This window comes from Mycolicibacterium elephantis DSM 44368, from assembly GCF_004014805.1.
Taxonomy (GTDB): domain Bacteria; phylum Actinomycetota; class Actinomycetes; order Mycobacteriales; family Mycobacteriaceae; genus Mycobacterium; species Mycobacterium elephantis.
The window spans coordinates 56,380-171,722 of sequence record NZ_ATDN01000045.1; the positions used below are offsets into that span (position 1 = coordinate 56,380).

General features: G+C 67.6%; 98 protein-coding genes and 2 pseudogenes (2 of these 100 only partly in view). 38 read left to right on the top strand and 62 right to left on the bottom strand.

Going from position 1 to position 115,343, the window contains the following annotated elements; genetic code table 11:
• The 3 genes in view from MELE44368_RS21895 to MELE44368_RS21905 are tightly spaced (at most 7 nt apart) and all read right to left on the bottom strand, a layout consistent with a single transcriptional unit that may run on beyond the window.
• Positions 1–438: the 5' end (the start) of an alpha/beta hydrolase gene (locus MELE44368_RS21895; protein ID WP_128110442.1), read on the bottom strand. Its footprint begins 831 nt before the window's first position; 438 of the gene's 1,269 nt are visible here — the first part of the coding sequence; the start codon lies at positions 436–438; its stop codon lies off the left edge, out of view.
• A complete protein-coding gene (fadD12, locus tag MELE44368_RS21900) occupies positions 431–2,050 on the bottom strand; it encodes an acyl-CoA ligase FadD12 (RefSeq protein WP_128110443.1) in 1,620 nt (539 codons plus the stop codon). The genes MELE44368_RS21895 and fadD12 overlap by 8 nt, the downstream gene beginning before the upstream one ends.
• 7 nt (positions 2,051–2,057) lie before the next feature.
• Positions 2,058–2,873, bottom strand: coding sequence for a lysophospholipid acyltransferase family protein (locus MELE44368_RS21905; protein WP_128110444.1), 816 nt, complete (start codon positions 2,871–2,873; stop codon positions 2,058–2,060).
• Positions 2,874–2,970: 97 nt separating this feature from the next.
• On the opposite strand from MELE44368_RS21905, the gene MELE44368_RS21910 reads away from it, so the two are divergent.
• The 5 genes from MELE44368_RS21910 to MELE44368_RS21935 all read left to right on the top strand — a co-directional run bounded on the left by MELE44368_RS21910 (position 2,971) and on the right by MELE44368_RS21935 (position 6,831).
• Complete coding sequence (locus tag MELE44368_RS21910) at positions 2,971–3,753, top strand: crotonase/enoyl-CoA hydratase family protein (RefSeq protein ID WP_128110445.1); 783 nt, start codon at positions 2,971–2,973, stop codon at positions 3,751–3,753.
• A gap of 37 nt (positions 3,754–3,790) precedes the next feature.
• A complete protein-coding gene (locus tag MELE44368_RS21915; protein WP_064927613.1) occupies positions 3,791–4,114 on the top strand; it encodes a DUF8129 domain-containing protein in 324 nt (107 codons plus the stop codon).
• Positions 4,115–4,394: 280 nt separating this feature from the next.
• Positions 4,395–5,240 (top strand): arylamine N-acetyltransferase family protein, encoded by an 846-nt coding sequence (locus tag MELE44368_RS21925; protein WP_128110446.1) that lies wholly within the window; start codon positions 4,395–4,397, stop codon positions 5,238–5,240.
• A 144-nt stretch (positions 5,241–5,384) separates the two neighbouring features.
• On the top strand, positions 5,385–6,308 hold the full coding sequence (locus tag MELE44368_RS21930) for a helix-turn-helix domain-containing protein (RefSeq protein ID WP_128110447.1): 924 nt from the start codon (positions 5,385–5,387) through the stop codon (positions 6,306–6,308).
• 1 nt (position 6,309) lies between these two features.
• A complete protein-coding gene (locus MELE44368_RS21935; protein ID WP_128110448.1) occupies positions 6,310–6,831 on the top strand; it encodes a dihydrofolate reductase family protein in 522 nt (173 codons plus the stop codon).
• Here MELE44368_RS21935 and MELE44368_RS21940 read toward each other — a convergent pair.
• Positions 6,828–7,400 carry a TetR/AcrR family transcriptional regulator gene (locus tag MELE44368_RS21940; protein ID WP_128110449.1) on the bottom strand — a complete coding sequence of 191 codons (573 nt, stop codon included), beginning with the start codon at positions 7,398–7,400 and terminating at the stop codon, positions 6,828–6,830. The two genes, MELE44368_RS21935 and MELE44368_RS21940, sit on opposite strands and share 4 nt — an antisense overlap.
• Positions 7,401–7,801: 401 nt before the next feature.
• Between MELE44368_RS21940 and MELE44368_RS21945 the strand changes: the two genes are divergently transcribed.
• Positions 7,802–9,589, top strand: a complete 1,788-nt coding sequence (locus tag MELE44368_RS21945) for an acyl-CoA dehydrogenase (protein ID WP_128110532.1) — start codon at positions 7,802–7,804, stop codon at positions 9,587–9,589.
• A 74-nt stretch (positions 9,590–9,663) separates the two neighbouring features.
• On the opposite strand, the gene MELE44368_RS21950 is transcribed toward MELE44368_RS21945, so the two are convergent.
• Positions 9,664–11,166 carry an aldehyde dehydrogenase gene (locus tag MELE44368_RS21950; RefSeq protein WP_128110450.1) on the bottom strand — a complete coding sequence of 501 codons (1,503 nt, stop codon included), beginning with the start codon at positions 11,164–11,166 and terminating at the stop codon, positions 9,664–9,666.
• A gap of 14 nt (positions 11,167–11,180) precedes the next feature.
• Positions 11,181–11,975 carry a methyltransferase domain-containing protein gene (locus tag MELE44368_RS21955; protein WP_128110451.1) on the bottom strand — a complete coding sequence of 265 codons (795 nt, stop codon included), beginning with the start codon at positions 11,973–11,975 and terminating at the stop codon, positions 11,181–11,183.
• 35 nt (positions 11,976–12,010) lie between these two features.
• Here MELE44368_RS21955 and MELE44368_RS21960 point away from each other — a divergent pair, with 35 nt between their 5' ends.
• Positions 12,011–13,171 (top strand): glycosyltransferase family 4 protein, encoded by a 1,161-nt coding sequence (locus tag MELE44368_RS21960; RefSeq protein WP_128110452.1) that lies wholly within the window; start codon positions 12,011–12,013, stop codon positions 13,169–13,171.
• Here the strand turns inward: MELE44368_RS21960 and MELE44368_RS21965 are convergent.
• Both MELE44368_RS21965 and MELE44368_RS21970 read right to left on the bottom strand, forming a co-directional pair.
• Entirely contained in the window at positions 13,155–14,804 is a 1,650-nt protein-coding gene (locus tag MELE44368_RS21965; RefSeq protein WP_128110453.1) for an MmpA family trehalose lipid delivery protein, read from the bottom strand. The two genes, MELE44368_RS21960 and MELE44368_RS21965, sit on opposite strands and share 17 nt — an antisense overlap.
• 32 nt (positions 14,805–14,836) lie before the next feature.
• Entirely contained in the window at positions 14,837–16,039 is a 1,203-nt protein-coding gene (locus tag MELE44368_RS21970; protein ID WP_128110454.1) for a cell envelope lipid trafficking protein PgfA, read from the bottom strand.
• Positions 16,040–16,244: 205 nt separating this feature from the next.
• On the opposite strand from MELE44368_RS21970, the gene MELE44368_RS21975 reads away from it, so the two are divergent.
• The gene (locus tag MELE44368_RS21975) at positions 16,245–17,357 is read left to right on the top strand and encodes an acyltransferase family protein (RefSeq protein ID WP_206613837.1); all 1,113 of its coding nucleotides are present in this window, start codon (positions 16,245–16,247) and stop codon (positions 17,355–17,357) included.
• Positions 17,358–17,436: 79 nt separating this feature from the next.
• Here MELE44368_RS21975 and MELE44368_RS21980 read toward each other — a convergent pair whose 3' ends face one another.
• The 5 genes and pseudogenes from MELE44368_RS21980 to MELE44368_RS22000 form a co-directional block, all read right to left on the bottom strand.
• Positions 17,437–18,909: an AMP-binding protein gene (locus MELE44368_RS21980; RefSeq protein WP_128110456.1), complete on the bottom strand. Its 1,473-nt coding sequence runs from the start codon at positions 18,907–18,909 to the stop codon at positions 17,437–17,439.
• A gap of 1 nt (position 18,910) precedes the next feature.
• Positions 18,911–19,888, bottom strand: coding sequence for a phosphotriesterase family protein (locus tag MELE44368_RS21985; protein WP_128110457.1), 978 nt, complete (start codon positions 19,886–19,888; stop codon positions 18,911–18,913).
• Between the two features lie 47 nt (positions 19,889–19,935).
• Positions 19,936–23,739 carry an alpha-(1->3)-arabinofuranosyltransferase domain-containing protein gene (locus tag MELE44368_RS21990; RefSeq protein ID WP_241566725.1) on the bottom strand — a complete coding sequence of 1,268 codons (3,804 nt, stop codon included), beginning with the start codon at positions 23,737–23,739 and terminating at the stop codon, positions 19,936–19,938.
• Positions 23,740–23,836: 97 nt separating this feature from the next.
• Positions 23,837–24,388, bottom strand: a pseudogene (locus tag MELE44368_RS21995) (alpha-(1->3)-arabinofuranosyltransferase domain-containing protein); the annotation flags it as partial.
• Positions 24,366–24,539: a DUF2613 domain-containing protein gene (locus MELE44368_RS22000; protein WP_064890250.1), complete on the bottom strand. Its 174-nt coding sequence runs from the start codon at positions 24,537–24,539 to the stop codon at positions 24,366–24,368. The pseudogene MELE44368_RS21995 and the gene MELE44368_RS22000, both read right to left, overlap by 23 nt.
• A gap of 81 nt (positions 24,540–24,620) precedes the next feature.
• Here MELE44368_RS22000 and MELE44368_RS22005 point away from each other — a divergent pair, with 81 nt between their 5' ends.
• Both MELE44368_RS22005 and MELE44368_RS22010 read left to right on the top strand, forming a co-directional pair.
• Positions 24,621–25,799 carry a glycoside hydrolase family 3 N-terminal domain-containing protein gene (locus tag MELE44368_RS22005; protein WP_164890198.1) on the top strand — a complete coding sequence of 393 codons (1,179 nt, stop codon included), beginning with the start codon at positions 24,621–24,623 and terminating at the stop codon, positions 25,797–25,799.
• A gap of 28 nt (positions 25,800–25,827) precedes the next feature.
• Complete coding sequence (locus tag MELE44368_RS22010) at positions 25,828–26,544, top strand: TetR/AcrR family transcriptional regulator (protein WP_241566726.1); 717 nt, start codon at positions 25,828–25,830, stop codon at positions 26,542–26,544.
• A 41-nt stretch (positions 26,545–26,585) separates the two neighbouring features.
• Here the strand turns inward: MELE44368_RS22010 and MELE44368_RS22015 are convergent, their stop codons facing one another.
• Both MELE44368_RS22015 and MELE44368_RS22020 read right to left on the bottom strand, forming a co-directional pair.
• Positions 26,586–27,428 carry a MaoC/PaaZ C-terminal domain-containing protein gene (locus tag MELE44368_RS22015; protein ID WP_128110459.1) on the bottom strand — a complete coding sequence of 281 codons (843 nt, stop codon included), beginning with the start codon at positions 27,426–27,428 and terminating at the stop codon, positions 26,586–26,588.
• 1 nt (position 27,429) lies between these two features.
• Positions 27,430–28,791, bottom strand: coding sequence for a 3-oxoacyl-ACP reductase (locus tag MELE44368_RS22020; RefSeq protein WP_128110460.1), 1,362 nt, complete (start codon positions 28,789–28,791; stop codon positions 27,430–27,432).
• Between the two features lie 46 nt (positions 28,792–28,837).
• Here MELE44368_RS22020 and MELE44368_RS22025 point away from each other — a divergent pair, with 46 nt between their 5' ends.
• The 3 genes from MELE44368_RS22025 to MELE44368_RS22035 all read left to right on the top strand — a co-directional run bounded on the left by MELE44368_RS22025 (position 28,838) and on the right by MELE44368_RS22035 (position 32,463).
• Entirely contained in the window at positions 28,838–30,136 is a 1,299-nt protein-coding gene (locus MELE44368_RS22025) for an acetyl-CoA C-acetyltransferase (protein WP_064890324.1), read from the top strand.
• 399 nt (positions 30,137–30,535) lie between these two features.
• A complete protein-coding gene (locus MELE44368_RS22030; protein ID WP_083043155.1) occupies positions 30,536–31,819 on the top strand; it encodes a sensor histidine kinase in 1,284 nt (427 codons plus the stop codon).
• On the top strand, positions 31,816–32,463 hold the full coding sequence (locus MELE44368_RS22035) for a LuxR C-terminal-related transcriptional regulator (RefSeq protein WP_046750544.1): 648 nt from the start codon (positions 31,816–31,818) through the stop codon (positions 32,461–32,463). The genes MELE44368_RS22030 and MELE44368_RS22035 overlap by 4 nt, the downstream gene beginning before the upstream one ends.
• Before the next feature lie 21 nt (positions 32,464–32,484).
• On the opposite strand, the gene MELE44368_RS22040 is transcribed toward MELE44368_RS22035, so the two are convergent.
• Together MELE44368_RS22040 and MELE44368_RS22045 are read right to left on the bottom strand one after the other, a co-directional pair.
• Positions 32,485–33,630, bottom strand: coding sequence for a lytic murein transglycosylase (locus MELE44368_RS22040; protein WP_083043156.1), 1,146 nt, complete (start codon positions 33,628–33,630; stop codon positions 32,485–32,487).
• A gap of 206 nt (positions 33,631–33,836) precedes the next feature.
• Positions 33,837–35,672: an acyl-CoA dehydrogenase gene (locus tag MELE44368_RS22045; RefSeq protein WP_064919348.1), complete on the bottom strand. Its 1,836-nt coding sequence runs from the start codon at positions 35,670–35,672 to the stop codon at positions 33,837–33,839.
• Positions 35,673–35,911: 239 nt separating this feature from the next.
• Between MELE44368_RS22045 and MELE44368_RS22050 the strand changes: the two genes are divergently transcribed.
• Complete coding sequence (locus tag MELE44368_RS22050; protein WP_083043157.1) at positions 35,912–36,994, top strand: NAD(P)H-dependent amine dehydrogenase family protein; 1,083 nt, start codon at positions 35,912–35,914, stop codon at positions 36,992–36,994.
• A 1-nt stretch (position 36,995) separates the two neighbouring features.
• Here MELE44368_RS22050 and MELE44368_RS22055 read toward each other — a convergent pair whose 3' ends face one another.
• Positions 36,996–47,912, bottom strand: a complete 10,917-nt coding sequence (locus tag MELE44368_RS22055) for a type I polyketide synthase (RefSeq protein ID WP_128110461.1) — start codon at positions 47,910–47,912, stop codon at positions 36,996–36,998.
• 224 nt (positions 47,913–48,136) lie between these two features.
• Between MELE44368_RS22055 and MELE44368_RS22060 the strand changes: the two genes are divergently transcribed.
• From MELE44368_RS22060 to pe, 4 genes are read left to right on the top strand one after another with little or no spacing between them, the layout of a single operon-like run.
• Positions 48,137–49,558, top strand: a complete 1,422-nt coding sequence (locus tag MELE44368_RS22060; RefSeq protein WP_128110462.1) for a condensation domain-containing protein — start codon at positions 48,137–48,139, stop codon at positions 49,556–49,558.
• A 51-nt stretch (positions 49,559–49,609) separates the two neighbouring features.
• Positions 49,610–52,606 carry an MMPL/RND family transporter gene (locus MELE44368_RS22065; RefSeq protein WP_128110463.1) on the top strand — a complete coding sequence of 999 codons (2,997 nt, stop codon included), beginning with the start codon at positions 49,610–49,612 and terminating at the stop codon, positions 52,604–52,606.
• A gap of 10 nt (positions 52,607–52,616) precedes the next feature.
• Positions 52,617–54,371: an AMP-binding protein gene (locus MELE44368_RS22070; protein ID WP_083043161.1), complete on the top strand. Its 1,755-nt coding sequence runs from the start codon at positions 52,617–52,619 to the stop codon at positions 54,369–54,371.
• A gap of 59 nt (positions 54,372–54,430) precedes the next feature.
• Positions 54,431–55,573, top strand: a complete 1,143-nt coding sequence (gene pe, locus MELE44368_RS22075; protein ID WP_046750538.1) for an acyltransferase PE — start codon at positions 54,431–54,433, stop codon at positions 55,571–55,573.
• A gap of 7 nt (positions 55,574–55,580) precedes the next feature.
• On the opposite strand, the gene MELE44368_RS22080 is transcribed toward pe, so the two are convergent.
• Positions 55,581–56,258 (bottom strand): GAP family protein, encoded by a 678-nt coding sequence (locus MELE44368_RS22080; protein WP_064890268.1) that lies wholly within the window; start codon positions 56,256–56,258, stop codon positions 55,581–55,583.
• A gap of 77 nt (positions 56,259–56,335) precedes the next feature.
• Between MELE44368_RS22080 and MELE44368_RS22085 the strand changes: the two genes are divergently transcribed.
• Complete coding sequence (locus MELE44368_RS22085) at positions 56,336–56,821, top strand: flavin reductase family protein (RefSeq protein ID WP_046750536.1); 486 nt, start codon at positions 56,336–56,338, stop codon at positions 56,819–56,821.
• Positions 56,822–56,841: 20 nt separating this feature from the next.
• Here the strand turns inward: MELE44368_RS22085 and MELE44368_RS22090 are convergent, their stop codons facing one another.
• The 5 genes from MELE44368_RS22090 to MELE44368_RS22110 form a co-directional block, all read right to left on the bottom strand.
• On the bottom strand, positions 56,842–57,003 hold the full coding sequence (locus MELE44368_RS22090) for a hypothetical protein (protein ID WP_109746953.1): 162 nt from the start codon (positions 57,001–57,003) through the stop codon (positions 56,842–56,844).
• 76 nt (positions 57,004–57,079) lie between these two features.
• Positions 57,080–57,826 carry a succinate dehydrogenase/fumarate reductase iron-sulfur subunit gene (locus tag MELE44368_RS22095; protein ID WP_128110464.1) on the bottom strand — a complete coding sequence of 249 codons (747 nt, stop codon included), beginning with the start codon at positions 57,824–57,826 and terminating at the stop codon, positions 57,080–57,082.
• Complete coding sequence (locus MELE44368_RS22100) at positions 57,823–59,772, bottom strand: fumarate reductase/succinate dehydrogenase flavoprotein subunit (RefSeq protein ID WP_128110465.1); 1,950 nt, start codon at positions 59,770–59,772, stop codon at positions 57,823–57,825. Before MELE44368_RS22100 ends, MELE44368_RS22095 begins: the two co-directional genes overlap by 4 nt.
• Positions 59,773–59,812: 40 nt before the next feature.
• A complete protein-coding gene (locus MELE44368_RS22105; RefSeq protein WP_128110466.1) occupies positions 59,813–60,634 on the bottom strand; it encodes a succinate dehydrogenase subunit SdhC in 822 nt (273 codons plus the stop codon).
• Positions 60,635–60,676: 42 nt separating this feature from the next.
• Positions 60,677–60,973, bottom strand: a complete 297-nt coding sequence (locus MELE44368_RS22110; protein ID WP_046750532.1) for an Rv0250c family protein — start codon at positions 60,971–60,973, stop codon at positions 60,677–60,679.
• Between the two features lie 130 nt (positions 60,974–61,103).
• On the opposite strand from MELE44368_RS22110, the gene MELE44368_RS22115 reads away from it, so the two are divergent.
• Both MELE44368_RS22115 and MELE44368_RS26780 read left to right on the top strand, forming a co-directional pair.
• The gene (locus MELE44368_RS22115) at positions 61,104–61,862 is read left to right on the top strand and encodes an isocitrate lyase/PEP mutase family protein (RefSeq protein ID WP_128110467.1); all 759 of its coding nucleotides are present in this window, start codon (positions 61,104–61,106) and stop codon (positions 61,860–61,862) included.
• 10 nt (positions 61,863–61,872) lie between these two features.
• Positions 61,873–62,268: a hypothetical protein gene (locus tag MELE44368_RS26780; RefSeq protein ID WP_164890199.1), complete on the top strand. Its 396-nt coding sequence runs from the start codon at positions 61,873–61,875 to the stop codon at positions 62,266–62,268.
• Between the two features lie 54 nt (positions 62,269–62,322).
• On the opposite strand, the gene MELE44368_RS22125 is transcribed toward MELE44368_RS26780, so the two are convergent.
• Positions 62,323–62,757, bottom strand: a complete 435-nt coding sequence (locus MELE44368_RS22125; RefSeq protein WP_128110469.1) for an Hsp20/alpha crystallin family protein — start codon at positions 62,755–62,757, stop codon at positions 62,323–62,325.
• Positions 62,758–62,981: 224 nt separating this feature from the next.
• On the opposite strand from MELE44368_RS22125, the gene nirB reads away from it, so the two are divergent.
• The gene (nirB, locus tag MELE44368_RS22130; RefSeq protein WP_128110470.1) at positions 62,982–65,543 is read left to right on the top strand and encodes a nitrite reductase large subunit NirB; all 2,562 of its coding nucleotides are present in this window, start codon (positions 62,982–62,984) and stop codon (positions 65,541–65,543) included.
• Positions 65,540–65,887 (top strand): nitrite reductase small subunit NirD, encoded by a 348-nt coding sequence (gene nirD, locus MELE44368_RS22135; RefSeq protein ID WP_128110471.1) that lies wholly within the window; start codon positions 65,540–65,542, stop codon positions 65,885–65,887. Before nirB ends, nirD begins: the two co-directional genes overlap by 4 nt.
• 90 nt (positions 65,888–65,977) lie before the next feature.
• Here nirD and MELE44368_RS22140 read toward each other — a convergent pair whose 3' ends face one another.
• The 8 genes from MELE44368_RS22140 to MELE44368_RS22175 all read right to left on the bottom strand — a co-directional run bounded on the left by MELE44368_RS22140 (position 65,978) and on the right by MELE44368_RS22175 (position 72,597).
• Positions 65,978–66,655, bottom strand: coding sequence for a sirohydrochlorin chelatase (locus MELE44368_RS22140; RefSeq protein WP_128110472.1), 678 nt, complete (start codon positions 66,653–66,655; stop codon positions 65,978–65,980).
• Positions 66,652–67,800 (bottom strand): uroporphyrinogen-III synthase, encoded by a 1,149-nt coding sequence (locus tag MELE44368_RS22145; protein ID WP_128110473.1) that lies wholly within the window; start codon positions 67,798–67,800, stop codon positions 66,652–66,654. The genes MELE44368_RS22140 and MELE44368_RS22145 overlap by 4 nt, the downstream gene beginning before the upstream one ends.
• 76 nt (positions 67,801–67,876) lie before the next feature.
• Positions 67,877–68,671: a class I SAM-dependent methyltransferase gene (locus MELE44368_RS22150; RefSeq protein WP_128110474.1), complete on the bottom strand. Its 795-nt coding sequence runs from the start codon at positions 68,669–68,671 to the stop codon at positions 67,877–67,879.
• A gap of 18 nt (positions 68,672–68,689) precedes the next feature.
• Positions 68,690–69,262 (bottom strand): GNAT family N-acetyltransferase, encoded by a 573-nt coding sequence (locus MELE44368_RS22155; RefSeq protein WP_128110475.1) that lies wholly within the window; start codon positions 69,260–69,262, stop codon positions 68,690–68,692.
• Positions 69,263–69,331: 69 nt separating this feature from the next.
• The gene (locus MELE44368_RS22160; RefSeq protein WP_064919337.1) at positions 69,332–70,222 is read right to left on the bottom strand and encodes a 5-oxoprolinase/urea amidolyase family protein; all 891 of its coding nucleotides are present in this window, start codon (positions 70,220–70,222) and stop codon (positions 69,332–69,334) included.
• Between the two features lie 8 nt (positions 70,223–70,230).
• The gene (locus MELE44368_RS22165) at positions 70,231–70,899 is read right to left on the bottom strand and encodes a 5-oxoprolinase subunit B family protein (RefSeq protein ID WP_128110476.1); all 669 of its coding nucleotides are present in this window, start codon (positions 70,897–70,899) and stop codon (positions 70,231–70,233) included.
• A 75-nt stretch (positions 70,900–70,974) separates the two neighbouring features.
• Entirely contained in the window at positions 70,975–71,676 is a 702-nt protein-coding gene (locus tag MELE44368_RS22170) for a queuosine precursor transporter (protein ID WP_083043167.1), read from the bottom strand.
• Positions 71,677–71,688: 12 nt separating this feature from the next.
• Complete coding sequence (locus MELE44368_RS22175) at positions 71,689–72,597, bottom strand: ABC transporter substrate-binding protein (protein ID WP_128110477.1); 909 nt, start codon at positions 72,595–72,597, stop codon at positions 71,689–71,691.
• A 118-nt stretch (positions 72,598–72,715) separates the two neighbouring features.
• Between MELE44368_RS22175 and MELE44368_RS22180 the strand changes: the two genes are divergently transcribed.
• Positions 72,716–74,173 (top strand): cytochrome P450, encoded by a 1,458-nt coding sequence (locus tag MELE44368_RS22180; protein ID WP_064919335.1) that lies wholly within the window; start codon positions 72,716–72,718, stop codon positions 74,171–74,173.
• 3 nt (positions 74,174–74,176) lie between these two features.
• Here the strand turns inward: MELE44368_RS22180 and MELE44368_RS22185 are convergent, their stop codons facing one another.
• The 4 genes from MELE44368_RS22185 to lysE form a co-directional block, all read right to left on the bottom strand.
• Positions 74,177–75,244 carry a YeiH family protein gene (locus tag MELE44368_RS22185; protein ID WP_407662051.1) on the bottom strand — a complete coding sequence of 356 codons (1,068 nt, stop codon included), beginning with the start codon at positions 75,242–75,244 and terminating at the stop codon, positions 74,177–74,179.
• A 210-nt stretch (positions 75,245–75,454) separates the two neighbouring features.
• Positions 75,455–75,739, bottom strand: a complete 285-nt coding sequence (locus MELE44368_RS22190; RefSeq protein ID WP_046750567.1) for an EF-Tu/IF-2/RF-3 family GTPase — start codon at positions 75,737–75,739, stop codon at positions 75,455–75,457.
• Between the two features lie 8 nt (positions 75,740–75,747).
• Positions 75,748–76,548: an SDR family oxidoreductase gene (locus MELE44368_RS22195; RefSeq protein WP_046750516.1), complete on the bottom strand. Its 801-nt coding sequence runs from the start codon at positions 76,546–76,548 to the stop codon at positions 75,748–75,750.
• Between the two features lie 53 nt (positions 76,549–76,601).
• Complete coding sequence (gene lysE, locus MELE44368_RS22200; RefSeq protein WP_046750515.1) at positions 76,602–77,201, bottom strand: L-lysine exporter; 600 nt, start codon at positions 77,199–77,201, stop codon at positions 76,602–76,604.
• Between the two features lie 159 nt (positions 77,202–77,360).
• On the opposite strand from lysE, the gene MELE44368_RS22205 reads away from it, so the two are divergent.
• On the top strand, positions 77,361–78,002 hold the full coding sequence (locus tag MELE44368_RS22205; RefSeq protein WP_064891176.1) for a dihydrofolate reductase family protein: 642 nt from the start codon (positions 77,361–77,363) through the stop codon (positions 78,000–78,002).
• 21 nt (positions 78,003–78,023) lie between these two features.
• On the opposite strand, the gene MELE44368_RS22210 is transcribed toward MELE44368_RS22205, so the two are convergent.
• The gene (locus MELE44368_RS22210; RefSeq protein WP_164890200.1) at positions 78,024–79,385 is read right to left on the bottom strand and encodes an HNH endonuclease signature motif containing protein; all 1,362 of its coding nucleotides are present in this window, start codon (positions 79,383–79,385) and stop codon (positions 78,024–78,026) included.
• Between the two features lie 81 nt (positions 79,386–79,466).
• Entirely contained in the window at positions 79,467–80,474 is a 1,008-nt protein-coding gene (locus MELE44368_RS22215) for a CobW family GTP-binding protein (protein WP_064891174.1), read from the bottom strand.
• Positions 80,475–80,565: 91 nt separating this feature from the next.
• Here MELE44368_RS22215 and MELE44368_RS22220 point away from each other — a divergent pair, with 91 nt between their 5' ends.
• A complete protein-coding gene (locus MELE44368_RS22220; RefSeq protein WP_409366146.1) occupies positions 80,566–81,426 on the top strand; it encodes a LysR family transcriptional regulator ArgP in 861 nt (286 codons plus the stop codon).
• Positions 81,427–81,447: 21 nt separating this feature from the next.
• On the opposite strand, the gene MELE44368_RS22225 is transcribed toward MELE44368_RS22220, so the two are convergent.
• The 10 genes and pseudogenes from MELE44368_RS22225 to MELE44368_RS22270 form a co-directional block, all read right to left on the bottom strand.
• Positions 81,448–82,260: an MOSC domain-containing protein gene (locus MELE44368_RS22225; RefSeq protein ID WP_128110479.1), complete on the bottom strand. Its 813-nt coding sequence runs from the start codon at positions 82,258–82,260 to the stop codon at positions 81,448–81,450.
• 5 nt (positions 82,261–82,265) lie between these two features.
• A complete protein-coding gene (locus MELE44368_RS22230) occupies positions 82,266–82,604 on the bottom strand; it encodes an STAS domain-containing protein (RefSeq protein ID WP_128110480.1) in 339 nt (112 codons plus the stop codon).
• A pseudogene (locus tag MELE44368_RS22235) lies at positions 82,601–83,658 on the bottom strand (cobalamin-dependent protein). The gene MELE44368_RS22230 and the pseudogene MELE44368_RS22235 overlap by 4 nt, the downstream one beginning before the upstream one ends.
• A complete protein-coding gene (locus MELE44368_RS22240) occupies positions 83,655–85,298 on the bottom strand; it encodes a PP2C family protein-serine/threonine phosphatase (protein WP_128110481.1) in 1,644 nt (547 codons plus the stop codon). The pseudogene MELE44368_RS22235 and the gene MELE44368_RS22240 overlap by 4 nt, the downstream one beginning before the upstream one ends.
• A gap of 121 nt (positions 85,299–85,419) precedes the next feature.
• Positions 85,420–86,382, bottom strand: a complete 963-nt coding sequence (locus MELE44368_RS22245; protein WP_128110482.1) for a carbon-nitrogen hydrolase family protein — start codon at positions 86,380–86,382, stop codon at positions 85,420–85,422.
• 48 nt (positions 86,383–86,430) lie between these two features.
• A complete protein-coding gene (gene ligD, locus MELE44368_RS22250; RefSeq protein WP_128110483.1) occupies positions 86,431–87,387 on the bottom strand; it encodes a non-homologous end-joining DNA ligase in 957 nt (318 codons plus the stop codon).
• 39 nt (positions 87,388–87,426) lie between these two features.
• Positions 87,427–88,599 (bottom strand): NDMA-dependent alcohol dehydrogenase, encoded by a 1,173-nt coding sequence (locus MELE44368_RS22255; protein ID WP_128110484.1) that lies wholly within the window; start codon positions 88,597–88,599, stop codon positions 87,427–87,429.
• Positions 88,596–90,053 (bottom strand): aldehyde dehydrogenase family protein, encoded by a 1,458-nt coding sequence (locus MELE44368_RS22260; protein WP_128110533.1) that lies wholly within the window; start codon positions 90,051–90,053, stop codon positions 88,596–88,598. The genes MELE44368_RS22255 and MELE44368_RS22260 overlap by 4 nt, the downstream gene beginning before the upstream one ends.
• Positions 90,054–90,081: 28 nt before the next feature.
• Positions 90,082–90,870 (bottom strand): SDR family oxidoreductase, encoded by a 789-nt coding sequence (locus MELE44368_RS22265; protein ID WP_128110485.1) that lies wholly within the window; start codon positions 90,868–90,870, stop codon positions 90,082–90,084.
• Positions 90,871–90,988: 118 nt separating this feature from the next.
• The gene (locus tag MELE44368_RS22270) at positions 90,989–91,621 is read right to left on the bottom strand and encodes a TetR/AcrR family transcriptional regulator (RefSeq protein WP_046750564.1); all 633 of its coding nucleotides are present in this window, start codon (positions 91,619–91,621) and stop codon (positions 90,989–90,991) included.
• Positions 91,622–91,661: 40 nt separating this feature from the next.
• Between MELE44368_RS22270 and MELE44368_RS22275 the strand changes: the two genes are divergently transcribed.
• From MELE44368_RS22275 to MELE44368_RS22285, 4 genes are all read left to right on the top strand, one after another.
• Positions 91,662–92,810 (top strand): ABC transporter substrate-binding protein, encoded by a 1,149-nt coding sequence (locus MELE44368_RS22275; RefSeq protein WP_128110486.1) that lies wholly within the window; start codon positions 91,662–91,664, stop codon positions 92,808–92,810.
• A gap of 66 nt (positions 92,811–92,876) precedes the next feature.
• Positions 92,877–93,062, top strand: a complete 186-nt coding sequence (locus MELE44368_RS27210) for a hypothetical protein (RefSeq protein ID WP_241566727.1) — start codon at positions 92,877–92,879, stop codon at positions 93,060–93,062.
• 324 nt (positions 93,063–93,386) lie between these two features.
• A complete protein-coding gene (locus tag MELE44368_RS27215) occupies positions 93,387–93,836 on the top strand; it encodes a hypothetical protein (RefSeq protein ID WP_241566728.1) in 450 nt (149 codons plus the stop codon).
• A 28-nt stretch (positions 93,837–93,864) separates the two neighbouring features.
• Positions 93,865–94,707: an SDR family oxidoreductase gene (locus MELE44368_RS22285; protein WP_128110487.1), complete on the top strand. Its 843-nt coding sequence runs from the start codon at positions 93,865–93,867 to the stop codon at positions 94,705–94,707.
• A gap of 12 nt (positions 94,708–94,719) precedes the next feature.
• On the opposite strand, the gene MELE44368_RS22290 is transcribed toward MELE44368_RS22285, so the two are convergent.
• Genes MELE44368_RS22290 through MELE44368_RS22300 form a run of 3 tightly spaced genes read right to left on the bottom strand, consistent with a single transcriptional unit; the run spans position 94,720 to position 96,383 of the window.
• A complete protein-coding gene (locus MELE44368_RS22290; protein WP_128110488.1) occupies positions 94,720–95,523 on the bottom strand; it encodes an SDR family NAD(P)-dependent oxidoreductase in 804 nt (267 codons plus the stop codon).
• A gap of 24 nt (positions 95,524–95,547) precedes the next feature.
• Complete coding sequence (locus tag MELE44368_RS22295; protein ID WP_128110489.1) at positions 95,548–95,742, bottom strand: (2Fe-2S)-binding protein; 195 nt, start codon at positions 95,740–95,742, stop codon at positions 95,548–95,550.
• The gene (locus tag MELE44368_RS22300) at positions 95,742–96,383 is read right to left on the bottom strand and encodes a fatty-acid--CoA ligase (RefSeq protein WP_128110490.1); all 642 of its coding nucleotides are present in this window, start codon (positions 96,381–96,383) and stop codon (positions 95,742–95,744) included. Before MELE44368_RS22300 ends, MELE44368_RS22295 begins: the two co-directional genes overlap by 1 nt.
• A 153-nt stretch (positions 96,384–96,536) precedes the next feature.
• Here MELE44368_RS22300 and MELE44368_RS22305 point away from each other — a divergent pair, with 153 nt between their 5' ends.
• The 3 genes from MELE44368_RS22305 to MELE44368_RS22315 are packed head-to-tail and all read left to right on the top strand — an operon-like array spanning position 96,537 to position 99,977.
• Positions 96,537–97,766 carry a cytochrome P450 gene (locus MELE44368_RS22305; protein WP_128110491.1) on the top strand — a complete coding sequence of 410 codons (1,230 nt, stop codon included), beginning with the start codon at positions 96,537–96,539 and terminating at the stop codon, positions 97,764–97,766.
• Positions 97,767–97,818: 52 nt separating this feature from the next.
• Complete coding sequence (locus MELE44368_RS22310) at positions 97,819–98,832, top strand: spirocyclase AveC family protein (RefSeq protein ID WP_241566729.1); 1,014 nt, start codon at positions 97,819–97,821, stop codon at positions 98,830–98,832.
• A 32-nt stretch (positions 98,833–98,864) separates the two neighbouring features.
• Positions 98,865–99,977 carry a dihydrodipicolinate reductase gene (locus tag MELE44368_RS22315; RefSeq protein WP_206613833.1) on the top strand — a complete coding sequence of 371 codons (1,113 nt, stop codon included), beginning with the start codon at positions 98,865–98,867 and terminating at the stop codon, positions 99,975–99,977.
• Here the strand turns inward: MELE44368_RS22315 and MELE44368_RS22320 are convergent.
• Complete coding sequence (locus MELE44368_RS22320) at positions 99,966–101,576, bottom strand: class I adenylate-forming enzyme family protein (RefSeq protein ID WP_128110493.1); 1,611 nt, start codon at positions 101,574–101,576, stop codon at positions 99,966–99,968. The two genes, MELE44368_RS22315 and MELE44368_RS22320, sit on opposite strands and share 12 nt — an antisense overlap.
• A 107-nt stretch (positions 101,577–101,683) precedes the next feature.
• Here MELE44368_RS22320 and MELE44368_RS22325 point away from each other — a divergent pair, with 107 nt between their 5' ends.
• The 3 genes from MELE44368_RS22325 to MELE44368_RS22335 all read left to right on the top strand — a co-directional run bounded on the left by MELE44368_RS22325 (position 101,684) and on the right by MELE44368_RS22335 (position 104,743).
• On the top strand, positions 101,684–102,223 hold the full coding sequence (locus MELE44368_RS22325) for a nuclear transport factor 2 family protein (RefSeq protein WP_128110494.1): 540 nt from the start codon (positions 101,684–101,686) through the stop codon (positions 102,221–102,223).
• Positions 102,224–102,296: 73 nt separating this feature from the next.
• The gene (locus MELE44368_RS22330) at positions 102,297–103,517 is read left to right on the top strand and encodes a CaiB/BaiF CoA transferase family protein (RefSeq protein WP_128110495.1); all 1,221 of its coding nucleotides are present in this window, start codon (positions 102,297–102,299) and stop codon (positions 103,515–103,517) included.
• Positions 103,518–103,522: 5 nt separating this feature from the next.
• Positions 103,523–104,743: a cytochrome P450 gene (locus MELE44368_RS22335; protein WP_128110535.1), complete on the top strand. Its 1,221-nt coding sequence runs from the start codon at positions 103,523–103,525 to the stop codon at positions 104,741–104,743.
• A gap of 8 nt (positions 104,744–104,751) precedes the next feature.
• Here the strand turns inward: MELE44368_RS22335 and MELE44368_RS22340 are convergent, their stop codons facing one another.
• The 9 genes from MELE44368_RS22340 to MELE44368_RS22380 are packed head-to-tail and all read right to left on the bottom strand — an operon-like array spanning position 104,752 to position 112,125.
• The gene (locus tag MELE44368_RS22340) at positions 104,752–105,348 is read right to left on the bottom strand and encodes a hypothetical protein (RefSeq protein WP_128110496.1); all 597 of its coding nucleotides are present in this window, start codon (positions 105,346–105,348) and stop codon (positions 104,752–104,754) included.
• Between the two features lie 58 nt (positions 105,349–105,406).
• Positions 105,407–106,009 carry a TetR/AcrR family transcriptional regulator gene (locus tag MELE44368_RS22345; RefSeq protein WP_128110536.1) on the bottom strand — a complete coding sequence of 201 codons (603 nt, stop codon included), beginning with the start codon at positions 106,007–106,009 and terminating at the stop codon, positions 105,407–105,409.
• A gap of 29 nt (positions 106,010–106,038) precedes the next feature.
• Complete coding sequence (locus MELE44368_RS22350) at positions 106,039–107,205, bottom strand: lipid-transfer protein (protein WP_128110497.1); 1,167 nt, start codon at positions 107,203–107,205, stop codon at positions 106,039–106,041.
• Positions 107,202–107,654: a MaoC family dehydratase gene (locus MELE44368_RS22355; RefSeq protein WP_128110498.1), complete on the bottom strand. Its 453-nt coding sequence runs from the start codon at positions 107,652–107,654 to the stop codon at positions 107,202–107,204. Before MELE44368_RS22355 ends, MELE44368_RS22350 begins: the two co-directional genes overlap by 4 nt.
• Entirely contained in the window at positions 107,651–108,772 is a 1,122-nt protein-coding gene (locus MELE44368_RS22360) for an acyl-CoA dehydrogenase family protein (protein WP_128110499.1), read from the bottom strand. The genes MELE44368_RS22355 and MELE44368_RS22360 overlap by 4 nt, the downstream gene beginning before the upstream one ends.
• Before the next feature lie 16 nt (positions 108,773–108,788).
• Positions 108,789–109,202, bottom strand: coding sequence for a Zn-ribbon domain-containing OB-fold protein (locus tag MELE44368_RS22365; protein ID WP_128110500.1), 414 nt, complete (start codon positions 109,200–109,202; stop codon positions 108,789–108,791).
• Positions 109,203–109,757, bottom strand: coding sequence for an FAS1-like dehydratase domain-containing protein (locus MELE44368_RS22370; protein WP_128110501.1), 555 nt, complete (start codon positions 109,755–109,757; stop codon positions 109,203–109,205). It abuts the gene before it with no gap.
• Between the two features lie 14 nt (positions 109,758–109,771).
• Positions 109,772–110,953 carry an acyl-CoA dehydrogenase family protein gene (locus tag MELE44368_RS22375; RefSeq protein WP_128110502.1) on the bottom strand — a complete coding sequence of 394 codons (1,182 nt, stop codon included), beginning with the start codon at positions 110,951–110,953 and terminating at the stop codon, positions 109,772–109,774.
• Complete coding sequence (locus MELE44368_RS22380) at positions 110,953–112,125, bottom strand: cytochrome P450 (RefSeq protein ID WP_128110537.1); 1,173 nt, start codon at positions 112,123–112,125, stop codon at positions 110,953–110,955. The genes MELE44368_RS22375 and MELE44368_RS22380 overlap by 1 nt, the downstream gene beginning before the upstream one ends.
• A gap of 278 nt (positions 112,126–112,403) precedes the next feature.
• Here MELE44368_RS22380 and MELE44368_RS22385 point away from each other — a divergent pair, with 278 nt between their 5' ends.
• The gene (locus MELE44368_RS22385) at positions 112,404–113,861 is read left to right on the top strand and encodes an aldehyde dehydrogenase family protein (RefSeq protein ID WP_206613835.1); all 1,458 of its coding nucleotides are present in this window, start codon (positions 112,404–112,406) and stop codon (positions 113,859–113,861) included.
• A protein-coding gene (locus tag MELE44368_RS22390) for a CaiB/BaiF CoA transferase family protein (RefSeq protein ID WP_128110504.1) crosses the window boundary here: on the top strand, positions 113,858–115,343 show its 5' portion. It continues 914 nt past the right edge of the window; 1,486 of the gene's 2,400 nt are visible here — the first part of the coding sequence; the start codon lies at positions 113,858–113,860; its stop codon lies off the right edge, out of view. Before MELE44368_RS22385 ends, MELE44368_RS22390 begins: the two co-directional genes overlap by 4 nt.

The window sequence follows — 115,343 nt, forward strand, 5'->3', positions numbered from 1 at the left end:
CGTGCCGGCCCGCTCCACGTAGCGCCGTCGGATCAACTCGTTCGGCGGTACGCCGATGAGGGCGCGCGGCCGCCGCGCAGGCTGTGACTGCGCCGCGATCGTCTCGTAGTCCTCGCCCAGCGTCTCGCGCAGCGGCTCTTCGAAGTAGGGCCGGGACGTCGCGTTGCGGTACATGATCAGGCCGAGCAGTGACCAGGCGATCGCCGTGAGCACCAACGCGATTCGGCCCTTCGCGCCGCGGAAGTCGCCGCGAATGCCGCGTCGTGCCGCGTCCAGGATCGAGCCGGCCAGATACAGGGGCGCCGCCTCCGTGGTGGGCCAGCCGAACGCGAACACCGGCAACGTGATGTAGCCCTCGCGGCCAAGGGGGCGCACGCCGTTGGCGGCGTTGACGAGCTCGGCGACCGCGTGCAGCAGCGGATAGCGACGCCTAGCCACGGTCGACGAGAGCTTGCAGGTCGCGGCGCACGATCTTTCCTGTGCTGTTGCGGGGAAGTTCGGTCAAGATCGTGATCTCTCGGGGCACTTTGTAATTCGCCAGGTTATCCCGGACGTGCTGCTTCAGTGAGTCCGGAGTAGCCGCCGCATCCGGATTCAAAACCACGAACGCGGCCAGCCGCTGCCCGAACTGCTCGTCGTCCACGCCGAGCACCGCGGCTTCGGCCACGTCGGGGTGCGCGCTGAGCGTCTTCTCCACCTCGATCGGATAGACGTTCTCACCACCGGAGACGATCATCTCGTCATCACGGCCGACGACGAACAGCCGGCCCGCGTCGTCGAGATAACCGACGTCACCCGACGCCATGAAACCGTCGTGGAAATCCTTGGTGGCACCCGACGTATAACCGTCGAACTGGGTCGAATTGCGCACGTAGATGCCTCCGACCTCGCCCGCGGGCAGCTCACGCAGCTCGCCGTCCAGGATGCGGATGTCGGTGCCCTCGGCGGGCCGACCCGCGGTGTCGGGTGCGGCGCGCAGGTCCTGGGGTGTCGCGGTGGCGATCATGCCGGCCTCGGTGGCGTTGTAGTTGTTGTAGATGACGTCACCGAACTGGTCCATGAAGGCGATCACGACGTCGGGTCGCATCCGGGAGCCCGACGCAGCGGCAAAACGCAGCGAGCGGCCGCTGTAGCGGGCCCGGACCTCGTCGGGCAGTTCCATGATGCGGTCGAACATCACCGGAACCACACACAGCCCCGTCGCCCGGTGCCTATCGATCAGCTCGAGCGTGGCTTCGGGGTCGAACTTGCGCCGGGTGATGATCGCGCAGGCCATCGACGCGGCGAACGCCAACTGGGAGAACCCCCAGGCGTGGAACATGGGCGCCACGATGACGACGGGCTCCTCGGCGCGCCAGGGTGTACGGTCCAGGATCGCCTTGAGAACTTCGGGGCCGCCGCCGGAATGCTTGGCGCCCTTGGGTGTTCCGGTGGTCCCGGACGTCAACAGGATGACTTTGCTCTTGGTGCCGTGTCGTCTCGGGTGACGCCCGGCGTGGGCGTTGACGATGCCCTCGACGGTGAGGCCCTCGACGGGGTTGTCGGACCACGCCACGATGCGGGTCGTGTCCGGCCGGCCGCTCAGAGCCCGGTCGACGGTGGTGGTGAACTCCTCGTCGTAGATGATCGCGTCGACGTGTTCGCGGTCCACCACCTCGGCCAGCGCGGGACCGGCGAACGAGGTGTTGAGCAGCAGCACGTCGGCGCTGATCCGGTTCGCTGCGATCAACGACTCGACGAAGCCGCGGTGGTTGCGCGCCATGATGCCGATGACCTTCGGGTCCGCCTCGGCCTGCAGGCCGGCGGCGAGGGCGTCGGCGCGCTCGTCGATTTCGCGCCATGTCAGGGTGCCGAGTTCGTCGACGAGCCCGGGCCGGTCCGGGCAGCGCTGTGCGGCGCTGGCGAATCCCGAAGTGATGCCCATGTTTTCGCGTTGCATCGCGGCGGCGATGCGCAGGTACTTGTCGGGCCGCAACGGCGCGATCAGCCGGGCCCGGCGCATGCTCGCGATCAGGCCCAGCGTGTCGGTGAGTCGGTCGACTATCGCCATCGTCGTATCAGCCCAGCACCGGAAGCCGGCGTTCTGCGGCCAGTTCGTCCAGCGCGCGCTGCATCACCCGACGCACATGGGCGTCGACCTCGTCGATATCGGGGTCCGCGCCGAACTCGGCCTCGATGTCGATCGGCGGCAGCACCTGCATGACGATCTTGGACGGTAGCGGGATGTTGGGCGGAATCACCAGGGACAGCCCGAACGGGAAGCCGAACGAGATCGGCACGATCTTCGTGCGGGCCAGACGCGCAATCGGTCCGAGACGCTCGGCCAACCACGTGCCCCTGGAAAGGAAGATCTGGGTCTCCTGACCGCCGATGCCCACCGTCGGCACGATCGGCACGCCCGCGTTCAGCGCCGCCTTCACGTAGCCGGTGCGGCCACCGAAGTCGATCACGTTCTCCGAGAACGTCGGTCGGTACACGTCGTAGTCACCGCCGGGAAACACCACGACGAGCCCGCCCGAACGCAGTGCGGCGTCGGCGTTTTCACGGTTGGCCCTGATGTAGCCGATGCTCCGGAAGAAGTCGCCTGTCGGCCCGGCCATCAACATGTCGTGGCTCAAGGTGTACAGCGGCCGGTGGTAGCCGTGACGGTCGTAGAAGTCGGCCGCCAGGATCGGCACGTCCATCGGAAACAGCCCGCCGGAGTGGTTGCTGACCACCAGCGCACCACCGCTGGGGATGTTGTCCAGGCCGCGCACCTCCGAGCGGAAGTAGCGCTTGAGGAACGGCCGGGTGAGGTTCATGACCCGTTGGGTCAGGCCGGGGTCCCACTTGGCAAGCTCCGACGGCCTGGTCCTGGTCTCGGTCGCGGCCATGTGGCCCCCTTCGAATGAAAAACTGAAACGTGTTCTAGTTTAGCCTGGCCCCCCGGTGCGCCGGGATGACGAGCTCCGCGGCCGATACGATCACCGCGTGAGCGACGAAACCAGTGGAACCAAAGAAGCAGTACTGGTCGAGCAGCGTGACCGGATCCTGATTATCACGATCAACCGGCCCGAGGCGAAGAACGCAGTGAACGCCGAGGTCAGCCGTGGCCTGGCCGCCGCGATGGACCGCCTCGACGACGATTCCGGCTTGTCGGTGGCGGTGCTGACGGGTGCAGGCGGCTCGTTCAGCGCCGGGATGGACCTCAAGGCTTTCGCCCGCGGGGAGAACGTGGTGGTGGAGGGCCGAGGCATGGGCTTCACCGAGCGGCCCCCGGTCAAGCCGCTGATCGCGGCGGTGGAGGGCTACGCGTTGGCAGGTGGCACCGAGCTGGCGTTGGCCACCGACCTCATCGTGGCGTCGAAGGAGTCGGCGTTCGGCATTCCGGAGGTCAAGCGAGGCCTGGTCGCAGGCGGCGGCGGACTGCTGCGGCTGCCGCAGCGCATTCCGTACGCGATCGCGATGGAGCTGGCGCTGACGGGAGACAACCTGCCCGCGGTGCGTGCGCACGAACTCGGTTTGGTGAACGCGCTCGCCGAACCCGGGCAGGCGCTGGAGGCGGCGATCGCGCTGGCCGAGAAGATCACCGCCAACGGACCATTGGCGGTCGCGGCGACCAAGCGGATCATCGTGGAGTCGCGCAGCTGGAGCCCCGACGAGATGTGGCGCAAGCAGATGGAGATCCTCGGGCCCGTATTCGCGTCCAACGACGCCAAGGAGGGCGCGATCGCGTTCGCCGAGAAGCGGCCACCGAAGTGGACCGGCACCTGACGGTTTTCCGTTGCGCTGCGGCGGGCAACCGAGGGGCATGGAACTTCCGCTGACGGATTATGACCAGTTACCTCTCACCGAGTTGCGCCACCGCATCCGCGCGTTGGACGAACCGCAGCTGCGGCTGTTGTTCGATCATGAAACCGCGCACGGCAATCGCATCCCGGTGCTCGAGCTGTTGAACGCCCGGCTTCGGGAGCTGACCCACGGCGCCGAGCCGTCCGGCGGCGATCCGGGCAATGCGCCTGGCGTCAGCGGCACCGCGGGTGGCTCACCGGTCCAGGAGTCGACCGCGGCCGAGCCCGGAACGCCGTTGCGTCACGGAGTTGCCTCGCAGACCCCGACGCGCGGACGGCCGTAGGGCCGGGGCCTGCCGTGCAGCGGGCGCCGTGGGTATTTCTCCGGCCAGGCCCGGAGCGAGGCCGAGGCCATGGAATTCGAGTTCGTCAGTCTGTCGCGTTCGGCATCCGACTTGCAGGCAGGTGCACAGCGGTTCGCCGACGGTGCGGGCCGACATGGCTCCAAAACTCATAATCCGACCTTGCGGACGGCAGAGGGATTCGGTGTTCGCCCACTGACAGTATTGGCGCCGTGGAACTCGAGCTTGACCTCAACAGCCGTTGGGGTCGCAGGATGTGGTCATGACTGTCGACGCAAGCCCCGGGCTCGATCTCGCTGCCTACTTCAACCGGATCGGGTACACGGGCTCGACCGAGGCGACTGTCGACACGCTGTGCGCGCTGGTTTCCGCGCACCTCGCCGCCATCCCGTTCGAAAACCTCGATCCGCTGATGGGCAGACCGGTCGCCGATCTGAGTGCGGCAGCCCTCAGCGCCAAGCTCGTGCAGCGCCGCCGCGGCGGGTACTGCTTCGAACAGAACGGCTTGATGGGGTACGTGCTCACGGAGCTCGGGTACGGGGTGGAGCGCCTCGGCGGCCGGGTGGTGTGGATGCGCGACTCCGACGAGCTGCCCGCGCAAACCCACGAGACGCTGTCGGTCAGGGTTCCCGGGGACGACGGGCGCTGGCTGGTCGACGTCGGCTTCGGCGGGCAGACACTGTCCTCACCGATCCGGTTGGAACCCGGGCTGGTGCAGCAGACCCGCCACGAGCCCTACCGGCTGCGCGAGCACGGCGACGGCTACATGCTCGAGTCGCAGATCCGCGACGAGTGGCGCCCGCTCTACATGTTCGGCACCCGCCCCCAGCCGCTGATCGACCGTGAAGTCGCAAGTTGGTATGTGTCGACGCATCCCGAGTCCGGCTTCGTCAAAGGCCTGACCGCCGCACTCGTCACCGACGAAGCCCGTTACAACCTGCGCGGCCGCAACCTCGCCGTCCACAACGCCGACGGCACCGAACGAATCCGCTTCGAGGACGCCGCCGGCGTGATGAACGCATTGACCGACCGCTTCGGCATCGATGTGACGAACCTCGGCGACAGCACTGACATCGAGGCACGCATCAGCGAAGTCCTCGACACCTGACCACCCCCGCGCCCATCACCCCGCGCGCCCAAAGGGACATTTCGGCGGATTTGTGCGAGTAAATCCCACCATTTCGTCAATCTCGGCGGGAGCGCAGACAGCAAGAATTGTCATGTCGTCGCGGCGCGCGCACGGCCATACTCGATGACCGTGGGCGACGGATCACGTAGGGACCGGCTGCGCGAACTCCTCGACGCGGTCGTCGACGACGACAACATCGAGGTCGGCGACATGGCGCGCAGCAGCTACTCGTCCGAATTCCACTTCTCCCGCGAGGTGCGCCGGCTGACGGGGGAGTCGCCTGCGGCGCTGCGGCGACGCATCATGCTCGAGCGGGCGGCGTGGCGGTTGCACCGCGGCGAAACCGTCTCGGCCGTCGCCGCCGACGAAGGGTGGTCCTCGGCGGAAGTGTTCTCACGCGCCTTCCGGCGCACTTTCGGTGTGCCGCCGTCACGCGCGACCGAACTACCGTTCCGCATCCCCGCGCCCAACGGCCTGCATTTCCATCCGCCCCACTCACTGTGGCTGGACGGCGACGGGAACACCAAGGAGCCCGACATCTCTCAACTGATGGTGGCGCACGACGTCGCCGACACCACGTACCTGATCAACCAGGCCACCCAGCTGTCCAACAGCCAATGGAGAGAACCGATTTCACCGGGACAGGTCGTCCTCGACTGGGACGGTCCGGAGCCCAGCGTCGGCGCAGTCCTCGGCACCATCGTGTGGACCAAGCAGGTCTGGCTGGCCACGATCGATGGCCGCGACTTCCCCGATCGCACACCGACACAACCGGACGCAACCACACCGGAGGAACTAGCGGCCCACCATGAGGAAATCGGAAAGCGTTGGACGGACATGGTTTCGGAGTACACCGCCGAGGGCAGGCTGGGCGACACCATCATCGACGCGCTCTGTGATCCGCCGGAGTCCTTCCAGCTGTACGGCATCGTCGCGCATGTGCTCACCTACTCCGTGCACCGACGCGAACTGGCACGCCAGATGCTGGCACGCCACGGCGTGAGCACCCACCGCGGCGATCCGCTCGAATGGATGAGAGGCAACTGACGTGGCGACCGTGTACTACACCGCGTCCAGCCTGGACGGCTACATCGTCGATGAGTCCGACAGCCTGGACTGGCTGACCTCGCGCGACATCGACCAGGCCGGGCCGTTCAACTACGACACCTTCATCAAATCCATCGGCGCAATCGTGATGGGATCGGCCACCTACGAGTGGATCGTGAAAAACCAACCAGGTCAATGGATGTACCAGCAGCCGAGCTGGGTGCTGACCAGCCGTCCCCACATTGTGGTCGACGGCCATCCGGTGCAGACGTACCACGGCGGCGTCACCGAGTTACACCCGACGCTGGTGTCCGCCGCCGACGGCAAGGACGTGTGGGTGGTGGGCGGCGGCAATGTTGCCGCGCAGTTCGTCGCGGAAGGTCTGATCGACGAGATGATCGTCAGCTACGCGCCGTGTTCGCTCGGCGGCGGCTCACGTGTGCTGCCGATCCGGTCGGAGTGGGTGCTGTCCGAGTCCGCGGTCAACAGGGACTTCGTGTGCGCGCGGTGGCACAAGGCCTAGCGGTCGTCCGGAACACCGTGGCGGCGGATGAATTCCCTTGACTTGATCAGGAATTCGACCTGCCGCGCGACGTCTTGCAGCGGATCGACGCTGCGTGTGGACCGGCAGAGCACCACCGCGCCCTCCAGCGAGGCGATGCACATGATCGACAGCGAGGCCGCTTCGGCCTCGTCGAACCCGTCCGACACGAATGCGCGGGTCAGCGCGTCGCGCCAATGGGTGAAGATTCCGCCCGCGATCGAGGTCAGCTGCGGTTCGTCATCGACGGACCCGACCGCCGCGGCGGCGACCGGACAGCCGGCGGTGAAGTCACTTTTGACGAGCAGCTGTTCCCAGAACTCGACGAATTGCCGGACCAGGTACATCCCGCCGTTGGTGGCCGCGTCATCCATCACCTCGGTGATCGCGTCACCGGCGTACTGCAGCGCTTCGGTCAGGATCTGGTTTCGGCCACCGGGGAAGTGGTAGTAGACCGAACCGCGCGGCGCACCGCTGCGGGCCAGCACCTCGTCGATCGTGACGCCTGCGACCCCGCGCTCACGCAGCACCTCGGCGGCGCTGACGAGCATGTTCGTCCGCGTCGAACCGCGAGGTTTCCGGCTCTTGGTCGAGGTGGCAGACAGCGGTACCTCCAGGGCGGTCAGGTTGCCGGCGTCCCCCGCATCGGCGACGGACGCCAGCCGAAGCCGCGGGTGCCGAAGCGAAAGATTGCCCGACGGCGATCAGGCACACGATACGTGAACCGACGGCCGGCGAAGTTGACCTCAACGATCCACATCGGGCGCCCTCCATTTCTATGCTGAATAGCATAAAACGCGCAACACACAATCGCAATTTCGGTATTCCCGTGACAGCAAACCCGCAGTTCATCGGAGAAGGGGCTCAAGCGCCCCAATCCCAGATTATGGGTGATCTCATAATCCGGTATTGGGGCTACGCTCAGCTAGGTCCGACGGGGAAGGCGCTGGTCATGGGCCACTACAAGAGCAATGTTCGCGATCTCGAGTTCAACCTCTTCGAGGTTCTGGAGCTCGAGAAGGTGCTGGCCAGCCGCGAGCTCGGCGACTTGGCCGCCGATGACGTCCGCGCCTTGCTGCATGACGCGGCTCGGGAGGCGGAAGGGCCGTTGGCTGAGGCGTTCGCCGACGGTGACCGTCACCCACCGACGTTCGATCCCGCCACGCATTCGGTGGCGTTGCCGGCGTCGTTCAAGGAGGCTGTCCGGGCATGGCAACGTGGGCCCTGGCTGCGCCTGGGACTACCGGAGGGCATCGGAGGCATCCGCGCGCCGGCAACGGTGCGATGGGCCGTCAACGAGTTCCTCGTGGGCGGTCAGCCTGCCGCCTTCTTCTACCTGGGCGGTCCGTCGATGATGTCGGTTCTGCACAGCGAGGGCAATGAGCAGCAACGGCGTTGGGCCAAACTCGCGGTCGACCGCGACTGGGCCGCCACGATGGTGCTCACCGAACCCGATGCGGGTTCAGATGTCGGCTCGGGTCGCACGAAAGCCGTGCCTCAGCCCGACGGCACCTGGCATCTCGAGGGCGTGAAGCGGTTCATCACCTCGGGTGACTGCGACGACCTGTTCGAGAACATCGCGCATCTGGTGCTGGCGCGCCCGGTGGGAGCGGGCCCGGGCACCAAGGGGCTGAGCCTGTTCTTCGTGCCGAAGTACCTGCCCGATCCCGAGTCAGGGGCACCGGGCCCGAGAAACGGGGTGTTCGTGACGGGTCTGGAGCACAAGATGGGCCTGACCGCGTCGGCGACGTGCGAGCTGACCTTCGGCCAGCACGGGACGCCGGCGGTGGGCTGGCTGGTCGGTGACGTGCACAAAGGCATCGCGCAGATGTTCAAGATCATGGAATACGCCCGGATGGCGGTGGGCGCCAAGGCGATCGCCACGCTGTCCACCGGCTACCTGAACGCGTTGGCGTACGCGAAGGCCCAACCGGGTGGTCTCGATGACGCCGAGGTCCGGCGGTCGCTGATGACGCAGAAGTCCTTCGCGGAGGGGATGCGGGCGCTGTACCTGTACACCGGTGCGCATCAGGACGCCGCTTCGGCCGCAGTGGTTTCCGGCGCCGACGCGACCATGGCGCAGCGCGTCAACGACTTGTTGCTTCCCGTCGTGAAGGGGATGGGATCGGAGCGGTCCTTCCAGTGTCTGTCGGAGTCGCTGCAGCTGCTGGGCACCGCAGGCTATCTGCAGGATCAACCGATCGAGCAGTACATCCGCGACGCCAAGATCGACTCGCTCTACGAGGGCACCACCGCCATCCAGGCGCAGGATCTGTTCTTCCGCAAGATCATCCGCGACGACGGCGGGGCGCTTGGTCACCTCACCGCCCAGATCGTCTCGTTCCTCGAAAGTCCGTCCGCCCGGCCTGAACTCACGCAGGGGCGTCGACTGCTCGCGACGGCGCTCGCCGACGTGCAGGCCATGGTCGCGAGCCTGACGGCATACTTCGCGAGGTCGTCCGAGGAGCCCCGGGAGGCGTATCGCGTCGGGTTGGGCTCGGTGCCGTTCCTGTTGGCCCTGGGTGACCTGCTGGTCGGCTGGCTCCTACTTCGTCAGGCCGAGATCGCGCTGACCGCCCTCGACGACGATCCAAGCGACGACGACCGCGCGTTCTACCGCGGAAAGATCGCGGCGGCAGTCTTTTTCGCCAAGAACGTGCTACCGCGGCTGTCCGCCGAGCGCCGCGTCATCGAGGGTATCGACCTCGCTGTGATGAGCCTGCGCGAAGAAGCCTTCTGACTCAGCGAGCAGACGCGAAATCCCCTAATTTCGGTGCAAAAGAGGGGTTTTCACGTCTGCTCGCGGCAAGAGGGTCAGTCCTCCGGGGTGTAGCCGAACGGCAGCAACACGCTCTTGGGCTCGACGTAGGCCTCGATGCCCTCCGGTCCGTTCTCGCGGCCGATGCCGGAGTTCTTGTAGCCGCCGAACGGGGCGCCGGGATCGAAGGCGTACATGTTCACCGCGTAGGTGCCGGTGCGGATCTTCGACGCGACCTCGAGGGCCTTCTTGTTGTCGGTGGTCCACACGCTGCCCGCCAGGCCGTACACCGAGTCGTTGGCGATGCGGATCGCGTCCTCTTCGGTCTCGTAGGGGATGATCGCCAGCACCGGGCCGAAGATCTCCTCCTGGGCGATCGTCATCGAGTTGTCGACGTCGGCGAACACGGTGGGCTCGACGAACCAGCCCTTGTCCAGCCCCTCGGGACGGCCGCCGCCGGTGACGAGGCGCGCCCCTTCCTCCACACCCTTCTTGATGTAGCTCTCGACGCGGTCGCGCTGCTTCTCCGAGATCAGCGGCCCGATCGCGGCGTTCGGGTCGTCGGGCAGCCCGACCGGCATCGCGGAGATGAAGTTGGCGACCTTCTCCACGACCTCGTCGTACCGCGACCGCGGCGCCAGGATGCGGGTCTGCGCGACGCACGCCTGCCCGCTGTTCATCACGCCCGAGAACCCGAGCATCGGCAGCGTCGCGTCGAGGTCGGCGTCCTCGAGGATGATCGCGGCGGACTTGCCGCCCAGCTCCAGCGTGCACGGCTTGAGCTTCTCGGCGGCGATCTTGGCGATCTCCTTGCCGACCGCGGAGCTGCCCGTGAACGTGTACTTGTCCAGCTCCGGGTTGGCCGTCAGCGCGCGCCCGGTCTCCGGGCCGCCCGGCACGATCGACAGCACCCCTTCGGGCAGACCGGCCTCGGCGAACATCTCGGCCATCGCGAACACCGACAGCGGCGTCTCGGCCGCGGGCTTGAGCACCACGGTGCAGCCGGCCAGCAGCGCCGGGCCGAGCTTGTTGGCGGCCAGGAAGAACGGCACGTTCCACGCGGTGACGGCGCCGACGACACCGATCGGCTCGCGCACCACCAGGGTCTGGCCGTAGATGCCGTCGCGGATCTCTTTCCACTGGAACTTGTCGGCCGCGCCCGCGTAGTACTGGAACGCCGACATCGCGGCGCCGTACTGCATCATGTCGACGATCGTCTGCGGCTGCCCGGTCTCGGCGGCCAGCAGGTACTTCAGCTCGTCGGCGCGCTCCTCCATCAGCTTGACCGCGGCACCCAGCACCGCGGCCCGCTCCTGAGGCGACTTGTGCGGCCACGGCCCCTCGTCGAACGCCTTGCGGGCGGCCGCGCAGGCCGCGTTGACGTCTGCCTCCACGGCCAGCGGAACCTTGCCGACCAGCTCACCGGTGGCCGGCGAGCGCACCTCGATGACCTCCTTGGACGCCGGCTCGACCCACTTGCCGCCGATGAAGAGTTTGTCCCACTGAGTTCGATGCGCCGGCTCGCCGGCGGGAGTCTTGGATGCCACGGTCTGCGTCATGTCCGTCACACTACCTACCCGCCGACGAAAGTAGAACCTGTTCCAGTCGGTGGCATGAGAACGAGCACCAAGTTGCTGACCAGGAACTCTCGCAGCATCGGGACCCGTGTCATCCACCAGCCCCATCGCGGGTGGTAACGAGGGAAGGCGGCCAGCAGCGCACCCGTGCCTTGGGCCCATCGCAGGCCGTCGGCCGCCGACACCGCGAACAACGACGAGCCGTAGTTGTTCTTCGGTGCATGGCCGTGCTTGCGGGTGTAGCGCGCGGCCGCGCGGGCCCCGCCCAGGTAGTGCCAGAGCCCGGTCTCGTGGCCGCCGAACGGGCCCAGCCACACCGTGTACGAGAGCACCGCCAACCCACCCGGCCGGGTGACCCGCAGCATCTCAGCGCCCAGCCGCCACGGGTCACGCACATGCTCGGCGACATTGGACGACAGGCAGATGTCGACGCTGGCGTCGGCGAAGGGCAGCGCCATGCCGGAAGCGCGGAGATACGTCGCGCCGCCGCGGTCGGTCGCGGGGCCTGTGTGCGCCTCGGCGGGGTCGGGCTCCACCCCGATGTAGTGCATTCCGGCGTCGGCGAAGGCCGCCGCGAAGTAACCGGGTCCACCGCCCACGTCGACCACCGTGCGACCCTCCGGCGCGGTGCCGTGCACGCCGCGCCACAGGTCGACGATCATGGTCGCGGTGTCGCGGGCCAGCGCCCCGTAGAAGCGTGCGGGATCGTGTTGCTCGAACCGGAACTCGCTGAGCAGCCTGATCGACCGTGCCAGCGTCGCGCGCCGGGCCCAGACATCGGTGACGGCCATCCGACCGACGATATCCAGCCGCTACGCTGGCACGGATGTCCGACCGTCGCGTTCGCTCCGTGTTGCTGCTGTGTTGGCGCGATACCGGTCATCCGCAGGGCGGCGGCAGCGAGGCCTATCTGCAGCGCATCGGGTCGCAACTGGCCGAGTCGGGCGTGGCGGTGACGCTGCGGACGGCGCATTACCCCGGTGCCGCGCGGCGCGAGACGGTCGACGGCGTGCGGATCAGCCGTGGCGGTGGCCGCTACACCGTCTACATCTGGGCCGGGTTGGCGATGGTGCTGGCCCGCATCGGGCTCGGCCCGCTGCGCAAGGTCAGGCCCGATGTGGTGATCGACACCCAGAACGGCATCCCGTTCCTCGCGCGGCTGGCCTACGGCCGGCGCGTCGCGGTGCTCGTGCACCACTGCCACCGTGAGCAGTGGCCGGTGGCGGGCCCGGTGATGGGGCGGGTCGGCTGGTTCGTCGAATCGAAGCTGTCGCCGCGGATGCACCGCCGCAACCAGTACGTCACCGTCTCGCTGCCCTCGGCGCGGGACCTGACCGGCCTCGGGGTCGACCCGGGCCGGATCGCGGTGGTGCGCAACGGTTTGGACGAGGCACCGCCGCACACGCTCAATGTGCCGCGCTCCGAAGCACCTCGCATCGCGGTGCTGTCACGGCTGGTGCCGCACAAACAGATCGAGGACGCGCTGGACGCGATCGCCGAGCTGCGCACGCGGATACCCGACGTGCACATGGACATCCTCGGCGGCGGCTGGTGGAAGCAGCGGCTCGTCGACCACGCCGCGCTGCTCGGCATCTCCGACGCGGTGACGTTCCACGGCCACGTCGACGACGACGCCAAACACCATGTGCTGCAACGATGCTGGGTACACGTGCTGCCGTCGCGCAAAGAGGGCTGGGCGTTGGCGGTCACCGAAGCGGGCCAGCACGCGGTGCCCACGATCGGCTACCGGTCCTCCGGCGGCCTGACCGATTCGATCATCGACGGCGTCACCGGGCTGCTGGTCGACGACCACGACGAGCTGGTCGACGGTCTCGAACAGCTGCTGTCCGATCAGGTGTTGCGCGAACAGCTGGGCGCCAAGGCCCAGGCCCGCAGCGGTGAGTTCTCCTGGCGGCAGAGCGCCGACGCGATGCGGGTCGTGCTCGACTCGATGCACGCGGGCACCTACGTCAGCGGTGTGGTCTGACGCGGCGCGCCCACGTCACGGTCATTCCCGCCAACCCCGCCAGCAGCGCCGCGAGCCAGCCGAGGTGCGCGGCCAGCACCAACCCCCGGCCCGGCGCCTGCTGCTGGTCGCCGCCCACCCGGTAGAGCGTCAGGTCCTCGTCCCGATGGACGACGGGCAAGTCCGATAAAGCCGGCGCAGAGCCGGATTCGACGACGACCCAGCCGACGCCGACCTGTGCCAACTCGTCGCGGGACGCGCCGCGCAGCAGCATGTCCTGCACGTGCCGGGCGCGTCGGCCCTCGCCGGGAACCGTCTGGCCGCCGATGTTCAGGTCCCCGGTCGACAACACGTCGGCGCGCACCCAGCGCGGCAGAGGGTCCAGCACCGGCGCCTCCCCGGCCCAGCCGAACTGTCGCATGCTGTCGACCGGCAGCACCGCGACCGGACGGGGGTCGGCGTTGATGATCGCCGCCACGGTCGCCCAGCCCGGCGGGTACTGCACCGCGACCACCTTGCCGCCGACACCCCACGCCAGGTCCGGCTGGGTGGCGATCAGCGCCGCGCAGCACACCAACGCGGTCGCCGCGGCGGGCAGCCATCGTCGCAACGTACTCACCGCCGCCGCAGCGGCAAGCGCGTAGGCAGGCATCGCCAACGCCACCCACTTCTGCGCGTCACGCACCACTCCGAGGCCCGGCAGCGCACGGATCGTCGCCTCGACCACCGCCAACCCGGGCCCGGTCGCCATCAGCGCGGGCACCACGACCGCGACGGCGGCCAGCACCAGCAGCGGCACCGCGACCGGACGCCGGATCAGCACAGGAACGCCCAGCGCCACAACCAACAGCAGCACCGTCGTCGCCACCGCTGCGAAAACCGTTGTGCGCGAATCAGGTACGGCCTGAGCGTTCCAGATGCCGCCGAGCCCGGCGAGGCTGAGCAACGTACCCAGCCCCGGCTCGGCGCGCGCGGCGAACGCCGACGTCCCCGCGGCTTGCGACGAGGCCAACGAACCGGCCACCGCCGCCGCCACCAACCACGGCAGCGCGACCAGAGCCGCGATGCCCACGCTGAGCGTCGCGCACAGCCAGCGCGGCCACCCCGCGCCGGGTGCGAACACGCACGCAAGCGCGACCGCCGCCGCCAGCAGCAGCCCGGTCGGCGTCAGCCCGGCCAGCGCGATCCAGAACAACAGCGCCCACACCGCGCCTCGGGACGGCGACGTGCGCAGCCGCAGCATCGTCGTCGCCACCCACGGCAGACAGCCGTAGCCCACGAGCAGGCTCCAGTGCCCCTGCAGAAGGCGTTCGGCGACATACGGGTTCCACACCGCCACCGTCACCGCAACGCACTGGCCGGCCGGTCCCGAGGCCAGCACGTGCGCCGCCAGCCGGGCCGCGCCCCAACCGGCGAGCCACAGCCCGGCGACCAACAACGCCTTGACGACCACGCCGCCGTCGAGCACCGCCGAGGTGATCGCGACAAAGAAGTCCTGCGGCAGCGCGCGGGGCGCCGCCTCGCCGAGGCCGAGCGCGAAATCCGACAGATAGGAGCGCGGCGTCGACACCGCGTCGCGCAGCAGCAGATAACCCGGCGCCAACAGCGGTGCGGTCAGCGCGATGGACAGCGCCAGCGCATATCCCGGGACCATCAGCGCCCGCGCGGGCGCACCGAAACGCGGGGTCAGACCGGTCTGTCCGGAGGTAGGTCGGTCGGGCGGGGTGCGGGCAGCTTCTCGGTCTGGGCTTCGGCGCCGGGCACGGGTTCACCGGAGGGGCCGCGCGTCCCGAAGAAGCGATCGGACTCGTCGAGACCTGGGTCGATCAGCACGGACTCGGCGCGCAGGCTGAACGATCCGAGCAGCGCGCCGCCGACCAGGAACACCAGCCCCATTGCGGTGAACGTGATCGGCAGGATGCGGCCCCACAGCGCCACCCGGTCGCGTTCGTCGCGCGCGCCGGCGACCTGGGATTCGACCGTCTCCTCGTTGAAGGTGACCTTGTAGTCCACGAACGTCACCTCGGGTTCGAGCGGTTCGCGCGCGTAGTACTGGTAGCCGTGCTCTTCGCGCTTGACGACGGTTCCCGACACCGGGTCCACCCAGAACGTGCGCTGGGCGGCGTAGAAGCGAGACATCGTGATCGATTCTTCGGGCTCGCCGGGCACCCCCCACATCGCCGCGGTGGCGGTGACCTCGGCATCGGCCTCGTCGTCGAACAGCGACGAGTACCGGACCGGCTCGACGAGCTTGCCGTTGGCGTCGTAGCCGACGTTCTGGCTGAAGCGGTAGGTGGTCAGGCCGTTGACGTCTTCCTCGCCGTCGTAGTTGGCGTCGAACGCCTTCTGTGCGATCGGGTCGAAGACGGGATAGGTCTTCTTCTCGGTGCTGAACGGGAACCGGTAGGCCAGCCCCTCATGGGGCAGCGCGATGTTGGTCGGCGGCTGATCGTCTTCGATGGCGCGCGGCTTCTGCAGGGCGCCGCCGGGGTTGCTTTCGCTGGACACGGCCTCGGCGGTGTGCCGGTTGACGGTGACCGTGTCGACCATCGCCAGCAGCAGACCGGTGTCTTGCTGTTTGTCGGTGCGGCGCAGCGTGGTGCCGACCTGCAGGGTGACGACGTCGGCGTTGGACGGGGACTCCACCGTCATCTGCTGCTGTTGCACCATCGGCACGTCGCGGTCGACACGAAACGTCGGCTCGTTGAGGGAGGCCGGGTCGAATGCGGTTCCGGTACCGTCGCTGACTAGCGTGGCATCCAGATCCAACGGGATTTTCGCGATCTTGCCCTCGGTGTAGGTCGACAGCAACAGCGCGGCGATCAGCAGGGCAGCGCCGAGCCCCATGATCCCGCATGCCGCGATTCGCAGCGCCACTGCGCGGTTCAAACCGTGCCTCCTTCACTGCGGCCACCCGCAAACCCGTTCGACATTAACAGCCCGGTTTAAGGTCGTCGCTTACTACGACCGCATCCGATGGCCATCGAGCGACGCCCCATTTTCGACCATTTCCCGTCGACGCGGCACACTGGTCGCCGTGACGGAATCCTCCGGGGTCGGCGGAACGCGGAGCTTTCTGCCCGCGGTCGAGGGCATGAGAGCCTGCGCCGCAATGGGTGTGGTGGTCACCCACGTCGCCTTTCAGACCGGTCACACCGGCGGGGTCGCCGGGCGGTTGTTCGGCCGGTTCGACCTCGCGGTGGCGGTGTTCTTCGCGATCTCGGGATTTCTGCTCTGGCGTGGGCACGCCGCGGCGGCCCGCGGGCTGCGGCCGACCCCGCCGACCGGGCACTACCTGCGGTCGCGGGTGGTGCGCATCATGCCGGGCTATCTGGTGGCCGTGGCGGTCATCCTGCTGCTGCTACCCGACGCCAAGGCCGACCTCACGGTGTGGCTCGCGAACCTGACGCTGACCCAGATCTATGTGCCGTTGACGCTGACCGCCGGGCTCACCCAGATGTGGAGCCTGTCCGTGGAGATGGCCTTCTACCTGGTGCTGCCGCTGCTGGCGTTGACGGCCCGATGGGTGCCGGTGCGTGCCCGCATCCCTGTGATCGCGACGGCGGCGGTCGCCAGCCTGGCGTGGGGGTTGATCCCGTTCGACGCGCCGTACGGCGTCAACCCGCTGAACTGGCCGCCTGCCTTCTTCTCGTGGTTCGCCGCGGGCATGCTGCTGGCCGAGCTGACCGTGACCCCGATCGGATGGGCGCACCGGCTGGCGCGGCGCCGGGTGCTGATGGCCGTCGTCGCGGTGGCGGCCTTCCTGGTGGCGGCCTCCCCGGTCGCGGGCCCCGAGGGGCTCACGCCGGGCACCGTCGAGCAGTTCGTCGTGAAGACCGCGATGGGTGCGGTGGTGGCGGCGGCGTTGATGGCGCCGCTGGTGCTGGACCGGCCCGACACCCCGCATCGGCTGCTGGGCAGCGAACCGATGGTGACCCTGGGCCGCTGGTCCTACGGGCTGTTCATCTGGCACCTGGCCGCGCTGGCGATGGTGTTTCCCGTCATCGGCGAGTTCGCGTTCAACGGGCACATGCCGGTGGTGCTGGCGCTGACGTTGGTGTTCGGCTTCGCGATCGCTGCGGTCAGCTATGCGCTCGTCGAGTCGCCGTGTCGAGAGGCGTTGCGACGCTGGGAATTCCGCCGCCAACGTCCGGTGCCGCCGCTGGATTCCTCGGTGGACAGCGTGCCGGAGCCTGTCGCTCGCTAGGCCTGCAGCACTAAGGGGTTGATCGCACGCGCCTGATGCGAGTAATCAACCCGTTAAGCGTGCCCCGGCCGATCGCGCGTTAGCCGGCCTGCATCGCGCGTCGCTTGATGACCTCGTCGCGCACCGCGGAGCGGCGGGCCTTGCCGGCGTCGTCGCGCAGCGGGAAATCGGTGAACTCGACGCTGCGGGGCAGCTTGTAGCGCTCGATGCGCGCGCGAAGGAACTCGATGACGTCGGCTTCGTCGAGCCCGTCGGCATGGACGATCGCGTGCGGTACCTGCCCGAGGTCGCCGGTGTCGTCGGGAACCCCGACCACCAAGCAGGACAACACCTTCGGGTGGGCGGACAACGCCGACTCGATCTCCGCGGGGTAGACGTTGCGGCCGCCGACGGTGAACATGTCGACGCGACGGTCGTTGAGGTACAGAAACCCGTCTTCGTCGAAGTAGCCGAGGTCGCCGAGCGAGTCCCAGCCGTCACGGCTCTTCGCCGTCGCGCCGATGTAGCGGTAGGTCGGCGCGCTGCCGGGGGAGGGGCGCATGTAGATCTCGCCGACCGCTCCCGGCGGGCACTCGTTACCCTCGTCGTCGAGCACCTTCATCTCGCCGGCGACGACGACGCCGACCGACCCGCGGTGCGCCAGCCACTGCTCTCCGGAGATGAACGTCAACGCTTGAAGTTCGGTGCCGCCGTAGAGCTCCCAGAGCACCTCGGGTCCAAGCAGGTCGATCCACGCCTGCTTGACCGCCGGCGGGCACGGCGCACCCACATGCCAGAACCGCCGGATCGACGACAGTTCGTAGGCGTCGGGATCGGCCCGGTACACCGGCAACAGGCGCTGCATGATCGTCGGCACCGTCGCCAGATACGTCACGCGGTACTCGGTGACCAACCGGAGGAACTCGTGCGGCTCAAATCGCGGCATCAACACCAGGTGGTGTCCCTGCACGAGACCGATCGCCAACGTGGTGAACCCCGTGTTGTGGCTCAACGGCACCGAGAACAGGTTGACGTCCCCCTCCTGCGAGCCGAGCGCATAGCCCGCCAGCGCCGGAAAGCGGCTGTCACCGCCTGCCTCGATCAACTTCGGCCGGCCGGTGCTGCCGCCGGACGCCATGGCCTTCAGCACCGGCGACACCGCCTCGGGCAGTGGCGCGTCCGAGGGCGGCGGGTCCGGGGTGAAATCCGCAGGCACACTGGGTATCTTCCCGCTCGGGTCGGCACGGCCGACGATCAGCGCCCGCGGCCGCAGGTCGAGCAGCCCGGTCAACTCGGCGTCGGGCAGCTGCGGGGACAATGGTTGCGGGATCGCGCCGAGCTTCCACGTCGCCAACACCGCCTCGACCCACTCGATCGAGTTGGGCAGCACGACGGTCACGTAATCGCCTTGGCGCACACCGAGTTCGGCGTACGCCCGGGCCAGCCGGTTGGTCGACAGGTCCAGCTCTCGGCGGGTGAGCGTGCGGTCTTGGCAGGTGACCGCCGGGGCGTCGGGCGCCTGTTGGGCCAACAGCGACGCCTGGGTGCTGATCGGTGGAATCTGGGCTGTCATGTCAGTAGTCGCCGGTGGCCTCGAAGATCCGCCGCGGGTTGTCGACGAGCATCGTGGTGAGTTGTTCGTCGGTGACACCACGCTGTTTCAGCGCAGGGATGACGTCGTGGTGGATGTGCAGGTAGTGCCAGTTCGGCATGACAGCGGGCACAACCTCTTCCGGCAACCAGTCGATGAAGCAGGACGCGTCGTGGGAGAGCACCATCTTGTCGGCGTGGCCGCGCTCGCACATCTGGGCGACCGTGTTCACCCGGTCCTCGAACGGCAGGAACACGTCGACGCCGAACCGGTCCATGCCGATGTAGGAGCCGTTGCCGATCAGCTCCTCCAGGTAGCTCAGGTCGGTGGTGTCGCCGGAATGACCGATGACGACGCGCGACAGGTCGACGCCCTCCTCGGCGAAGATGCGCTGCTGCTCGAGGCCGCGCCGGGTGGCGGCGTGGGTGTGCGTCGAGATCGGCGCCCCGGTCTGGCGGTGCGCCTTGGCCACCGCGCGCAGCACTCGTTCGACCCCCGGCGTCACGCCGGGCTCGTCGGTGGCGCACTTGAGGATCGCCGCCTTGACGCCGGTGTCGGCGATGCCGACCTCAATGTCGCGGACGAACATCTCGACCATCGGCTCGACGTCTCCCAGCAGCCCCCCGGGCTCGGTGAAGTGGAAATACATCGGGACGTCGTTGTAGGTGTACACGCCGGTCGCGACGACGATGTTGACCTCGGTGGCGGCGGCGATGCGCGCGATGCGCGGGATGTAGCGACCCATCCCGATCACGGTGAGGTCGACGATGCTGTCCACACCGTTGGCTTTCAGCTCGTTGAGCCGGGCGATCGCGTCGGCTTCGCGCTTGGCCTCGTCGCCCCATACCTCCGGATAGTTGGCGGTGATGTCCGGGGACAGGACGAAGACATGCTCGTGCATGAGCGTCACACCGAGATCGGTGGTCTCGATGGCTCCCTTGACTGTGTTGACCTGAGGCACCCAGCCGATGCTAGGACGTTTTCCTGCCAATTCCTGCCGAACGTTCCTTACCGCTCGAAAATCGGCGGCGATTTCGAGCGGTAAGGAACGTTCGGCGCCGCCTCGGGTGCACCCTCGGGTGCAGTCACGTGCGGGCCGACGGCCGACGCCGCGACCATCGCCAGCGAGATCAGGGCGAGGAACTGCACTCCCGCCGAGTGGCCGACATATCCGTCGACCGAGCGCCAGGGGTTCTGGCTGAGCACCGCGCCCGCCAGGATCAGCCCACCGGCGGCGCCCCCGACGGTGACGGCGTCGCAGAGCTTTTCACGGTTATCCAGCAGATGTCGCAACAGCAGCGCCGCGCCGACCATCACCGCGCCGGCCACCCCGGACACCAGCACGCCGACGCCCAGCACGGCGACGGATACGGCCACTCGGCCGGGCCGCCGCACCCGCGGCGGTTCATCGTGTGCCGGGCGCCTGCGCGCGGGCAGGAAGGCAAGCAGCGCGAGCACGGGTAGTAACGCCAGGCCGCCGATCAGGCCGGCGCGGTAGAAGGTGTTGGAGCCGAACGTGAGCGTGACGGCGCCCGCGGTGTCCGCAGGCAGTACCCAGCCCTGTTGCCAGCCGTTGACGGTGACCGGCGTCAGCACCGCTCCGTCGGCGCTCCGCGCGGTCCAGCCCGGGTTGACGCTCTCGGGCACCACAAGCACCCGCGAGTGCGGCGCCGACGTCACGGTCACTTCGCGGTGATCGGCGCTCCACGTGCCGGTCTGCGCGGGTACCGCGTCGGCCGGACGCACCGCGGGGGCCAGCGGCCCGGCCAGCTGCACGCCGTCGACGACGAACGCCTCACCCGGGCTGATCACCAGCTCCTGCTGGCCCGCGGGCAGCTCGATGGGCGCGTCCTGGCATGGGCGGGCGGCCACCGGTTCGCCGTCGAGCAGTGCACCGACCGTCGTAGTGGCCGAGGTTTGCACGAACTGCCCGGCAACACCGATGATCGGTCCACTGCCACAAGGTAATTCGATGGTGCGCAGCCGGTTGCGGGCGGCGTCGGCCGCCGCGATGGGGGCGCCGTCGGCGTCGAGCGCGACGACCTCGGCCAGGCCGGGAGGCTTGAGCTGATCGAATCCGAGCGCGGTGCGGTCGATGATGTCGTCCCAGTCCAGGATCGACAGCGTGACGGTATCGGTGACGCGGGGCGTGAGCTCGAGGGTCTGCGTGCCGGCGTCCCCGGCCAGCCGCCGCACCTGCGGTCCGTCCCCGAGGTCGACCGCGACCAGCGTCGGGTTGGCGGGCAACACGGAGGAACTCGGTGTGACCTCGAGCGCCGACACCTCGCCGGGACGCGGCAGCTTCAGCGTCAACGTGGGCGGCGTCTTGTGCTGCACCACCGATTGCGGTGCGGTCCAGGCGGTTTCGGAGTCGCCGTCGGTGGCGGCGTAGGCCGACCCGAGCACGTCGAGCACGTCGGCGTCACCCATCGCCCGGATGCTGCCGGGCGCGCTGATCAAGTCGGCGAGGTTCGGGCCTTGCCGGGCGCGCACCCACACCGTCGGCGTCACCGAGATCGGTTCGGGCACAGTCAGTGTCCTACTCAGGCTCACCGGCTCTTCCGGGGCCAGCGACATGCTCGCCGCGCACCGCACACCGTTCGGGCTCTGCGCGCAGCCCGGCCTGCCCAACAGCTCGGCACCCAGATCCCACTGGGCCACAGTCGAACCCGTGGGCGGCCCGGGTACGTCGACGGTACGCCGCAGGTTGATGGGATGGGCGAAACCGTTGGCGTCGTACTGGGTGACTGCGAAGTCGGTGATCCCGAACTGCACGCCGGGGGACCCGTCCTCGGTGCCCACCGCGGTGATCCGCACCCACGGCGACTCCCCGTAGGGCAGCGCCGCGGTGAGCAACTTGCCGGGTTCCTCGACCCGCAGGGTGCTGGTGCCGTTGACGGTGGACACCTCGATACGGTCGATCTGGGCGCCGACGGCCGTGGCGCTCGGCGTGATCGTGATGGTGGCGTTGGTGACCGGGTGGTCGAAATCGACCTGCAGCCACTGGCCGATCGCCGACTGCAGCGCGTTGGACACCCAGGCCGTCGACGAGTCGGCGTCGATCGCGGAGGCGGGCCCGGTCGCCGGTGCGACGTGGGGCAGCGCGGTGGAATCGGCGGCCGAGCTCGACACCGAGATCCGCCCACCGGTCCACTGGCCGTAGATGACGTCGGCGCCGGGAACGGGATAGTCGATCACGCGGTTGAAGGTGCGTCGCGGATCGTCGCGGGTGCGGATCGCCGAGGAATGGTCGTCGACGCGGCCGTAGTCGATCTCGCGGGCCAGCGGGGTGTCGGTGACCGTGACGACCGGGACGGGTAAGCCGGCGCGTTCGGCGTCGGCGGTCAGCAGCATCGGGCCCAGCGGCGGTTGGCCGAGAAGCCGGCGGCGTTCGTCGAGGCGCAACAACGCCTCCGGGGCGCCGTTCACCCGGGCCATCGCGTCGGTGTCGACCAGGTAGGGCACGACGGGCATGGCGGCGTCGACACGGTAGATCTCCACGGCCGGATAGCGGGGGCGCAGCCCGCTGTCGGTGACGAACCCGGCCAGCATGCCCGGGCCCACCGGATCGCCGAACTGCGCGACCTTCGTCAGGCCCGGTGAACCCTCGACGGCGCGGTGCACCAACACCGGGCGCGCCGACCGAGACGTCTCCGGGTCCAGGTCGTTGCGCACCACCACATACGAAATCCCTTGCCGGGCAAGAGTATCAGCGAGCCCGGCAGATGGGCGTCCTGCGGCGAAGAGGCGCTGCACGGAATCGAGCGCGCGGATGGTCTGCGGCGGGGTCAGCGGTATCGAGTCGCGCACCCCCCACGGGCTCTCGCCGAGGACCTGCAGCGGTTCGTCGTGGCTGTTGCCCCACACCTGGGTGGCGAACGGGGCGCCGGGGGCCACCAGCACCCGGCCCTCGGTGTTGTGTTCGTCGAGCCACGCGGCGGTCTCGTGCCAGTACGACGGGATCGCGTCGAAGGCCCCCGGCGGGGCCAGTCGCCCCGTCCAGGCCAGCGACGTTGCGGCGGCCAGGGCGGTCAGCACGACGACGCCGACGGCGACCCGTTTGTCCCGTTCGGGGTGGGCCAGCGCGGTCCTCCACTGCTCCCGCGGTGCGCTGCCCGGCAGCGGGATACGGCCGAGCAGGTGAGCCAGCCCCAGCGCCAGCGGCAGGCGCAGCAGCGGTTCGAGCTTGTGCAGGTTGCGCAGCGGTGTCCCGGTGTCGTCGAGGAATGCCTGAACATAGTGCGCCACAGGCGATCCCAGGCCGCCGGAGTATCCGGCCGCCAGCAGCACGACCCCGATCAACAGGATGGTGATGAGTCGCCCCCGCGCGGGCATAGTCCGCATCGCCAACCCGGCCAGCCCGGCGGCGGCCACCAACGTCGTCGCCAGCACCGCGACCGAACCGGTCACCAGCGACGCACCCGCCGTCGCGTTCGGCGCGACGAACGGTGTCCACATGTCCGTGCCGCGCAGCATCTCCGTCAACGACATCCAGCGGGTCGTGACGCCGGAGGACTCGATGTAGTCCAGGAACGGTGGGCTGATCCGGCCGAGCAGCAGCAGCGCCACCGCCCACCACGTCACCGCCAGCGCGATGCCAAGCGCCCACCACGCGGTGAAGCGCCACCAGCGCCGGTTCGGCCGGTGACACGCCAGCCAGATCACCGCCGCCAGGCAGCCCGTCAGCGTCGCCACCGCGTTGACGGCGCCCATCAACGCGATCGCGACCGCCGATCGCGCGGCCAGCACCCGGACCCGCGGATCCCCCTGGCCTTCCCCCACCCCTCCGGTCCCACCCGGGGCTTTCCCCACCCCTTCGGTCCCACCCTGGGCTTTCCCCACCCCTTCGGTCCCACCCTGGGCTTTCCCCACCCCTTCGGCCCCGCCCTGGGTTTCCCCCACCCCCCCGGGCCCGCCCCCGGGTTTCCGTTTCCCCCACCCCTCCGGCCCCGCCCTGGAACGCCAGGATCACCGGCAGCAACACCCACGGCGCCAGCATCATCGGCAGCGTCTCCGACGAGATCGCGCCCAGCGTGGTGAGGACCCGCGGCGACAGCGCGAACGCGACCGCGGCGATGATCCGCGAGGTCCGGCTGCCGATGCCGAGGGCCTCGGCGACGCGCAGCAGCCCCCAGAACCCGGCGACCAACAGCAGCGCCCACCACAGCCGCTGCGTCACCCAGCCGGGAACGCCGAGCAGGTCCCCGGCCAGAAAGAAACTGCCGTGGGGAAAGAGGTAGCCGTACGCCTGGTTCTGCGCCTGCCCGAACGGCAGCTCGCTGTTCCACAGGTTGAACGCTCGCGCCAGAAACCGCAGCGGGTTGGCGGTGAGGTCCAGCTTGGTGTCGGGTGAGATCTGTCCGGGGGACTGGGCGAACGTCAGGATCAGCGCCGCCGCAGCGGCCACCCACAACCAGCGCCGCGGAAGCGGCGTGACCCTAGCTTCGGTCGCCGTATTCAACCCTGTTGAGCACCGACGACGCCGGATCGCCCGCCTGCAGCGGAGGCTTCGTGTCCTGCTGCACCATCAGCGTCACCCCGAATACGGCCGCCGCGCCGAGCAGCAGACCGACGACAATGCTGGCGCCGGCGGGCACGAGGAACCGATCCATGCGGCCAAAACTAGCACGGCACGCGGCGCGGCCACGTCTGCTGCTGATGTGCGCGGTTGCCGTCCGCTAGTGTCGAGGCCCATGGCCGTGTCCCGCGCGTTGTGCGCAGTTGTGGCGATGTCGGGTCTCGTGCTGGCCTGCTCGCCTGCCGAGCCGCCCGCCCCGCCCTCGAGCGCGGCCCCGTCCAGCGTGGTCACGCAGCACAAGGGCGAGGTGCCCGCCGCACCGCCACCCCCGGCCTGCGGAGACGCCGAAACGATGCTGGCCGCCATGTCGACGCGCGACAAGCTCGCGCAGCTGCTGATGGTCGGGGTCTCCAACGCCGCCGACGCCAGGGCCGTCGTCGACAACCACCACGTCGGCGGCGTCATGATCGGCAGCTGGACCGACCTGTCGATGCTGACCGATGGGTCGCTCACCGAGATCGCCGCCTCTGCCGGCCCGCTGCCGCTGGCGGTCAGCGTCGACGAGGAAGGCGGCCGGGTGTCGCGGCTGGCCCCGCTGATCGGCACGCAGCCGTCGGCGCGGGTGCTGGCGCAGACGCAAACCCCCGAGCAGGTGTACGAGATCGCCCGCACCCGCGGGCAGGCCATGCGCAACCTGGGCATCACCGTCGACTTCGCACCGGTCGTCGACGTCTCCGACGCCGCCGACAGCACCGTGATAGGCGACCGGTCCTTCGGTTCGGACCCGGCCACCGTCACCGACTACGCCGGTGCCTACGCGCGCGGCCTGCGCGACGCGGGCGTGCTGCCGGTGCTCAAGCACTTCCCCGGCCACGGACGCGGCTCGGGCGACTCACACACCGGCAGCGTCACCTCCCCGCCGATCGCCGAGCTGCAGGAAGTCGATCTGGTGCCGTACCGCACCCTGGCGGGCCAGGCGCCGGTCGGCGTGATGGTGGGCCACCTGCAGGTACCGGGGCTGACCGGCAGCGATCCGGCCAGCTTGAGTCCGGCGGTCTACGGGCTGCTGCGCTCCGGCGGCTACGGCGGCCCGCCGTTCAACGGGCCGGTGTTCACCGACGACCTGTCGGGGATGCAGGCGATCTCCAACCAGTTCGGGGTGCCCGAGGCGGTGCTGCGCGGGCTGCAGGCCGGCGCCGACGTGGCCCTTTGGGTGAGCAGCGGTGAGGTGCCCTCGGTGCTCGACCGGCTGGAGAAGGCCGTCGATGCCGGTGAGCTGTCGATGTCCGGGGTCGACGCCGCGGTACTGCGGATCGCCGGGTTCAAGGGCCCGTCGCCACGCTGCGGCGGCTGACGCGCGCGTCATTGCTTACTCTTGACCAATGGCCGGAGGCACCAAACGTCTACCTCGCGCGGTGCGCGAGCAGCAGATGCTGGACGCCGCCGTCCAGATTTTCTCGGTGAACGGCTACCACGAGACCTCGATGGACGCCATCGCCGCGGAGGCGCAGATCTCCAAGCCGATGCTGTACCTGTACTACGGCTCCAAGGAGGAGTTGTTCGCCGCGTGCCTCGACCGTGAGCTGTCCCGGTTCATCGACGAGGTGCGTCGCCAGATCGACTTCAAGCAGAGCCCCAAGGACCTGCTGCGCAACGCCGTGCGGGCGTTCCTGACCTACATCGACACCAACCGGGCCTCGTGGATGGTGCTGTACAACCAGGCGACCAGCAGCCAGGCGTTCGCCCACACCGTGCGCGAGGGCCGCGAACGCATCATCGACCTCGTCGGGCGGCTGCTGACCTCCGGAACCCGCAACCCCGATCCCGACACCGACTTCGACATGATGGCCGTCGCGCTGGTGGGCGCCGGTGAGGCGGTGGCCACGCGGGTCAGCACCGGGGACGCCGACGTCGACGAAGCCGCCGAGCTGTTGATCAACCTGTTCTGGCGCGGCCTGAAGGGCGCCCCGGCAGATCACTCAGCGGAGCACTCAGCCGATCACCCGGCAGAGCACTCAGCCGACCACCCGGCAGAGCACTCAGCCGACCACGGGCCGCCGGCCGGGACCATCGAGACTGCGGCTGGATCGCAGAATTAGCTCAAATCGCGATCTGTGCGCGGTCTCGATTGACGACACACCTACAGCGAGCGGACCGTGCCCGTCAGATGCGGGTCGCCCTTGGACAGGTGCCGCAACGTCAGGTCCCAGCCGTCTGCCACCCGCTCGACGTAGAGGCCGGCGCTGGCCGGCAGCACCACCGGCTTGGCGAAGCGCACCGAATACTTCACCGCATCCGGAAGCTGGCCTTCGATGTTCGCCAGAACCGCTGCGGCGGTGAACATTCCGTGCGCGATCACCGTGGGGAAGCCGAACAGCTTCGCCGCGATCGGATTGGTGTGGATCGGGTTGTGGTCCCCGCCGACCGACGCGTACTGCCGAATCTGGCCGGGCGTGATGCGCAGCACCGCATTCGGCGGTCCCGGCTTCGGCTGCTTCTGCGGCGGCGGCTTCGGCTCGTCGGACAGGCTTGTGCGCTGCTGGTGCAGAAACGTCGTGACCTGATGCCACGCCTGCTCGTTGCCGACGTTGACGTCGGTCACGATGTCGACGAGCAACCCGCGCCGATGCTCACGCAGGTTCTCGGCATGCACCCGCACCGACACCGTGTCGGTGACCGCGATCGGCCGGTACTGGGTGATGTGGTTCTCGATGTGCACCGAACCCATTGCCGCGAAAGGGAAATCGAAACTGGTGACCAGCGCCATCACGGTCGGGAACGTCAACGTGAACGGATACGTCAGCGGCACCGCGTCACCGAACCGCAGCCCGGTGACGTTCGCATACGCCGCGACGTTCGCAGGATCGATGCTCACGTCGTCGACGGTCAGCGTGCGCTCGGGCAGCTTGTCGCCGCGCGGCACGAACGGCAGCGCGCCGGCCGCCGCGCGCACCAGGTTCAGCACCCCGGACGGTTGCGTCACGTCAGGCCCCCAACCATGCTTGCCCGCACACCCGGATCGTATTGCCTGTGACGGCGTTTGACGCCGGGCTGGCGAAGTAGGCGATTGTCTCGGCGACGTCGACCGGCTTACCGCCCTGATGCAGCGCATTGAGCCGACGCGCCACCTCCCGGGTCGCCACCGGCATCGCATCGGTCATCTTGGTCTCGATGAAGCCGGGTGCGACGGCATTGACGGTGATCCCCTTGTCGGCGTACGTCTCGGACAGCGCGTCGGTCAACCCGATCATGCCGGCCTTGGTGGCCGCATAGTTGGTCTGCCCGCGGTTGCCCGCGATGCCGGCCATCGACGAGAGCCCGACCACCCGGCCGCCGTCGCCGATCGTCCCGTTGCCCACCAGACCTTCGGTAAGGCGAAGCGGCGCAAGGAGGTTCACCGCGATGACGGAATCCCAGCGGGCCTCGTCCATGTTGACCAGCAGCTTGTCGCGGGTGATGCCGGCGTTGTTGACCAGGATGTCGGCGCGGCCCCCGAAGTCGGAGTAGTGCTCCCGCAGGTGCTCGGTGATCTTGTCGACGGCGTCGTCGGCGGTCACGTCGAGTGTCAGCGCGGTGCCGCCCACCTTCGTCGCGGTGATTCCGAGCGGCTCGGCGGCGGCCTCGACGTCGATGCACAGCACCCGCGCGCCGTCGCGGCTGAACACCTCGGCGATCGTCGCGCCGATGCCGCGCGCCGCCCCGGTCACGATCGCGACCTTGCCGACCAACGGCTTGTCCCAGTCGGACGGCGGCGAGGAATCGGCCGCGCCGACCCGGAACACCTGCCCGCCCACGTAGGCCGACTTGCCCGACAGGATGAACCGCAGCGTCGACTCCAGCCCCGTCGCGCCCGGCTTGGCGGCCGGGGACAGGTACACCAGGTTCACCGTCGCGCCCCGCCGCATCTCCTTGCCCAGCGAGCGGGTGAAGCCCTCCAGCGCGCGCTGCGCGATGCGTTCGTGGTCGCTGCCTGCCTCCTCGGGGGTGGTGCCGACAACGACGACGCGGCCCGAGGAGCCCACATTGCGCAGCACCGGGGTGAAGAACTTGTACAGCTCCTTCAACCCGGTCGGGTCGGTGATACCGGTGGCGTCGAACACCAGCCCGCCGAACGAGTCGGCCCAGCGGCCGCCGAGGTTGTTGGACACCACCTCGTAGTCCTCGGTCAGCGCGGTGCGCATCGGCTCGACAACGCGACCGTCACCGCCGATGAGCAGCGTGCCGGCCAGCGGGGGTTTGCCCGGCTCGTACCGGCGCAACGTCTCGGGCTGGGGAATGCCGAGCTGCTTGGCGAGGAACGATCCGGGCCCTGAATGCACGATTTGCGAATACAGATCGGTAGCCATGAGAACGAACTTACTCCAGAGTAAGAAGGGTGGGTACTATGGGTTCATGGCTAGTGATACCCAGCGACGGGTCGCCATCCTCGGCGGCAACCGAATTCCCTTCGCTCGATCGGACGGCGCGTACGCGAACGCCTCCAACCAGGACATGTTCACCGCGGCGCTGGGTGGGCTGATCGACCGGTTCAACCTGGCCGGCGAGAAACTCGGGGCCGTCATCGGCGGCGCCGTGCTCAAGCACAGCCGCGACTTCAACCTGATGCGCGAATGCGTGCTCGGCAGCGCGCTGTCGTCCTACACCCCGGCGTTCGACCTGCAGCAGGCCTGCGGCACCGGGCTGCAGGCCACGATCGCGGCGGCCGACGGCATCGCCGCCGGGCGTTACGACGTCGCCGCGGCCGGGGGCGTGGACACCACCTCCGATGCCCCGATCGCGTTCGGCAACGATCTGCGGCGGGTGCTGCTGGGTCTGCGCCGGTCCAAGTCCAACTTTGAACGGCTCAAGCTGGTCGGCAAGCTGCCCGCCTCCATCGGCGTGGAGATCCCGGTCAACAGCGAACCCCGCACCGGCATGTCGATGGGTGAGCACGCCGCCGTCACCGCCAAGGAGATGGGCATCAAGCGCACCGACCAGGATGAGCTCGCCGCCGCCAGCCACCGCAACATGGCCGCCGCCTACGACCGCGGCTTCTTCGACGACCTGGTCACCCCGTTTCTGGGGCTGTACCGCGACAACAACCTCCGCCCCGACTCGACGGCGGAGAAGCTCGCCAAGCTCAAGCCGGTGTTCGGCGCCAAGGCGGGCGACGCGACGATGACGGCAGGCAACTCGACCCCGCTGACCGACGGCGCGTCGGTCGCGCTGCTCGCGACGCCGGAGTGGGCCGCCGAGCGCGGTATCGAACCGATGGCCTACTGGGTCGACGGGGAGACCGCGGCGGTCGACTACGTCAACGGCCGCGACGGCCTGCTGATGGCGCCGACGTATGCGGTGCCGCGGCTTCTGGCCCGAAACAACCTGTCGCTGCAGGATTTCGACTTCTACGAGATCCACGAGGCGTTCGCGTCAGTGGTGCTCGCGCACCTGCAGGCCTGGGAGTCCGAGGAGTACTGCAAGGAGCGGCTCGGCCTGGACAAGGCGCTGGGCAGCATCGATCGCTCGAAGCTCAACGTCAACGGCTCCTCGATCGCCGCGGGCCATCCCTTCGCCGCCACCGGCGGGCGCATCGTCGCGCAGATGGCCAAGCAGCTGAGCGAGAAGAAGAAGGAGACCGGCCAGCCGGTGCGCGGCCTGATCTCCATCTGCGCTGCCGGCGGCCAGGGCGTCGCCGCGATCCTCGAGGCTTGATGGTTCAGAAGATTTTTCGTAGGGCTGTAACGGTCCGGTCAGGTCGATCGATAGTCCTGGTAGCTCCGTATTGCCGTCTGACCCCCCGACCCGATGGCAGTACGGAGCTCTTAACTTTGACGCCCTCCGTCGACGTGCATAACGGCGGAAAAGGCCCCTGGTGCGATGCCAGACGGAGGCGTACGATCGACCGCACGACGGGTTCGGGAGTGACTGATCCGAAGAGCCGGCAAGGGTTGAAAGCCGGTCGCGCGAGACTAAGAGCGGCGCACCTGAATGTCCTCCCGAACCCGCCCTTTTTGTGCGACTGGTTTGTGTGACGGCGTTGCGACGGTGTGGCTGGCCACACCCCAAATTGGCCGGGCAGCACCATCGAATCGCCCGCCGACCTCGACCACCATGGTTCGCGTGACAACGACTACAAACGCCGCCCTGCCTGACTGGACACGCACGTTGCTCGTCCCACTGCGAGCGCCGGCCTGGCGGGTCTACTTGTACTTCGTGCTGATCGGCGTGCTCGCGGTCGTCGCGGTGGCGTTCCTCTTCGCCGCGGGTCTGGCGTCGGGACTGCTGATCATCACGCTGGTCGGAATACCGCTGCTCGCCCTCGTGGTGATGAGCGGGCGCGCGTGGAACCGGCTGTATCGCTCACTCGCCCGCATGATCGACGTCGACATCGACGTCCCGCCGCGGTTCCGCCGGCCCCGGGGCCGACTGCCCACCGTCGCCGCGGCCCTCACGGACGCGGTGGGCTGGCGCAGCCTCGGCTTCCTCGCGGGGCAGGCCGTGATCATGACGCCCCTCGGCTACGTCGTAATCCTCGGGGTGGTCGTCTCGGCGGTGCTGGTGGCATCGCCGGTGGTATGGCTGGCGCTCGGCGAACCTTTCATCACGTTGGGGCAGCCGGTCGATTCGCTGGACATGTACCTTTTGTTCTGCGTCGGCGGTGTGCTCGGGCTGTACGTGTTGGGTTGGGTGATGATCGGCCTGAGCCGCGCGCATGCGCTGCTCGCCCGTGCGTTGTTGGGACCGACCGACCGGGAGCGTCGGGTGCTCCAGTTGGAGCGGAACCGCGCGGAGGTCGTCGACGACTCCGCCACCACCTTGCAGCGGGTCGAACGCGATCTGCACGACGGCACCCAAGCGCGGTTGATCACCGTCGCGATGGCCTTGGCCCGTGCGGACGAACACCTCGCATCGGCTGACTTCACCGGTGCTCGCGAACTGGTCACCGACGCCTTGGCGAACACCAAGGACACGCTGACGGAACTTCGCGACCTGATTCGCGGAATCCGCCCGCCCGCTTTGGATCTGGGGCTGGGCCCGGCGGTGCAGACGCTGGCGGCGCGCAACGTGATCCCCGTCGACGTCTCGGTCGACCTGCCGGTGCGGCCGTCCATCGGGGTGGAGACCATGGCGTACTTCTGCGTCGCGGAGCTGCTCGCCAACGTGTCGCGGCACTCCGGCGCCGACCGCGCCGCCGTGACGATTCACAGCGACGACGGTGAGCTACGAATCACCGTGGAAGACAACGGCGCCGGCGGTGTGCAGGAGGGCAACGGGTCCGGGTTGACCGGCCTGAGGGCACGGCTGGCGATGCTGGACGGGACGCTGGGCATCGACAGCCCGCCCGGCGGGCCGACGACCATCACCGTGTTGGTTCCCACCGGAGCCCCGCAGTGACGCGGCTCGTCATCGCCGAGGACAGCGCGATCCTGCGCGACGGCATGGCTCAACTGCTCACCGCACGGGGCCACCAGGTGGTGGCCAGAGTGGGCGACGCCGACGATCTCATGCGGGCGGTGGGCACGCACCAGCCGGACGTCGCGATCATCGACATCCGCATGCCGCCCACCTTCACCGACGAGGGTCTGATCGCCGCGGTGTCGCTGCGCCGGTCGAACCCCGATGTCGGGTTGATGGTCTTCTCCCAATGGGTGGAGACGCGCTATGCGGCCGAGTTGCTCGCCGGCAACCCGGCCGGTGTCGGGTATCTGCTCAAGGACCGTGTCACCGATGTCGGCGAGTTCGACGCCGCGCTGCGCCGGGTGGCCGGCGGCGGCACCGCCCTCGACCCGGAGGTGGTACGTCAACTGATGGGCAGCAGCCGAGACAAGTCCGCGTTGGACCGCCTGACCCCACGCGAGCACGAGGTGTTGGCGCTGATGGCCGAAGGGCATTCCAACAGCGGTCTGGCACAACAACTCTCGATCACCGAACGAGCTGTCGAAAAGCACGTCTCGGCGGTCTTCGCCAAGCTCGACCTGCCGCCCTCCCCGACCCACCACCGGCGCGTGCTGGCGGTGGTGGCCTACCTGAACGCTTGATGGGCCGCCGGTGGCTGGACCCTATTCGGTGCCGCGGACACCGCCGGTACGGCCGTTGCCGATCTTGACCCGCGGTGTCGAGCTACTACCGGCGTCTCTGCTCGTCGCCGCGCGGCTGCCGCCGTTGCGCGCACCGGCAGGCGAGCTGGTGGTGGGCGAGCTCGTGGCGGGCGATTCGGTGAACGTGGAATCCGATCGGCTGTTCGAGGTGCCGGACAGGCGCGGGGCGCTGCGGCGGGTGTCCGGTTGCGCCGATGTGTCGGTGAAAGACTCATCTGCCGCGGCCTGCACGGCCGGTGCCTGGTTCCCGGTCGGGCGGGCCACCGAGTAGCTACTGCCGACCGACCGTTTCGGCCCGGTGATGGGCGGCAGGTACACCGGTGGATTCCCGGTGGCGTATGCCTCGGCCCAGCTCAGCACGTTCTGGGTGTAGGCCATCGAGTTGTTGTAGCGCAGTACCGCGGTGATCAGCTGGGACCGATCGCGCAGGTTCAGTCCACCGCTGCACAGGTAGCGGGCCGCGGCCACGGTGGAGTCGAAGAGGTTCTGCGGTTCGGCCTCACCGTCGCCGTTCCCGTCTGCGGCGAAGTGCGTCCAGGTGCTGGGCAGGAACTGCATGGGACCCATCGCACGCGCATACACCGTGCGGCCGTTGAAGCGGCCCGCGAGGATGATCTCGTTGCCGGGCAGTGAGCCGTCGAGCGTCGGGCCGAAGATGGGATCGACGGCCGTGCCGCGGTCGTCGGTCCTGCCGCCGAACGCGTGCCGCGATTCGACCTGGCCGATCCCGGCCAGCAGGTTCCAGCTGACGCCGCAGTCCGGCATGGCTCGCGCCATCACGCCGTCGGCGTTGCGGTACGCCGTCAGGGCGATCGCGGGAATGTTCACGACGCCCGGTGAGCTGACAGCGGCGGGCGGCGGCGGCCCGACCACGTGTGACACGGGCGAAGGGGCGCCCGCCGACGGCGCCGCGGCCAACGGGGTGTCCGTGACGAATGGCTGTGGCGCGACGGCGGCCAGCGGTTGCACACCCGTGTTGTCGTGGACCGCGACGAGCAGGCTCGGCGCCGTCGCGACCGCACTGGTCAGCAGCATCCTGGCGATCACGTCCATCCCGGCCGCCGGGCCGCGCACGGCTCGGCGGACACGGCGGCGAACCCGTTGCATGGTTGTACGAGCCCGAGCGTTGCCCCCTGTCAGCACTGGCCTCGTCCTCGTCGTCGCAGCATCGCGCCGAACAAGCGGATCCGTTGCCGCTGCCGGCGGCCCCAATCATAGGTTCTGGCGGTCGGCCGCGGTTCAGCGCACGCAAATGGCCCCCGGGAAGAGACCGGGGGCCATTCGATGCGAAGCGGCAGGGAGGTCAGAACCCCCTAGAAAGCAGCCTCGTCCAGTTCCATCACATCGTTGTCGAGGTTCTCGATGATGTGGCGGGTGCTGGTCAGCATCGGCAGGAAGTTCTTCGCGAAGAACGACGCCACCGCGACCTTGCCCTCGTAGAAGGCGCGATCGTCACCCTCGGCGCCGGCATCGAGCTTGTCGATCGCCACCGCCGCGTGCTGCTGCAGCAGCCAGCCGATGATCAGGTCGCCGACGCTCATCAGGAAGCGCACCGAACCGAGGCCGACCTTGTAGAGCTCGGCCGGGTTCTCCTGCGCCGCCATCAGATAACCGGTGAGCGACGCGGCCATGCCCTGGACGTCCTCCAGCGCGGTCGCCAGCAGCTTCCGCTCGGCCTTCAGCCGGCCGTTACCGGACTCGTTCTTGACGAACTGCTCGATCTGCCCGGAGATGTGCGCCAGCGCCACACCCTTGTCGCGGACGATCTTGCGGAAGAAGAAGTCCTGCGCCTGGATGGCCGTGGTGCCCTCGTACAGCGAGTCGATCTTGGCGTCACGGATGTACTGCTCGATCGGGTAGTCCTGCAGGAAGCCCGAACCACCGAACGTCTGCAGGCTCTCGGTCAGCTTGGCGTAGGCCTGCTCGGAACCGACGCCCTTGACGATCGGCAGCATCAGGTCGTTGACCCGAACCGCCAGATCGGCGTCGACGTCGTGCAGTGCCTTGGCCACCGCCGCGTCCTGGTAGGTGGAGGTGTAGAGGTACAGCGCGCGCAGACCCTCGGCGTAGGCCTTCTGAGTCATCAGCGAGCGGCGCACGTCCGGGTGGTGCGTGATGGTCACCCGCGGCGCGGTCTTGTCGGTCATCTGGGTCATGTCGGCGCCCTGCACACGCTCCTTGGCGTACTCGAGCGCGTTCAGGTAGCCCGTCGACAGCGTGGCGATCGCCTTGGTGCCGACCATCATTCGTGCCTGCTCGATGACCTCGAACATCTGCGCGATGCCGTTGTGCACCTCGCCGACCAGCCAGCCCTTGGCGGGCACACCGTGCTGACCGAACGTCAACTCACAGGTGGCCGAAACCTTCAGGCCCATCTTGTGCTCGACGTTGGTGACGAAGACGCCGTTGCGCTCGCCGAGCTCACCGGTCTCCGGGTCGAAGTGGAACTTCGGCACGAAGAACAGCGACAGCCCCTTGGTGCCCGGGCCTGCGCCCTCGGGACGGGCCAGCACCAGGTGCATGATGTTCTCGAACAGATCGTCGGAGTCGCCCGAGGTGATGAACCGCTTCACACCGTCGATGTGCCAGGTGCCGTCGGGCTGCTGCACGGCCTTGGTGCGGCCTGCGCCGACGTCGGAGCCGGCGTCGGGCTCGGTCAGCACCATGGTGGCGCCCCAGTTGCGCTCGGCGGCCAGCTGGGCCCACTTCTTCTGCTCTTCGGTGCCCAGGTTGTAGAAGATCTGGGCCATGCCCGGGCCCATCGCGTACATGTACGCGGCGGGGTTGGCGCCGAGGACGTGCTCGATCAGCGCCCACTGCAGCGCGCGGGGCATCGGCATGCCGCCGAGCTCCTCGCCGACGCCGGCCTTGTCCCAGCCGGCCTCGAGCAGTGCGCGCATCGACTTCTTGAACGACTCCGGCAGCTTCACCGAATGGGTTTCAGGGTCGAACACCGGCGGATTGCGGTCTGCGTCGGCGAACGACTCTGCGATCGGCCCCTCGGCCAGTCGAGCCATCTCGGCCAGCATGTCGCGGGCGGTTTCGACGTCCAGGTCGGCGTAGTCGCCTTCACCGAAGGCCTTGTCCACGCCGTATACCTCGAACAGGTTGAACTCCTGATCGCGGACGTTGCTCTTGTAGTGGCTCACGGTTCCTCCTCATCGAGATGGCCACATGCGGTTGGGTACTTAATCGCTAAGTTACCCACCAGTAACTGGCCAAAACTATACCGCTCGGTAACTTCAACACAAAGCCGGTGTGAGCTATTTCAATCGGCTAGCCATCGTGGCCTCCGCAGCCCACCGCAAACGCCCAGTTGACACGTGTCTCACCTGCGCATTTCCGGTCCTGTGACGATCATCACGGCGCACCTCGATAGGGTGTCCGGGTGCAGCGTGTCGCGGTGTGGGGAACGGGCAACATGGGGTCGGCGGCCATCCGGTCCGCGGTGGCGTTTCCCGGGTTGCAGCTGTCGGGTGTGATCACCTCGTCGCCGGACAAACACGGTCGCGACGCCGCCACCTTCGCCGCCCTCGACGGCCCGACGGGCGTCACGGCCACCACCGACGTGGACGCCGCGCTGGAGGCCTGCGACGCGGTGGCGTATATGGCGTCCGGCGACATCCGCCCCGACGACGCCGTCACCGACATCGAACGCTGCCTGCGCGCGGGCAAGCACGTGGTGACGCCGTCGCTGTACTCGCTCTACGACCCGCGTTCGGCGCCGCTGGACTGGGTCGAGCGGTTGACCGGGGCCGCCGAGGAAGGCGGCTCGACCCTGCTGGTCAGCGGCGTCGATCCCGGCTGGGGGAACGACGCGCTGGCCGTCGTGGCCGCCGGGTTGTGCACCAGGATCCGGACCATCCGCTGCCAGGAGATCTTCGACTACTCGACCTATGACCAGCCGCACGCGGTGAAGGTGCTGTGCGGTTTCGGCGGGCCCATGGAGCAGGTGCCCATGATGCTGTTGCCGTCGATCCCGACGATGGTGTGGGGCGGCAACCTACGGCTGATCGGGCGGGGCCTCGGGTTGGAGATCGACGAGATCGCCGAGGTGGTCGAACGCCGCCCGCTCGAGCGGTCCGTCGACACCGTGATGGGCCGGTTCGACGAGGGCACCCAGGGCGCGTTTCGGCTGCAGGTGATCGGAAAGTCGGGCGGACGTGAGCGCATCGTCATCGAGCACATCACCCGCATCCATCCCTCGTGCGCACCGGACTGGCCCCAGCCTGATCAAGGCGCGGGCGATCACCGGGTGATCATCGACGGCGACCCGCAGCTGACGCTCGTGAGCCGCGCCGACGTGCCGGGCGGCACGCGCGCCGACGGCGGCAACACCACCGCGGCCAATCGCCTGCTCGGCGCGCTGGCCTGGCTGGCCGATCAGAAGCCGGGCATCTACGACGGGCTGGACGTGCCGATGCAGTCGTCGTTGCCGCCGGATGTGGAAGCCCGGCGCTGGGCCGATTGACTCAGCCGGTGCCCGACTGTGGTTCCGCGTCGGGCATCTGCGCGACCAGATACTCGGCCAGCGATCCGATCGTCGGATAGTCGAACACCGCGGTCACGTCGATGGTGAACGCGTCGCCGAACTGGCTGTGCAACCGATTGCGCAGTTCGATGGCCATCAGGGAATCGGTGCCGAGATCCAGGAACCGGCTGGTGGCCGCCGGTGGCTGTGCCAGGCGCAGGAAATTCTGCACCTCGCGCTGAAGGAACTCGGTCACGAATGCGGCCCGCCGGCGCACCGGTATCTCCATCAGCTCCCGCAGCAGCTCGCTGTCCGCGCCGCCATCGCCGCCCGCACTCGGCAACACCAGATCGAGCATCGGTGGCCGCAACGCGCCCAGCATCTTCGCGGCCCGTTGCCAGTTCGCCTTGATGATGGCCGCCTGTGCGGTGCCGTTCGCGATGACCTCGGCCAGCGCGTTGAGCGCGGCAGAAGGCTCCAGTGGCGTGAGGCCCTGCGCGGCGATGTTGGTGCGCGCGGCATCCGAGGACGCCATGCCGCCCTTGCCCCATGGGCCGAAGTTGATGGCCGTGGCGGGCAGCCCTTGGGCGCGGCGTTGCGCGACGAGGCCGTCCAGCAGCGCATTGGCGGTCGCGTAGTTCGCCTGTCCCGGTGAACCGAACACGCTGGAGATCGACGAGGACACGATGAAGAACTCGAGCTCGTCGTCTCTTGTCAGACGATCCAAGTAGCAGGCGCCGATCGCCTTGGGCGTCAACGTCGTTCGGAACCGCTCCACGTTCTGGTCGGACAGCAGCGCATCGTCGAGCACACCCGCCAGGTGGGCGACCCCGCCGAGCGGCGGCAACTCCGCGCGGATCCGCCGAAGCAGTTCCCGCACCTGTGACTCGTCGCCGACGTCGGCCGGGAAGACGTGCACGCGGCACTTGTAGCGGTCGCTGATCTGCTCGATCGCCTGCTGCGCTTGCGGGTCGGGTTCGCGCCTGCTGGTCAGCACGATGTCGCCGGCACCCCGTTGCGCGAGATAGGAAGCCATCTGCAGCCCGATCGCACCCAACCCGCCGGTGACCAGATAGCTCCGGTCGGAACGCGGCTGCAGCGGCTGGGGTATCTGCAGCACGATCTTGCCGATGTGACGCGCCTGCTGCATCCGGCGGAACGCGGCCCTGGCTTCGGTCAGCGGGTAGATCTCGGCGGGCAGCGGCGTCCACTGGCCCGTGCCCAACCCCGCTGACACCTCCTCGAGCAGGCCGCGCACCCGTTCCGGATCCTGCAGCGTCACGGTGTCCAGCGCCACGATCTCGTAGGCGATGTCGGGACGGACCGCCGCCATCTGCTCGGGTGTCCAGATGTCGCGCTTGGCGATCTCGGCGAACCGGCCGTTCTTGGCGGTCGCGCGGACGGTCGCCTCGATGAACCCTTCGTTGGTCAGGCTGTTGAGCACCACGTCGACGCCCGCGCCGTCGGTGTCCGCCAGAATCTGGTCGGCGAAATCCGTGCTGCGCGAGTCGTAGACGTACTCCACTCCCACCTGGCGCAGCGCCGCGCGTTTGAACGTGCTGGCGGTCGCGAAGACAGTGGCGCCCCGCTGCTGGGCGATCTGGATTGCGGCCAGACCAACGCCGCCGCTGGCGGCGTGGATGAGTACGCGGTCACCGGCTTTCAGCTGCGCCCAGTCGAATGCGAGGCGGGCGGTCAACGCCGCAGCGGGAATGGTGGCGGCCTCGACCGCGCTGACCCCGTCGGGTATCGGCACGACGACCTGGGCCGGCACGTTGAACCGGCTGCAGAACGCCGCCTGCATGAACCCGTACACGCGCTGGCCGACCTCGAGTCCGGTGACACCGTCACCCAATTCGGTGACGACACCGGCGAAGTCGCCGCCGATCGGCCCGGGGTCGCCCGGATACAGGCCGAGCACGTTGAGCACGTCGCGGAAGTTCAGGCCGGCGGCCTCCACCCGCACCTGCACGCAGCCGGCGTCGGGGGACGGAACTTCCTTCTCGTGCAGCCGAAGATTGTCTATCGCGCCGCGTTCGGTGGGCGCCAGTACGTAGTCGCTTGACCGGGGCACCGTCAGGTGTCCGCCCCGCGCCCACGGCAACAACCGTGCGGCCTGCAGCTTTCCTTGCCGCAGCGCGAGTTCCGGTTCGTCGGTCGGCGCCGCCAGCAGGTCGGCCAACAGCCGCACCGCCTCCGGTGACCCGTCGGAATCGACGAGCCTGCATCGCAGCGCGGGTTCCTCGTTGAACGTCGTGCGTCCGAAGCCCCACAACGCCGCCTGCACCGGGTCCACCGGTTCGCCGGAGTCGGTGGCCACCGCCCGCTCGGTGACGATCCACAGACCGTTCGGAAGCTTCACGCCGCCTTCTTGTGCGCCGCGCTGCACGGCGTGCACGGCGCTGAGAAGGTTGGCGATCTCCCGCTCGATTCGCGCGGCGCCGTCGGCGCTCGACTCCTCCGGATTCGGCGCCGCACAACGCCACACGACGCCGGAGAACGCCTCGCCCTGCTGGTGCGCCTGCGTCAGCAGCTGCCCCAAGAGCGGTGCATCGGTATCGCGGGTATCGCGGTCGGAAGACACGCAGCCGGGTACCAGCGCAGCCAGTTCGTCGAAGCCCGCGACCAGCCAGGTGCCGCTCGGTGCCGCGGGGTCGTCGGTCGGTGGCGGCACCTCGTGCCAGCCGACGGTGTACAGCAGCCGGGTGGTATCGCCGCCGATCCCCCGCATCATCGCCTCGCGGGGCGCGCGTTTGACCGTGAAGTCGCGAATTCCGCCCAGCCAGCGCCCATCTCGATCGACGAAATCCAGGTCGAAGATCTGGGTTTCGGCGTCAACGGCGCTCGGACGCCACTTCGAGCGGCAGTAGAACCGCCGGGGCATCTTGTCCTGAAGCATCACCTGCCCGTAGCGCAACGGCAGGAGAAGGTCGTTGACCCCCTGGTCCACCGCTTGCTGGGTCGGAAACGCCGGGAAGGCGACGCCTGTGCACAGGTCCAACAACACCGGATGTATCGGCTCGGTGCCGAGGTGTTCGGCCAACTCTTCGCCGACGAAGATGTCGCCGATCGCCTCACCGTCGCCGGCCCACAGCGCCTTGAGCGAACCGGACCAGATGGAACCCCATTCCAGCTCCGCGTCGGCGAAGAAGTCGAACAACTCCTGCGGTGGCATGCGGTGGTACCGCTCGATTTCCTCGGTGACCGGATTCGACTCCGGTGGGGGTTCGGTGCCGCTGATGACGGTGCCGTCGGCGTTCAAGGACCACTCGGCGCCGCGTTCCCCGTATGACCGGCTGTGAATCTGGAATCTCCACTCGCGTCCATCCTCACCCGGCTTCTCCACCGGATGCAACGTGAGCTGCACTTCGCGGGAACTCTTCTCCGGCAGGATGATCGGCTCGTAGAAGAAGACGTCTCGCGCCCGCGCCGGTGACCCGACCGCGGCCAACGCCATCGCCGCATAGGTCGCGCCGGGCACGACGACGGTGCCGTAGATGACGTGGTCGGCAAGCCACGGCTGCGACTTGACCGACAGCCTGCTGGTGTAGACGGTGTCCCCGGAGGCGAGTTCCTTTGCGCTGCCCAGGATTCCCGACGACGGCCCGCCCGATCCCGGCACGGTGAGGTTGGATGCCTTGGGCCAGAAGCGGCGGCGCTGGAATGGATACGTCGGCAGTTCGAGGATGCGACGTGGCCGGCGATGCAGCGCCGTGAAATCCGGCACGTGGCCGGCGACGTAGGCGGCGGCCAGCGCGTCGGCGATCTGGCGGCGGTCGTCGACGCCCTTGCGGAGCGAGGCGATCGCGCGCGGTGCCGGCAGGTGTTCCGGCCAGACCTGCACCGCGGCCCCGGTCAACACCGGTTGGGGGCCGATCTCCATCAGCACCGAGCAGCCCAGCGCCGCCGCGGTCCGCACACTTTCGGCGAACTGCACCGGCTGGCGCGAATGGCGCCGCCAATACTGCGCGTCGAGCGGGCTCTGACCCGTCAGCACGGCGCCGGTCCGGTTGCAGAGCAACGGCAAGGTCGGGACGCTGAAGTCGAATCGGCTTGCGTAGGTCTCGAACTCGTCGAGCACCGGATCGAGCAGCTCAGAGTGGAACGCGTGGCTGGTCTCCAGCCAGGTGCAGCGAATGCCCTCGTCGGTGAACCGGGCGACGACCTGCTCCACATCGTCACCGGGACCCGACAGCACCGTGTTCGGCCCGTTGTACGCGGCCACGGAAACCCGCGGAAAGTCACGGGCGGTCTCCTCGACCTGGGTGGCGTCGGCGAAGATGGCCACCATCCGTCCCCCCGCGGGGAGGCTTCCGAACATCCGGCCACGCTCGGCCATCAGCCGTGCGCCGTCCTCGATGCTGAACACCCCTGCGACGCATGCCGCTGCGTACTGGCCGACGCTGTGGCCGAGCACCACGTCGGGTTCGATGTCCCACGACTGCCACAGCCGCGCCAGACCCATCTCCAAGGCGAACAGTGCGGGCTGCGCATACGACGTGTGGCGCAACCTTTTTCCGGCCTCGCCGTTGGTTTCCCGGTCGGCGGCGAACAGCACCTCGAGCAACGGCTGCGGCAGGATGTCTTTCACCGCTTCCGCGCAGCGGGTCACGGTTTCAGCGAAAACCGGTTCTGCACCGAACAATTCGCGTGCCATCCCCGGATACTGACTGCCCTGCCCGGTGAAGAGCCACGCTGTCATCGAGCGCTCGGTGTGCTCGCCGCGCACCACACCGGGCCGGGTGCGATCCGCCGCGACGTCGGCGAGGCAGTGGCGAGCGGTCTCGATGGAATCCACGACCAGCGCGGCGCGATGCTCGAAATGCGAACGGCCCGTGCCCGCGGTCAGGCATACGTCGGCGAGGTCGACATCCGGGTGGGTGGCCAGCCAGGTCTCGTAACGACGCGCCAACGCCTCCAGCGCCTCGGGCGTCCGCGCCGAAAGCGGAAGCACGCCAAGGGATTTCTCGGTGCCGACGTCCGGCTTCTCGGCCTCGGCAACCGGGTCGAGCGGTGCCTCTTCGATCACCACGTGTGCGTTGGTGCCGGTGAAGCCGAACGAACTCACCCCTGCGCGCCTGGCGCTGCCGTTGGTCTGCCAGGCAATCGGCTCGTCCACGACCCGCACCGGCAGCGTGTCCCACGGAATGTGCGGCGACGGCTTGTCGAAGTGCAGGCTCTTGGGCAGCAGCCCATGCTGAAGCGACAGCACGACCTTGATCAGGCCGGCGGCCCCGGACGCCGACTCGAGGTGGCCGATGTTGGTTTTCACCGAGCCCATGAGCAACGGCTTGTCCGGATCGCGTGCCGCGCCGTAGGCGGCCGCGGCGGCCTGGACCTCGATCGGGTCACCCAGCGGGGTGCCCGTCCCGTGCGCCTCGAGGTAGTCGACATCCGCGCCCGACAGGCCGGCACGCGCCAGCGCCGTCTCGATGAGACGCTGCTGGGCACCGCCGTTGGGCACCGTCAAACCGCTGGAGGCGCCGTCCTGGTTCACCGCGCTCGCGGCGATGACGGCGCTGATGCGATCACCGTCGCGCACAGCGTCGCTGAGCCGCTTGAGCACCAGGATTCCGCAGCCCTCACTGCGGACGTAGCCGTCCGCGGAGGCATCGAAGGTCTTGCAGCGCCCGACGGGGGAGAGCATCCTGGCGCGTGATGCGGCAACGGACGTCACCGGGCTCAGCAGGACGTTCACCCCACCGGCCAGCGCCAGATCGCAGTCGCCGGCTTGCAGCGCCTGGCGGGCCTGATGCACGGCCACCAACGCCGAACTGCACGCGGTGTCCACCGCGACCGCGGGACCCTCGAAGCCCAGCGCGAACGCGACCCGGCCGGCCACGGCGTTGAGCGCGTTGCCGGTGATGAAGTGCGGTTCGATCTTGTCGATCGACTCACCCGACAGCAGGTGCGCGTACTCGTTGGCGGCCACACCGGTGAAGATTCCGGTTCGGCTGCCGCGCAAGGCCGATGGCGCGTACCCGGCTCGTTCGAGACCCTCCCAGGCCGTTTCGAGCATCAGCCGCTGCTGCGGCTCGATCCAGACGGCCTCCCGCGGGGAGATGCCGAAGAACTCAGGGTCGAATTCGTCGATCTCGTCGAGGAACCCGCCGAAACGCGTGTAGGTCTTGCCCGGCGCGTCCGGGTCCGGATCGTAGAACTCGTCGACGTCGAAGCGATCCTCCGGGATCTCCTGGATCGCGTCGATTCCGCGGGACAGCAGCTCCCAGAACGCTTCCGGGTCGGGTGCGCCCGGGAAACGGCAGGACACCGCGATGACCGCGATCGGCTCCTCCGTCCGCGTGGGCTGCGCAGACATCGGCCGCGGCCCGGTGTCGGCGGCCTGGACGGCGAGGCCGAGTACGTCACCGAGCAGGTAGTCGGCCGCGTCGGACAGTCGCGGGTGATCCATCACCAGGGTGACCGGTATCTCCTCGCCCACGCCGTGTTCGATCCGGCGCCGCAACTCGACGGCCATCAGCGAATCCATGCCGAGGTCGAAGAATCCGGCGTCCTCGCGGATCTCGGCGACGTCCATCCGCGTGACCTCGGCGACCGCGTCGCGTAGGTAGTTGGTGACGAGACGCTTGCGCTGCTGCACCGGAGCCGCGGCGAGCTGCTCGACGAACCGGGTCTGCCGGGACGGCGTGGTGTTCGCCGACGCGGCCGATGGCTGGGTGGGCGCCTCGCGCTCCAACTCGGCGAGGAAGGCGCGGCGGCCCGCCTGTTGGTACAGCGGAAGGAAAGTGGCCCAATCGATTCTGGCTACCACCGCTTGTCCGGGGGTCGACGGCCCGGCCGCCACGACATCGGCGAGGCCGGCCAGGGCATCGGCGGGGGACAACGTCTTGATCCCGCGCTGATCCAGTCGGGCGCGGGACTCCGCGTCGGCCATGCCCGCGGCCCACGGGCCGAAGTTGAGGCTGGTCGCCGCGGTGCCCTGCGCGCGCGTCCGCCAGGCCAGCCCGTCGAGGAATGCGTTGGCCGCGGCGTATGCGGTCTGACCGAAGCCGCCCCACACCGAGGCGATCGAGGAGGTGCTGACGAAGAAGTCGAGCTGCAGGTCTGCCGCCGCTTCACTGAGATGCCAGGCGCCCCAGACCTTTCCGGCGAACACGCGGTCGACTTCGGCGTCGGTCATGCTGCTCATCGGGGTGGTGGACACCTCACCCGCGGCGTGCACGACGCCGGCCAGCGGCGGTAGGTCGGCGGCGACCCGCGCCAACAGGCGTGCGACGTCGTGGGCATCGGCGACGTCGGCGGAGATCACCCGGATGTCGCAGGCGTACTGGCCGGCGAGCGCATCGATGCGCTGTTGGGCATCCTCGCCGGGCGTGCGCCGACTGCTCAGCACGAGGTGCTTGGCGCCGTGCGCCGCCAGGTGTCCAGCGATCGCCAACCCGAGCGCGCCCAGCCCGCCGGTGACCAAATACGTTGCGTCAGCGCGTAGTTGAAGCGACGTGGGCTCGGGTGGGGCCGCCCGCCGGATCAGCCGGGGGACGTAGAGGTTCTGGTCGCGAAGCGCGACCTGGTCTTCGACCAGGCCGGTGTCGCGCGGTGCCGCGATCCGGTCGATGAGCCGGGACCATTCGCCGGCGCTGCCGTCCGCCAAGTCGGCAAGGCCGCCCCACACCTGCGGAACCTCCAGCGAGGCGGCCCGACCGAATCCCCACAGGCAACTCTGGTCGGGCACCACGGCGTCCGCGTCGGTGACGCGTTGGGCGCCACGGGTGACCAGCCAGACCGGCGCCCTGAGCTCGGCGGCGGCCACGGCGTTGAAGAGCCGCCGCGTTCCGCCGAGGATGCGGTGTTGCATCCGCAGCAGCGACCGCATCGAGGTGGGCCCGGCCGGGTCCGCGTCGAGCGCGGCGACATGCACGATTCGCACGTCGCTGCCCGGCGACGACGCGGTCGCGGCGCCACGCAGCATCTCGGTCAGTTCAGCCTCGTCCGCGTCGGACTTCGGCAGGCCGACGATCTGGTGCCGGTGGCCGCGGGCGGTCAGCTCGTCCACCAGGGGTGCGACCGCGTCGGTGCGGTCGCCGACGAGAATCCAGGTGACCGGGTTACCGGCTTGCGCCGGAAGATCCGCGGTCCTCTCCCAGCGGATCTCGTAGCGGTCGCCCGCGGCGTGCGTCTCCGGCCGACCGGCCTCGAGGGGTCGCGGAGCCTCGGTGCGTGCGGCCGATCGACGTTGCGGGGCAGGGAGTTTCCGGTCGTCGGGGAAGTTGTCGACGAACCAGTACTGCCGGTGCTCGAACGGATAGGTGGGCAGGTCGACCTTGCCGGCCCGCCCGTGGTCCAGTGCGCCGAACTCGGGCAGGTGGCCCAACACATACGCGTCGGCGAGGGCTTCGATGATCTGCCGGTGATCGGCGGTGTTGCGGCGCAGCGACGCGATCGCTCGCGGCGCGCTGCTCGGGTCGGGCCAGCCCGCCAGGGCCGCGGCGGTCAGCACCGGCCGGGGGCCGATCTCGAGCAACAGTCTGCAGTTCAGCTCCGCGAGGGTCTGCACGCTCTTGGCGAACTCGACCGGCTGTCGCGCGTGGCGGCGCCAATACCCGCCGTCGAGCTGGACGCTCCTGCCCAGCGCGGCGCCGGTCCGGTTGTCGATCAAGATCAGTTCCGGCGCGTTGAACGCGAACCGATTCGCATACGACTCGAACTCGTCGAGGACCGGGTCCAGCAGCGCCGAGTGGAACGCGTGGCTGGTGTCCAGCCAGTCACACCGGACATCGTTGGCCTCGAGGCCCGCGACCGCCTTCTCCACATCCTCTGCGGGGCCCGACAGGACGGTGTTGGCGCCGTTGTAGGCGGCGACCGACAGGGTCGGGAAATCGTCGGCCAGGCGCTCGACACGCTCGGGCGCGGTGAAGACCGCGACCATCCGGCCGGCGCCCGCGGGCAGGCTGCCGAAGAGGCGACCGCGCTCGGCCATCAGCCGCATGCCGTCCTCGAGGGAGAAGACCCCGGCGACGCAGGCGGCGGCGTACTGGCCGACGCTGTGGCCGAGCACCACGTCGGGTTCGAAACCCCATGACTGCCAGAGGCGGGCCAGGCCCATCTCCACTGCGAACAACGCGGGCTGGGCGTAGGCGGTCTGCCGAAGCACCTCGTCGCTGTCCGGGCTTTCTACGTCGAAGATGACGTCGAGCAGCGGCTTTTCGAGGACGTCGGCGACCGCGGCCGCACAGCGGTCCAGGGTCTCGGCGAACACCGGCTCGGTGTCGTACAGCTCGCGGGCCATGCCGGGGTATTGGCTGCCCTGACCGGAGAACAGCCAGGCGGTTTTGGGTGCCTCCTGCGCCTCGCCGCGCATCAGCCCGGGCGCCGGGCGGTCGTCGGCGAGAGCGCCGAGAAGCTCGATGGCGGATTCGCGGGAGTTGACCACCAGCGCCGCTCGGTGCTCCAGGTGGGCCCGTCCGGTGCCTGCGGTGGCGCACACGTCGGCGACGGTGGCCTCCGGGTGGCTGGTCAACCAACTGCGGTAATGGCCCGCCAACTGAACCAGGGCGCCCGACGTCCTCGCGGACAGCGGAAGGAGATGGGACCGCCGGTCCGGCCGGGACTGTTCCGGCGCGGCAGACACCGAACCCGACACCGGCGCTTCTTCGAGGATGACGTGCGCGTTCGTGCCGGCGAATCCGAAGGAGCTGACGCCGGCAATGCGGGGTCGCTCGCCACGCTGCCAGGCTTTGGCCTCGCTGACCACCTCCACCGGAAGCCGCTGCCACGGAATGTGCGGCGACGGGGTCTCGAAGTTGAGGTGCTTCGGCAGGGTCTCGTGCTCGAGCGCGAGAATGACCTTGATGACGCCCGCGATCCCCGCGGCCGCCTCGAGGTGACCGATGTTCGTCTTCGCCGAGCCGATCAGAAGCGGACGGCCGGGATCACGACCGGCGCCCAGCACCGCGCCGGCGCCCTGAACCTCGATGGGGTCGCCGAGCGATGTGCCGGTGCCGTGCGCCTCCAGGTATCCGACATCCTTCGGTTCGACGCCGGCACGGTCGAGTGCGTCGGCGATCACCCGCTGCTGAGCCACACCGTTGGGCACCGTCAAACCGCCCGAGGCGCCGTCCTGGTTGACCGCGCTGCCGCGGATCACCGCGCGGATGCGGTCACCGTCCCGCCGCGCGTCCTCGAGGCGTTTGACGACGATGACGCCGCAGCCCTCGCCGCGCACGTAGCCGTCCGCGGCGGCGTCGAATGTCTTGCACCGGCCATCGGGGGCGAGCATGTGCGCGCTGGAGAAGGTGATCATGGTCGCGGGGGTGAGAAGCACGTTCGCGCCGCCGACCAGAGCGAGGTCGCATTCGTTCAGCCGCAGCGCCTGGCACGCCTGATGGATCGCCACCAGCGACGAGCTGCACGCGGTATCGACGGCGAACGACGGACCCTGCAGGCCCAGCCGGTAGCTGATCCGGCCGGCCGCCGCCGCGTTCGACGTCCCGATCGCCATATAGGCCTCGATCTCGGGGTAGTCCAGCTCGTCGGACGCCATCCCCAGGTAATCGTGGGTGGCCAGGCCGACGAACACCCCGGTGTCGGTGTTGGCCAGGCTTGTCGGCGCGATGCCCGCGTGTTCGAGCGCGCGCCACGACATCTCCAGCAGCAGTCGGTGCTGTGGGTCCATCCACCTGGTTTCGCGCGTCGACATGCCGAAGAACGGCGCGTCGAACCCCGTCACGTCATCGACGAAGCCGGCACGACGGGTCACGACCTTGCCGGGCGCCCCCGGTTCCGGGTCGTAGAAGTCGTCGGCGTTCCAGCGGTCCGGTGGTACCTCCGAAATCGCGTCGCGGCCCTCGCGAAGCAGGTCCCAGAACTCGTCGGCGTCTTGCGCACCAGGAAAGCGTGCTGCATAGCCGACGATCGCGAAGCGAGCAGTCGCATCGTCGGGATGCGCGGCGGATACCATGCGGTTGCTGTCCTCCCCATTGACACATCGCCCAGACCCCCCTGGACACATGTCGCACTGATGAATCATGCGTGCCCCCGCAGACTAGGGCATGTGGGCGTGGAGCATGCTCGTATCCCCAACGACTGGGATTCGGCCGGGCTCGGGCGTCTGCGCAAGTATGTTGTCCGGCAAGGCCGATGCCGGATCGGCAATCGGCAGAAGCGGTATGGAGGGGAACGCGTTTGCAAATCGGCAAGATCACGATCGGCGCGCTCGACGAATGGTCGTTGAAACCGGGTTCGGTCATCTCATGGCATCCGACGGCCACGGCTATCGAGAAGGCACGACAAGCCCCGGTCAGTTCCGTGCCGGTCAGCTATATGCAACAACAGCATCTTCGGAATTATCACGAGCGAACCGCGGCCGGATTGAGTTTCTCCCGGCAAATCATCGCCAGCTGCGAATTGGGCGGCCAGTGCGATATTGCGGCCATGAATCACGCTGTCAATGCTTATCTTCGTCGCCACGATACCTTTCGTAGCTGGTTCGAACACGCTGGTGACGGCAAATTCATCCGGCACACGCTCGCCGATCCGGCTGACATCGAATTCGTGCCGATCGACCACGGAAGCATGACGATCGACGAGATTCGCGCCCATGTCGTCGCGATTCCTGGTCCGCTGGAGTGGGGTTGCTTCACATTCGGAATCGTCCAAAACGAAGACAATTTCACGTTTTTCGCGGCCATGGATCATGTGCACGGGGATGCGACGTTGATCGGCACCACGATGTTGGAAGCCAACGGAACGTATTTCGCTTTGAGTACAGGTGGCGAACCTCTCGCGCTTTCCGATGCGGGCAGCTATGAAGAATTCTGTCTTCGCGAGCGCGGGCGCACTTCGCAGCTGAACCTCGATTCTCCCGAAGTCCAGTCCTGGATCGACTTCGCCGAAAGCAACAACGGGCAGTTCCCCGAATTTCCGCTGCCACTTGGTGATCCACTGGAGTCGACCAGCAGCGACATGACCACTGAAGTGCTGATGAGCGCCGCGCAGACCGAACGCTTCGAAGCGGCTTGCGCGGCGGCGGGCGCCCGGTTCGTCGGTGGCTTGTTCGCCTGCCTCGCCCAGGTCGAACACGAACTGACCGGTGCGCTGACCTATTACGGGCTCACGCCGCGGGATTCCCGTTCTGCCACCGACAATTTCATGACACAGGGCTGGTTCACCGGATTGGTTCCGATCACCGTGCCGATAGGCGCGTCGTCATTCGGTGACGCCGCCTGGACGGCGCAGAATTCTTTCGATTCGAATTTGAATATGGCCAAAGTGCCTTACTACCGGGTGCTGGAGTTGGCGCCCTGGCTGAGTTGGCCACAACCGAATTTCCCGGTATCGAATTTCTTTCACGCGGGTGCCGCGCCGCTCAATGCGGTACTCGCCGCGGTGGATATGGGCGTCACCGACAACATCGGGATGTATCCGGACGGCCGTTACTCATATCAGCTCACGGTTTACATATTCCGTTATGGCGAGGGCACGGTCATGGCGATCCTGCACCCCGACAATCCGGTCGCCCAGAAGTCTGTCACTCGTTATATGGCGACGATGAAGTCGGTGTGCGGATTGGTCGCCGACAGTGGGAGCTGGGGGCGAGTCGCATAGCGTGGATCGATTTGGTGGGCCTTGCTCTGGTGAGGACCTGGTGAGGGCGAAATGCGGCGACTAGCCGACATCGTGGTCCGCTGGCCGTGGGCGGTGATCGGGCTGTGGATGGCCATGGCCGTCGCCCTGCCGCTGACGTTTCCGTCGCTGGGCGAGATGGCCCAGAAGAACCCACTGGCCATTCTGCCCAGCGACGCCCCGTCGAGCGTCACCGCCGCGAAGATGGCCGAGGCGTTCCGGGAGCCGGCGTCAGACAACCTGCTGGTCGTAGCGTTCATCAACGAAACCGGGCTCACCCCCGCTGACGAGGCCGTCTACCGCGACGTGGTGGATGCGGTGCGCGACGACATCACCGATGTCGTGTCGGTGCAGGACTTCATCAGCACGCCGCAGATGCGGCCATTCATGACCAGCGAGGACAAGACCACCTGGGTGCTGCCGATCAGCCTCGAGGGTGAGTTGGGCACACCGCGCGGCTTCGAGTCGTTCAACCGGGTCGCCGAGATCGTTCGCCACGAAATCCCCGACGGCCCGCTCGCCGTGCACCTCACCGGGCCCGCCGCCACGGTCGCCGACCTCACCGTCGCAGGCGAACAGGACAGGCTGCCCATCGAGATCGCGATCGCGGTACTGGTGCTGGCCGTGCTGCTGCTGGTGTACCGCAACGTCGTCACGATGCTGCTGCCGTTGGTGACGATCGGGTCGTCGCTGCTGATCGCCCAGGCTGTGGTCGCGGGGTTGTCGGAACTGACCGGCGTGGGCGTCTCGAACCAGTCCATCGTGTTCCTGAGCGCGATCATGGCCGGCGCCGGAACCGATTACGCGGTGTTCCTCATCAGCCGCTACCACGACTTTCTGCGATCCGGCCGGGAGTTCGACCACGCGGTCAAGGCGGCGATGATCTCGATAGGCAAGGTGATCGCCGCGTCCGCCGCCACGGTGGGTATCACCTTCCTTGCGCTGGGCTTCGCACAGATGGGCGTGTTCAAGACCGTCGGGGTGTCGTCGGCGATCGGCATCGGCATCGCATTCCTCGCAGGCGTGACCCTGCTGCCCGCGATCCTGGTGCTCGCAGGGCCGCGCGGCTGGGTCAAGCCGCGGCGCGAACTGACCGCCCGCTTCTGGCGGCGCTCCGGCGTCCGCATCGTCCGCAGGCCGGTGCCCCACTTGGTCGCCAGCGTGCTGGTGCTGGCTCTCCTGGCCGGATTGGGAACGCTCGCGGACTACAACTACGACGACCGCAAGGTCCTGCCCGCGTCGGCGCCGAGTTCGGTCGGGTACGCAGCGCTGGAACGCCACTTCCCGGTCAGCCACTCGATCCCCGAATACATCCTGATCCAGTCGCCGCACGACCTGCGCAACCCGCGTGCGCTCGCCGACCTGGAGCAGCTGGCCTCGCGCGTCGCGCAACTCCCCGACGTCGGTCTGGTCAGCGGCGTCACGCGGCCGCTCGGCGAGGTGCCACAAGAATTCCGGGCCACGTATCAGGCGGGCCTCGTCGGAAGCCGGTTGGCGGACGGCTCCGACCAGATCAGCGCACGCGCAGGCGATTTCCACCGGCTGACGGACGGGGCTGACACGCTCGCCGACAGCCTCGCTGACGTGCGCGGTCAGATCAACACGATCGCGCCAAGCATCCGAGACCTCGTCGCCACGTTCTCCTCGGTGCGCACCGAGTACGGCGGCGACAAGCTGGTGCGCGACGTCGAGATCGCGGCCAAGCTCGTCGCGAGCGTCAACGCGCTCGGCAACTCCATGGGCTTCAACTTCGCCGCCGTCAAGGACATGTTCGCCTGGATCGGCCCGGTGCTGAGCGCGCTTCAGGGCAACGCGGTCTGCGACGCCAACCCGTCCTGCAGAGACACCCGCATGCAGTTCCAGCGGCTCATCGCCGCCCGCGAGTCCGGCGGGCTCGACGAGATCAACGACCTCGCGCACCAACTCCAGGATGTCGACGACCGGGAGACCCTGAACGAGGCGGTGGCCAAGCTGAACGCCGCCATGGCCGGCGTCGCCAAGGCGGTCAACACCATGGGACTGGACCGGCCCGGCGGCCCGGAGACGGGCCTTGCCGAGCTGCAGCGGGGCGCGAACCGCCTCGCCGACGGAAGCCGAGAGGTGGCCGGCGGGGTCGACGAGCTCGTCAGGCAGGTCAAGGTGATCGCCAACGGGCTCAACGAGGCGTCGACGTTTCTGCTGTCGATGCGAACCAACGCCGCCGACCCGGCCCAGGCCGGGTTCAACGTGCCGGCCGCAGTGCTGGAGCTGCCGGATTTCCAGAAAGCCGCCGAGGCCTACATCTCGCCGGACGGCCGCTCGGTGCGGTACCTCGTCCAAACCGAGCTCAACCCGTTCAGCCCGGAGGCGATGGACCAGGTTAACGAGATCTACGACGTCGCCCGCGGCGCCCAGCCGAACACCACGCTCGCCGACGCGACGGTGTCGATGGGCGGGTATCCGGTCGCCCTGCGGGACACGCGTGACTACTACCAGCAGGACATCCGGTACATCATCGCCGCGACCCTCGTCGTCGTCCTGCTCACCCTGATGGTGCTGCTACGTGCCCTCATCGCACCGCTCTACCTGGTGGGATCCGTGGTGGTGTCGTTCTTCGCGGCGATCGGTATCGGCGTCCTGACGTTCCAGCTGCTGTTCGGTCAGGAGCTGCACTGGAGTGTGCCCCCGTTGGCGTTCGTGGTGCTGGTCGCCGTCGGTGCCGACTACAACATGCTTTTCGTGTCACGACTACGCGACGAATCACCGAGCAGCGTGCGTTACGGCGTCATCCGGACGCTGGGTTCGACCGGCGGGGTGATCACCGCGGCGGGCCTGATCTTCGCTGCCTCGATGACCGGTCTGCTGTTCTCGAGTATCGACATCGTGGTGCAAGGCGGTTTCGTGATCGGCGTGGGAATCTTGTTGGACACCTTCGTGGTCCGCACGATCACGGTTCCGGCCATCGCCACGCTGGTCGGGCGGGCGAACTGGTGGCCGTCGCGGCTCGGGCCGCGACGGGCCGAGCGTGTACCTGTGGAATCGACGAGCTGATGGGCAAACCGTGACAACAACTTCTGACGCATCGATCCTGTCGATACTGCACGGTCGCGCCAGCCTGCGCCCCGACGACGTCGCGTTCACGTTCACCGACCACGGCCGCGATCCGGGCGGCATTCGGGAAAGCCTCACGTGGTCACAGCTGGCGCGTCGAACGACGAACCTCGCCGAGGAGATCAAGCGGCACGGCACGACGGGCGACCGCGCGGTCATCCTCGCTCCGCAGAGCCTGGAGTACGTCGTGGCGTTCCTGGGGTCGATGCAGGCGGGCCTCGTGGCGGTGCCGCTCCCGTTGCCGCATCCCGGTGCGGGTCACGACCGGGTGATCGCGGTCCTTGCCGACACGGAGCCGTCGGTTGTCCTCACGACGTCAGCGGCCGCGGCCGGGGTCGGCAATATCGTCGCGGGTTCGGCCGCGGAACCGACGATCGTCGAGGTCGATTCGCTGAACCTGGACATCGAGGCCGGGACGGGCTCGATGCCGGCCGAGTGGCCCGGCATCGCCTATCTGCAGTACAGCTCGGGTTCGACCCGGCTGCCCGCCGGGGTCATGCTCTCGCATCGCAACCTCACGGTGAATTTCGATCAGCTGGCGCGAAGCTTCTTCGCCGAGACCCCGCTGCGCCCGAACGCCACGTTCGTGTCGTGGCTGCCCTTCTACCACGACATGGGTTTGGTGCTCGGGGTGTGCGCACCGATCCTCAGTGGTCGTCGCGCCGAGTTGATGAGCCCAGAAGCGTTCCTGGAGAAGCCGTCTCGATGGATACGCGCACTGGCGAAGAACCGTCACGCGTGGTCGTCGGCGCCGAACTTCGCGTTCGACCTGGCCGCCCGTAGGACGACCGACGACGACCTGGACGGGCTCGATCTCGGCGGCGTGGATGGCATCGTCAGCGGTGCCGAACGCGTCGACCCGGACACGCTGCACCGTTTCGTCGATCGGTTCGCGCACTTCAATCTCCGCGATCACGTGATGCGGCCTGCGTACGGATTGGCGGAGGCGACGGTCTTCGTGGCGTCGGGGACGTGGGACGAGAGCTCACCGGCGGCGTACTTCGACGCCGCCGAACTGGGGGCGGGCCGGGTGCGGCCGTGCGCGGCAGGGAAGGGCACCGCGCTGGTCAAATACCGTGTGCCACAAGGGCCGTCGCTGCGGATCGTCGACAGCGAAACCCACCGCGAGTGCGCACCCGATCTGGTCGGGGAGATCTGGGTGCACGGCGAGAACGTCTCGAACGGCTACTGGCGAAAACCGCCGGAGGAGCAAAGCTGTTTCGGCGCAACGATTGTCGATCCCTCACCTGGCACGCCGGAGGGGCCGTGGTTGCGCACCGGCGACCTCGGTTTCGTCCACGAGGGCGAGTTGTTCATCGTCGGACGCATCAAGGACCTGCTGATCGTGCGGGGACGCAACCACTATCCCGAGGACATCGAGGCGACGGTGCAAGAGATCACCCGCGGCCGGGTTGCTGCCATCGCGGTCCCGGTGAACGGCACCGAGACACTGGTCACCGTCATCGAGCTCAAGGAGCCAACCGGCATCGACGAGGACGCGATGCGCTGGTTCGGTGACGTGAAGAGCAAGGTGACCGCCGCGGTCTCCAACGCCCACGGGCTCAGCGTCGGCGACCTCGTGTTGGTGCCGTCGGGGTCGATCCCCACGACCACGAGCGGCAAGATCCGCCGCAGCACCTGCCTCGAGTTGTATCAGCAGGGCGGGTTCACCCGGCTGGACGCGCGGGAGGGGGTTCCGCAGTGACGAGACGGAGTAGGTTGAACGCAGTGCACCCGAGTGGCGGGGGGAGGCCTACGGAAGCCGTGAAGCGGGTTTTCGCGATCGCCACCGCGTTGACAACGTTCGGTGCCGCAGGGTGTTTCGGGCTCGGGATCGCCTCGGCCGACGACGCCGGGGCGCCGCCCACACCGCCGCCGAACCCCGTCGATGCTCCGCCGCCGTTGGGCACGCCCGGCCGGGCGTATGCGTTGGGCGGAGCCCACGTCTCGGGCATCCCCTACGACGAGTACATCCTGCGCACGGGCGCCGACTGGTTCCCGGGAATGGACCGGCAGATCGTCGACTACCCGGCCGGGCAGGTCCAGGGCCACACGCTGGAACGCTTCTTTCCCGGCATCGGCGCGTGGGGCGAGCGCCTGGTCCCCGGCCTCGGCCTGGACGGGCCCAGCGTCGGCGAGTCGGTCGACGTCGGCACCCCGAACGTCATCCACGCGATCCGCGAGGGCGGCCAGGGCACCGCGATCGGCCTGTCCGAGGGTGCGATGGTGCTCAACGACGTGCAGGCCAAACTCGCCTACGACCCGGCCGCCCCACCGCCGGACCAGTTGAGCTTCGCGATGTACGGCGACCCGGTGGCCAGGCACGCCTTCGGGGAGAGTTTCCTGACCCAGGTGTTCCCCGTCGGTAGTGTCGTGCCCTCCCTCGACTTCCGCATACCGCCGCCGGTGGAGAGCCAGTACGACACCTACCAGTTCGTCTCCGCCTACGACAGCATCGCCGACTGGCCGGACCGTCCGGACAACTGGATATCGGTCGCCAACGCGATCGTCGGCCTCGCGACGGGCCACACCGCGGTGGCGTTCACCGATCCGAGCATGGTGCCGCCGCAGAACATCCGCACGACGGTGAACTCCAGGGGCGCGAAGACGACGACGTTCCTGATCCCCGAGGAGCACCTGCCGCTGGTGATGCCGTTCAAGTATCTCGGGGTGCCCCAGGAGACGCTGATCAAGCTCGACGCGGTGCTCAAGCCCTACGTGGACGCGGGCTACTCGCGGAACGACGATCCGTTGACGGCGCCGATCACGGTGGATCCGGTTAACGGCTATGACCCCGCGGCCGTTACCGCACCGGCCACCCAAGCCGCGTTCGGCGGGGCGGCAGATCCGGTGTCGCAGCTGCTCTCGGGGATGCAGTACGTGCTGAACAACCTCCCTGAGAACTGATCGCGGCTCAAAGCCCGGCCCAGCCGATGCCGAGCAGCACGCCGCCGACCACGGCCAGCAGCAGGGCCACCCCGCGACGCCCCTGCGCGCGAAGCCAGTCGTACAGCGCCGAGAGAGCCGCGCGGGTGCGGTCCGGGGCCACCAGGTAGCACAGCAGCGGAACCTCCACGAGGGCGAACGCCACCACGTTGAACAGGGCCAGCGCGCCGAGTTGGATCGCGGTCGACGCGCCGGACGCCACAATCAGCGCCAGCGCAGCCAGGTAGTCGACCGACGGCAACGCGATACCGAGGCCGGCCACCCCAGCCGTCCACAACGACCTGCCGTTGAGCAGTTGCCTGCCGCGATCCGTGAGCATCCCGAACAGCCGGGCGGCGCGACCGCTCGGCCCGTCGGACTCATGCCTGGCTCGAAACACACCCGCGGCCACCAACGCGGCGTAGGCCAGCAGCACCGCGCCCACCGTGATCTGCACCCGCGGCAGGTTGAAGTGAGTTGATCCCAGCGCGGGCCGCAGCAAGAAGAGCACGAGCACGCCGACCGTGAGCCCCATCGCGAAACCGCCGGTGAGGAAGACGCCCAGTTGCAGCAACGGCCGGGGCCGGTTGAGCATCAGCACCGTCATGCCGATCCGGAAGGGCTCCAGACTGACGGCAACGGCCATCGCCAGGAGCGGTATCCACATGACGAGCGTCAGGTTACCCGCCGCGGCGCAGCCCGGACGTGGCCTACCACTCCGGGACGTGTGAAGATGGTTCACATATGAGTTCCATTGATCTGAGCCCCACCACGCTGCGAGAAGCGTTCGGGCACTTTCCGTCGGGCGTCATCGCCATCGCAGCCGAGGTCGACGGCACCAGGGTGGGCCTCGCCGCAAGCACGTTCGTGCCGGTCTCGCTGGAGCCGCCGCTGGTGTCGTTCTGCGTGCAGAACACCTCGGAAACGTGGCCCAAGCTCAAAGACCTGCCGTCGCTTGGCATCAGCGTGCTCGGCGAATCCCACGACGAGGCGGCGCGCGCGCTGGCCGCCAAAACCGGCGACCGGTTCGCCGGCCTGCAGACGGTGTCCCGGGAGTCGGGCGCGGTGTTCATCGAGGGCACCAGCGTCTGGTTGGAGAGCTCGATCGAACAGCTGGTCCCGGCGGGCGATCACACGATCGTCATCCTGCGGGTCTGCGACATCACCGTGCATCCCGACGTGGCGCCGATCGTGTTCCACCGCAGCACATTTCGCCGACTCGGCATCTAAGGCCGGCGAACCCCGTCAGGTCAGGGGTGCGCAGCGAGCTCCTCACGGTACGACTGGATGCGCTGCTCGATCTCCTCGGCGTCGGCTACGCGCCCTTCCTTGCGTGCAAGCGTTGCGCGCCTGCTGAGCTCGCGAATAGCGGTGCGAATCTCGTTGATGCTGTGTCGCTCTCGTAAGGGCATAAGCGCTGCCTTTCGTCGTTGATTGGCTGCTTTCCCTTGAGGCTACCCCCGCACCGGGTTAACTCAAGCCCGTTTGTTAACGCCGGAACAGCTTGTTGCCCAGCCACACCAGCGGGTCGTACCGGTGACCGGCCACACGCTCCTTCATCGGAATGATCGCGTTGTCGGTGATCTTGATGTTCTCGGGGCACACCTCGGTACAGCACTTGGTGATGTTGCACAGCCCGAGCCCGGCTTCGTCCTGAGCGAGATCGCGGCGGTCCGCCTGATCGAGGGGGTGCATCTCCAGTTCCGCGGTCCGGATGAAGTAGCGCGGGCCCGCGAACGCCTGCTTGTTCTCCTCGTGGTCACGCATCACGTGGCAGACGTTCTGGCACAGGAAGCACTCGATGCACTTGCGGAACTCCTGGGACCGGTTCACGTCCACCTGCTGCATCCGGTACTCGCCCGGCTGCAAGTCCTTGGGCGGCGTGAACGACGGGATCTCCCGGGCCTTCTGGTAGTTGAACGACACGTCGGTGACGAGGTCGCGCACCACAGGGAATGTCCGCAGCGGCGTCACCGTGATGGTCTCGGACGGGTCGAACGTCGACATCCGCGTCATGCACATCAGCCGGGGCATACCGTTGATCTCTGCCGAGCACGAGCCGCACTTGCCCGCCTTGCAGTTCCACCGCACGGCGAGGTCGCCGGCCTGCGTTTGCTGCAACCGGTGGATGACGTCGAGCACCACCTCGCCCTCGTTGGCCTCGACGGTGAACTCCTGCAGCGCTCCGCCGTCGTCGTCACCGCGCCAAACCCGCAGGTTTGCCTGGTAGCTCATGCGCCTCTCCTTGCCGGGTGGTTGGCGAGCTCTTCTGGGGTGAAGTACTTCTCCAACTCGTCGATTTCGATCAATTCGAGCAGGTCCTCGCGCATCGGGACCTGGTCCTCACGGGTGATGGTGACCTCTGGAACGACCCCGTCTCCCTGCGTCCGGCACACCAGCAACGTCTTGCGCCATGTCGTTTCCATCGACGGGTAGTCGTCGCGGGTGTGCCCGCCGCGGCTCTCGGTGCGCTCCAGCGCCGCCCGGGCGATGCACTCGCTGACCAGCAGCATGTTGCGCAGGTCGATGGCCAGATGCCAGCCCGGGTTGTAGTGCCGGCCGCCGTCCACCCGGACCCGCTTGTACCGCTCGCGCAGCTCCGTGAGCTTCTCGATCGCCTCGGCCACCTCATCGGCCCTGCGGATGATCCCGACCAGGCTGTTCATCGTGTCCTGCAGGTCCCGCTGCAGCTTGTAGGGGTTCTCGGCCTGCTCCCCGCTGGTCGGACCGTCAAACGGGGAGAGCGCGAGCTTGGCCGCGTCGGTGACGGCTTGGTCAGACACCTTCGGCCGGTCTTTGAGCGCGCGCACGTAGTCGGCTGCGCCCAGCCCCGCACGCCTGCCGAACACCAGCAGGTCCGACAGCGAGTTGCCGCCCAGACGGTTGGAACCGTGCATGCCGCCCGAACACTCGCCCGCGGCGAACAGGCCCGCCGTCTTGGCCGCCCCGGTGTCCGGGTCGACCTCGACCCCACCCATCACGTAGTGGCACGTCGGACCGACCTCCATGGGCTCCTTGGTGATGTCCACCTCGGCGAGCTCCATGAACTGGTGATACATCGACGGCAGCCGGCTCTTGATCTCCTCGGCGGGCAGCCGCGACGCGATGTCGAGGTAGACGCCGCCGTGCGGGCTGCCGCGCCCCGCCTTGACCTCGGAGTTGATGGCGCGGGCCACCTCGTCACGGGGCAGCAGGTCCGGGGTGCGCCGCGCGGAGTCGTTGTCCTTGAGCCATTGGTCGGCTTCCTCGATGGACTCGGCGTACTGGCCCTTGAACACCGGCGGGATGTAGTCGAACATGAACCGCTTGCCGTCGGAGTTCTTCAGCACCCCGCCGTCGCCGCGGACACCCTCGGTGACCAGGATGCCTTTCACGCTGGGCGGCCACACCATCCCGGTCGGGTGGAACTGCACGAACTCCATGTTGATCAGCGTCGCGCCCGCCCGCAGGGCCAGCGCATGCCCGTCACCGGTGTACTCCCACGAGTTCGACGTCACCTTGTAGGACTTGCCGATGCCGCCGGTGGCCAGCACCACCGCCGGGGTCTCGAACAGCACGAACCTGCCGCTTTCGCGCCAGTACCCGAAGGCACCCGCGATGCGGTCACCGTCCTTGATCAGGTCGGTGATGGTGCATTCGTGGAAGACCTTGATCCGCGCCTCGTAGTCGCCGAACTCGGCCTTGTCCTCCTGCTGCAGCGAGACGATCTTCTGCTGCAGGGTGCGGATGATCTCCAGACCGGTGCGGTCACCGACATGGGCCAGGCGCGGGTAGGTGTGGCCGCCGAAGTTGCGCTGGCTGATCCTGCCGTCCTTGGTGCGGTCGAACAGCGCGCCGTAGGTCTCCAGCTCCCAGACCCGGTCGGGAGCCTCCTTGGCGTGCAGTTCGGCCATGCGCCAGTTGTTCAGGAACTTCCCGCCGCGCATGGTGTCCTTGAAGTGGACCTGCCAGTTGTCCTTGGGGTTGACGTTGCCCATCGCTGCCGCGCAACCACCCTCGGCCATCACGGTGTGGGCCTTGCCGAACAGTGACTTGGTGATCACCGCGACCTTCAGGCCACGCTCCCGCGCCTCGATGACAGCGCGCAAACCCGCACCGCCGGCGCCGATCACGATCACGTCGTAAGAGTGCCGTTCAACTTCTGATGAGCCGCTTGCGCGAAGAGCTCCAACTTCAGACATCAATCCTCGCTCGAATCTGTACTAGTCACGAATAACGTTGTCAGCCAATGAACCGCAGGTCCGTAATGGTCCCGCTGGCCACCAACATGATGTAGAAGTCGGTCAGCATCAGCGAACCCAGGGTGATCCACGCGAACTGCATATGCCGGGTGTTGAGCTTGCTGATCTGTGTCCAAAGCCAGTAGCGCACAGGGTGCTTGGAGAAGTGCTTGAGCCGTCCGCCGGTGACGTGGCGGCACGAGTGGCAAGAGACCGTGTAGCCCCACAACAGGATCACGTTGGCGGTCAGAATCAGGTTGCCCAACCCCACGCCGAAGCCCTCGGGAGACCGGAACGCGCTGAGCGCGTCGTACGTGTTGAGCAGGGTGATGGCAAGCGCCACATAGAAGAAGTAGCGGTGGCTGTTCTGGATGATCAGCGGCAGACGGGTCTCACCGGTGTAGGCCGAATGCGGTTCGGCCACAGCGCAGGCCGGCGGCGACTGCCACACCGACCGGTAGTAGGCCCTGCGGTAGTAGTAGCAGGTGAGCCGGAACAGCAACAAAAACGGCAGCGAGATGAACGCCATCGGGATGAACCAGGGCAGGTCGCCGACCCACTGACCCAGGTGGCTCGCCCCCGGCTCGCAGGCGGTGCTGATGCACGGCGAGTAGAACGGCGTCAGGTAGTGGTAATCCGGCACGTAATAGGCGCTGCCCCAGAACGCGCGGATCGTCGCATAGATGACGAACGCGGCCAGCCCGAGGTTGGTCCATACCGTGGGCATCCACCAGCGGTCGGTGCGTAGCGTGCGCTGTGGAATCTGGGCACGGCCCGGCGAAAAGACGCCGGTCGCCCTGCGGTCGGCGGTCGGTGCGCTCACTGTTCCCTTTCGGTCTCGATGTGTCCCGTTGGCCGCACGCGCTTATCGCGTGCCGCCGAGACCCTCGTCGTCGACGCCGCGCCAAAATTCGGTGTCGTACTTGGTGTCCGGGATCGGAATTCGCTCGCCGGAGTGGGGTTGGTGGGTCACCCCGCGAGCCAACTCCAGCTCGTCGATGTCAATGTCGAGACGATCGATGTCGTTGAGAAGACGTTCCGCATCGTTGACGATGCGGCGCGTGGCCGGGGTGTCCCCGTATCTCGACGCCAGCGAAGTCGCGCACCGCCGCAGTCTGCCGATTAGCTCGTGCAGCTCGGCGAGTTCGGTAGTGCTGGACAATTGACCTCCTTGGGCTGAAGGTGTCAGGAATCACCGTACGACACCTGATGCTAGCCACATCATGCGGTCCGGCGTGAGACAGATCACGTCGGACGACCTGGAATGATGCCGATAAAACGGAGGTGGGTCGATGCCCGAACGGAGCCTTGGGGAACGGGCCGACGCCCTGCTGGCCATGCACCAGCCCGGCAACCCGGTGATCCTGCCCACGGTGTGGGATGCGTGGTCGGCCCGCCTCGCGGTCGACGCCGGGTTTGCTGCGCTGACCGTCGGCAGCCATCCCCTTGCCGGTTCGGTCGGGAAAGAGGATCGGGAGGGCATGACGTTCGCCGAGGTGCTCGCCCGCGTGGAGCAGATCACCGCGGCGGTCGACGTGCCGGTCTCGGTCGACATCGAATCGGGGTACGGCCAGCCGCCGGGCCGCTTGATCGAGGGTCTGCTGGACGCGGGCGCTGTCGGGCTCAACATCGAGGACACCGTGCACGGTGAAGGCGGCAGGCTACGGACGGTGGCCGAGCACGCCGAACTCGTCGGCGCACTGCGTGACGCCGCCGACAGCACGGGCGTGCACGTCGTCGTCAACGCCCGCACCGACCTGTTTCTGCGCCAGGACGGGGACGAGTCCGACCGCGTCGACCGCGCGGTCGCACGGCTGACCGCCGCCGCCTCCGCCGGGGCCGACGTGCTGTACCCGGTGGGCCGGCACGACGCAGATACCTTGCGCCGGTTGGCAACCGAGCTTCCACTTCCGATCAACGCCATCGCGGTCCCCGACCAGGACGACCCCGCGACGTTCGGCCCGCTCGGCGTCGGCCGGATCAGCTTCGGGCCGTTTCTGCAGAACGCGCTGTCGGGGCGGGCCACCGAGATCCTGCAGCGCTGGACCTAGGTTCTCGGCTGTGGCAGAAGACCCGGAAGACTCAGGCGAAGACGAGCCGATCTGGTACAACCAGCAGCCGGTGGTGGTGGCCGCCGGCGTCGTCGCGCTGATCCTGCTGCTGGTGCTGGTCTATGCGGTGATGCGGACCTCGGACGGGGCGAAGACGCCCGAGACCATCCCACCGCCGGCGCCGTCGTCGCCCGTGTCGACCTATACGACATCTCCGACGTCGACCACGAGTTACTCGCGGCCCAGCGTGCAGACCAGCGAGGACAACGCGGGTGTGCCTCCTTTGACGACCACGCCCACCGACACCACGGCGGAATCCACCACCACGACCACCACGACAAGCAGGACCACGACCACGAGAACGACGACCAGGACAACGACCACGACCAGGCCGACCGGCCCCTGATACGACGAATCCGGTGGAGCCTGAGCCCCACCGGATTCCGTACCTGGTACCGAATTACTTGCTTTCGATCGCGATGCGCTTGGTCTCGGCGCCGCGGTAGGCACCCGCCACGCGGACGGTCAGCACACCCTTCTCATACGTCGCGGAGATGGCGTCCTCGGTGACGTGCGCCGGAAGCTTGAACGACCGGCGGAACGACCCGTAACGCACCTCCCGAAGTGCGCGACCATTGCGGTCCTCGGCACGCTCATCGCGCCGTTCGCCGTGGATCACCAGATATCCGCGATCCAGGTCGACGTTGACGTCCTTCTCGACGTCCACGCCGGGCAACTCGACGCGTACCAAAGCGTCATCGCCGTCCCTGAGGATCTCCGCGGCGGGGGTGAACGCGCCGCCGAACCACTCATCGGAGGTCGCGGGGCCGAAGAAGTCCCGCACCCAACGATCGAGGTCCCAGGTGGGACGGGTCCTCAATGCCAAAGTGCTCATCTGTGCTTCCCTTCCTTTCCCTTTCCTGACGTTTCTTCCCAAGCGGCCGGCCCTCTGACCGGCCTCTACCCCTTAGAACTTGAGTCGATCACGCTCATATTCCACCTGCGTATGTTCGCCGTGGGTGAAGCTCACAGGCAAGGCCGCAAAGGCGTGAGCACACCGTGATTGGCGCTTCACACAAGGCGACATTGCGGCAATATCGGCTCCTTAACGTCGGCGCCATGACACCTAAAGACGTGGTGGTCGTCGGCCACGGCATGGTCGGACACCGGTTCGTGGAGGCGTTGCGCTCGCGCGACGCCGACGGCACATGGCGCGTCACCGTGCTGGCCGAGGAAGCCGACGCGGCCTATGACCGGGTCGGGCTCACCGGCTACACCGAGCACTGGGACCGTCGGCTGCTGGCGCTGCCGGGCAACGACTACGCCGGCGACGACCTCGTCGACCTGCGGTTGGGCAGCCGCGTGACCCGGATCGACCGGGCCACCAAATCGGTGACGACCGCCGACGGCCGCCAGCTCGGCTACGACGCGTTGGTGCTGGCCACCGGCTCCTATGCGTTCGTTCCCCCGGTCCCCGGCCACGACCTGCCGTCGTGCCACGTCTACCGCACCCTCGACGACCTCGACGCGATCCGGGCAGACGCCGAGCGACTCAAAACGGCCCGGCGCGTGCCCGTGGGCGTGGTGATCGGCGGAGGGCTGCTCGGGCTGGAGGCCGCCAACGCGTTGCGCAAGTTCGGCCTCGAAGCCCACATCGTCGAGATGGCCCCGCGGCTGATGACCCAGCAACTCGACGAGGCCGGTGGGGCGCTGCTGAGCCGGATGATCACCGACCTGGGGATCCGCGTGCACGTCGGCGTCGGCACCGAGTCGATTCGCCCCGCCCAACGCAACCGACCCGTGCGGCGGTCCGCCGACGACGACTCGGTTCGGGTGAGCCTGAGCGACGGCACCTTCATCGACGCGGGCCTGGTGATCTTCGCCGCGGGCGTGCGTCCCCGTGACGAACTGGCCCGCGACGCCGAGCTGGACATCGCCCAGCGTGGCGGCGTGCTGACCGACCTCGGCTGTGTCACCACCGATCCCGACATCTTCGCGATCGGCGAGGTGGCCGCCATCGACGGCCGCTGCTACGGCCTCGTCGGCCCCGGTTACACCAGCGCCGAGGTGGTCGCCGACCGGCTGCTCGGCGGGGCAGCGGAATTCGGTGAGGCCGACATGTCGACCAAGCTCAAGCTGCTCGGCGTCGACGTCGCCAGCTTCGGCGACGCGCTGGGCACGACGCCGAACTGCCTCGAGGTGGTGGTCAACGACGCGGTCAGCCAGACCTACGCCAAGCTGGTGCTCTCCGACGACGCCAAGACGCTGCTCGGCGGCATCCTCGTCGGCGACGCCTCGGCGTACGGGCTGCTGCGGCCGATGGTCGGCGAGGCGCTGCCCGGCGACGCGCTGGCGCTCATCGCCCCGTCCGGAAGCGACGGGGCGGGAACAGGTTTGGGAGTCGGCGCGCTGCCCGCGTCGGCGCAGATCTGCTCCTGCAACAACGTCACAAAGGGCGATCTCAGCGACGCGATCGCCGACGGCTGCTGTGACGTGCCCGCCTTGAAGAAGTGCACGCTGGCGGGCACGTCCTGCGGTTCGTGCGTACCGCTGCTCAAGCAACTCCTGGAAGCCGAGGGCGTCGAACAGTCCACGGCGCTGTGCGAACATTTCAGCCAGTCGCGCGCCGAGCTGTTCGAGATCATCACCGCGGGACCATCGGAATCGACCAGGACGTTCTCGGCGCTGATCGAGCGTTTCGGCACCGGAAAAGGTTGTGACATCTGCAAACCCGTCGTCGCGTCCATCCTGGCTTCGACGAGCTCCGACCACATCCTCGACGGCGAACAGGCCTCGCTGCAGGACTCCAACGACCACTTCCTGGCCAACATCCAGAAGAACGGCAGCTACTCGGTCGTGCCCCGGGTGCCCGGCGGCGACATCACCCCCGAGCAGCTGATCCTGATCGGCGAGATCGCACGGGATTTCAACCTCTACACCAAGATCACCGGCGGTCAGCGGATCGACATGTTCGGCGCGCGGGTGGACCAGCTGCCCGAGATCTGGCGCCGGCTGGTCGACGGCGGCATGGAGTCCGGGCACGCCTACGGCAAGGCGCTGCGCACCGTGAAGAGCTGTGTGGGCAGCGACTGGTGCCGCTACGGGCAACAGGATTCGGTGCAGATGGCGATCGACCTGGAGCTGCGGTATCGCGGGCTGCGTGCTCCGCACAAGATCAAGATGGGCGTGTCGGGTTGCGCGCGCGAATGCGCCGAGGCGCAGAGCAAGGACGTCGGCGTCATCGCCACCGAAAAGGGTTGGAACCTCTACGTCGGCGGCAACGGAGGGATGTCGCCGCGGCATGCGCAGCTGTTGGCCGGCGACCTCGACGACGAGACGCTGGTCCGCTATATCGACCGGTTCCTGATGTTCTACATCCGCACGGCAGACCGGCTGCAGCGCACCGCCTCATGGCTGGAAGCGCTCGACGGCGGACTCGAGCATCTGCGGGATGTGGTCTGCAACGACTCGCTGGGGCTTGCCGCCGAGTTCGAAGACGCGATCGCACGCCACGTCGAGGGTTACGCGTGCGAGTGGAAGGGCGTGCTGGAGGATCCCGACAAGCTGTCGAGGTTCGTCTCGTTCGTCAACGCCCCCGATGTCGCGGACCCCATGATCGACTTCACCGAAAGGGCGGGACGCAAGGTCCCGATCGGAATGCCGAAGGTGCCACAACGATGACGCTGCTCAACGAGATTCATGTCTGGACCACCGCCTGCCCGTACGACTTCCTGATTCCCAACCGCGGCGTCGGTGTGCTGCTGCACGACGGCGCGCAAGCCGCGCTGTTCCGGCTGGACGACGGGTCGCTGCACGCGGTCGGCAACATCGACCCGTTCTGCGGCGCGGCGGTGATCTCGCGCGGCATCGTCGGCGACCGCGGCGGGCGTCCGATCGTTCAGTCGCCGATCAAGAAGCAGGCCTTCACGCTCGAGGACGGAGTGTGTCTCGACGAGCCCGGCGTCGCGCTGCCGGTATATCCGACGCGGGTCACCGCCGACGGCCAGGTCGAGATCGCGGGGTAGCCCCCACTCGCCCAAAGGGACAAACGGGCGGGAAAGTGCGAGAACTTCCACCATTTCGTCGAGCTCGGCGCGGGGGCTAGGCCGCGAAAACTAGGCTGCGGCACGCAAGCGTGCGTAGCGGAAGCGGCTGGCGATCAGGCGCACCATCGCATCGTGCGTGCCGAGCGGGCGCGTCACGACATCCGCGCCGGCGTGGTCGAGCCGGTCCTGAAACAGCCCGTCTGACAACAGATGCGACGCCACAACCACCCGTCGGGCACCGCGGTCACGCAGCTCGTCGACGACGTCGGCCACGTACGGCTCCGCGGCCGCGAAGGCCAACTCGACCCGCGAACTCGTCAGCGCCGACAGCCAGGTGGCCATCCTGCGCAGATCGGACTGGGCATGTCGATCCGAGGTTCCCGCGGCGGCCAGCACCACTGAATCGCCTCGACGCCAACCTGATTCGGCGAGGCGATAGGCCAGCACGCGCGCGAGCTGCGGACTGGGACCCAACGCGTCGGTGACGGTGACCTCCCGATGACCGCTGGCTGTCACGTGGGCGGGGATGTCGGTGTTGACGTGGTAGCCGCGCGCGAGGAACGCCGGCACCACGACGGTCGGCCCGCGCAATCCGCACAACACCTCGCTGGGCGTCGGGCCCACGACGTCGACGAACGCCACGTGCACCGGTGAGCGCAGCGCGGTCGAGACCCGCTGAGCCAACCGCCCGACCAACGCGACGCCGCCGGGTTTGCGGGTTCCGTGCGCGACCAGCAGCGCGTTCACCGAGTGTCGCTCTCTTCGTCGTCGACCGCGAGCCGATATCCGCGCTTGACCACGGTCGACACGATGTTCTTGTCGCCCAACGCCGTTCGCAGCCGCAGCACCGCCGTCTCCACCGCGTGGGTGTCGGTGCCGCTGCCCGGCAGCGCCCGCAGCAGGTCGTGGCGCGACACCACGGTGCCCGGCCGGTGGGCCAGCGCCCGCATGGTCGCCATACCCGCAGGCGACACCGCCTTGACCTCACCGTCGACCAGCACGCAGGTGCCGCGCATCTCCAGCAGGTGACCGGCCACCCGCATCCTGCGGGTGCAGAGCATCGGCAGCTCGTCGGTGATGTGGCGGGCCAACGCCCCCAACCGCATTCGTTCCGGCGCCGACGTGGGAACCCCGAGCCGCACCAGCGGGCGGGCCGTCACCGGTCCGACGCACATGGCGTGGGTGGCGCCGCGCAGTGCGGCCAGCACACGGTCCTCGATGCCCATGTCGGCGGCACGCATCAGCAGCGCCGCGACGGCAGGCGCCGATGTGAACGTCACCGCGTCGAAGCTCTCCTCCGCGATGTCGGCCACCAGTTGGTCGAAGACACCCTTGCGCGGGGCGGGATGCCACCGGTACACCCGGATCGGCACGACTTCGGCTCCCGCGATGCGCAACTGGTCGACGAACTCGGGAAACGGATCCCACTGTTCGGTGGCGCCGTGCAACTGGACGGCGATGCGCTGTCCGGCGATGCCGCCCTCGACGAGATAGTGCAGCAGCTCGCGAGACGATTCCGAGTCCGGCGACCATTCCTCGTGCAGCCCGGCAGCGCGCAACGCGCCGGTGGCCTTCGGCCCGCGGGACACCACGCGCGCCGTCGCCAGCGCGGCGGTCAGGTCGGCGGCCAGTCCCCAGCCGTCGGCGGCCTCGATCCAGCCGCGCAGGCCGATCCCCGTTGTGGCGATGACGATGTCGGGTGGCGTGGCGATCAGCGCTTCGGTGTTCGCCCGTAACGCGTCGTCATCGGGAAGCGGAACCATGGTGATCGCCGCTGCGCTGGTCACCGCCGCACCGCGGCGTTGCAGCAGCGCCGCCAGTTCGTCGGCGCGGCGGGCGGAGGTCACCGCCACCCGGAAGCCCGTGAGGGGTGCCCATTCGGGCTCACTCATACGACCTGTGTATTCAGCTCATGTTTCCTAGTGATTAATCGGCCATTGCCTCGACGTATCGACCGGCCGATGAGTTCTAGTCGACCCGGTGCGCGTGTACGACGGTGAACGGCAGGTGCACCCGCCCGTCGTCGAGCAGCCGGGAGACGGCCTCGTAGCGGGCCGCCATGTCGCGCATGTGCTCGACCGCCTCGGGTGGCATGTGCTGTTCCATCGCTTCGCGAAACGCGTCGTCGCCGCCCTCGAAGCTGACCGCGTTGGCCAGATACGTGGTCGGGCCGAGGAAGTCGATGGACCAGCCGTTGGCGGGCAGTTTGTCGCGAAGGTCGTCCTCTGAAACCGTGCCCGGCGCGATGATCCCGTTGACGTTGCCGTCGGAGAAACAGGCCAGGTGGAGTCGCGCAGCAGGCCGGGTCGCGCGGTGCAGCGCCGTCAGGTAGGCGTCGCGGCCGTCCTCGTCGAGACAGTGGTAGAGGGCGCTGTCGACGACAGTGTCGAAACGACCGTCGTATCCGGTCAGCTTGGTCGCGTCGGCCACGGCGAACTCCACGCCGGCCGAGCCGGCATCCGACTTCAGGACACCCGCGCCCTCGGCGCGGCGGCGGGCTTCCTCGATCGCGGTGGGTGATCCGTCCAGCGCGGTCACCGAGTAGCCGCGGGACGCCAGGTAGATCGCGTTGTCGCCCAGACCGCAGCCGATGTCGAGCACCTCACCCGAAATTCCGCCCAGCGCTTCGAGTTCCATCAACCGCGGCTGCGGCTGACGCACGTCCCACGGGATGACGTTCGGGGTCGGCCCGCCCTCGACGGTGGGCTCGCCGCGATACAGCTTGTCGAACGATTCCGGGGTGGGCTGAAACGGTGACGTCACGTCACCAACGTACGCCCGTCACCAGACATCGCCGTCGCGCCAATCGCAGGTGATCTCCGCCGTCGGATCCAGGTCGACGCTGATCGGCAGCACGAACAACGCATGGTCGTCGTCGGGTGTGCGGGTCACGCCGTCCGGCGCCAGCACCGACGTCGGGCCCTGCCACGGCACCCAGCCGCGGGCCATGTAGATGCGCCTGCCCTCCTCCGTGACGCTCAGTGCGCCGAGCTGGTAGGCGCCGCGGAGCACCTGTTCGAGCGCGTCCATCACGGCCTGGGCGAGTCCCTGTCCACGCCAGTCCTCGCGCACCGCGACGCCTTCGACATAGCCGCAGCGCAGCGCGGTGTCGCGATACAGAAGGCTGCGCTGAACCACCGCCCCGTGCGCGATCACGGCGCCGTGATCGGAGATCAGGGCGTGCATGCCGCCGAGGGAGTGCTCCCAGTCGGCGCCGGTGAACTCGCCGCCGAAGGCTTCCATGACCATTCGGCGCGCATCCTCGCGGGTCTCGTTGTCGAGATCGGCGGTATGGACGAGGCGTGCGGTGTGAACGCCGCGCACGTGAGGGGCATTGAAGACTTGTGGCTGCACACTGTCGTTCTACCAGGACCCGCCGTCATTTGCGCCGAGTCCGCGCGGTCGACGGCCGCGACGGCGTGGCTACGCCGCGAACGGTTGCCGCGGCCGGGCCCACCGCATCCGGACGGTCTGCCCGGGGCGGATCTGGGCCATCTTGTCGATGTCCTCGTCGGTCAGCACGCCGATCACCGGATATCCGCCCGTGACGGGGTGGTCGGGACCCAGGATCACCGGAAATCCGTTCGGCGGCACCTGGATCGCGCCCCGGTTCGCCCCGTCGCTGGGGAGTTGCCGATCGGGCTTGCGGTATTCCAGCGGCATGCCCACCAGCCGGGTGCCGACCCGGTCGCTCTTGTTGGTGACGAGCCAGTTGGTGCGCATCAGCACGTCGGGGTCGACGAACCAGTCGTCGCGCGGGCCCGGAACGACCGACAACTCCAGCACGTCGTCCTCGATGGCGCCCACCGGCGCCTGGTCGAGTTCGGGGAACTCGTCGGACTGCGCACCGACCGGCAGCACGTCGCCTGGTTTGAGCGGCAGCGGGCCGATCGCCGCGAGCACGTCGTAGGACCGCGATCCCAGCACCGGTTCGACGTCGATGCCCCCGCGCACGGCCAGGTACGTCCGCAGCCCGGAACGGGGGGCTCCGAGCGAGATCACCTCACCGTCGCGGGCGAAGTGAATGCTGTTGGTGCCGAACGGTACCCCGTTCACCGCGGGATCGGTGTCCGCACCGGTGACGGCGATCGCGACGCCTTCTTTGCCTCCGCCGCGGACCCGCGCCGAGAAGCCGCCGAACGTCACCTCGATGGTGGCGCAGTCGGCGGGGTTCGCGACCAGCCGGTTGGCCAGCATGTGCGAGCGGCGGTCGGCCGCCCCGGAGCGCCCGACCCCCATGTGCGCCAGCCCGGGACGGCCCAGGTCTTCGATCAACGCCAGCGGTCCGGATCGCAGGACCTCCAGTGTCGCCATGGCTCCTCCTAACCGACCGCCCGGAACCTCACTGTCATCCCCGGTGTCAGCAGCGCCGGCCTCTCCCGGTCGAGGTCCCAGAGCACCTCGCCGGTCCGGCCGATCAACTGCCAGCCGCCGGGCGATTCGCGCGGATAGATTCCGCTGAACTCACCGGCGAGCCCCACCGAGCCGACGGGGACCTTCGTGCGCGGTTCAGCGCGCCGTGGCACTTCCAGCCGTGGATCCCCTCCGACGAGGTAGGCGAAACCCGGTGCGAAACCACCGAATCCGACCCGCCACGGGGTCGCGGTGTGAGCGGCGATTACCTGGTCGGTGCTCAGCCCGGTCAGCCGCGACACCTCGTCGAGGTCGGGTCCGTCATAGATGACGTCGATCTCGACGTCGACGTCACCGCCGGCCGGCGCGGCCAGGTCGGCGGCGATATCGGGGCCGACCTGAATCTTGGCCAGCCGCTGGCGGGTTGGTGCCAGATAGCGGGGTCCGGCCAGTTTGATCAGCACGGTGCGCGACGCCGGAACGATGTCGATCACCCCGAGCAGGTCGGCTCGACGGATGGCCGCGGTCCAGGCCAACACGTCGGTCGTGCGGTTGAACTCCAAGAGCAGCGCTTGGTCACCGTAGTCATGAACGGCGCCGAGAACGCTGGCCCCCAACATGTCGGCTGTCATGCTCATGCCTTCGAACCTACCCGCGAGTAGCAACGAAAGCTCGTGCTCTATGAGCCTTGCCAGAGGAGCCTTACCGAAGCCTCAAACGGCGGGCTGATAGGTGGGCTCGCGGCGCTTGAGGAACCCGATGACGCGGTACGTCACGGGCAACACCAGCACTTCGACGGCCGTCTTGTACACCCAGCCCAGCGCGACATAGGTGGCGAAGTCGTCCCAGGTGGTTATTCCGATCGCTGCCGCGGCGATACTGCAGAACACCAGCGTGTCAGCAAACTCCCCGACGATGGTCGACCCGATGAGGCGCGCCCACAGGTGCCGCTCGCCGAACCGGGTCTTGACCCGCACCACCACCCACGCGTTGAGCGTTTGACCGACGATGAAGCCGGCCAGTCCGGCGATGACCAGCTGAGTGAACGGTTTGACGACCGCCTCGAACGCGGCCTGGTTGGGGTAGAAGTCCGCCGCGGGCAGGTAGGCGGTGATCCAGAAGGTGAACGCTGCGAGCGCCTCCATCACGAACGCGATGTAGATCGCCCGTCGGGTGGCGGCGAAACCGTACACCTCCGACAGCACGTCGCCGATCACGTAGGTCAGCGGGAACACGACGAAGCCGCCGTCGGTGATCAGCGACCAGTCGCCGATGATCGGGCCGAACGCGATGCCCTTGGTGGCCGCGACGTTGGAGATCAGCACCAGACCGGTGAAGACCGCGACGAGCGTCGGATAGTAGGCGGAGCCCGTCTTCGCGAACCCGCGGTGCTCGCTCTCGCCGGTGCCGGTCACCCGGTCATCTTGTCAGGCCAGCGCCCGCGCCAGCAGTGGTGGCAGCTGGTCGGCCACCACCGGATAGGACAGCGGCGAGGCGAACGCGATCGCCCCCGCGAGTTCCTTGCCGGTGAACACATTGCGGCTGCCGCGCTCGGCGATCTCGGGCTCGGCCAGCAGCGCCGCCTGTTCCTCGTCGCTCTCGGTGCACCAGATCGGCACGTCGGCCGCGTCCGGGTCCTCGGCGATCGTGAAGCCCATCTGGGTGAGGAACTCGGTGCGCCACCCGGGCGTCAGAACCTCTGGTTCGCCGTTGTCGAGGCGGCCGTGCAGAAGCGTCGCCGTCTTGCCCGCGAACTGCGGGTGATCGGTGCCCGCGGTGATGAACTGCTCGTCGACGCCGGCGATCAGCGACTGCATCTGGTCGTATTGGAAGACCGCCTGCCCGATGGTGGTGGCCTGGTCCTTCCACGGCTCGAAGAACGCGTCCTGGCCGTTCTGGGCCACGGTCGGGGCGATCTCGGACAGTTTCGTGTAGGTGTCGGAGTCCAGGCCCGCGTTGGTGGCGATGATCAGGTCGGGGTTCAGCGCGGCGATCTGGTCGAGCTGGATGCCGTCGGCGATGCTGAGCACCACCGGCTGCGCGCCGCCGAGTTTCGGCTGCGCCCAAGGCCATACGGCAAACGGTTCGCCGCCGAACCAGTCGGTGACGGCGATCGGCACGACCCCGAGCGCAAGAAGGTCGTCCTGTCCGGTGAGGCCGGCGCTGACGACTCGGCCCGGGGGCGCGGGGATCCTGGTCTCGCCGAAGACGTGTTTGACGGTCACCGAACCGTCCTTGGCGACGGCGCCCGGCTCCTCCGAACCGCATGCGGCGACCAGCGCGGCGGCCCCGGCCGTCAGCGCCAGGAAACTCCGCCGGGACAACGCAGCAGGCACTCGGCGAGAGTAGCCAACTCGCACCGAAGTTGGCGACCAACACACCTGTGGATGCTTGCTGGTCTACAGCGAAGCTGGCACGGTTACGTACCAGATATCGACAAGGGGATTTCGGCCGATGATCAACCTCCTGGACGCCGTCGCGCCGCCGGCATCGCTGACCGAGGCGCGGCACCAGCTCCAGGGATGGGCCCAGGGATTCGGTGCGACGGTGGCTGAGCAGTGGCCCAGCCGTGACGCCCCGTTGGCCGAACCGCCGCCCGGATCCGGGCTCGCGCCGGTCATGGGCGACTACGGCGTGCCCTACCTCGGCCACGTCCTCTCCGCGCTCGTCGACCCGCTGGAGTTCGCCCGGCGTAGATATGCGAAGTACGGCCCGGTGTCGTGGGCGGGCGGGGTGGGATTTCGCGTCGTCGCCCTGATGGGGCCCGAAGCGCTCGAGGCGGCCTGGGTCAACCGGGACAAGGCACTGTCGAGCACCAGGGGCTGGCAACCGGTGATCGGTCCCTTCTTCCACCGCGGCATCATGCTGCTGGACTTCGAGGAGCATCGGGACCACCGGCGCATCATGCAGCAGGCATTCACCCGCACCGCGCTCAACACGTACCTCGCGAGCACGGCCGACGGTATCGACCGTGCGCTCACCACGTGGCGACCCGCGCGACGGTTCCCGATGTATCCGTCGATCAAGTATCTGCTGCTGCAGCAGGCGGCCGAGGTGTTCGTCGGAACAACGCTCGGCGCGGAGTCAGATCAACTCATCGAGGACTTCCACCACACCGTGCACGGCGGTCAGGCCATCGTCCGCGCGAACGTGCCCGGTGGGACGTGGGCGCGGGGTCTGCGCGCACGAAAACGCCTGGAGCGCTACTTCGGTAGGCAGATCGCCGACCGCCGTCGTGGCGACGGCACCGATCTGTTCTCCATGCTGTGCCGCAGTGAATCCGACGACGGCCGCCGTTTCACCGACGCCGACATCGTCAACCACATGATCTTCCTGCTGATGGCAGCACACGACACGACAGCGATCGCACTGTCGATGCTGGTCTACGAATTGGGCCGAAACCCTCACTGGCAGAACCTACTTCGAGAGGAAGCGGTCGATCAGCCGATCGATACGCCCACTCTCGAGGACCTCGAGGCCTATCCGCTGCTGGATGCGGCATTCAAGGAAGTGCTGCGAATGTATGCCCCCGCGGGAACCCTTTTCCGCCAAGCGATCCGCGACACCGAGATCTGTGGCCACTACATACCGCGCAACAGCCAGATCGCGATCAGCGTCCACGCCTCGATGCGGCTGCCGGACTGGTGGCCCGACCCCGACACGTTCGATCCGGCACGGTTCACCGACGCGGGCAACCGGGCAGCGGTGAACCGATACGCGTTCGCGCCCTTCGGAGGGGGCGCGCACAAGTGCATCGGACAGCAGTTCGCCGACATGACGGTCAAGACCGTCATGCACAAGATGCTGCGGCGTTTCACATGGGGTGTCCCGGAAAGCTACCGCGTCCCGCTCACCTGGGGGACCGGTCCCACTCCAGCCGACGATCTGCCGATCGATCTCGAAAAGCTCTGAGGATCAACTCACTTCGAAACCGCCGAACAACACGGCGGCCAGACCGAGTGCGACGACGATGTTGACGACGGTGGCCGAGGCGAACAGCGCGACCGGGCGCCAACCCGCCTCCTTCAACCCCTTCACCGAGAACTCCAGGCCGATCGCGACGAACGCGAAGATCAGGAACCAGGTGCGCAGGTCGTTGACCGTGGCGATCGCCGCCTTGCCGTCCGAAACCCACTGCAGATACAGCGTTCCGATGATCGACGCGGCGATGAAGCCCAGCACGAACTTGGGGAAGCGTTCCCAGAACTGTCCGAGCGTCGGACGCGCCTCCTCGGTCGATTTCCGCTCGACCTTCAAAGCGAAGTAGGCCGTCAACGCGATCGCCACCACCCCGATCAACGCGTTCTGGGTGGTCTTCACGATGGTGGCGATCTGCAGCGCATCCTCGCCCGCGATCGCACCGGCCGCGGCGACGGCAGCGGTGGTGTCGATGTTGCCGCCGATCCAGGCGCCCGCGACCGGGTCGGAGAGGTGCAGGACGTCGGCGAGCCAGGGCAGCAGGAAGATCGACGGCAGCGCGAACGCGATGACCAGCGACGCGGCATAGGCCAGCTGTTCACGCTTGGCCTGCACCGCGCCCGCGGCCGCGATCGCCGCGCTGACTCCGCAGATCGACACCGCCGAGGCCAGCAGGGCGCGCAGTTTGTCTTCGAGCCTGAGCACGCCGCCCAGCCACCACGTGAAGCCGAACACGATCGAAATCAGCAGCAGCGCTTGCACGATCGCCGGACCGGCGGCGGTCACGAGCACCTTCAAGTTGATGGACGCGCCGAGCAGCACCAGCCCTGTCTTGATGAAGAACTCGGTGCGAAAGCCCTGCGACAGCGCGTCCCGCAGCGCCAGCCTGGAGAGCACGAAGTTGCCGAACAGACCCAAAGCGATTGCATAGACCGGGAACTCGATCGATTTCGCGACGCGTTCGAACCCGGTGCCGTCGGCCCACTGCGGGACTCTGGTCTCCAGGAACCGGGTCACAGCCCCCAGAGCCACGACTACGAGCACACCGGCGACCGCATACCCGATACCGGTGGAGCGCGTGTCCGGCTCGGTCTGGGTGCTCTGTTGTTGCTGTTGCTGCTGCGTCACGGGATCACGCCGCTCGGGATCGCGCCGACGAGCACAAGGGCCAGCAGCGTGAGGCCGACGATGACGGCGAGCCAATCCTCATTCATGGTCGGACAATATTGCCGCAGGTCGCCGCTCTCAACGGTTGCGATCAGCGCGAATCGAAAGTCAGAGGATCACGTTGGTGCCGCCCAGCGGCGCGGCTTCGCCCGAGGAGGTGATGACATCGCCGCGCTTGATCTGGTCCCTGTCGATGGTCTTCATCAGCACGCCGACGTTCTCGCCGGCGGTGGCCTCGTCGAGCCGTTTGCGGAACTTCTCGATCGCGTCCACGGTGACGGCGGGCCCGCCGTTGATGTGAATGGTGTCGCCGATCCGAAGCGTGCCGCTCTGGACCCGGCCGGTGGCGACGACCCCCCGGTTGCGGATGTGGAACACGTCCTCGACGGTCATCCGGAACGTCACTGATGTGCCAACCGCTTGTTGATCAATCGCGTCAGCCAGGCGGGTGAGAACCGGGATCCCGTCGTGAGCACCTTGGTCTGGGTACCGACGGGGAAGTGCACCTGATGGACGGCGCGGCGCAGCAGGGAGGGTTCCACCGCCGCGGCGATGGCGTCGGCGACGTCCTGTGCGCTGAGCCGGATACCGAGAGAGTCGGTGGTCCCGGTCTTGATGCTGTCGGTCATCGCGGTCTGCACGTAGAGCGGCCACATGGCGATGACCCGGATGCCGTAGCGGTTCCATTCGATGTCGAGCGCCTCGGTGATGCCGCGGACGAAGAACTTGGTCGCGCTGTAGTTGGCGAGCTCGGCCTGCCCGTAGATCGCCGACGCGGAGGACAGGTTGACGACGACGGAATTCGGCGTCTTGCGCAGGTAGGGAAACGCCGCGTACAGCCCGTTGACCACCCCTTTGGCATTGATGTCGATCTCCCGGTGGTGGCCGGCGATGTCCAGTTCCTCGAATCGTCCGGCGCGCAGGATGCCCGCGTTGTTGATCATGACGTCGAGGCGGTCGCCCGCGGCCTTGGCGAAGTCGCCGACGCGCTGGGCCATTTCGTCGGGGTCGGTGACGTCGAGGTGGCCGGTGTGCGCGACAGCGCCGAGCCGCTCGATCTCGTCGGCCAGCGTCTTGAGGCCGACCTCGTCGATGTCATAGCCGCCGACGGTGAAGCCCTTCCGAGCGAAGGTGAGCGCCGTCGCGCGGCCGATTCCTGCAGCAGCGCCGGTGATGAACACCGACTTTCCAGATGTGGTCATGAGAAAGGCATACCCGTTTCGCGCTTTCCGAGGAAGTCGACCGGGCGATTCTGTCAGTTCAGTGCCAGCGCCGCACCCAGTCCGATCATCGTGACCGCGATCAGCCCGTCGAGTACGCGCCAGGTCGACGGGGTCGCGAACAGGCCGGCGAGCCGGCGGGCTCCCAGCCCGAGCCCGGCGAACCAGACTGCGCTCGCGGTGACGGCGCCGACCCCGAACAGCCACCGGCCCTCCCGGTGCTCGTTCGCCAGCGCGCCGAGCAGCACGACCGTGTCGAGGTAGACGTGCGGGTTGAGCCACGTCATCGCCGCGCAGGTGAGCAGTACCTCGGCCAGCCTGGCGGGGGCCTGCTCCGACGGTGTCAGCGCCGACGGGCGCACCGCCCGGCGCGCGGCGAGCAGCCCGTATCCGAACAGAAACACCGCGCCGCCGAACCTGACGACGTCCAGTGCGCCGGGGTGGGCGCTGATGAGCATGCCGAAGCCGGCGATGCCCGCCGCGATGAGCACGATGTCGGAGGCGGTGCACAGCGCCACCACCGGCAGCACGTGCTCACCGCGGATCCCCTGGCGCAGCACGAACGCGTTCTGGGCGCCGATCGCAGCGATCAGCGTGAAGCAGGCGACGAAGCCGACGATCAGAGGTGAACCCACGGCGTCGACGTTAGGGAGCGCGTCGGGCTGAGTACAGCTAATGATTCTGTAGGAACATTAGAAAAACTGATGCTAGCAGGTGGCGCGGTGAATTGGGCTGGTCGCGGGAGTCCAACCACTAGTCGTCAGCCAAACGGGAAGGCCAAACGGGAGGAACGCGTGGGTCAGCTGCTCAGAGTCCAGAACTTCAACGTGTCGCGGGACGGTTTCGGCGCCGGTGTTGACCAGACGTTCGAGCGCCCGTTCGGTCACGCCGACCCCGGCGAAATGTTCGCGTGGGCCGGAGCGACGGCAAGCTGGCCCAACCGCACCGAACCGGGCGGCAGCCGCGGACTCGACGACTACTTCACCCGCGACTTCGCCCACAACATCGGTGCCGAGATCATGGGGCGCAACAAGTTCGGGCCGCAGCGCGGACCGTGGCGGGACCGCGAATGGCAGGGCTGGTGGGGTGACGAGCCGCCGTTCCACACCCCGGTTTTCGTGATGACCCACCATGAGCGTCCGTCGTTCACCCTGTCGGATACCACCTTTCATTTCATCAACGCCGATCCGGCCACCGTCCTCGAGCGGGCGCAAGCGGCCGCGCAGGGCAAGGACGTTCGGCTCGGTGGTGGCGCAAATGTCATTCGTCAGTTCCTCGCCGCCGACCTGGTCGACACCCTGCACGTAGCGGTGTCGCAGGTTGAGCTAGGCGCCGGATCACGCCTCTGGGAGTCGCCCGACGAGCTGAACGACCGGTTCCACCACGAGGTCGTGCCCAGCGCGAGCGGCGTCGTGCACCACCTGTTCTGGCGGTGACGGCGTCACGTGTGGGACCGCCTATGCGGCGTCGGGTTCGGGTGGCGGCATGGGTCGTCGGTGATGCCGGTTGGTTCGGGGTTGCCGGGTAGGGTCCACGGTTTTCGGTGGATACCAAAGGGTTTGGCCTAGGGTCTCTTCGTCGTACCGACGTCTGGCCTGCCACTCCTCGTCGGACGGCCCGGTGTTTTGGTGGTCGGCCCCGCACTCGAGGGTGAGGCGGTCGATGTCGGTGCTGCCCTGTTGGTTCCATTCGATGAGGTGGTGCACATCGGCGTGGTAGCCGGGTTGATCGCAGCCGGGCATGGTGCAGCCACCGTCGATGGCGTGTAGCACGATGCGCTGATCGGCCGACGCCAGCCGTTTGGAGCGGCCCAAGAACAGCGGTCGCCCACAGCCGGCGTCGTAGATATAGAGGTAGTGGTGAGCATGGGCGGCCATCCGGATCGCGGTTTCCATCGGCACCGTCGATCCGCCGCCGGTCATGGCGATTCCGGCGGCGGCTTCCAGTTGTTGCAGGGTCATGGTGACGATCGCGGTGACCGGCAGCCCGCGATGCTGACCCAGCTGCCCGCTGGCGAGCAGGGCGCGCAGGGCCGCCTTGATCGCGTCGTGATTGCGTTGGCCGGTGGTGCGGGTATCGGCGGCGGCGGCCATCGGGTCCGGATCGCCGTCGACGGTCGGGTCCGGATCGGCGGAGTTGCACATGCCGGGCCGAGCCAGTTTGGCCAGCAGGATCTCCAGATAGGCGCGGGCTTCGGGATCCACGCAGAACCGACCGCGGCTCATCCCGTCGGCGTCTTGAGGGCCCAGCACGAACTCACTGCGCGCCTTTCGGCTGCGTTCGCGGGTGACCGGATCGCCGTGGGTGGCGTCGTAGTCGGCCAGCAGCAGCGCGGCGTCGCGGCGCAGCACCTCGGGCCGCTCGGTCACCGCGACCCCGGTCAACTCCAAGTCGAAGCGCGCCCGATCGTCGGCGGTGGCGGTGTCCGGCAGTTTGGTGATCGTCTCGCGGATGATGCGCACGTGCTCGGCACCGATCAGTCCGTGTCGGGCCGCGGCAGCGGTCTCGGCCAGCACCGGCTCGGTGGCGTTCAGGTCGGCGGCGACCGCGACCCGCGCACCGGCATCGGTGGCCGACAGGTTCAGCAGGTTGGCCAGATGATCACGCAGCCGACCGACCCGTACCGGCCACTGGACGCGCAGCCCGTTGACGGCGTCATAGCCGACGGTGGTGAGCCGGCGCTGCGCGAACTCCAGATCACACAGCACCGAATCGAGCACCTCGGGCGGCAGGTCGGCGAACGGCAGCTCGGACAGTTCGGCCACCGCGGCGTGCAGGCGGGCCTGCGCACTCGCCACGCCGTCGACGTCGGCCGCCACCGCCACCACCTCCTGAATCGAAACTATGTTCGAAGATTAGTCGAGGGGGCCGACATCGAGGGGTTCGGCAAGAGGCGTTCCTCAGATGCTCAGGCGTCGGTAGCGCTGCAGCCGACGCATACCCGCGGCGGGCACCGGCGCGTCGTGCGGGCGCAGTGCGGCGTCGATGGCTGCGCGCACGTCGTCGACGTCGAATGAGGTTCCGATCGCGACGAGGCTGTTGGTGCGGGCCGGCTTGGGCGCGGACGCGACGTGTACCGAGGTGCCGACCACGTTGACCGCGTAGCTGCGCGTCCGCGCGCCGGAGCGGACGCTGACGAAACCCTTGAGCCGGTACACACCGGCGGGTGGTTTCTCGAGGAGATCGAGAAGAACGCCGGGGTCGACGCATCCCTCGCTGGTCACGGTGACGGAATCGGCGTGAACGTGGTGGTGCGCGTCGGAGACCAGCAGTTCCCGGAACGACAACTGCCCGGTGTCCTCATCAGTGTCTGCGACGTCGTACAGCAAGGCGGGATCCACCCGCCCGGCCACCGCGCCGACGAGGTGCACGTCCGGATTGCGTTCGCGGACCCGGCTTTCGATCCGCTGGAGAACAGCGTCCCTGCGGTCCGAGGGGATCTGGTCGAGCTTGTTGACCACGACCAGGGACGCCGCACCGTATCGCGCCGGGGCGGTGTTGCCGTCGTCGACGGTGTCGAAGTGCGTGGTGGCGTCGATGACGTCGACGATGCCGCCCGGCCGGATCCGGTCGATCCCGCTGAACCGGATGATCCGGGAAATCGCCACAGGGTCGGCGAGGCCGCTCGCCTCCACGATGATGGCGTCCAGGCCCAGCCGCGGATCGGCGAGCTTGGCCAGCGCGTCGTCAAGCCCACCGTCGTCGGGTAAGCAGCAGATGCAGCCGCCCGCGATGGACGCCGGCTCGTCGACCTGACCGGTGACCAGCGCGGCGTCGACGTTGAGCTCACCAAAGTCATTGATGACCACACCGATTCGCGCACCCGGCTGCCGAAGAACATGATTGAGCAGCGTCGTCTTCCCTGCACCGAGATAGCCTGTCAGCGCGATGACGGGTATCGCTCCCACTGTGCTCCTTCCCTCCGGCCACGTCAGTGTAGGGGGCCGCGCTGACCGAGGCGCACGCTAAAGAAAACGTCACAGCATTAGAATCGTTAATGTGCGGATCGACGGACAGCAGCTCGCGGCGTTCGCCGCGGTGATCGAGCATGGGTCGTTCGATGCCGCCGCGGCGCGATTGCATGTCACTCCGTCGGCGGTCAGTCAGCGGATCAAGGCCCTCGAACAGCGGGTGGGTCAGGTGCTGGTGGTACGCGAAAAGCCCTGCGTCGCAACGCCTGCCGGGGTTCCGCTGTTGCGCCTGGCGGCGCAGACCGCGCTGCTGGAGGCCGAGGCGCTCGGCGAGATGGCGGGTGGAACGGGCGGTGCGCCGCGGATCGCGATGGCGGTCAACGCCGATTCGATGGCCACCTGGTTCAGCGCGGTGTTCGACGCCCTCGATGATGTGCTGTTCGACATCCGCATCGAGGATCAGGACCACTCGGCGCGCCTGCTGCGTGAGGGTGTGGTGATGGGCGCGGTGACCACCGAGCGCACACCGGTCTCGGGATGCCGGGTGCAGCACCTGGGCGTGATGCGTTATGTCCCGGTGGCCAGCCCGGCATACCGCGACCGATACCTGCCGGATGGTTTCACCGCCGCGGCGGCGGCCCAGGCTCCGTCGTTGGCGTGGAACCGCGACGATGCCCTGCAGGACATGTTGGTGCGCAGGGTGTTTCGACGCGACATCATCCGGCCGCAGCATTACGTGCCGACGGCGGAGGGCTTCGGCGCGGCGGTCCTGGCCGGACTGGGCTGGGGCATGTTCCCCGAGGCGCTGGCCCAGCCGCACCTGGACGATGGCTCGTTCGTACGGATCACGAAGGCGCACCTGGACGTTCCGCTGTTCTGGCAGTGCTGGAAACTGGACAGCCCGATCGTCGCCCGGATCACCGAGGCCGTCACCGCCGCGGCCGGCTGAACACTCCCGCGAGGCCGCGGGTCACCCGACGCGCACCTCGTCACCGGCGCTGACGGTGCCGACGGCGACCACCTCGGTGTAAACCCCGGCGCAGGGCAGCTTCCCCGAGTCGGGAACCTCGATGCGATTGTGCTCCAGCAGGAACCGCACCGCGTCCGGAAGTCGTTCGGCGTCACCATGTCTGAGAGTGGGGACAGCGCAGCGGGAGGTTGGGCGGGTGACGCGCAACGTGACGTCTCCCAGACGCATCTCGGTTCCCACCCAGTCGCTCTCCCCGAATGGGGTGAACCCGTCGGACATGTCGATGACGACGTTCGGCCGGTATCGGATCGCCTCCGCGACGCCGACACCGATCGCGTCGAGCGTGGTCGTGGTGATCAAGTGCACCGGGGAATGGTCGACGAAGGCACCGCCCGGCGCCGCCTTGCCGAGTTCGAGCAGCACGGGATCGAACTCGGCGTCGATGCCGTGCGCCAGCACCTCGAGCGGGTCGGACCGCTCCAGCGTCGCGCCCGCAGTGCGCTCGCCGCCGAGATGCACCCGACGCCCGAGCAGTTGCGACAGCGGTTCGGCCGCTTCGGTGACCGGCACGCTGCGGCCGTCCGGCAGCGTCACCACGACAGCACCGCCGTCACTTGTCGCCGCCGCGCATTGCAGCAGCGCGCTCCACCGTCGGGGATGTTTGGCAGTGGCCACCCGCCCGGTTTCGTCGTCGATGACGGCGTACTGTCGGTCGCCGTCCACGCCCACGGGTCCGACGCGGATCGAGTCGCGTCGTTCACCGAGCATCGACTTGACCGGGTAGCGCTGCAGCACGGCCACATGTCCGACCATGGCGCTCAACGGACTTCGGTCTCTTCGCTACGGTTCGCCGTGAGGTAGTCCAGCAGCCCGGTGATCTCCAGGATCCGGTCGAGGTGCGCCGGCCGATTGTCCAGGTGCATCCGCGCCCCGAGTTCTGTTGTCTGCCGGTGTATCTGCAGCAGGGCCGACAGCCCCGTCGAGTCGAGAAACGTCAGCTTCGTGAAGTCGAGATGCAGCTCCTGCACGTCGGGATGGGCACTCAGCAAGTCGGAGACGGTGTCGATCAGATAGGCCGCCTGTCCGAAGTCGACGTCCCCGGAGACGGTTACGCGTATCGACCGGGTCGTCGTCTCGATGGTCAGGATGAGTCTCATGCGATCGGCGAGGTGGTCTTCGCGGTCAGGGCCGTGCGCGCTGCCGTGAGCAGACGTTGGGTCCGGGGGAAGTCTTGCAGTTGATCGGACAACAAATCCAGCGCGGGAATCAGTGAGGTCGCTGGTACGCCTCGGGCTTCGAGCACCTCGGCGGTCCAGACGATGAACGTGGTGAACAGGTCGTCGTCGTCGACATACAGTGCGGTCGCGAGGAAGTCGATGATGTGCGCGATGTCCTCGGTGGTGTGTTCGCGTTGCGCCACGCTGTAGTCGCGCATCGCGGGGAATCGGTTCTCCAGCTCGGCGACAGTCGACTTGACCAGCTGCGCCTTCGTGCCGCTGACCATCGAATACTCCTGGTCCTCAGATGCGGCAGCGCACCCGACGACGCGGTCGCGGTGAGGCGTAGCCGTGCCAGGTCGTCGCTCAGGCACTGCACGGCGGCGCGGGCGTCCTGGGCCCACGCGTCGGCACCGAGCAGGCGGGCGTAGCGGCCGTCGGGGCCGAACGCGGCGCCACCTACGAGCACCGAGACACCCGCGGACTGGCAGGCGGTGATCGCCGCGTGCGCGGCGGGCAGCCGGGTCGGGATCGAACACGACAACGCGACGGCGTCGGGCGCGTGCTGGTGCAGATGCGCGATCAGATGGGGCGTCGGCACCTGAGCCCCGAGAAAATCCACCCGCCAGCCGCGCAGGCGCAGCACCTCGGCGAGCAGGCGGGCCGGCAGCGCGTGCCATTCGCCGTCGACGCAGGCAACGGTGACGCGGCCGGCGGCAGCGTGGGTCCTCGAGGCGGGGTGCTGGGACAGTGCGGCGATCACTCGGTCGTTGATCGCGGTGGCGGCGTGTTCCTGTGCGACGGTGATGCGGTTGGCCGCCCACTCCGTGCCGACCTTGCGCTGCACGGGCGCGACCACCTCCAGCAGCGCGTCCTCGGGCGTGATTCCCGCGTCCACCGCCTCGAACACCACGCTGACGGCGGAGTACTCGTCTCCGTCGAGAACCGCCTCCCACAGCCGGTCGCGCGCCGCGCCGGTGTCTCTACTGCTCACGCTCTGTACCTACCCCCAGGGTGTCCGTCGACCTCGCCCCGACGTGTGCGGCGCGGAGCCGTGATGGCCACGACGGCCATGTCGTCGTGTGTCCGCTCGGTTACCCACTCGGAGGTGAGCATCATCATCCGCTCGACGACTGCCTCTGCGGGCAGACCGGCACAGTGGGCCAACGCATCGATGAGCCGCTCGTCGCCGAACATCTCCGATCCGAGCGGGCCCCCTCGCGCCTCGCTGAGTCCGTCCGTGTAGAGCAGGCACGTCTCGCCGGGCGCCAGCACGACCTCCGTCGACTGGGCCTTGAACTGTGCCAACGCGCCGACCAGCATGCCTTTCGTGTCCGCCTGTTCCACGGTTCCGTCGTTACGCAGGATCAAGGGAGGAGGATGCCCGGCGCAGGTGAGCCGCAGCGTCAACCGACCGTCACGGCGGGCGATGGACGCGAGCACCATCGTCGCGAAGCGGCGGTTGTGGGGCGACAGCAGGGCGCTGTTGAGCAGCTTGAGCACGTCTTCGTGTTGATCGGCGAGCGGCGCCAGGGCCTGCACGGTGTTGCGGATCTTGCCGCTGAGCACTGCGGCCTCCAGGCCCTTTCCGCAGACGTCGCCGAGCACCACGAGTGTCTCGCCGTTCGGGCCCGCGCCGCGGTGGACGTCGTAGAAGTCGCCGCCGACCAGCTGATGATCCTCGGAGGCGCGGTAGCCGCCGGCGAGTTCGAAGTCGTCGAGCCGATCCAGCTGCGGGGGCAGCAGATCGCGCATCAGGGTGCGGGTGATCGCCGATTGTTCGGCATACAGCTGGGCGGCGGACAGCGCCGCACCTGCGCGGGCCGCGAAAAGCCGGGCGAACAGCTCCTCGCCGTCGCTGAAGGCGGTGGCCGAGTCGCGGCGGAGCAGGACGAGTGCGCCCGCCGGAACGCCGTGACCCGGCAGCGGGGTGATGAGCACCGATCCCACCGGCTGCGTGAGGTGGCGGGGGATCAGCCAGTCGGGCATGGTCGACGGGTCGATCCAGCGCGACGGCACCGGAGGGAACCCGCGAAGCGCCTCGCTGAGGCCCGGCACGTCGGCGGGGTCCGCGTCGACCCTGCGGTGCTCCGCGACGTCGTCCGGTCCGCTGCAGACGACGGGCAGCCGGTTTTCGCGCTCGGCGGCGACGAGGACCGCCGCGTCCGCCAGGTGCCTGGCCGCCATCTGGACGACGGCCTCGGTGCAGCGGTCGAAGTTCAGCGACGCCATTAGCACCGCCGAGGCGTTGTCGAGGAAGGCCGCGCGCTCCCGTTCCCGTGCCAGCGCCTCGTGCGCGTCGCGCAGCGACCCGTCAGGTTCCGCGATCAACCACCAGGCGACTTCGCCCTCCGACAGCGGCGTGGGCCGAGCCGTGAACTCGCGACCGTCGAGTTCGCCCCTCGCAGGCGACAGGTCTTCACCGCCCGCCCAGTGCTCGTGGGCCTGTACCAGCCACGACGGCGCGGCGTCGGCGAGCCGCGTGCCGATCTCGACGCCGGTCAACACGGCTTCGGTAGGGGCACTGAACGCGCGGACGATGCCGGATCGGTCGACGACGAGCACGGGATGCGGAACGGACCCCCAGGCGACCGCATCGATCGGCCGCCCTGTCGCGGAGTTGTCCTTACTCAACCGTCAGCTCCATCACCAAAAGGGTACGTGCTGAGGGGCACGAGCGGCCCCGATGTCCGTGAAGGCGATCACCGATGGGTGTTTTCCGCCGTCAGGGGACTGTCGCGCAACGGATTTCGGATCAATCGCGTGGGGTGTCGCCGACCCCTGCCGCCGACGGCGTTGCAGAGCGCATCACGTGACGGCGATACCACCGCCGACCATGCCAGCGCTGATAGTGCCAAACCACAGTCGGCAGCGGTCCCCGCGGGTGCAGCCAGAACCTGTTCGGCGGATCGAGTAACGGTGCGCGGCGGCCGATTTCGATCTCGCCGAGGACGACGCCCTCGCCCTGCTCGGCGGGGCGCTCCGCGATCACTTCTCCGCGCGCATCGGTGATGAGCGTCGCGCCCTCGAAATGCCCCCGGTAGCGCATCGGCAACAACGGCATGGGGCACGTCAATGCGCCTGCGTGTGCGGCATGCACCACCGGCGCCCCGACATACTTGGCGAACGACGCCGCCGCGAGGCGGGCCGTCGCGGCGTTGCCGCGTTCCCAGCGGTCGAACACGAACCGAGGCGGCCACGGCGGGATGGACCACCAGCCCGAGCCGGTCATCACCAGGTCGACGCGCGACCGCAGCCGCTTGACCGTGCCGGTACGCATCAGCTCCCAGCACACCGCCGCGCCGACGTCGTGGTCGTTCACGTGAAACACGCCGTCGTCGTGGCCGCCGACGTAAAAGGCGTTCTCCCACATGGTGGGCAGATCCTTGTCGTGTCGGCCCACCACCCCGCCGGCGTCGGCGGCGAGGTAGGCGTTACGCACGTGCCCGTCGGCGTCTCGGCACAGGAACGAACCGCCGACCAGCGCGCCGTGCCGGCGGGCCAGGGCGGTGAGCAACTCGGTCGCCTTGCCGTCCGGAGGCAGGGCAGCGTCCTTCAACGCGTCGACGAACCCGATGCCGGTGGTGAAGAACTCGGGGAGCGCGATGACTCGGGCGCCGGCGCGACCCGCTTCGTCGGCGAGGCGTTCGCAGGCGGCGAGGTTGGCGTCCACGTCGCCCACAACCGCCTCGAGTTGAATCGCCGCTGCCAAAACCACACGTCAACGCTACCCGAGGCCCACTGCTGTGCCCCAGGGCCACCGGTGTCAGGTCCCTTTTCGACGTGCCCTGGCGCGGCGCTTGCCTTCGTGCATCGCGGCCACCCGAGCGACCGGGATCGTGCGGCCGTGCTCGATCAGCTCGTGCGGAAGCGGTTGCGGTGCCGGCATGGTCTCGGCCCACGGATCGCGGCCGGCGAGAGCATCGATGGCGGTGTGCACCGTGAAATCGGTTGGGGCGATGCCGTCCAAGTCCGACCACGCCAGCGGAAACGACACCGGCGTGCCGGGCCGCAGCCGAGGACTGTACGCGGCGACGACGGTCGCCCCGCCTGCCCGCGTCGAATCCACGAAGACCTTTCCCGCCCGGTCCCCCACGATGAAAGCCGTTGTCGCCGTGGCAGGATCGAGAGCCTCCGCCCGTGCGGCAAGCGCGCGAGTGGCCGCGGCGACGTCGTCGACCGGCGCGCTGTCGTCGACCGGTACGAACACGTGCAGGCCCTTTGCGCCGCTGGTCTTGACAGCGCCGGTCAGACCGGCATCGGCCAGGCCCTGACGCACCAGGTGCGCGGTGGCGACGACCGCGGCGAAGTCGCCTCCTGGGGGCGGGTCGAGGTCCAGCACCAGATGCGTGGGCCGGTAGATGTCGTCGGCCAGACCCAGCGCCGGGTGGTACTCGACGGCGCGCTGGTTGGCCAGCCACAGCAGCGTGCGGCGATCGTCGCACACCGGATAACGGACGTGTCGTTGTGAGGATTCGGCCCAGATCGACACCGTGCGCACCCAGTCGGGGGTGTACTTGGGCACGTTCTTCTGCATGAACGGATCACGCCCCCGCAGGATGCGCAGCACGGTGAGCGGGCGCCCGGCCAACCCGGGCAGCATCCGTTCGGCGACCGCGTCGAGGTAGTCGACCAGGTCCCGCTTCGTCGCCCCCGCGTCGGGGCTGAGCGGTTGATCCAGGTTGGTCAGATCGACTCCGGCGCGTTGCTCGCCAGCACTCATCTCCCGCACGTTACCCCGGCACGGCGGGGCCTGGATCAATCAGAACGCGATGACGCCGCGGATGTTGTTGCCCGCGCGCAGATCCTTCATCGCCTCGTTGATGTCGTCCAGCTTGTACTGCTTCGTGATCAGCTCGTCGAGCTTGATAGTGCCCGCCTCGTACATCGACAGCAGTTTCGGCATCGCGTCGCGCGGGTTCATCTCGCCGTAGAGCACACCCTTTAGCGTCTTACACGAGCTGACCATGTCGGGAAGGCTCAGCGGGACCATCAGGTCGCTGACCTTCGCCATGCCGGTCAGCACACAGGTGCCGCCCTTGCGCAGAAGCAGCATCGCCGTCAGCACGAGGTCCGGCGGCACCACACCAGGGGTCAGCACGACGCGGTCGGCCATGACACCCCAGGTGATGTCCTTGACCAGTTCCAGGGCGGCGCCCGCATCGACGGCGGTGTGTGTCGCACCGAAGGTGGGTGCGATCTCGCGTTTGAACTCGTTCGGGTCGACGGCGACGATGTGCTTGGCGCCGGCCACCTTCGCCCCCTGGACGGCGTTCATGCCGATTCCGCCGACGCCGACGACGACGACGGTGTCACCCGGCTCGGTCCCGGCGGCGACTGAGCCGGAGCCGAAACCCGTTGTCACACCGCAGGAAACCAGGGAGGCGGCTTCCAGAGGGATCCAGTCGTTGATCTTGACGAGGGACCGCTCGGAGGCGACGACGTACTCGGAGAAGGTGCCGACCTGCATCATCGCCATCAGGTCCTCGTCGCCGTCGGGACCGGACACGTGCCGCCGGCAGGTGCCGTCGGTCGTCATCGCCTTGCTGTAGAGGTCGGCGCCGACGTCGCAGATATAGGTGTACCCGCTGGCGCACCAGCGGCAGCTGCCACAGGCCGGCAGAAACGAGATGGCCACGTGGTCACCGGGCTTGAGCGCCTTGACCTCGGGGCCGACGCTTTCGACGATGCCCGATCCCTCGTGTCCGCCGAGCATCGGGAACCACTCGGGCACCGGCACGCCGGAAGCCCGCATCATCTCCTCCATGTCGGGGCTCGGGACGCTGTCGCCGGTGTAGAAATGTTCGTCCGAGTGGCAGATGCCGGCGTAGGCCATCTTGACCAGAACCTCACCGGCGCGGGGCGGGTCCAGCTCGACGTCGGTGACTTCCCAGTCGACACCTACGCCGCGCAGTACGGCCGCTCGTGATTTCATCGGGTCTCCTTTGGCCAGCCGACGGTCTTGGTTTCGGTGAAGATCTCGAGGCCCTCGATGCCGCACTGCCGTCCGATACCGGATTGCTTGTAGCCGCCGAAGGGGGCGTCGGCGCCGTACCACAGACCGCCGTTGATGCCCAGGGTCCCGGTGCGGATCCGGCCGGCGACGGACTTGGCCCGATCGAGATCGTTGGCGAACACCACGCCGGACAGGCCGTAGATGGAGTCGTTGGCGATGCGCACCGCATCGTCGTCGTCGTCGAATCCGATGACGGACAGCACCGGCCCGAAGATCTCCTCCTGTGCAATCGTCATCCGGTTGTCCACGTCAGCGAAAACCGTTGGCTCGACGAAGAACCCCTTCGGTAGGTGCGCGGGAATGTTGCCGCCGGTGACCAGCCGGGCGCCCTCCTGCTTGCCTTTCTCGATATCGCCCATCACCCGGTCCTGCTGGCGTCTCGACACCTGAGGACCTTGCAGCACCGACGGGTCGGTGGGGTCGCCGTACTTGTTCTTCTCCATCGCGACCTTGACGATCTCGACGGCCTCGGCATGTCGGGAATTAGGCACCAGCAGCCGGGTCGGCATGGCGCAGCCCTGTCCGGCGTGCATCGAGACGAACGCACTGCCGCCCACCGACGCGCTGATGTCGCCGTCGTCGTCGAGCACGAGATATACCGACTTGCCGCCGAGTTCCAGAAAGGTCGGCTTGACGGTGTCCGCAGCGGCCTTCATGATGCGCCGCCCGGTCGCCGTCGACCCGGTGAAGGCCACCATGTCGACCAGCGGGGAGGTCGACAGAACCTCGCCGACGAGGTGGTCCGAGGAGGTGACGATGTTGATCACCCCGGGTGGGATGTCGGTCTGCTCGGCGATGATCCGGCCGATGCGGGTGGCGTTCCACGGGGTGTCGGGTGCCGGCTTGAGCACCGTGGTGTTGCCCATGGCGAGGATCGGCCCGAGCTTGTTGAGGATGATCTCCAGCGGGAAGTTCCACGGCGTGATGACGCCGACGACACCGATGGGTTCCTTCCAGACTTCGCGTTCGGCGAGCGTGCCCATGCCGAACGCGTCTTTGTCGGGAAGCGTTCTCTTCCATTGGAACTGGCTGATCATGTCGGCCGGCCAGCTCAAGGCGTCCCTGAGCGGCACGTCGAGCTGTGGTCCGAAGGTGCTCAGGAGGGGGCAACCGGCTTCCGCGATGAGTTCGCCGCGGAGTTCCTCACGTTCGGCCTCGAGCGCCGCCTGCAGTTGACGAAGCCCGGCGGCCCTGGCCTCGCCGTCGCGCGACCAGTCGGTGTGGTCGAACGCGTGCCGGGCGGCCGCCACGGCGCGTTCCATGTCGGCGCGGGTGCCGTCGGCGGTACCACCGAGAACCTCCTCGGTCGCCGGGTTGATGTTGTCGAACTGGCGGCCCGTCTCGGATTCGACGAGCTTGCCGTCGATGAGCATGCGCGATTCGTGTGTCACCGAAAGTCCTTCACCACTGCCGAAGTTCGGCCACCGCACCAGAGGGCCGCGGAGCCAGGGTCAGGTTGGGGATGAAACTGCTGTTGCCGCAACGAAGTACGGAGTCGACGACGTCGACGAGGTGGTCGGCCTCGACAAGACCGCCTTGCATGTAGCCGTTCTCCATCCAGAACCGGATGGCGTTCTCCAGCGCCTCGGGGTCCCACGCCTTGTTGAACTCGGTCTGCGAGTCCCCTTCACCGCCGAAGCAGTCGCCGACGGCCAGGCGGGTGAACCCGATGTTCGGATGTTCGATGCGCCAGGCCTCGACCAGCTTGTCCAGGGCGGCCTTGGACACGGCATACGCTCCGAGGAGCGGCCACGGAGCCGAGTATGACGCGCTCAGCGACGACAAGTACACCGCCGAACCGGCGGCGGCCGCGAGGTGCGGTGCAGCCGCTGCGGTGATGAGCGATGCGCCGGTGACATTGGTGGCGAACAGGTTCGCCCATTGCTCGGCGGTCACCTGGGTCAGCGGGGCGAGGACGCCGACACCGGTGGTGTAGACGAGTGCGTCCAGACCGCCGAAGTTCTCGACGACGGTCTCCATGGCGCTCTGGCAGGCGGCGCCGTCGGTGACGTCGCACGCAACCGCCGCCGACCCGTTGCCCGCCTCCTCGGCTGCCTTCTCGAGGCGGTCACGGCGTCGCGCGAGGAAGGCGACCTTGGCGCCCTTCTGCGCCAGCCCGATGCCGATGCAACGACCCAGACCGGCGGACGCCCCGACTACGGCAACGCGCAGTGGTGGCGCGTCTGACATCAGATCTCCTTGCGAGCGGGGTGAAGAAACATTATCAGTCCGGTAGAAGAACCATAATCAATAATGGAAATGCACATTTCCGGCTGAGGGCAGTGGTCATCGCTCATGAAACTCAGCCCTACTTCCGTACGACGTCGCGGGGCTCGGTCGCGAAGCTCAGCAGGAGCCGGTCGAGTATCCGCGCCGCGCGGGCGCGGGCCCGCCCCGGACTCTTGGCATGTGCCACCAGAAGCGCGCCCTCCTCCAGCGACGCGACCAGCATGTGCGTCAACTCGGCAACGGGCAGGTCGTCGATGTTGCCTTCGGCGATGGCATTGCGCACCATCTCGTCGATCAGCGCGATGCTGTTTTCTTCCTGGATCGCGCGCAGTGTCCGCCAGCCCAGTACGACAGGGCCGTCGACCAGCATGATGCGCTGCACTTCGGGTTCGAGCGCTGACTCGAGGAAGCCGTGCAGGCCGGCGCAGAGCCGTTCCCACGAGTCGGCACCCGGTGGCGGGGACGCGAGCGACCGCAATGTGAGGTCGCGTTCGACCTCCTCGAACACCGCGCGGAAAAGCTCGGCCTTGTCCTTGAAATGGTGGTAGAAGGCACCGCGGGTACCGACGCCGGAGGTCGTGACCAAGTCGCCGATGCTGGTGTTGAAGAAGCCCTTCTCGACGAACAGCGTGCGACCCGCGTCGATGAGGTCGCGGCGGGTCTGGTCTCCGCGCGCCCGTCGTTCGGAGTCTGTTCCGCCGCGCTTGGCCATGGCGAGCATGGTAGCAACCTGCATATTGTATGTTGCTGGAATGGCAGACGAAGGTGTTCGCGCGTACGGCTCGGTTGCCCCGCTGAAAGTCGGCCTGCTCAACGACTATCCGACCAGGTCCGGCACCGACGACGACACGCTGGACACGCTGCGGTTGGTTTTCGATGAAGCGGTCGCGGCAGGGGTGGTCGACCGGCCGATCGAGGTGGTCAGGCGCGACGTCATCGGCCTGCCGAACGGCACCTACCACGCCGTCGAACGCGGGTATGACGAGCTGGTGGCCGAAGGCTGCCTGGCCATCTTCGGCCCTTACGTGTCAGACAACGCGGTGCCGCTGACCGCGCACGCCGACCGGGTGGCCAAGGTTCCGAACATCATCCTGTCGGGGTCGGAGGGGGCGCTCGGCGAGTGGACGTTCGCACTCAACAACGGGTCGATGCCCGAGGAGCCGGTGATGCTCGCCGCGGTGATGCTCGGTGACGGCCGGTCGCGCATCGCGATCGCCTACGAGGCGTCGCTGATCGGCAAGGAGTACCTCGCGTTTGCCGAAAAGGCGTACTCCGCCGCGGGTTTGAAGATCGTGACCACGGCTGCCATCCCCCAGGTCGAAGCCGACAAGGCAGCGGTCGTCGCCGAACTTCGCGCCGCCGACCCCGACGCCCTCGTGCACGTGGGTTTCGGTCACGGACTGTGGGGCTTTTCGGATGCGCTGGAGGCCGCGGGCTGGGATCCGCCGCGCTACACCACCACCGCCTTCGAGATGGCGCACATCAACGCCGAGTGGATGCGGCAGTTGCGCGGCTGGACCGGCTTGGACAGCTACGACGAACGCAACGTCGTCGGCCAGGCCTTCCTCGACCGGTTCGAGGCGCGCTACGGCCGTCGTCCTACGCATTCGATGCCGGGCCTGTGCCACGACGTCGCAACCGTGATCGCTCGAGGTTTGGCGGCGGCGCGTCCGTTGACCGGCGAGGGCGTGAAGGAGGGTATCGAGCAGGTGAAGCTCGTGCCGTCGGCCAGCGGAGCGCCGGGAACGTTCTTGCGGTTCGGTCGCTATATCAGGCAGGGCTGGCTGGGCTCCGATTACCTGATCGCGCGTCGGATACTGCCGGACGGAAGCCGGCACGTATTCCACGCGGCGCCGAGTGACAACATCGCACGCGCGGTCGGTGCGGGTGCCGTCCGCTAGCGACCTCCGACGGGAAACGTGATGGTTGAACCGCAGCCGATCCGTCCAGATTGAGGGAGTGTCGGGATGACTCGTGTGATTCAGTGGGCCACCGGTGTCACCGGAATGATGTCGCTGCGGCACGTTCTCGGCCGACCCGACCTCACGCTCGTCGGGGTGCGTGTCTACGACCCCGCGAAAGCCGGAGTCGATGCCGGTGCGCTGTGCGGCGTGGGGGCGTCTACGATCTACTCGCGTCCGGAAAGAACGTGATCGCCACCGGCAGCAGGTTCATCCATCCACGCTCACTGCATGAATCGCTTGCAGAGAACATCGAGAGCGCCTGCAAGGCAGGGCAATCGTCGTTTCTCGGGCTGGGGCTGTATCCGGGTTTCGTGGCGGAGTCGATCGCGCCCGTTCTGTCGCGATTGACTCAGCGGACGAGCAGGATCAACGTTCGCGAGGTGCTCAACTACTCGACATATGCAAGCCACGACCTGATCTTCAACGCCGGGCTTCGGGCACGCACCCGAGGACACCACGCCGCTGCTGGCCAACCCGGACTACGCGGCCGGCGCATGGATCGGCAGCGCGACAGTGCTCGCTCAGGCACTCGGACTCGAGATCCAATCGGTGCAGGGGTTCCGCGAGGTCGCGACGACACCGCGCGCCCTGACCGTCGCCGCGGGCGACATCCCGGCGGGCACTGTCGGTGCGATGCGATTCGGTGTAGTGGTCGACTGCGGCGAGACCACGATGTCCGTCGAGCATCTCACCAGCATGGCCGACGATCTGGCTCCGGACTGGCCGACCGAGATCGGCTACGAGGTCACCTTCGAAGGTGAGCCGAACATGCGGGTCCATCTCGAAATCGGCTCCGCCGGCGAAGATCACGCCGAACAGGGCTGCCTGGCCACCACGATGCACGCGATCAATGCGATACCCACCGTAGTTGCCGCCGAACGCGGGCTGTACGACCTGTCCACTGTTGCGCCGTTTGTCGCGCACTGGACGAACCGCGCCGGTAACGTGGGTTCTCATATCTGATAAATGAAGTTCTCGACAGGAGCGTGTCATGGAGGATGTGCTGGGGTATCGGGGCAAGTCGGTTGTGGTGACGGGCTCGGCGTCCGGCATGGGGCAGGCCACCGCACAGATCCTCGTCGATCTCGGCGCGACGGTCACCGCCCTCGACATCAAACCCACGACCGTTCCCGTCGCGCGTGCGCTGCAGGTCGATCTGCGTGACCAGTCGAGCATCGAAGAGGTCGCGGCGGCCATCGACGGCCCGGTTGACGGGCTCTTCAGCTGTGCGGGGCTTCCCGGTCCGCCGTTCAGCGAGTGGGACACGATCCTGGTCAACTTCGTCGGAGCACGTCACCTGGCCGAGTGCCTCGTACCGAAAATGCCCGACGGGTCGGCGATCAGCGTCATCTCGTCGTCGGCCGCAATCGGGTGGCAGGACCACATCAAGGTCATCACCGGGTTGCTCGAGACCAAGGGGTTCGAGGCGGCTGTCGAGTGGTTGTCGGCCAACGAGAAGTTGTGGTCGTGGAGCGGCTACGCGTATTCGAAGTACATCATCGACGTGTGGGTGGGTTGGTGGTACCCCGAACTCGGTCGCCGCGGTATCCGGATCAACTGCATCAATCCGGGACCCACCGAGACCGCGATGATGCCGGCCTTCCAGGACCTGATGGGTAAGGACACCGTCGATCAGGCGGTCGGACCGATCGGGCGGTATTCGACGCCGGAGGAGCAGGCCTGGCCCCTGGTCTGCCTCGGGAGCCCGCGCTTCAGTTATGTCGGCGGTGAGGTGCTGTGGACCGACGGCGGCTGGAACGGCGCCATGACGATGGGCCGGCACCAGGCGCAGTGGGCCGACACGGCCGCCGCGGAGATGTCGAAGAACAGCTGAGCGAGCCAGGGCTCAGATGAAGTCCGAACCGCCGTCGACATTGACGGTGGCTCCGGTGACGTAGCCGTTCCGGCGTGACGCCAGATACGCAGTCGCCGAGGCGATCTCCTCGGGCAGCCCGGCCCGGCCGAGGTCACAGGGGTGACCGTAGGTGCGCTCCACCCACGTCATCACATCGTGCGGATCCGCGGAGTTCAGTCCGTCGGCGCCGAGCACGTCCCTGAGAATCTCGGTGAAACTCGCGGTCACAATGGTGCCCGGGCATACGCAGTTCACCAGAATGCCCTCTGGTCCAAGGCTCTTCGACAGATTCTTGGTGAAGCTCGACAACGCCGCTTTCGTTGCGGTGTAGGCGACAAGTCGCGGGCTCTGGCGCTGAATCGAGTGCGCGGACAGGGTGACGATTCGAGCCCAGTCGGCGGCACGCAGCATCGGGAGTGCTGCGCGCACGGATCGAACCGCGGACATGGTGCCCAGGTCGAAGGCGGCGTGCCAGTCGTCGTCGTCGAGATCTTCGAAGGCACCCGCGTCGGGTCCCACCGTGTGCACCAACACGTTCAGGTGTTTCCACGCTTCACCGACCGCGCTGTACCCTGCCGCGATCGAGCCGGCGTCGGCCATGTCGACGGTCAGTGCAAGCACCTCGGGTGCGCCGGTTTCACGGATCCGTTCGGCCGCGGCATCCAGGCCGCGCTGTCCACGCGCCATGATCGCCACCGATGCCCCTTCGGCGCCAAGCGTTTCGGCGATCGCCAGCCCCATGCCCTTACTGCCACCGGTGACGACGGCCGTCGCACCTTCGAAGCCCAAATCCATTGATCGGTCCCTTCTATCGGCCGCTCAAACCCTGCTTTGACTGCCTGATTCCGTTGTCTCTGCAGCGGAGTCGATGATCGAGCGGATCGTGCGCCGACACCTGCCGCAATCCGAACCGGCGCCGCATGCGGTGGACACCTGTCGTGAAGTGCAGGCGCCGGCGGCGACGGCATCGGAGACCGTCTCGACCGTGACGCCGAGACACAGGCAGACATACATCAGTGCAAGTCCGTCCCGGCCGTCTCGGCCAGTCGCATCGCATGGACGAACCGTCCGACGAAGACGGGCGGGTAGGCGCCGACCCCCGCGGATGCGAGCCATTCCGAGGCGATGTCGGAATGGGCGACCCACTGCAGCGCGTTTCGGGCCGTCGCAAGCAGGTGCAGGAACAGCACCTCACGGGGAGTGTCGAGGGCCCGGTAGACGAGGGTTCGGCGGATGCCCGACCGGGCGAAATCGGCCAGCGATTCGCGCACGCGATTCACGAAGACCTCGACATCCTCAACCCGGGTGACCGCGGCGACCACCACCTCGGTGCCCGGCGCCGGCGGTTCACCGAGGTCGAACCGTCTCACGGCTTCGCCTGCGAAGACGGCAGGAAGGTCTTCGACGCCGACTGCGTCGAACCATTCGAAGAAGTACGGCGAGCGGAGAAGGTCCAGCAGCGGCCGTTCGGAGCGGACACCGATGACGACCAGTACTTTCCCAGCCTCGACTATCGACTCGTACACGAACGCATATCGCGCACCGAGGTCGCGCAGACTCTCCTCGTGACGCGCGAGTACCGATCTCACGCGCTCGGATTCGCCGATTCGGAACTCGACAGCGAAGATGAAGCTGCGAACGGCGGCTGGGGCCATGCTGCGCCTCCTTCGACACCGATATACGCCGGCGCATCCGATCTTCGCGCGATGCGAGAATTCATATTCTCACATGGGCAGTTGCGGCGATAGCCGACCGTATCGCGAGCGTCCGGGCCGTGCATGCAGAGAGCGGGCCGGAAGAAACTCGCCATGACGAAGCCCGATAAAGCCTATTCTCACGAAGTGACCTACAGGGTGAAGGTTGGGCCGTATTACGACCCGTTCGACTTCGACATCGACGACGATCCTTACCCCGTGTGGAAACGGCTGCGTGACGAAGCGCCGCTGTACCACAACGACAAGTACGGTTTCTACGCGTTGAGCAGGTACTCAGACGTCGCCCGCGAATTGGCCAACTGGGAGGATTACCGGTCGGGCAAGGGTACCACCATCGAGTTCATCCTCAACGGCGTCGAGGTACCGCCGGGCATCATCCTGTTCGAGGACCCGCCGATCCATGACTTTCACCGGCGGCTGTTGTCGGGAGTGTTCACGCCGCGGCGCATGGCTGCCATCGAACCGCTGGCACGGGAGTTCTGTCGGCGCGCACTGGAACCCCTCGAGAAAGCGGAGACGTTTGACTTCATCGCCGACCTCGGCGCGTGGATGCCGATGCGCACCATCGGATACCTGCTGGGTATCCCCGAGGACAGGCAGATCGCGATCAGGCAGAACACCGACCGGCTTCTCGAACTCAAAGACGGCGAACTCGTCGATGTGGCCGACGACGTGCTGACGCGCCAAGGCTCGATGCTGGAGGAGTTCATCGACTGGCGTTACGACCACCCATCAGACGACCTGATGACGGAGCTGGTGAACGCTGAGATCGAGGAACCTGACGGCAGTACCAGGCGATTGACCCGCGGAGAGGTGCTGACCTATACCGGCACCCTCGTCGGCGCGGGAAACGAGACGACGACGCGGCTGATCGGCTTCGCCGGACAACTGTTGTCCGACCATCCGGACCAGCGCCGTGAACTCGCGGCGGATTTCAGCCTGATCCCCGCGGCGATCGAGGAGGTGCTGCGCTACGAGGCGCCGTCGCCTGTGCAGGCCCGCTATGTCGCTCGTGATGTCGAACTCTATGGTGAGACAGTCGCTGAGGGCTCGGTGATGTTGCTTATCAACGGCTCGGCGAACCGCGACGAGCGACAGTACCCGGATGCGGACCGGTTCGACATCCATCGGCAGGCCGCCCACTTGTCATTCGGGCGCGGCATTCACTTCTGTCTCGGCGCCGCATTGGCACGCATGCAAGCGCGCGTGGCGCTCGAGGAGGTGCTGACGCGTTGGCCGGACTGGGAAGTCGACTATGCGGCGGCCAAGCGTGCGCACACCACCAGTGTGAGAGGTTGGTCGACTCTGCCAGTGAGCGTGTGACATGGCGAATACCGTTGAGCGCGGCTCAAGATCCGGCATCGAATCATCCACCGTGACCCAGTTCTCGCCGTGGCCCGCCAGGGTCGGATGGGGCCTGTTTTTCGCCGCCTATCTGGTGTTCGCGGTCGTGACCATCGCGAACATCCAGTCGGGCCTGCACGGGCACCCGACCAGGACCAATCCGAATCCCGGCCCTGCTCCGTACCCACCGTTCCTCGGCTTCGACAACTGGCCGCTCGTCGTCGCCTTCAGTTCGATTCCGCTCGCCATCGGCCTTGTCGGCGTGCTGGGGTGGCTGTCCTGGCGCCAACGCAAGGTGCACTGGGCCGTCATCATCGCGTTCGCCGGGCTCATCACCGGGGCGCTGGATCCGCTCGCCAACTGGGCGACGTTCGCGATCTTCGATCCGCGGATGCTGCACTTCCCGTTTTCATGGCCGTATGTCAACATCGCACCGAATCTCGAACCCGCCCTGGCATTTCTGGGCGGCTATGCGGCCTACTATCTGCTCAACGGGCTGGGATTTCTGAAGTTGCACGACTTACTGCTGGACCCACTGATGCGGCGCACGCGTTGGCTGGCGGAGCGCAGGCTGATCAGGGTGTTCATCGGCGCGACGATCATCGCCATCCCAATCAACGGCGTCATCCAGTTCACCTGGATGCGGGCCGGGATCTTCTTCTACACCGAAGCCGTCGGGCCTGTGCTTCAGATCGGCCACATCCATTTTCCGCTGATCATGGCGCTCTACGATTCGGTGATCTTCGCGATGGTCGCGGTGATGTGTGTGCGTGATGAGAGCGGCGACCTGGTGCTGATCAACCGCATCGCGCGGTGGTTGCCCGCGCGGTCAGGCCGCCCGAAGGTGACGCTGACACGGCAGCTGTTGATCTCGGTGGCCGTGGGCCTGGTGTCGTTCTCATTGCCGTTGGCGGTGCTTGCCGGGCTGCGGGAAGCCGGCCTGTCGAGGCCCTCATTCGACCAGAATCCCTATCCCGAGATGAACCTGTACGACCCGTACGGGCATCTCGAAGGCGCCGGCAAACCGGGGCCGTTCTACCGGTGACATCAATGGCCACGTGCGAGGAGAGTGAGCAGATGGTGACAGATGGGCTCGGCAGACGATACCGAGTTGTCCACGCAGGCACCGGTTTCACCGGCCGTGAGGCATTACGCGCGGTGATCAATGATCCAGCGCTCGATCTCGTCGGGGTGAAGGTGTCGACGCCGGAAAAGGCCGGGCTGGACGCAGGCGAACTGTGCGGTGCACCATCTGTCGGCGTATCCGCGACCGACGACCTCGCAACTGTTCTCGCGTTGAAACCCGACTGTGTGACTTATTGCGCGACCGCCGTTCGACGCGAAGAAGAGGCGATCGCAGACATCGCCGCGTATCTCGACGCCGGCATCAACGTGGTGACGTTCTCGCTGATCCCCATGGTTTATCCCGCGGCGGCTCCCGCCGAATGGCGCGACACGCTGGAAAGCGCTGCAGCACGAGGCAACTCGACGTTCTATGCCACCGGCAGTGAGCCGGGGTTCATCAGCCTGAACATTCCCACGGCGCTGCTGGCAGGAGCCGGCCGCGTCGACTCGTACCGCATGGACGAATACGCGCTCGACCTCGACAAGTCCTACCCGATCTGGGATGTCCTGCACGAGTCGATGGGGTTCGGAAAGCCCGACGGCCATGTTCCGGTTCGGATCGCGTCGGGGAAGGTGGACAAGGACTGGGGCACGGTGGTGTCCTACATCGCCGACATCCTCGGCTTCGAACTCGAAGGAATCGAGCTGGACTGGGAGACGCTGCTCGCGCCGACCGATCTCTCCACCGCACTCGGTGTCATTCCCGAGGGCACGATCTGTGCGCACCGATGGCAGCTCTCCGGGATCGTCGGTGGCCGCCCTGCCGTCGCGGTTCAGTACTTCGCGACAGTCAGCAGCACGCCATGGCCTGATCGTTGGCCCAAGCCGGCCCGCGAGGGTCAAGGCGGAATGGTGTTCCGCGTCAAAGGAAATCCCAACATGGACCTCGAGCTTCACCTCGAGCAGTCGGAGACCGACCGGGTGAACCCGGGGGTCGCGGCCACGGCACTGGCGGCGGTGAACGCCATCCCCAGCGTCGTCGACGCGCCGCCAGGTGTGATCGCCAGGCCCTTGTCGGGGCCATCGGTCGTCACCCGGCAATCTGCGGGTTCGTCACCCGTCTGACAGAAGGCCGCTCAGCTGCTTGGCGAGGTCGGTCTTCTTGACCTTGCCCGTCGCCGTGAACGGCAGCTTCTCCTTCGGCGTGACCCAGATGAACTTCGGCACTTTGTATGCCGAGAGGCGGCTGCGCACCTGCGCCCGCAACTCCGCGGGGTCCAACTCGGCCTCACCGCGCGGCACCACCGCCGCCGCCACGATCGTGCCGTTGTGCCCGTCCTCGGCGCCGACGACGTACGCCTCGAGAACGCCGTCACAACCCGTCAGTGCCTGTTCCACCTCGCCAGGGGTGACGTTCGTCCCGCCGCCGGTCTTGATCAGATCGCCCAACCGGCCGGTGAACCTGATCCAGCCGTCGTCGTACTGCACTCCACAGTCGCCCGTGCGGTAATAGCCGTCCGGGGTGAACACGTCCTCGCGTTCGCGCTTGTACAACCGCTGCATCAGCGAGTAGCCGCGCACCCAGATTTCGCCGTCCGTGCCGGGGGGCACGGGGTCTCCCGTCGCGGGATCGACCAGCAGATGCGAGAGTCCCTCGATCGAATATCCACCCGTCTCCGCGCGCTCGGCCGGCTGGGCAGGATACGGATCGACACCGATGTGGTTGCCGCAGAGTTCGGTCATCCCCAGCGCGTTCGGACCTTTCGGTCGGCGTTCGGGCGGCACCATCGCGGGCATGCTGGTGCGCTGCACCGAGCTCAGGTCGCGTCGTGCGAAGTCCGGATGCTCCGCCAGCGACTTGCCCTGCTGTGGCCAACCCAGCGTGATGGTCGCGCGGTGCCGCTCGATCAACTCGAGCGCATCGGCCGCGTCGAACGCCGGTTGGGTGACCAGCGTTGCGCCGTGGTGGATCACGGCGTGAATGCCGGTGATCAAGCCGCCGACCCAGAAGAACGGCATCGAGGTGAACATCACCGTGTCGTTCGTGATGCCGTAGTCGAAGGTCAGGTTGTACGAGTGGCGTACCAGTGTGCCGTGGGTGTGCACCGGGCCTTTCGGGTCGCCGGTGCTTCCCGAGGTGTAGATGATCATCACGTCGTCGGCCGGCGTCACGCAGGACTCGACGTCGACCAGAAAGTCGAGCTCGAGTCCCGTCGCGCGGTCGGCCGAAAGCGCCGTCGTCCACGGGCGCTCACCCTCACCGAGCACCGCGATCATGCGCAGATATGGTGCGCCCCGGACGACCAGCCTGCCGGGGATGGCTTGGTCCGCGAGTCCTGGAAGTGCCTCCTCGAGCCGGTCGAGAAAGCTGTTGCCACGAAACTCCGGCCGGGCGATGATCGCCCGCAGGTCCGCGTGACGGGCCGTCCACGCCAGCTCCGGAGCCTTGTAGAACGTGTTCAGTGGCACCGCGACCGCGCCGATTCGGGTCGTTGCGAACCAGGTGACAGCCCAGTCGACGCTGTTGGGCATGAGTATGCCGACGTGATCGCCCTTGCCGAAGCCCTCGGCCAGCAGCGCCGTCGCCAACCGCGCCGACTCGAGGTCGAGGTCGGAATAGGTCAGCGTCTGCCCGTCGGCGATGAGGAACGGCTTCGCCCCGAAGCTCGCCGCGCACGACCGAACCAGCGCGGGGATCGTGGGCGTGATGCTCGGGAAAGGCACGACTGGAATCCTCCGCTCGGACGGGGTGGCCCACCCAGGATATCCACTCTGTCGAAAAGCGAGAATACTTGTTCTCGCTAGCCCTGCACGGCCATTACACTGCACGCATGTCGTCGTCGGACCGGCTGGAATCCCATCTTGAGATCGCGCAGTTGCCCAGCCGCTACGCCATGGCGCTGGATGCGCGCGATCTCGACGCCCTGGTGGCGTTGTTCGTCGACGACGTCGACGCCGGTGAGCACGGCAAGGGCAGAGCGGCGCTGAAAAGTTGGTACGACGAGGTGCTCCGCAGGTTCTATCGCAGCATCCATCTGATCTGCGGACACGTAATCGATTTCGTCGACGACGACCATGCGACCGGCTCGATCTACTGCCGTGCCGAGCATGAGGACGGCGACGGGTGGTTTGTAATCACGATGCGCTACGACGACGTTTACGAGCGCCGCGACGGGAACTGGTATTTCGTGAAGCGACGAGAACACCCCTGGTACTCGGTCGATGTGACCGAGCGCCCAGGGCCGGAGTTCATTCGATGGCCTACCGATGTACCGCTGCGTGCGCCGATGCCCCATCGGATGCCCACCTGGCGCGCATTCTGGGAAAGTGGAGACCCGGCGCTTCCCGGCCGCCTGTCCAGGCGGCCCTAGTGCGTTTACAAACCGCTATGAAAGTGCGATTCTCACATTCGTAAATGCTCGTTACCGGTTGTAGGAGGCCGTCATCAGCGTCGACAACGTACTAAGCGGGGTCCGTGTGCTCGAGGTTGCCGCGTGGACATTCGTGCCATCGTCCGGCGCGGTGCTCGCCGAGTGGGGCGCCGAGGTGATCAAGGTCGAGCCACGTGCGGGTGGAGATCCCCAGCGCGGTCTGGTCACCATGGGCATCGTCGACGAGGGGGGTGGTGCGGTCAACTACATGATCGAGATTCCCAACCGCGGTAAGAAGTCGATCGGCGTGGACCTGAGCACTTCGGGTGGCCGCGACGTGGTCCGCGAGCTGGCCAAGACCTGCGACGTGTTTCTGACCAGTTATCTGCCGGACCGCCGTAAGAAGTTCGGCATCGATGTCGATGACATTCGGGAAGTAAATCCGAGCATCGTGTACGTCCGCGGGTCCGGGCACGGCCCCAAAGGTCCCGACGCGAACAAGCCCGGGTACGACGGGGTGTCCTATTGGGCGCGGGGCGGTATCGCCACCGTCCTCACTGAAGACGCCGAGGAACTCGTCCGCTCCCGGCCGGCGTTCGGCGACCTCCTCGGCGGCATGACCATCGCGGGCGGCATCGCCGCCGCCCTGTACAAGAAGGCGACGACCGGTCAGGGGTCAGTTGTCGACGTGTCGCTGCTCGGGCTTGCCGCGTGGAACCTCAGTCCCGACGTCGCTGTGAGCCAAATCCACGGTGGCAGCGCCATTCCCAAGTTCGGCCACGCCGACGCGCCCAACCCGCTGGTGGGCACGTACCGCACGAAGGACGGGCGCTACGTCCAGTTGATGATGCTGCAACTCGACAAGTTCTACGCGGAGGCGATGCGGGTGATCGGCCTGCCCGAGTTGATCGATGATCCGCGGTTCGCCGACCCCGCATCGCGGTACGAGAATCGGGTGAGCCTGATCGCCCTGCTCGACGAGGCGTTCGCCAAACGCACGGTCGCCGAATGGCGCGAAATCCTGGCGCCGCTCTCGGGTGCGTGGGGAATCGTGCAGACACCGGCGGAAGTGTGTGAGGACCCCGCGGTCACCGCGAACGGATATGTCGCCCAGACCGAAACCGTCAACGGCGTTCCGTTCTCGATACCCACCAACCCCGTCCAGTTCGACGAGCGCTCGGTGGTGCCCACGGGTGCGCCCGAACACGGTCAGCACACCGAAGAAGTCCTGATGGACGCGGGACTCGACTGGGAAACCATCGAGAAACTGAAGGAGTCGGGGGCGATCCTGTGAGTGCGATGTCACCGGAAATAGGCAACGCATCCGTCGAATTCGACCCGTTCTCACAGGACTTCTTCGACGGCGCATATGACACCTACCGGCGTCTGCGAGACGAGGCCCCCGTCTACTACAACGCGAAGTGGGACTTCTGGGCGCTGACGCGCTACGAGGACGTGACCCCCGCGACGAAGGATCACGAGACCTTCTCTTCGGCCAAGGGCGCGACGCTGGACATGGTCAAGGCGCACGACGACGCGATTCCTGTGCCGAAGGTGATCATCTCGATGGACCCGCCGGAGCACCAGAAGATGCGCCGGCTGGTGAGCAACGTCTTCACCCCGCGTGCGATCGCGGCGCTGGAAGACATGGTGCGCGACAAGGTCTACGAGCGCATCGAGGCGCTCAACCCGAAGAGTTTCGACGTCGTCGCGGATTTCTCCGCGCTGTTCCCGAACGAGGTCATCACGACCATGCTCGGAGTGCCCGAGGAGGATCGCGACCAGATCCGGCACTGGCTGGACCTTCTGCTCGAGCGTCGCCCCGGTGAAATAGCGGTCCCCAGAGAGGGATACGAGGCCTCCATGAACACCGGCCTCTATTATTACGACCTCGTACAGCAGCGCAGGGCAGCGCCCCGGGATGACATGATCAGCCGTCTTATCGAGACCGAGATCGAACGCGACGGTGTGGTGGAAAAGCTCACCGACGTCGACATCACGGGCTTTGCGACGATGCTCGGCGGCGCGGGCGCCGAAACGGTCACCAAACTGATCGGCAACGCGATGGTCGCGTTCGCCGACTTCCCCGACCAGTGGCGAAAGCTCCGCGACGACCGAAGCAAGATCCCGGCCGCCATCGAGGAACTACTTCGGTACGAGGCGCCGTCGCAGTATCAGGTCCGGACCGCGACGCGAGACGTCACCTACTACGGCACCACCATCCCGAAAGATGCGGCCGTGTTGCTCGTCACGGGCTCGGCGCTTCGCGACGAGCGGATGTTCGACGACCCCGACCGGTTGGACATCGACCGGGAACGCAAGATGGGCTTCAATCTCGCGTTCGGCTATGGCGTGCACAGTTGCCTGGGAGCCGCCTTGGCGCGGATGGAAAGCCGTATCGCGCTCAACGCGCTGCTCGACCTCATTCCAGAGTACGAGGTCGACCGGGACGGTTTGCGGCGCGTGGCGATGTCGAACGTCTGCGGTTATGCGAACGTCCCGGTGCGCAGCAGGTCCTGAGGCGGCCGTCAACTCGGCAGGGCCGAGAGAGCCGCGGTAAGGGAACGGAAGTTTCCGTGGAACGCTTCAACGGATGATGTTGCCGCCGTGCCGATCGCCTTCATCGCGTGGTACTTGAACGCCCGCGCGGCAGAGCTGAGGCGATGTTGGACGTCGGATGCCGAAGCCGGTGCGGAGGGCCAACTTCCGCCCCACGCGGCGACGTCGACGCCGTGCCGTCGGGTGGCGTCGTTGACGGCGCGGCGCACCCCCTGAGGCCGCTCGTACATCACTGCGGCGAACGCGATCGCGGCGGGCCATTCCGGCCCGAAATCGAAACTCTGCGGCAGGATGTGAGCCTCGACGCCGAGGATCTGCAACGCTCGCGTATCGCCAATGGTTTCCAGATAGACCTCGACGCGCCACCCGACTCGCAGCGCGTCGGCGACGAGCCCACCGGCTGCCGACACCACATCCGCCGTATCAGGCGCCAGCACCAGCAGCTTGGGCGGTGCCGCGCGGCTCCGGTCCCGCCGGCTCCGGATCTGCCGCGAGGTCTGCGCCGCCGATGCCGCAGTCGGTTTCACCGGAACCTCCTCGAGTGTCCTGAAAATCAGGATATTCAATATGTGAGAATAGTCATATTCGCAGGACCACGCGTGACCACGTCGAGGCTCGCCGCGGTTAGCGTCGCCGGGTATTGCCGTCGACGAATCCGTTCACCACATAGGCCCGTACGAAGTCGGCTACGGCGTCGTCGTCGCGCATGTCGATGGTTGGAGACGGAGTGGTGAACAGCGAGAACAACATTCGGGCAAACCACTCTGTCGCCGAGGGCACGTCCAGGTCGGCGCGGACTTCTCCGGTGAGCCTGGCCGCCGCTACATAGGGCGCCAGGAAGTCGGCGCAGTCCTTGAGCAGGGTGGCCGCGTTCTTCGTCATCATGAGGTTCACCTCCTCCGGATCGAAGTACGCCTCTGGCTCGACGACCCGACGTGCCTGGGTGACGAAGACCGCGGCGCGCACCAGGCGGCCTTCCAGCGTGCTGCCACCGTGCCGGTCGATGGCCTTGGCCATGTTGCGGTAGAACCGCTGCGACGCCGCCTCGGCGCAGGCCTCGACGATCGTCTCCTTGTCCCGGAAGTACTCGTAGAACGTGCTGCGCGACACCCCGGCCGCCCGGGCGATGTCGACGATGGTCGTCTTGGCCAGCCCGCGGGTCCGGAAGCAGGCGAAGGCCGCCGAGATGATGGCATCTCGGGTGTCGACCGCCACCGACTGAGTCATGTCAGACGCCACCGCACGACATTAACCGCTCAGCGGTCCGGTGCGAGGATGAGGCCGCTGGTCGGGACGCCGGTACCCGAGGTCACCAGCACATGTTCGACATCGTCGACCTGGTTGTACGAGGTGCCGCGGATCTGCCGGACGCCTTCGGTGATGCCGTTCATCCCGTGGATGTAGGCCTCGCCCAGCAGACCGCCATTGGTGTTGATCGGCATTCGGCCGCCCAGCGAGAGCTCGTCGACCGACACGAAGTCCTTGGCCTCGCCTCGACCGCAGAATCCGAGCTCCTCGAGCTGGGTGAACACGAACGGGGTGAAATGGTCGTAGAGGAATGCGGTCGAGATGTCGTCCGGTTTCAATCCGGAGTCGCGCCACAGCTTGTCGCCGACCACCCCCATTTCGGGCAGGCCGGTGATGTCGTCGCGGTAGTAACTCGTCATCACCTCGCCGTCGTATGCCGCGCCCTGAGCCGCGGCCGTGATCACGGCAGGTGGCTTGGCGAGATCACGCGCGCGCTCGACGCTGGTCACCACCATCGCCACCCCGCCGTCGCTCTCCTGGCAGCAGTCGAGCAGCCGCAACACCGGCTCGATGATCCAGCGGGACTCCTGGTGCTGTTCGAGGGTGATCGGCTTCTGGTAGAACCAGGCATCGGGGTTGTTGGCCGCGTGCTTGCGGTCGATGACCGAGATCTTGCCGAAGTCTGCGTTGGTGACCCCGTAGGTGGTCATGTAACGCTGGGCGTGCAGGGCGACCCAGGCCGCGGGCGTCATGAATCCGAATGGGGCATACGGCGCCATCCACAGCGGGGTCACGCCGGGTTGGCGGCCGGCGCCGCCGAATCGGAACCCGGAGCGCTCGTTGAAGGCCCGGTAGCAGACGACCGCTTCGGCGGCACCGGTGGCGATCGCCATGGCGGCCTGCATCACGGTGCCCGCGGCGGCCCCGCCGCCGTGCGGAACGCGGGTGAAGAACGTGAGGTTCTCGATGCCGACGTTGCGGGCGACCTCGATCTCCTCGTTCTCGTCGACGGTGAAGGTCACCATGCCGTCGATGTCCTTCGGGCTCAGCCCAGCGTCGTCGATCGCGGCTTTGACTGCCTCGCAAGCGAGTTGCATCTCGGTCCGGCCCGATTCCTTGGAGAACTCGGTCTGGCCGATGCCGACGAGCGCGGCCTTACCGCCGATGCCCGTCACGCCTCGACTCCCTCGAGCAGGCTGAGCACCGCGGTGCCGGTGACGTGATCGCCGAGGCTGTTGGTGCCCTTGAAGGCGACCTCGACGGAACCTTCGCCGTTGGCCGACGACTTTCCTGTGACGCTGCCCTCGAACCGCAGCGGGTCGTTCGGATAGGCGGGCACCCCGAGTCGGATGGACAGCTTCTTGACCATCGCCTCAGGTCCGGCCCAGTCGTGCAGAAACCTCACACACAGCCCGTTCGTCGTGAGGATGTTGAGGAAAATATCCTTGGACCCTTGGGAGTTGGCGAAGTCGCGGTCGTGGTGCACCGGCATGTAGTCGCGGGAAGCGATGGCGCCGGCCACGATCAGCGTGGTGGTGACGGGTATTTCCATCGGTGTCACCTCGTCGCCGACGCTGATGTCCTTCCACGCCAGCGTGGTGGTGCGGTTGAGAGTGGAGGTCATGGGGTCAGTCCTTCCGCGAATGTTCTGCCGAGCCGGGCCAACTGCTGGGAGGCGGATCCGAGCGCAAGTTCAATCTGCTTGGCCCACAGGAAGTATCGGGACAAGGGGTAGGTCACGTCGATGCCCATGCCGCCGTGCACCTGCTGGGCTGACGCGGTCACCCGCGCCCCGGCTTCGGCGGCCCAGAACTTGGCGATCGCCGCTTCCCGCTCGGCGGGGCGTCCTTTGGCGACCAACCATGCCGCGTACCAGGTGGTCCAGCGGATCGCCTCGGTGTCGATGAATGCGTCGGCCAGACGTTGTTGGACGGCCTGAAACGATCCGATGGGACGCCCGAACTGTTCGCGCTCGCTGGTGTAGGAGGCGGCCAGTTTCAGCGCCCGCTCGGTCACGCCGATCTGCATCGCGCACAGACCGACCAGGGCTCTGGTGTACTGCGCTTTGACGATGCCAGCGCCGATGTCGCCTTCGGCGTTTTCGCTGAGCCGCCGCCCGACGGCGTCCGTCAACTCGATGTCGGCGAACGGTTCGCCGTTGGTCGTCGTCACAGGCGTCACCCGCACCCCGTCACCGGTTTCGACGACGAACAACCCCGGCCCGTCCTCGGTTCTGGCCGAGACGACGATCGCCGCGGCGAGTTGGGCGGCCGGCACCAACTCTTTGGTGCCGGTCAGCCGCCAGACGTCACCGTCGGATCGTGCGGCGGTGCGCGGTGCGGCCGGATCGGAGTTTCCCGGTTCGGCCAGGGCCGCGGTCAACAGGGTGCTGCCGTCGACCACCCCGGGCAGATAGCGTTGTTGCAGATCGGAATCACCGTGCCGGGCAATCGCTTCCGCGCCGAGGGCCAGCGTCGCGTACACCGGAACCGGCGCGACGCTGTACCCGACCTCGCTGAGCAGCACGCCCAGCTCCAGAAACCCGCCGCCGGTGCCGCCGACGGACTCGGGCAGCGCGATCCCCAGCAGGTCGGCCGCCGCCAGCTCGGCCCACAGCGCGGCGTCGTAGCGGATCTCGCCCGCCTCGAGCTCGGTCAGATGCTCCGGCGTGGCACGGTGCTCGAACAGCTGGCGGGCCACCTTGGCGACGGCCTCCTGCTCATCGGTGAAGGTGAAATCCATTGACTGTTCCCTTCACTCAGCGGGCCGGCCGGAACTGATGCAACACCAGCTCGTCCCCGCTCGGCAGGGCCTCGAAGGTCTCATAGAAGACCTCCACGGCCATTCCGACCTCGATCGCCCCGGGTTCGATGTCGCAGAGGTTCGACACGATGCGCACCCCCTCGTCGAGCTCGATGAGCGCGACGACATAGGGGTATTCGAGGAACGGCAGCGGCGGGTACTTCGGCATCACGAAGCTGTAGACCGTGCCGCGCCCGCTGGACACCACGTAGTCCCAGTTCAGCGACTGGCAGCCGCCGCACATCGGCCGGGGCGGTACCCGCAACGTCTTGCAGTCCGTGCAGCGCTGGATACGTAGCTCGTGCTCTTTGAGTCCCGACCAGAAGAATTCCGTGTCCGGGCTGATCGAGGGGGCGAGTCTGCTGGCCATTCAGTTTCCCGTCTTGAATCGCAGGGTCCGGAACCATTGGCGCCCTAGGACCTCGCCGTCCTGATCGCGGTAGGTGGTGACCCACGTGACGAAGAAACCGTTGCCCATGGCCGTCTTCTTCTCATCCGAGATCGATTCGAAGACCGTCTCGGAGGTGATCTGGTCGCCGACGCGGGGGTACCGCTCGATCTCGAACTCGGAGTTGGTCGCGATGATGCCGGTGTAGCCCGCATCGGAGAGGAACTGCAGGGGATTCTCGCCCTTCATCTCGATCGGCACGCCGCCGCGCTCGTGAATGCCCTCCAGCTTCGGCGGAGGCATCGTCCAGCTCTGCAGCATCACCGGCGGCGAGACGATCCCGCCGTAGCGCGAGTTCTCCGCGAACTCGGGATCGAGGTAGGCCGGGTTCATGTCGCCGATGGCGTACGCCCAGTGCCGGATCATCGCCGTGTTCACCGGATCAGGCGCGTGCACGGGCTTGCCCACGCCGTCGGTGGGCTTGCCGAGGAGCGCGTCGAGGCGTTCACGCAGGTCGTCTCTGGCTGTGTCGGTCACTGCTGGGATTCCTTTCAGGACGCTCGGATGTCACGGGGTGCCCGTGGCATCCCGAGGCCGGCCATGGCGATGATGTCGCGTTGCAGTTCGTTCGCACCGCCCCCGAAGGTGTTGATGACGGCCAGCCGGTAGGCGCTCTCGAGCTCGCCCCTCAGCGGTGCGTCGGAACCCTTACGTGTACCGGCCTGCCCGACGACGTCGAGCAGCTCGCGGGCCACCTGCTGGGTGAGTTCGGTGCCGAAAACCTTTGCCGCGGAGGCCTCTCCCATGCCGAGCGCGCCGGAGCTCATGTTCGTGTTGACCCGCAGGTTGAGCAGCCGGTAGGCGGCGACCTGCGCCTCGACGCGGGCGAGGGCCTGCTGGACCCATGGCTGGTCGATCACGCGTCCGTCGTCCAGCGGTGTGGTCCTCGCCCATTCCAGGGTCTTGGCGAACAGCGGCTCGAGCGCGCCGAGATTGCCCAGCGCGGCGCGTTCGAGGTTCAGCTGGTTCGTCACCAGCTTCCAGCCTTGGTTCTCGCCGAGCACGATGGCACTCTCGGGTACCCGCACGTCGTCGTAGAACGTGTAGTAGGTCGACACACCGGGCATGGTGTGCAGCGGCTTCCAGGAGAAGCCCGGCGAGTCGGTTGGCACGATGAACACCGTGATGCCCTTGTGTTTCTTGGCATCTGGGTCGGTGCGTGCCGCCAGCCAGATGTAGTCGGCGAATTCCGCGCCGCTGGTGAACATCTTGGAGCCGTTGATGACGAACTCATCACCGTCGCGGACCGCAGTGGTGCGCAACGACGCCAGGTCGCTGCCCGCGCCGGGTTCGGAGTAGCCGATCGCGAAGTCGACGGTGCCCTGAAGGATCGCGGGCAGGAACTTCTGCTTCTGCTCCTCGGTGCCGTACTGGATCAGGGTGGGGCCGACGGTGTTGAGCGTGATCATCGGCAACGGCGCGTTCACCCGGCGCGCCTCTTCGTTGAAGATGTACTGCTCCAGCGCGGTCAGCCCGCGGCCGCCGTACTCCACCGGCCACGCGACGCCCAGCAGGCCGGCCTCGCCCAGCGCCCGCCTGCACTCCCGGACCGCGTCGCCGCCTTCCATCCGGCCTGCGACCGCTGCGCGCCGCTCCGGGGTCATCACGGCCGCCAGCCGCTCCCGGAACTCTTCGCGGAGTCGCTCCTGTTCGGGTGTGTAGTCGAAATCCATCAGCGGCTCGCCCCCAAGCGCACCGGCATGCGTTTGACGCCCGGCACCATCGTCGCGCGCAGGCGCGTCACGTCACCGGTCAGCTCGATGCTCGGGTAGGCACCGAGGAGGACCTCGAACATGATCCGGGCCTCCAGTCGCGCCAGCTGAGCACCGAGGCAGGCATGTTCACCGGCGCCGAAAGCGATGTGCGGGTTGGGGTTCCGGGTGATGTCGAACTCTTCGCTGGTGGGGCCGAAGATCTCCTCGTCCCGGTTGGCCGAACCGTACAACATCACCACCGTGTCACCGGCCCTGATCTTCTGTCCGCGGATTTCGACGTCGTCGGTGGCCCTGCGCGCCATGTGCGTCACCGGGCTGGTGAATCGCAACATCTCCTCGACCGCACACGTCAGCAGCGACGGATCCGAACGAAGCAGCGCGAACTGATCGGGATGCTGCAGCAGCGCCACGGTGCCCAGCGCGATGAGGTTGCGGGTGGTCTCGTTGCCCGCCACCAGAAGCAGGAACGAGAAGTTGAGCAGATCAGCGTCGCTGAGGCGCTCCCCGTCGACCTCGGCGGCGGCCAGGATGCTCAGCAGATCGTCCTGGCCGGAGACCTTGCCGGAGCGTCGGGCGTCGATCAGCTCGGTGAAGTACGCGTAGAGCTCGCCGAGTGCGACGAGGTGATCCATCTCGATGTCGGGGTCCGCGGTGCCGACGGCCGCATCCGACCAGGTGCGGAACTTCTCCCAGTCCTCGGGCGGGGCGCCGAGCATCTCGGCGATCATCCTGGTGGGTAGGGGTGCGGCGATCTCCTCGGCGAACTCGTACTCCCGGGAGGGGTCGAGGCCGCCGACGATGCCGTTGACGATGTTGCGGATCTTGGGTTCCAGCAACGACACCTGGCGGCGGGTGAACCCGGCGTTGATGAGCTTGCGCAGCTGCCGGTGCCGAGGCGGGTCCGTGAAGATCAGGTTGCCTTCCTGGACGGGTTCGGGCTGGCTGGGATCCGGAATGGTGATGCCGCGTGTCGACGAGAACAGCAGGGGATGACCGGAAACGAACCGCACGTCCTCGTACTTGGTCAACGCCCAGAAGTCGGTGACGTCGTTCCACACCACCGGCGTGCTGTTGCGCAGTTCGCGATAAGCCGGATACGGGTCGCCCGCGTAGAAGTCCGGGGAGTGCAGCGGGTGGGCGGAGGTGGGTCGGGACGTGGATTCTGTGGGCACCGCGGGCTCTCCTCGACGAATCGGACATCGGACACATTGCGCTGCAATGTCCGGCGGTTCTGTGTCTACTCTACGGGCGACGCGGCTGTCAATCGGCATTCTGCAAGGAAATAAGCGTGTTCGTTGACGAGCCACCATGAAGCGGTGTACACACATGTCACTGATGTCGGACAGCGTGTGCCTGACTGGGACGGTGGTCACCATCAGGCGGAGAACCGGGAAGGTCCAGTGATCTGATGGCCGCGTCCAGCCTTGTCGACAGCTATGACCTGTTCATCGACGGCGGTTGGGTGGCGCCGGACAGCGGCCGGTACGACGTGATCGATCCGGCCACCGAAACGGTCATCGCGACCGCGCCTGACGCCGGCACCGCACAGGTCGAACAGGCCATCGCCGCCGCGCGGACCGCTTTCGACAGCGGCCCGTGGGCATCGGCGGCGCCGGAGGAACGGGCGCGCTGTTTGCAGCAGTTGAGCGATGCGCTGCTCGCCCGAGGTGACGAGATCTACGCGCTGGCCCAGGCCGAGTGGGGATGCACAGCAAACGAACGACTGATCCACGTCGACGGGCCCGCCTTCATGGTCGGCCACGCCGCCGAACTGGCGCTCGAGCCGGCTGAAGCGCCCATGGACGCATGGGGCGCGGCGGGCACGACGCTGTTGCGCTACGAGCCCCTTGGCGTCGTCGCGGCCATGACACCCTGGAACTTCCCGCACACCCTGAACGTGATGAAGCTGGGCGCAGCGCTGGCCGCGGGCAACACCCTCGTCCTCAAGCCTTCGCCTCTCACACCGCTGGCCGGCCTGGCGCTCGCGCAAATCATCCTGGAGGAGACCGATATTCCCCCCGGCGTCGTGAACGTCGTCACCCCGACCGGGCTTGACGCCAGCAGGCTGCTGACCCTCGACCCACGCGTGGACATGGTGAGCTTCACCGGTAGCTCGTCGGTCGGCCGCGATGTGATGGCCGGCGCGGCGACGACGATGAAGCGGGTCCTGCTGGAATGCGGTGGCAAGTCGGCCTGCGTGCTGCTCGACGATGTGGAGCTCACCGACGAGCTGCTTGAGCGGTTGTTGTTCGAGGGCTGCACGCTGCACGCGGGGCAGGCGTGCATCCTCAACAGCCGGCTGGTGGTGCCCGACGCGCTGCACGACGAGGTCGTCGACCGGCTCGCCGAGCTCGCGCGCGCGGTGACGGTCGGCGACCCCACCGACGACGGGGTGACGATGGGACCGCTGATCAGCAGGCAGCATCTGGAGCGCGTCGAGGGTTTCGTCCGGCGCGCCGAATCCGACGGCTCGAAGGTGGTGACCGGCGGTGTGCGTCACGAAAGTGCCTCGGGTGGATTCTATTTCGAGCCGACAATCCTGACCGACACCAGCGCCGACTCCTACATCGCGCAGGAGGAGGTCTTCGGTCCGGTGTTGACGGTGCTGCGCTATCGTGGCGACGACGAGGCCGTGGCCATCGCCAACGACTCCGCCTACGGGCTCGGCGGTGCGGTGTGGGGTACCGATGTCGATCGGGCGCTCGGGGTCGCGCGGCGCATCAGGACCGGGCAGGTGTCGATCAACGGCACCATTCCCGGCGACGCGCCCTTCGGCGGCTTCAAGCAGAGCGGCATCGGCCGTGAGGGCGGGGTGATGGGCTTGCGGGCCTATATGGAGCCCAAGGCAATCGGGGTTCCGGCGTGAGCGAAGCCCTGGCCGGACTGCGGGTCGTCGAGCTGGGCAGCGAGATCGCGGCGCCGTACTGCACGAAGCTTCTCAATGACCTCGGTGCCGAGGTGTGCAAGATCGAGTCACCGCATGGTGATCCGCTGCGCAGATGGGGTCCGTTCCACGACGGCGCACCGCGGCGCGGCGGGCTGTTCGAGTACTTGAACGCCGGAAAACACGGTCTGACAGTCGATCTCGGGACATCATCGGGTCTGGCGCGAGCTCACGAGCTGATCGCGCAGGCCGACGTGCTGGTCGAGGATCTGCCCGCCGGGTCGGCCGACCGGTTCGAATGGGGACTCGACCGTGAGTCGCTGCAACAGCTCAACCCCGACCTCGTGGTCGTCAGGGTCTCCGACTACGGCCAGGACGGCCCGCGGCGGTCGCTACCGTCGACACCGCTGACGCTGCAGGCCGCGTCAGGATGGGTCAACACCCGCGAGTTCGGCCGGGCACCGGTACAAGCCGGCGCGCGCATACCCGAGTACATCGTCGGGGGCTATGCGGCACTCGCGGCGCTGACCGCGCTGCGTATCTCCGACGCGGAGCAGGGCCGGGTGGTGGAAGCCGACGTCTCGGCTTTCGAGTCGCTGTTGAGCACATTGCCGTATCCGATGTTGCTTGCTGAGCGGCTGAAAAGCATGGGGCTGCCGACGAACTCGAAGGCCGCGCCGATGCTCGGCATCGTTCGGGCAGCCGACGGCTGGATCGGAATCAACTGCCTGACCGGGCAGCACTGGCTGGACGTGTGCGCGATGATGGGGCTGCCGGAGTTCGGCGAACATCAACTCGCCATCATGCTGGGCGGTCCGGAGCGTGACGAGTTCTTCGCGAAGGCACAGCCCTGGCTGGATTCGATGCCGGTCGCCGAACTGGTGGAATTGAGCCAGGCCATGCGAATTCCGGCCGCTCCGATCAACGACGGATCCTCGATCCTGGACTGCCCGCAGTACCGCGAGCGCGACTTCTTCGTCGAGGCGGGCCCCGATGGTGCGCGCTTCCAACGTCCCGGCGCGCCTTTCCGGTTGTCGAAGACGCCGGTGCCCGCGCCGGGGCCGGCGCCGGTCCTCGGCACGGCCGACGCCGTGCGGTGGGAGACCCGCGGACAGCGGGACGCGGGGCACCCGGGTGAGAGGGCTGCCGATGCGGCGCGTCCGTTCACCGGGCTGAAAGTGTTCGACCTCAGCACCTTCTGGGCGGGGGCGTATCTGACGTGCTACCTCGGCGCGTTCGGTGCCGACGTGATCAAGGTCGAGTCGATCCAGCGTCCCGACGGGCATCGGTACTCGGGCTCTCTGCTGCGCAGCAGCGACGACTGGTACGAGATCGGGCCGTTGTGGCAGGGCACCAACCTGAACAAGCGCGACGTCACTCTCGACCTCGGCAGCGACACCGGCCGAGAGCTGGCGTTGCGGCTGGCGGCCGAGGCTGACGTGGTGATCGAGAACTTCTCGCCCC

What these genes read in the sequence shown, in the direction of transcription:
- fadD12 (WP_128110443.1), bottom strand. Translation starts at nt 2,050, where the DNA reads ATGGCGATAGTCGACCGACTCACCGACACGCTGGGCCTGATCGCGAGC.
- MELE44368_RS21905 (WP_128110444.1), bottom strand. Translation starts at nt 2,873, where the DNA reads ATGGCCGCGACCGAGACCAGGACCAGGCCGTCGGAGCTTGCCAAGTGG.
- MELE44368_RS21915 (WP_064927613.1), top strand. Translation starts at nt 3,791, where the DNA reads ATGGAACTTCCGCTGACGGATTATGACCAGTTACCTCTCACCGAGTTG.
- MELE44368_RS21925 (WP_128110446.1), top strand. Translation starts at nt 4,395, where the DNA reads ATGACTGTCGACGCAAGCCCCGGGCTCGATCTCGCTGCCTACTTCAAC.
- MELE44368_RS21930 (WP_128110447.1), top strand. Translation starts at nt 5,385, where the DNA reads ATGACCGTGGGCGACGGATCACGTAGGGACCGGCTGCGCGAACTCCTC.
- MELE44368_RS21940 (WP_128110449.1), bottom strand. Translation starts at nt 7,400, where the DNA reads ATGCTCGTCAGCGCCGCCGAGGTGCTGCGTGAGCGCGGGGTCGCAGGC.
- MELE44368_RS21945 (WP_128110532.1), top strand. Translation starts at nt 7,802, where the DNA reads ATGGGCCACTACAAGAGCAATGTTCGCGATCTCGAGTTCAACCTCTTC.
- MELE44368_RS21950 (WP_128110450.1), bottom strand. Translation starts at nt 11,166, where the DNA reads ATGACGCAGACCGTGGCATCCAAGACTCCCGCCGGCGAGCCGGCGCAT.
- MELE44368_RS21955 (WP_128110451.1), bottom strand. Translation starts at nt 11,975, where the DNA reads ATGGCCGTCACCGATGTCTGGGCCCGGCGCGCGACGCTGGCACGGTCG.
- MELE44368_RS21960 (WP_128110452.1), top strand. Translation starts at nt 12,011, where the DNA reads ATGTCCGACCGTCGCGTTCGCTCCGTGTTGCTGCTGTGTTGGCGCGAT.
- MELE44368_RS21965 (WP_128110453.1), bottom strand. Translation starts at nt 14,804, where the DNA reads ATGGTCCCGGGATATGCGCTGGCGCTGTCCATCGCGCTGACCGCACCG.
- MELE44368_RS21975 (WP_206613837.1), top strand. Translation starts at nt 16,245, where the DNA reads ATGAGAGCCTGCGCCGCAATGGGTGTGGTGGTCACCCACGTCGCCTTT.
- MELE44368_RS21980 (WP_128110456.1), bottom strand. Translation starts at nt 18,909, where the DNA reads ATGACAGCCCAGATTCCACCGATCAGCACCCAGGCGTCGCTGTTGGCC.
- MELE44368_RS22000 (WP_064890250.1), bottom strand. Translation starts at nt 24,539, where the DNA reads ATGGATCGGTTCCTCGTGCCCGCCGGCGCCAGCATTGTCGTCGGTCTG.
- MELE44368_RS22005 (WP_164890198.1), top strand. Translation starts at nt 24,621, where the DNA reads ATGGCCGTGTCCCGCGCGTTGTGCGCAGTTGTGGCGATGTCGGGTCTC.
- MELE44368_RS22010 (WP_241566726.1), top strand. Translation starts at nt 25,828, where the DNA reads ATGGCCGGAGGCACCAAACGTCTACCTCGCGCGGTGCGCGAGCAGCAG.
- MELE44368_RS22020 (WP_128110460.1), bottom strand. Translation starts at nt 28,791, where the DNA reads ATGGCTACCGATCTGTATTCGCAAATCGTGCATTCAGGGCCCGGATCG.
- MELE44368_RS22025 (WP_064890324.1), top strand. Translation starts at nt 28,838, where the DNA reads ATGGCTAGTGATACCCAGCGACGGGTCGCCATCCTCGGCGGCAACCGA.
- MELE44368_RS22030 (WP_083043155.1), top strand. Translation starts at nt 30,536, where the DNA reads ATGGTTCGCGTGACAACGACTACAAACGCCGCCCTGCCTGACTGGACA.
- MELE44368_RS22040 (WP_083043156.1), bottom strand. Translation starts at nt 33,630, where the DNA reads ATGCAACGGGTTCGCCGCCGTGTCCGCCGAGCCGTGCGCGGCCCGGCG.
- MELE44368_RS22055 (WP_128110461.1), bottom strand. Translation starts at nt 47,912, where the DNA reads ATGGTATCCGCCGCGCATCCCGACGATGCGACTGCTCGCTTCGCGATC.
- MELE44368_RS22065 (WP_128110463.1), top strand. Translation starts at nt 49,610, where the DNA reads ATGCGGCGACTAGCCGACATCGTGGTCCGCTGGCCGTGGGCGGTGATC.
- MELE44368_RS22080 (WP_064890268.1), bottom strand. Translation starts at nt 56,258, where the DNA reads ATGTGGATACCGCTCCTGGCGATGGCCGTTGCCGTCAGTCTGGAGCCC.
- MELE44368_RS22085 (WP_046750536.1), top strand. Translation starts at nt 56,336, where the DNA reads ATGAGTTCCATTGATCTGAGCCCCACCACGCTGCGAGAAGCGTTCGGG.
- MELE44368_RS22090 (WP_109746953.1), bottom strand. Translation starts at nt 57,003, where the DNA reads ATGCCCTTACGAGAGCGACACAGCATCAACGAGATTCGCACCGCTATT.
- MELE44368_RS22095 (WP_128110464.1), bottom strand. Translation starts at nt 57,826, where the DNA reads ATGAGCTACCAGGCAAACCTGCGGGTTTGGCGCGGTGACGACGACGGC.
- MELE44368_RS22100 (WP_128110465.1), bottom strand. Translation starts at nt 59,772, where the DNA reads ATGTCTGAAGTTGGAGCTCTTCGCGCAAGCGGCTCATCAGAAGTTGAA.
- MELE44368_RS22115 (WP_128110467.1), top strand. Translation starts at nt 61,104, where the DNA reads ATGCCCGAACGGAGCCTTGGGGAACGGGCCGACGCCCTGCTGGCCATG.
- MELE44368_RS22125 (WP_128110469.1), bottom strand. Translation starts at nt 62,757, where the DNA reads ATGAGCACTTTGGCATTGAGGACCCGTCCCACCTGGGACCTCGATCGT.
- nirB (WP_128110470.1), top strand. Translation starts at nt 62,982, where the DNA reads ATGACACCTAAAGACGTGGTGGTCGTCGGCCACGGCATGGTCGGACAC.
- nirD (WP_128110471.1), top strand. Translation starts at nt 65,540, where the DNA reads ATGACGCTGCTCAACGAGATTCATGTCTGGACCACCGCCTGCCCGTAC.
- MELE44368_RS22145 (WP_128110473.1), bottom strand. Translation starts at nt 67,800, where the DNA reads ATGAGTGAGCCCGAATGGGCACCCCTCACGGGCTTCCGGGTGGCGGTG.
- MELE44368_RS22160 (WP_064919337.1), bottom strand. Translation starts at nt 70,222, where the DNA reads ATGGCGACACTGGAGGTCCTGCGATCCGGACCGCTGGCGTTGATCGAA.
- MELE44368_RS22165 (WP_128110476.1), bottom strand. Translation starts at nt 70,899, where the DNA reads ATGAGCATGACAGCCGACATGTTGGGGGCCAGCGTTCTCGGCGCCGTT.
- MELE44368_RS22180 (WP_064919335.1), top strand. Translation starts at nt 72,716, where the DNA reads ATGATCAACCTCCTGGACGCCGTCGCGCCGCCGGCATCGCTGACCGAG.
- MELE44368_RS22190 (WP_046750567.1), bottom strand. Translation starts at nt 75,739, where the DNA reads ATGACCGTCGAGGACGTGTTCCACATCCGCAACCGGGGGGTCGTCGCC.
- MELE44368_RS22195 (WP_046750516.1), bottom strand. Translation starts at nt 76,548, where the DNA reads ATGACCACATCTGGAAAGTCGGTGTTCATCACCGGCGCTGCTGCAGGA.
- MELE44368_RS22225 (WP_128110479.1), bottom strand. Translation starts at nt 82,260, where the DNA reads ATGGTCGGACATGTGGCCGTGCTGCAGCGCTACCCGGTCAAGTCGATG.
- MELE44368_RS22230 (WP_128110480.1), bottom strand. Translation starts at nt 82,604, where the DNA reads ATGAGACTCATCCTGACCATCGAGACGACGACCCGGTCGATACGCGTA.
- ligD (WP_128110483.1), bottom strand. Translation starts at nt 87,387, where the DNA reads ATGAGTGCTGGCGAGCAACGCGCCGGAGTCGATCTGACCAACCTGGAT.
- MELE44368_RS22255 (WP_128110484.1), bottom strand. Translation starts at nt 88,599, where the DNA reads ATGAAATCACGAGCGGCCGTACTGCGCGGCGTAGGTGTCGACTGGGAA.
- MELE44368_RS22260 (WP_128110533.1), bottom strand. Translation starts at nt 90,053, where the DNA reads ATGCTCATCGACGGCAAGCTCGTCGAATCCGAGACGGGCCGCCAGTTC.
- MELE44368_RS22265 (WP_128110485.1), bottom strand. Translation starts at nt 90,870, where the DNA reads ATGTCAGACGCGCCACCACTGCGCGTTGCCGTAGTCGGGGCGTCCGCC.
- MELE44368_RS22270 (WP_046750564.1), bottom strand. Translation starts at nt 91,621, where the DNA reads ATGGCCAAGCGCGGCGGAACAGACTCCGAACGACGGGCGCGCGGAGAC.
- MELE44368_RS22275 (WP_128110486.1), top strand. Translation starts at nt 91,662, where the DNA reads ATGGCAGACGAAGGTGTTCGCGCGTACGGCTCGGTTGCCCCGCTGAAA.
- MELE44368_RS27210 (WP_241566727.1), top strand. Translation starts at nt 92,877, where the DNA reads ATGACTCGTGTGATTCAGTGGGCCACCGGTGTCACCGGAATGATGTCG.
- MELE44368_RS22285 (WP_128110487.1), top strand. Translation starts at nt 93,865, where the DNA reads ATGGAGGATGTGCTGGGGTATCGGGGCAAGTCGGTTGTGGTGACGGGC.
- MELE44368_RS22290 (WP_128110488.1), bottom strand. Translation starts at nt 95,523, where the DNA reads ATGGATTTGGGCTTCGAAGGTGCGACGGCCGTCGTCACCGGTGGCAGT.
- MELE44368_RS22295 (WP_128110489.1), bottom strand. Translation starts at nt 95,742, where the DNA reads ATGTATGTCTGCCTGTGTCTCGGCGTCACGGTCGAGACGGTCTCCGAT.
- MELE44368_RS22300 (WP_128110490.1), bottom strand. Translation starts at nt 96,383, where the DNA reads ATGGCCCCAGCCGCCGTTCGCAGCTTCATCTTCGCTGTCGAGTTCCGA.
- MELE44368_RS22305 (WP_128110491.1), top strand. Translation starts at nt 96,537, where the DNA reads ATGACGAAGCCCGATAAAGCCTATTCTCACGAAGTGACCTACAGGGTG.
- MELE44368_RS22315 (WP_206613833.1), top strand. Translation starts at nt 98,865, where the DNA reads ATGGTGACAGATGGGCTCGGCAGACGATACCGAGTTGTCCACGCAGGC.
- MELE44368_RS22325 (WP_128110494.1), top strand. Translation starts at nt 101,684, where the DNA reads ATGTCGTCGTCGGACCGGCTGGAATCCCATCTTGAGATCGCGCAGTTG.
- MELE44368_RS22335 (WP_128110535.1), top strand. Translation starts at nt 103,523, where the DNA reads ATGTCACCGGAAATAGGCAACGCATCCGTCGAATTCGACCCGTTCTCA.
- MELE44368_RS22345 (WP_128110536.1), bottom strand. Translation starts at nt 106,009, where the DNA reads ATGACTCAGTCGGTGGCGGTCGACACCCGAGATGCCATCATCTCGGCG.
- MELE44368_RS22355 (WP_128110498.1), bottom strand. Translation starts at nt 107,654, where the DNA reads ATGACCTCCACTCTCAACCGCACCACCACGCTGGCGTGGAAGGACATC.
- MELE44368_RS22360 (WP_128110499.1), bottom strand. Translation starts at nt 108,772, where the DNA reads ATGGATTTCACCTTCACCGATGAGCAGGAGGCCGTCGCCAAGGTGGCC.
- MELE44368_RS22365 (WP_128110500.1), bottom strand. Translation starts at nt 109,202, where the DNA reads ATGGCCAGCAGACTCGCCCCCTCGATCAGCCCGGACACGGAATTCTTC.
- MELE44368_RS22375 (WP_128110502.1), bottom strand. Translation starts at nt 110,953, where the DNA reads ATGGATTTCGACTACACACCCGAACAGGAGCGACTCCGCGAAGAGTTC.
- MELE44368_RS22385 (WP_206613835.1), top strand. Translation starts at nt 112,404, where the DNA reads ATGGCCGCGTCCAGCCTTGTCGACAGCTATGACCTGTTCATCGACGGC.